At 69.9% G+C, this 112,548-nt stretch carries 103 protein-coding genes and 1 pseudogene (2 of these 104 only partly in view); 59 read left to right on the top strand and 45 right to left on the bottom strand.

Translation table 11 applies throughout. The annotated features are described in order from the left end of the window. A protein-coding gene (locus GA0070619_RS09455; RefSeq protein WP_088947710.1) for a type I polyketide synthase crosses the window boundary here: on the bottom strand, positions 1–5,500 show its 5' portion. Its footprint begins 4,556 nt before the window's first position; 5,500 of the gene's 10,056 nt are visible here — the first part of the coding sequence; it begins with the start codon at positions 5,498–5,500; the stop codon falls past the left edge of the window. 305 nt (positions 5,501–5,805) lie between these two features. Between GA0070619_RS09455 and GA0070619_RS09450 the strand changes: the two genes are divergently transcribed. Then, complete coding sequence (locus tag GA0070619_RS09450) at positions 5,806–6,180, top strand: DUF5988 family protein (RefSeq protein ID WP_088947709.1); 375 nt, start codon at positions 5,806–5,808, stop codon at positions 6,178–6,180. Between the two features lie 77 nt (positions 6,181–6,257). Here GA0070619_RS09450 and GA0070619_RS09445 read toward each other — a convergent pair whose 3' ends face one another. Continuing rightward, positions 6,258–7,010: an ABC transporter permease gene (locus GA0070619_RS09445; protein ID WP_088947708.1), complete on the bottom strand. Its 753-nt coding sequence runs from the start codon at positions 7,008–7,010 to the stop codon at positions 6,258–6,260. 13 nt (positions 7,011–7,023) lie between these two features. Beyond that, positions 7,024–7,992, bottom strand: a complete 969-nt coding sequence (locus GA0070619_RS09440; protein WP_088947707.1) for an ATP-binding cassette domain-containing protein — start codon at positions 7,990–7,992, stop codon at positions 7,024–7,026. Between the two features lie 214 nt (positions 7,993–8,206). On the opposite strand from GA0070619_RS09440, the gene GA0070619_RS09435 reads away from it, so the two are divergent. Next, positions 8,207–9,064 carry a metallophosphoesterase family protein gene (locus GA0070619_RS09435; RefSeq protein WP_231927350.1) on the top strand — a complete coding sequence of 286 codons (858 nt, stop codon included), beginning with the start codon at positions 8,207–8,209 and terminating at the stop codon, positions 9,062–9,064. Positions 9,065–9,218: 154 nt separating this feature from the next. Here GA0070619_RS09435 and GA0070619_RS09430 read toward each other — a convergent pair whose 3' ends face one another. Genes GA0070619_RS09430 through GA0070619_RS33010 form a run of 3 tightly spaced genes read right to left on the bottom strand, consistent with a single transcriptional unit; the run spans position 9,219 to position 14,211 of the window. Next, complete coding sequence (locus GA0070619_RS09430; RefSeq protein WP_088947705.1) at positions 9,219–11,993, bottom strand: helix-turn-helix transcriptional regulator; 2,775 nt, start codon at positions 11,991–11,993, stop codon at positions 9,219–9,221. A 45-nt stretch (positions 11,994–12,038) separates the two neighbouring features. Continuing rightward, the gene (locus GA0070619_RS09425) at positions 12,039–13,814 is read right to left on the bottom strand and encodes a 2-isopropylmalate synthase (RefSeq protein ID WP_231927349.1); all 1,776 of its coding nucleotides are present in this window, start codon (positions 13,812–13,814) and stop codon (positions 12,039–12,041) included. 58 nt (positions 13,815–13,872) lie between these two features. Next, on the bottom strand, positions 13,873–14,211 hold the full coding sequence (locus GA0070619_RS33010) for a hydroxyisourate hydrolase (protein WP_088951668.1): 339 nt from the start codon (positions 14,209–14,211) through the stop codon (positions 13,873–13,875). 273 nt (positions 14,212–14,484) lie between these two features. Here GA0070619_RS33010 and GA0070619_RS09415 point away from each other — a divergent pair, with 273 nt between their 5' ends. Continuing rightward, complete coding sequence (locus GA0070619_RS09415; RefSeq protein WP_088947704.1) at positions 14,485–14,664, top strand: hypothetical protein; 180 nt, start codon at positions 14,485–14,487, stop codon at positions 14,662–14,664. Between the two features lie 104 nt (positions 14,665–14,768). Here GA0070619_RS09415 and GA0070619_RS09410 read toward each other — a convergent pair whose 3' ends face one another. The 5 genes from GA0070619_RS09410 to GA0070619_RS09390 form a co-directional block, all read right to left on the bottom strand. Continuing rightward, positions 14,769–17,987 carry an AfsR/SARP family transcriptional regulator gene (locus GA0070619_RS09410; RefSeq protein ID WP_088951667.1) on the bottom strand — a complete coding sequence of 1,073 codons (3,219 nt, stop codon included), beginning with the start codon at positions 17,985–17,987 and terminating at the stop codon, positions 14,769–14,771. Positions 17,988–18,240: 253 nt separating this feature from the next. Beyond that, positions 18,241–19,680 carry an AMP-binding protein gene (locus GA0070619_RS09405; protein WP_088947703.1) on the bottom strand — a complete coding sequence of 480 codons (1,440 nt, stop codon included), beginning with the start codon at positions 19,678–19,680 and terminating at the stop codon, positions 18,241–18,243. A gap of 160 nt (positions 19,681–19,840) precedes the next feature. Continuing rightward, positions 19,841–20,455 carry a YdeI/OmpD-associated family protein gene (locus tag GA0070619_RS09400; RefSeq protein WP_088947702.1) on the bottom strand — a complete coding sequence of 205 codons (615 nt, stop codon included), beginning with the start codon at positions 20,453–20,455 and terminating at the stop codon, positions 19,841–19,843. Between the two features lie 85 nt (positions 20,456–20,540). Next, positions 20,541–21,188 carry a TMEM175 family protein gene (locus tag GA0070619_RS09395; RefSeq protein ID WP_197699626.1) on the bottom strand — a complete coding sequence of 216 codons (648 nt, stop codon included), beginning with the start codon at positions 21,186–21,188 and terminating at the stop codon, positions 20,541–20,543. Positions 21,189–21,334: 146 nt separating this feature from the next. Further along, positions 21,335–21,700, bottom strand: a complete 366-nt coding sequence (locus tag GA0070619_RS09390) for a DNA polymerase ligase N-terminal domain-containing protein (protein WP_088947701.1) — start codon at positions 21,698–21,700, stop codon at positions 21,335–21,337. A gap of 67 nt (positions 21,701–21,767) precedes the next feature. On the opposite strand from GA0070619_RS09390, the gene GA0070619_RS09385 reads away from it, so the two are divergent. Beyond that, positions 21,768–22,409 carry an alpha/beta fold hydrolase gene (locus tag GA0070619_RS09385; RefSeq protein ID WP_088947700.1) on the top strand — a complete coding sequence of 214 codons (642 nt, stop codon included), beginning with the start codon at positions 21,768–21,770 and terminating at the stop codon, positions 22,407–22,409. 39 nt (positions 22,410–22,448) lie between these two features. Here the strand turns inward: GA0070619_RS09385 and GA0070619_RS09380 are convergent, their stop codons facing one another. Next, the gene (locus GA0070619_RS09380) at positions 22,449–23,261 is read right to left on the bottom strand and encodes a class I SAM-dependent methyltransferase (RefSeq protein ID WP_088947699.1); all 813 of its coding nucleotides are present in this window, start codon (positions 23,259–23,261) and stop codon (positions 22,449–22,451) included. Positions 23,262–23,294: 33 nt separating this feature from the next. On the opposite strand from GA0070619_RS09380, the gene GA0070619_RS09375 reads away from it, so the two are divergent. The 3 genes from GA0070619_RS09375 to GA0070619_RS09365 all read left to right on the top strand — a co-directional run bounded on the left by GA0070619_RS09375 (position 23,295) and on the right by GA0070619_RS09365 (position 26,160). Next, the gene (locus GA0070619_RS09375; protein ID WP_157743963.1) at positions 23,295–23,693 is read left to right on the top strand and encodes a hypothetical protein; all 399 of its coding nucleotides are present in this window, start codon (positions 23,295–23,297) and stop codon (positions 23,691–23,693) included. A gap of 183 nt (positions 23,694–23,876) precedes the next feature. Next, positions 23,877–24,953: an SMP-30/gluconolactonase/LRE family protein gene (locus tag GA0070619_RS09370; protein WP_088947697.1), complete on the top strand. Its 1,077-nt coding sequence runs from the start codon at positions 23,877–23,879 to the stop codon at positions 24,951–24,953. Positions 24,954–25,023: 70 nt separating this feature from the next. Beyond that, the gene (locus GA0070619_RS09365) at positions 25,024–26,160 is read left to right on the top strand and encodes a toprim domain-containing protein (RefSeq protein ID WP_088947696.1); all 1,137 of its coding nucleotides are present in this window, start codon (positions 25,024–25,026) and stop codon (positions 26,158–26,160) included. 43 nt (positions 26,161–26,203) lie between these two features. Here GA0070619_RS09365 and GA0070619_RS09360 read toward each other — a convergent pair whose 3' ends face one another. Beyond that, a complete protein-coding gene (locus GA0070619_RS09360) occupies positions 26,204–27,169 on the bottom strand; it encodes a CU044_5270 family protein (protein ID WP_088947695.1) in 966 nt (321 codons plus the stop codon). Positions 27,170–27,186: 17 nt separating this feature from the next. After that, positions 27,187–27,756 (bottom strand): RNA polymerase sigma factor, encoded by a 570-nt coding sequence (locus tag GA0070619_RS09355; protein WP_088947694.1) that lies wholly within the window; start codon positions 27,754–27,756, stop codon positions 27,187–27,189. A gap of 187 nt (positions 27,757–27,943) precedes the next feature. Between GA0070619_RS09355 and GA0070619_RS32240 the strand changes: the two genes are divergently transcribed. Continuing rightward, a complete protein-coding gene (locus GA0070619_RS32240; protein WP_157743962.1) occupies positions 27,944–28,315 on the top strand; it encodes a DUF302 domain-containing protein in 372 nt (123 codons plus the stop codon). A 31-nt stretch (positions 28,316–28,346) separates the two neighbouring features. Here GA0070619_RS32240 and GA0070619_RS09345 read toward each other — a convergent pair whose 3' ends face one another. Then, positions 28,347–29,531: a MalY/PatB family protein gene (locus GA0070619_RS09345; RefSeq protein WP_088947693.1), complete on the bottom strand. Its 1,185-nt coding sequence runs from the start codon at positions 29,529–29,531 to the stop codon at positions 28,347–28,349. A 178-nt stretch (positions 29,532–29,709) separates the two neighbouring features. Between GA0070619_RS09345 and GA0070619_RS09340 the strand changes: the two genes are divergently transcribed. Together GA0070619_RS09340 and GA0070619_RS09335 are read left to right on the top strand one after the other, a co-directional pair. Continuing rightward, positions 29,710–30,897: an amidohydrolase family protein gene (locus tag GA0070619_RS09340; RefSeq protein ID WP_088947692.1), complete on the top strand. Its 1,188-nt coding sequence runs from the start codon at positions 29,710–29,712 to the stop codon at positions 30,895–30,897. 103 nt (positions 30,898–31,000) lie between these two features. Then, positions 31,001–31,570, top strand: coding sequence for a hypothetical protein (locus tag GA0070619_RS09335; RefSeq protein WP_088947691.1), 570 nt, complete (start codon positions 31,001–31,003; stop codon positions 31,568–31,570). Positions 31,571–31,573: 3 nt separating this feature from the next. Here the strand turns inward: GA0070619_RS09335 and GA0070619_RS09330 are convergent, their stop codons facing one another. Next, positions 31,574–32,491, bottom strand: a complete 918-nt coding sequence (locus tag GA0070619_RS09330; RefSeq protein WP_088947690.1) for an oxidoreductase — start codon at positions 32,489–32,491, stop codon at positions 31,574–31,576. A gap of 55 nt (positions 32,492–32,546) precedes the next feature. Between GA0070619_RS09330 and GA0070619_RS09325 the strand changes: the two genes are divergently transcribed. Next, entirely contained in the window at positions 32,547–32,999 is a 453-nt protein-coding gene (locus tag GA0070619_RS09325; protein ID WP_088951664.1) for a MerR family transcriptional regulator, read from the top strand. Here the strand turns inward: GA0070619_RS09325 and GA0070619_RS09320 are convergent. Continuing rightward, positions 32,911–33,918, bottom strand: coding sequence for a GlxA family transcriptional regulator (locus GA0070619_RS09320; RefSeq protein WP_172862009.1), 1,008 nt, complete (start codon positions 33,916–33,918; stop codon positions 32,911–32,913). The genes GA0070619_RS09325 and GA0070619_RS09320 overlap by 89 nt on opposite strands. A 104-nt stretch (positions 33,919–34,022) precedes the next feature. Here GA0070619_RS09320 and GA0070619_RS09315 point away from each other — a divergent pair, with 104 nt between their 5' ends. The 3 genes from GA0070619_RS09315 (at position 34,023) to GA0070619_RS09305 (ending at position 35,962) form a co-directional block, all read left to right on the top strand. Beyond that, positions 34,023–34,682, top strand: coding sequence for a DJ-1/PfpI family protein (locus tag GA0070619_RS09315; RefSeq protein WP_088947688.1), 660 nt, complete (start codon positions 34,023–34,025; stop codon positions 34,680–34,682). A 38-nt stretch (positions 34,683–34,720) separates the two neighbouring features. Continuing rightward, on the top strand, positions 34,721–35,035 hold the full coding sequence (locus tag GA0070619_RS09310; RefSeq protein ID WP_088947687.1) for a hypothetical protein: 315 nt from the start codon (positions 34,721–34,723) through the stop codon (positions 35,033–35,035). A gap of 207 nt (positions 35,036–35,242) precedes the next feature. Next, complete coding sequence (locus tag GA0070619_RS09305) at positions 35,243–35,962, top strand: DinB family protein (protein ID WP_088947686.1); 720 nt, start codon at positions 35,243–35,245, stop codon at positions 35,960–35,962. A gap of 12 nt (positions 35,963–35,974) precedes the next feature. Here the strand turns inward: GA0070619_RS09305 and GA0070619_RS09300 are convergent, their stop codons facing one another. Both GA0070619_RS09300 and GA0070619_RS09295 read right to left on the bottom strand, forming a co-directional pair. Continuing rightward, positions 35,975–36,286, bottom strand: coding sequence for an NIPSNAP family protein (locus GA0070619_RS09300; RefSeq protein ID WP_088951663.1), 312 nt, complete (start codon positions 36,284–36,286; stop codon positions 35,975–35,977). 86 nt (positions 36,287–36,372) lie between these two features. Continuing rightward, positions 36,373–36,858 carry a GNAT family N-acetyltransferase gene (locus GA0070619_RS09295; RefSeq protein ID WP_157743961.1) on the bottom strand — a complete coding sequence of 162 codons (486 nt, stop codon included), beginning with the start codon at positions 36,856–36,858 and terminating at the stop codon, positions 36,373–36,375. Between the two features lie 104 nt (positions 36,859–36,962). On the opposite strand from GA0070619_RS09295, the gene GA0070619_RS09290 reads away from it, so the two are divergent. From GA0070619_RS09290 to GA0070619_RS09275, 4 genes are all read left to right on the top strand, one after another. Further along, positions 36,963–37,463, top strand: coding sequence for a GNAT family N-acetyltransferase (locus GA0070619_RS09290; protein ID WP_088947685.1), 501 nt, complete (start codon positions 36,963–36,965; stop codon positions 37,461–37,463). Positions 37,464–37,795: 332 nt separating this feature from the next. Continuing rightward, a complete protein-coding gene (locus tag GA0070619_RS09285) occupies positions 37,796–38,506 on the top strand; it encodes a class I SAM-dependent methyltransferase (protein ID WP_088947684.1) in 711 nt (236 codons plus the stop codon). A gap of 195 nt (positions 38,507–38,701) precedes the next feature. Next, a complete protein-coding gene (locus GA0070619_RS09280) occupies positions 38,702–39,319 on the top strand; it encodes an acyl-CoA-like ligand-binding transcription factor (protein WP_088947683.1) in 618 nt (205 codons plus the stop codon). A gap of 125 nt (positions 39,320–39,444) precedes the next feature. After that, on the top strand, positions 39,445–40,944 hold the full coding sequence (locus tag GA0070619_RS09275; protein WP_088947682.1) for an FAD-dependent monooxygenase: 1,500 nt from the start codon (positions 39,445–39,447) through the stop codon (positions 40,942–40,944). 18 nt (positions 40,945–40,962) lie between these two features. Here GA0070619_RS09275 and GA0070619_RS09270 read toward each other — a convergent pair whose 3' ends face one another. After that, positions 40,963–41,463: a hypothetical protein gene (locus GA0070619_RS09270; RefSeq protein WP_088947681.1), complete on the bottom strand. Its 501-nt coding sequence runs from the start codon at positions 41,461–41,463 to the stop codon at positions 40,963–40,965. A 148-nt stretch (positions 41,464–41,611) separates the two neighbouring features. Next, the gene (locus tag GA0070619_RS09265) at positions 41,612–41,953 is read right to left on the bottom strand and encodes an ArsR/SmtB family transcription factor (protein WP_231927348.1); all 342 of its coding nucleotides are present in this window, start codon (positions 41,951–41,953) and stop codon (positions 41,612–41,614) included. A 98-nt stretch (positions 41,954–42,051) separates the two neighbouring features. On the opposite strand from GA0070619_RS09265, the gene GA0070619_RS09260 reads away from it, so the two are divergent. From GA0070619_RS09260 to GA0070619_RS09250, 3 genes are all read left to right on the top strand, one after another. Continuing rightward, positions 42,052–43,071 (top strand): NADPH:quinone reductase, encoded by a 1,020-nt coding sequence (locus tag GA0070619_RS09260; RefSeq protein WP_088947680.1) that lies wholly within the window; start codon positions 42,052–42,054, stop codon positions 43,069–43,071. 136 nt (positions 43,072–43,207) lie between these two features. Further along, entirely contained in the window at positions 43,208–43,744 is a 537-nt protein-coding gene (locus GA0070619_RS09255) for an RBBP9/YdeN family alpha/beta hydrolase (RefSeq protein WP_088947679.1), read from the top strand. A gap of 50 nt (positions 43,745–43,794) precedes the next feature. Further along, complete coding sequence (locus tag GA0070619_RS09250) at positions 43,795–44,328, top strand: hypothetical protein (protein ID WP_197699625.1); 534 nt, start codon at positions 43,795–43,797, stop codon at positions 44,326–44,328. A 71-nt stretch (positions 44,329–44,399) separates the two neighbouring features. Here GA0070619_RS09250 and GA0070619_RS09245 read toward each other — a convergent pair whose 3' ends face one another. Further along, positions 44,400–45,152 (bottom strand): MBL fold metallo-hydrolase, encoded by a 753-nt coding sequence (locus tag GA0070619_RS09245; protein ID WP_088947678.1) that lies wholly within the window; start codon positions 45,150–45,152, stop codon positions 44,400–44,402. A gap of 141 nt (positions 45,153–45,293) precedes the next feature. Between GA0070619_RS09245 and GA0070619_RS09240 the strand changes: the two genes are divergently transcribed. Continuing rightward, positions 45,294–46,097: an SGNH/GDSL hydrolase family protein gene (locus GA0070619_RS09240; protein WP_088947677.1), complete on the top strand. Its 804-nt coding sequence runs from the start codon at positions 45,294–45,296 to the stop codon at positions 46,095–46,097. A 101-nt stretch (positions 46,098–46,198) separates the two neighbouring features. On the opposite strand, the gene GA0070619_RS09235 is transcribed toward GA0070619_RS09240, so the two are convergent. From GA0070619_RS09235 to GA0070619_RS09225, 3 genes are all read right to left on the bottom strand, one after another. Beyond that, entirely contained in the window at positions 46,199–47,062 is an 864-nt protein-coding gene (locus GA0070619_RS09235) for an alpha/beta fold hydrolase (RefSeq protein WP_088947676.1), read from the bottom strand. Positions 47,063–47,177: 115 nt separating this feature from the next. Then, complete coding sequence (locus GA0070619_RS09230) at positions 47,178–48,098, bottom strand: RNA polymerase sigma-70 factor (protein WP_172862008.1); 921 nt, start codon at positions 48,096–48,098, stop codon at positions 47,178–47,180. Further along, the gene (locus GA0070619_RS09225; protein WP_088947674.1) at positions 48,095–49,300 is read right to left on the bottom strand and encodes an NAD(P)/FAD-dependent oxidoreductase; all 1,206 of its coding nucleotides are present in this window, start codon (positions 49,298–49,300) and stop codon (positions 48,095–48,097) included. Before GA0070619_RS09225 ends, GA0070619_RS09230 begins: the two co-directional genes overlap by 4 nt. A gap of 194 nt (positions 49,301–49,494) precedes the next feature. Between GA0070619_RS09225 and GA0070619_RS09220 the strand changes: the two genes are divergently transcribed. Next, the gene (locus tag GA0070619_RS09220) at positions 49,495–50,268 is read left to right on the top strand and encodes a maleylpyruvate isomerase N-terminal domain-containing protein (protein ID WP_088947673.1); all 774 of its coding nucleotides are present in this window, start codon (positions 49,495–49,497) and stop codon (positions 50,266–50,268) included. A gap of 116 nt (positions 50,269–50,384) precedes the next feature. On the opposite strand, the gene GA0070619_RS09215 is transcribed toward GA0070619_RS09220, so the two are convergent. Together GA0070619_RS09215 and GA0070619_RS09210 are read right to left on the bottom strand one after the other, a co-directional pair. Further along, positions 50,385–50,678 (bottom strand): TraR/DksA family transcriptional regulator, encoded by a 294-nt coding sequence (locus GA0070619_RS09215; RefSeq protein WP_231927347.1) that lies wholly within the window; start codon positions 50,676–50,678, stop codon positions 50,385–50,387. A gap of 474 nt (positions 50,679–51,152) precedes the next feature. Further along, positions 51,153–51,338 (bottom strand): hypothetical protein, encoded by a 186-nt coding sequence (locus GA0070619_RS09210; RefSeq protein WP_088947671.1) that lies wholly within the window; start codon positions 51,336–51,338, stop codon positions 51,153–51,155. An 801-nt stretch (positions 51,339–52,139) separates the two neighbouring features. On the opposite strand from GA0070619_RS09210, the gene GA0070619_RS09205 reads away from it, so the two are divergent. Together GA0070619_RS09205 and GA0070619_RS09200 are read left to right on the top strand one after the other, a co-directional pair. After that, a complete protein-coding gene (locus GA0070619_RS09205; protein ID WP_088947670.1) occupies positions 52,140–53,987 on the top strand; it encodes a glycoside hydrolase family 15 protein in 1,848 nt (615 codons plus the stop codon). Positions 53,988–54,377: 390 nt separating this feature from the next. Next, complete coding sequence (locus GA0070619_RS09200; RefSeq protein ID WP_088947669.1) at positions 54,378–56,552, top strand: HelD family protein; 2,175 nt, start codon at positions 54,378–54,380, stop codon at positions 56,550–56,552. Between the two features lie 56 nt (positions 56,553–56,608). Here GA0070619_RS09200 and GA0070619_RS09195 read toward each other — a convergent pair whose 3' ends face one another. Further along, complete coding sequence (locus tag GA0070619_RS09195; protein WP_088947668.1) at positions 56,609–57,253, bottom strand: TetR/AcrR family transcriptional regulator; 645 nt, start codon at positions 57,251–57,253, stop codon at positions 56,609–56,611. Between the two features lie 131 nt (positions 57,254–57,384). On the opposite strand from GA0070619_RS09195, the gene GA0070619_RS09190 reads away from it, so the two are divergent. From GA0070619_RS09190 to GA0070619_RS09170, 5 genes are all read left to right on the top strand, one after another. Further along, on the top strand, positions 57,385–58,164 hold the full coding sequence (locus GA0070619_RS09190) for a glucose 1-dehydrogenase (RefSeq protein WP_088947667.1): 780 nt from the start codon (positions 57,385–57,387) through the stop codon (positions 58,162–58,164). Positions 58,165–58,295: 131 nt separating this feature from the next. Next, the gene (locus GA0070619_RS09185; RefSeq protein WP_088947666.1) at positions 58,296–58,868 is read left to right on the top strand and encodes a DM13 domain-containing protein; all 573 of its coding nucleotides are present in this window, start codon (positions 58,296–58,298) and stop codon (positions 58,866–58,868) included. Positions 58,869–59,139: 271 nt separating this feature from the next. After that, positions 59,140–60,495, top strand: a complete 1,356-nt coding sequence (locus tag GA0070619_RS09180; protein ID WP_088947665.1) for a ricin-type beta-trefoil lectin domain protein — start codon at positions 59,140–59,142, stop codon at positions 60,493–60,495. Positions 60,496–60,634: 139 nt separating this feature from the next. Further along, positions 60,635–60,919 (top strand): hypothetical protein, encoded by a 285-nt coding sequence (locus tag GA0070619_RS09175; RefSeq protein ID WP_088951659.1) that lies wholly within the window; start codon positions 60,635–60,637, stop codon positions 60,917–60,919. A gap of 177 nt (positions 60,920–61,096) precedes the next feature. After that, positions 61,097–61,624: a cupin domain-containing protein gene (locus tag GA0070619_RS09170; protein WP_088947664.1), complete on the top strand. Its 528-nt coding sequence runs from the start codon at positions 61,097–61,099 to the stop codon at positions 61,622–61,624. Between the two features lie 46 nt (positions 61,625–61,670). Here the strand turns inward: GA0070619_RS09170 and GA0070619_RS09165 are convergent, their stop codons facing one another. Continuing rightward, positions 61,671–62,183 carry a DUF1772 domain-containing protein gene (locus GA0070619_RS09165; protein WP_231927346.1) on the bottom strand — a complete coding sequence of 171 codons (513 nt, stop codon included), beginning with the start codon at positions 62,181–62,183 and terminating at the stop codon, positions 61,671–61,673. A 195-nt stretch (positions 62,184–62,378) separates the two neighbouring features. On the opposite strand from GA0070619_RS09165, the gene GA0070619_RS09160 reads away from it, so the two are divergent. Beyond that, a complete protein-coding gene (locus GA0070619_RS09160; protein ID WP_088947663.1) occupies positions 62,379–63,527 on the top strand; it encodes a sensor histidine kinase in 1,149 nt (382 codons plus the stop codon). Continuing rightward, the gene (locus tag GA0070619_RS33345) at positions 63,524–64,186 is read left to right on the top strand and encodes a response regulator transcription factor (RefSeq protein ID WP_088947662.1); all 663 of its coding nucleotides are present in this window, start codon (positions 63,524–63,526) and stop codon (positions 64,184–64,186) included. The genes GA0070619_RS09160 and GA0070619_RS33345 overlap by 4 nt, the downstream gene beginning before the upstream one ends. Positions 64,187–64,234: 48 nt before the next feature. Here GA0070619_RS33345 and GA0070619_RS34060 read toward each other — a convergent pair. The 3 genes and pseudogenes from GA0070619_RS34060 to GA0070619_RS32235 form a co-directional block, all read right to left on the bottom strand. Then, positions 64,235–64,645: pseudogene (locus tag GA0070619_RS34060) on the bottom strand (alpha/beta fold hydrolase); the annotation flags it as partial. A 176-nt stretch (positions 64,646–64,821) separates the two neighbouring features. Continuing rightward, complete coding sequence (locus tag GA0070619_RS09145) at positions 64,822–65,886, bottom strand: golvesin C-terminal-like domain-containing protein (RefSeq protein WP_088947661.1); 1,065 nt, start codon at positions 65,884–65,886, stop codon at positions 64,822–64,824. Positions 65,887–65,895: 9 nt separating this feature from the next. After that, positions 65,896–66,063: a hypothetical protein gene (locus tag GA0070619_RS32235; RefSeq protein WP_157743960.1), complete on the bottom strand. Its 168-nt coding sequence runs from the start codon at positions 66,061–66,063 to the stop codon at positions 65,896–65,898. Between the two features lie 230 nt (positions 66,064–66,293). Here GA0070619_RS32235 and GA0070619_RS32230 point away from each other — a divergent pair, with 230 nt between their 5' ends. After that, a complete protein-coding gene (locus tag GA0070619_RS32230) occupies positions 66,294–66,575 on the top strand; it encodes a hypothetical protein (protein ID WP_157743959.1) in 282 nt (93 codons plus the stop codon). Positions 66,576–67,116: 541 nt separating this feature from the next. Here GA0070619_RS32230 and GA0070619_RS09125 read toward each other — a convergent pair. Beyond that, entirely contained in the window at positions 67,117–70,299 is a 3,183-nt protein-coding gene (locus GA0070619_RS09125; protein ID WP_088947659.1) for a penicillin acylase family protein, read from the bottom strand. Positions 70,300–70,684: 385 nt separating this feature from the next. Here GA0070619_RS09125 and GA0070619_RS09120 point away from each other — a divergent pair, with 385 nt between their 5' ends. After that, positions 70,685–74,344: a family 78 glycoside hydrolase catalytic domain gene (locus GA0070619_RS09120; RefSeq protein ID WP_197699623.1), complete on the top strand. Its 3,660-nt coding sequence runs from the start codon at positions 70,685–70,687 to the stop codon at positions 74,342–74,344. Between the two features lie 69 nt (positions 74,345–74,413). Here GA0070619_RS09120 and GA0070619_RS09115 read toward each other — a convergent pair whose 3' ends face one another. After that, positions 74,414–75,445 (bottom strand): LacI family DNA-binding transcriptional regulator, encoded by a 1,032-nt coding sequence (locus GA0070619_RS09115; protein WP_088947658.1) that lies wholly within the window; start codon positions 75,443–75,445, stop codon positions 74,414–74,416. A 225-nt stretch (positions 75,446–75,670) separates the two neighbouring features. Here GA0070619_RS09115 and GA0070619_RS09110 point away from each other — a divergent pair, with 225 nt between their 5' ends. The 9 genes from GA0070619_RS09110 to GA0070619_RS09070 all read left to right on the top strand — a co-directional run bounded on the left by GA0070619_RS09110 (position 75,671) and on the right by GA0070619_RS09070 (position 87,068). After that, positions 75,671–77,191, top strand: coding sequence for a sugar ABC transporter ATP-binding protein (locus GA0070619_RS09110; RefSeq protein WP_088947657.1), 1,521 nt, complete (start codon positions 75,671–75,673; stop codon positions 77,189–77,191). After that, positions 77,188–78,249, top strand: a complete 1,062-nt coding sequence (locus tag GA0070619_RS09105; RefSeq protein WP_088947656.1) for an ABC transporter permease — start codon at positions 77,188–77,190, stop codon at positions 78,247–78,249. The genes GA0070619_RS09110 and GA0070619_RS09105 overlap by 4 nt, the downstream gene beginning before the upstream one ends. After that, positions 78,239–79,294 carry an ABC transporter permease gene (locus GA0070619_RS09100; protein ID WP_088947655.1) on the top strand — a complete coding sequence of 352 codons (1,056 nt, stop codon included), beginning with the start codon at positions 78,239–78,241 and terminating at the stop codon, positions 79,292–79,294. Before GA0070619_RS09105 ends, GA0070619_RS09100 begins: the two co-directional genes overlap by 11 nt. Positions 79,295–79,338: 44 nt before the next feature. Next, entirely contained in the window at positions 79,339–80,421 is a 1,083-nt protein-coding gene (gene rhaS / locus GA0070619_RS09095) for a rhamnose ABC transporter substrate-binding protein (protein WP_088947654.1), read from the top strand. A gap of 65 nt (positions 80,422–80,486) precedes the next feature. Further along, entirely contained in the window at positions 80,487–81,668 is a 1,182-nt protein-coding gene (rhaI, locus tag GA0070619_RS09090) for an L-rhamnose isomerase (protein ID WP_088947653.1), read from the top strand. A gap of 36 nt (positions 81,669–81,704) precedes the next feature. After that, positions 81,705–83,738 (top strand): bifunctional aldolase/short-chain dehydrogenase, encoded by a 2,034-nt coding sequence (locus tag GA0070619_RS09085; RefSeq protein ID WP_088947652.1) that lies wholly within the window; start codon positions 81,705–81,707, stop codon positions 83,736–83,738. Then, positions 83,738–85,174: a rhamnulokinase gene (locus tag GA0070619_RS09080; protein ID WP_088947651.1), complete on the top strand. Its 1,437-nt coding sequence runs from the start codon at positions 83,738–83,740 to the stop codon at positions 85,172–85,174. Before GA0070619_RS09085 ends, GA0070619_RS09080 begins: the two co-directional genes overlap by 1 nt. Positions 85,175–85,324: 150 nt before the next feature. After that, positions 85,325–86,473, top strand: coding sequence for a zinc-dependent alcohol dehydrogenase (locus tag GA0070619_RS09075; protein WP_088947650.1), 1,149 nt, complete (start codon positions 85,325–85,327; stop codon positions 86,471–86,473). A 19-nt stretch (positions 86,474–86,492) separates the two neighbouring features. Then, a complete protein-coding gene (locus tag GA0070619_RS09070; protein WP_088947649.1) occupies positions 86,493–87,068 on the top strand; it encodes a hypothetical protein in 576 nt (191 codons plus the stop codon). A gap of 141 nt (positions 87,069–87,209) precedes the next feature. On the opposite strand, the gene GA0070619_RS09065 is transcribed toward GA0070619_RS09070, so the two are convergent. Continuing rightward, positions 87,210–87,755: a GNAT family N-acetyltransferase gene (locus GA0070619_RS09065; RefSeq protein WP_231927345.1), complete on the bottom strand. Its 546-nt coding sequence runs from the start codon at positions 87,753–87,755 to the stop codon at positions 87,210–87,212. Between the two features lie 123 nt (positions 87,756–87,878). On the opposite strand from GA0070619_RS09065, the gene GA0070619_RS09060 reads away from it, so the two are divergent. Continuing rightward, positions 87,879–89,219 carry a carbohydrate-binding protein gene (locus GA0070619_RS09060; protein ID WP_088947648.1) on the top strand — a complete coding sequence of 447 codons (1,341 nt, stop codon included), beginning with the start codon at positions 87,879–87,881 and terminating at the stop codon, positions 89,217–89,219. 133 nt (positions 89,220–89,352) lie between these two features. Further along, positions 89,353–90,180: an SAM-dependent methyltransferase gene (locus GA0070619_RS09055; protein WP_088947647.1), complete on the top strand. Its 828-nt coding sequence runs from the start codon at positions 89,353–89,355 to the stop codon at positions 90,178–90,180. 113 nt (positions 90,181–90,293) lie between these two features. On the opposite strand, the gene GA0070619_RS09050 is transcribed toward GA0070619_RS09055, so the two are convergent. Together GA0070619_RS09050 and GA0070619_RS09045 are read right to left on the bottom strand one after the other, a co-directional pair. Continuing rightward, complete coding sequence (locus GA0070619_RS09050; protein WP_088947646.1) at positions 90,294–91,634, bottom strand: hypothetical protein; 1,341 nt, start codon at positions 91,632–91,634, stop codon at positions 90,294–90,296. A 141-nt stretch (positions 91,635–91,775) separates the two neighbouring features. Then, positions 91,776–92,621 (bottom strand): helix-turn-helix transcriptional regulator, encoded by an 846-nt coding sequence (locus GA0070619_RS09045; protein WP_197699622.1) that lies wholly within the window; start codon positions 92,619–92,621, stop codon positions 91,776–91,778. Positions 92,622–92,723: 102 nt separating this feature from the next. Here GA0070619_RS09045 and GA0070619_RS09040 point away from each other — a divergent pair, with 102 nt between their 5' ends. From GA0070619_RS09040 to GA0070619_RS09030, 3 genes are all read left to right on the top strand, one after another. Continuing rightward, positions 92,724–93,404, top strand: coding sequence for an SDR family NAD(P)-dependent oxidoreductase (locus tag GA0070619_RS09040; protein ID WP_088947645.1), 681 nt, complete (start codon positions 92,724–92,726; stop codon positions 93,402–93,404). A gap of 18 nt (positions 93,405–93,422) precedes the next feature. Next, on the top strand, positions 93,423–93,815 hold the full coding sequence (locus GA0070619_RS09035; protein WP_088947644.1) for an ester cyclase: 393 nt from the start codon (positions 93,423–93,425) through the stop codon (positions 93,813–93,815). Positions 93,816–94,016: 201 nt separating this feature from the next. After that, on the top strand, positions 94,017–94,940 hold the full coding sequence (locus tag GA0070619_RS09030; RefSeq protein ID WP_088947643.1) for an AEC family transporter: 924 nt from the start codon (positions 94,017–94,019) through the stop codon (positions 94,938–94,940). A gap of 67 nt (positions 94,941–95,007) precedes the next feature. Here GA0070619_RS09030 and GA0070619_RS09025 read toward each other — a convergent pair whose 3' ends face one another. Together GA0070619_RS09025 and GA0070619_RS09020 are read right to left on the bottom strand one after the other, a co-directional pair. Further along, entirely contained in the window at positions 95,008–95,718 is a 711-nt protein-coding gene (locus GA0070619_RS09025; RefSeq protein ID WP_088951654.1) for an alpha/beta hydrolase, read from the bottom strand. A 269-nt stretch (positions 95,719–95,987) separates the two neighbouring features. After that, a complete protein-coding gene (locus tag GA0070619_RS09020) occupies positions 95,988–96,851 on the bottom strand; it encodes a hypothetical protein (protein ID WP_088947642.1) in 864 nt (287 codons plus the stop codon). A 499-nt stretch (positions 96,852–97,350) separates the two neighbouring features. Between GA0070619_RS09020 and GA0070619_RS09015 the strand changes: the two genes are divergently transcribed. Then, complete coding sequence (locus tag GA0070619_RS09015; protein ID WP_088947641.1) at positions 97,351–98,106, top strand: formylglycine-generating enzyme family protein; 756 nt, start codon at positions 97,351–97,353, stop codon at positions 98,104–98,106. A gap of 109 nt (positions 98,107–98,215) precedes the next feature. On the opposite strand, the gene GA0070619_RS09010 is transcribed toward GA0070619_RS09015, so the two are convergent. The 3 genes from GA0070619_RS09010 to GA0070619_RS09000 form a co-directional block, all read right to left on the bottom strand. After that, entirely contained in the window at positions 98,216–98,959 is a 744-nt protein-coding gene (locus GA0070619_RS09010) for an alpha/beta fold hydrolase (RefSeq protein WP_231927457.1), read from the bottom strand. Between the two features lie 97 nt (positions 98,960–99,056). After that, positions 99,057–99,626 carry a DJ-1/PfpI family protein gene (locus tag GA0070619_RS09005; RefSeq protein WP_088947639.1) on the bottom strand — a complete coding sequence of 190 codons (570 nt, stop codon included), beginning with the start codon at positions 99,624–99,626 and terminating at the stop codon, positions 99,057–99,059. 89 nt (positions 99,627–99,715) lie between these two features. After that, the gene (locus tag GA0070619_RS09000) at positions 99,716–100,459 is read right to left on the bottom strand and encodes a GntR family transcriptional regulator (protein ID WP_088947638.1); all 744 of its coding nucleotides are present in this window, start codon (positions 100,457–100,459) and stop codon (positions 99,716–99,718) included. A gap of 104 nt (positions 100,460–100,563) precedes the next feature. Here GA0070619_RS09000 and GA0070619_RS32225 point away from each other — a divergent pair, with 104 nt between their 5' ends. From GA0070619_RS32225 to cspE, 9 genes are all read left to right on the top strand, one after another. After that, entirely contained in the window at positions 100,564–100,737 is a 174-nt protein-coding gene (locus GA0070619_RS32225; RefSeq protein ID WP_157743958.1) for a hypothetical protein, read from the top strand. Positions 100,738–100,925: 188 nt separating this feature from the next. Continuing rightward, positions 100,926–102,290 carry an extracellular solute-binding protein gene (locus GA0070619_RS08995; protein WP_231927344.1) on the top strand — a complete coding sequence of 455 codons (1,365 nt, stop codon included), beginning with the start codon at positions 100,926–100,928 and terminating at the stop codon, positions 102,288–102,290. A gap of 80 nt (positions 102,291–102,370) precedes the next feature. Further along, on the top strand, positions 102,371–103,237 hold the full coding sequence (locus GA0070619_RS08990; RefSeq protein ID WP_231927343.1) for a carbohydrate ABC transporter permease: 867 nt from the start codon (positions 102,371–102,373) through the stop codon (positions 103,235–103,237). Then, on the top strand, positions 103,237–104,148 hold the full coding sequence (locus tag GA0070619_RS08985; RefSeq protein WP_088947635.1) for a carbohydrate ABC transporter permease: 912 nt from the start codon (positions 103,237–103,239) through the stop codon (positions 104,146–104,148). Before GA0070619_RS08990 ends, GA0070619_RS08985 begins: the two co-directional genes overlap by 1 nt. Continuing rightward, positions 104,148–105,215 carry an ABC transporter ATP-binding protein gene (locus GA0070619_RS08980; RefSeq protein ID WP_088947634.1) on the top strand — a complete coding sequence of 356 codons (1,068 nt, stop codon included), beginning with the start codon at positions 104,148–104,150 and terminating at the stop codon, positions 105,213–105,215. The genes GA0070619_RS08985 and GA0070619_RS08980 overlap by 1 nt, the downstream gene beginning before the upstream one ends. After that, positions 105,215–106,291, top strand: a complete 1,077-nt coding sequence (locus GA0070619_RS08975) for an ABC transporter ATP-binding protein (RefSeq protein ID WP_088947633.1) — start codon at positions 105,215–105,217, stop codon at positions 106,289–106,291. The genes GA0070619_RS08980 and GA0070619_RS08975 overlap by 1 nt, the downstream gene beginning before the upstream one ends. Positions 106,292–106,441: 150 nt before the next feature. Beyond that, on the top strand, positions 106,442–107,902 hold the full coding sequence (locus tag GA0070619_RS08970; RefSeq protein ID WP_088947632.1) for an NAD-dependent succinate-semialdehyde dehydrogenase: 1,461 nt from the start codon (positions 106,442–106,444) through the stop codon (positions 107,900–107,902). Positions 107,903–108,010: 108 nt separating this feature from the next. Then, on the top strand, positions 108,011–109,264 hold the full coding sequence (locus tag GA0070619_RS08965) for an iron-containing alcohol dehydrogenase (RefSeq protein WP_088947631.1): 1,254 nt from the start codon (positions 108,011–108,013) through the stop codon (positions 109,262–109,264). A gap of 343 nt (positions 109,265–109,607) precedes the next feature. Beyond that, entirely contained in the window at positions 109,608–109,811 is a 204-nt protein-coding gene (gene cspE / locus GA0070619_RS08960) for a transcription antiterminator/RNA stability regulator CspE (RefSeq protein WP_013283833.1), read from the top strand. A gap of 82 nt (positions 109,812–109,893) precedes the next feature. On the opposite strand, the gene GA0070619_RS08955 is transcribed toward cspE, so the two are convergent. Then, positions 109,894–110,250 carry a nuclear transport factor 2 family protein gene (locus GA0070619_RS08955; protein WP_088947630.1) on the bottom strand — a complete coding sequence of 119 codons (357 nt, stop codon included), beginning with the start codon at positions 110,248–110,250 and terminating at the stop codon, positions 109,894–109,896. A gap of 333 nt (positions 110,251–110,583) precedes the next feature. Between GA0070619_RS08955 and GA0070619_RS33780 the strand changes: the two genes are divergently transcribed. After that, complete coding sequence (locus GA0070619_RS33780; RefSeq protein WP_255508804.1) at positions 110,584–110,718, top strand: hypothetical protein; 135 nt, start codon at positions 110,584–110,586, stop codon at positions 110,716–110,718. A 305-nt stretch (positions 110,719–111,023) separates the two neighbouring features. Here GA0070619_RS33780 and GA0070619_RS08950 read toward each other — a convergent pair whose 3' ends face one another. Together GA0070619_RS08950 and GA0070619_RS08945 are read right to left on the bottom strand one after the other, a co-directional pair. Beyond that, entirely contained in the window at positions 111,024–111,662 is a 639-nt protein-coding gene (locus GA0070619_RS08950) for a CGNR zinc finger domain-containing protein (protein ID WP_088947629.1), read from the bottom strand. 663 nt (positions 111,663–112,325) lie between these two features. Next, positions 112,326–112,548, bottom strand: partial view of an alpha/beta hydrolase gene (locus GA0070619_RS08945; RefSeq protein WP_172862007.1) — the 3' portion only. Its footprint extends 761 nt past the window's final position; the window shows 223 of its 984 coding nt (coding positions 762–984); the start codon falls outside the window, past its right edge; its stop codon occupies positions 112,326–112,328.

Genomic DNA, 112,548 nt, shown 5'->3' with positions numbered 1-112,548 from the left:
GCTGCTGGGCGGGGCCGCTCGGGGCGGAGAGGCCGTTGGAGGCGCCGTCCTGGTTGACCGCGCTGCCCCGGATGACGGCGAGGACCTGGTGGCCGTTGGCCTCGGCGTCGCGGAGCCGTTCGACGACCAGGACGCTGACGCCCTCGGCCCAGCCGGTGCCGTCCGCGTCCGCGCCGAATGCCTTGCACCGGCCGTCGGCGGCCAGGCCGCGTTGCCGGCTGAACTCGACGAAGACCATCGGGTTGCCGATCACCGCGACGCCGCCGGCCAGGGCCAGGTCACATTCGCCGCGCCGCAGCGACTGGGCGGCCAGGTGCAGGGCGACCAGCGACGACGAGCAGGCGGTGTCGACGGTGAGCGCCGGGCCTTCGAGGCCGAGCGCGTACGAGATGCGGCCGGAGATGACAGCGGTGGCGGTGCCGGTGAGCAGGTAGCCCTCGGTGCCCTCGGGGGCGTTGCGGACGCCCGCGCCGTAGCCCTGGCTCGACGCGCCGACGAACACGCCGGTCCGGCTGCCGCGCAACGAGTGCGGGTCGATTCCGGCCCGTTCGAAGCCCTCCCAGGCGGTCTCCAGGAGGAGCCGCTGCTGGGGGTCGGTGGCGAGCGCCTCGCGGGGAGAGATGCCGAAGAAGTCGGCGTCGAACTCGGCGGCCTCGTGCAGGAATCCGCCGGAGCGGGTGTAGCTGGTGCCGGGGTGGTCCGGGTCGGGGTGGTAGAGGGCCTCCACGTCCCAGCCGCGGTCGGCCGGGAAGTCCCCGATCGCGTCGCGGCCGTCGAGCACCAGTTGCCACAGGTCGTCCGGGTTGCGGACGCCGCCGGGCAGGCGGCAGCTCATCGCCACGATGGCGACCGGCTCGTCGGTCGTGGCGGGAGCCGTGGTGGGGTTCGCCGACGGGGCTGGGACGGTACCGGCCACCTCGTCGCGCAGCAGCCTGGCGATGGCCTGGACGTTGGGGTGGTCGAAGGCGAGCGTGGTGGGCAGCCGCAGGCCGGTCGCGGTGCAGAGCCGGTTGCGGAACTCGACGGCCGACAGGGAGTCGAAGCCGAGGTCGCGCAGAGCCCGGTCCGGGGTGACGGCGGAGGCGTCGGCGTGCCCGAGCACCGCGGCGGCCTCGCCGCGCACCAGGTCGACCAGGAACGTGTCGCGTTCTCCGGGTGTCATCCCGGCGAGTCGCTCGCGCAGCCCGGCGGCCTGGCTGTCGTCGTCGGGTGCCGCGGCGGACAGCGCGGTGCGGGCGTCGTCCAGGTCGGCGAGCAGGGCACTGGGCCGTCCGACGGTGAAGGACGGGGCGAACCGGTCCCAGCGCACGTCGGCGACAGTGACGGTGGCCTCGCCGAGCCCGACCGCCTGCGCCAGCGCGACAGTGGTCTGCTCGGGCGGCATCGGTGGCAGGCCGCGGCGCAGCAGGTGGTCGGCGGTCTCCTGTTTGGTGGCCATACCGCCGCCGCCCCAGGCGCCCCAGGACACGGCGGTAGCGGCGCAGCCGCGGGCCCGGCGGGCCTCGGCGAGTGCGTCCAGGTAGGCGTTGCCGGCGGCGTACGCGATCTGCCCGCCGCTGCCCCAGGTGCCGGCGACGGAGGAGAACAGCACGAACGCGTCCAGGTCGTCGGGCTCGCCGAAGAGCCGGTCGAGGTTCGCGGCGCCGGTGACCTTGGCGTCGAGCACGTGGGCGAACTCGGCGAGGGTGACGTCGGCGATCGGCGTGTGCTGGGCGACACCGGCGGTGTGGATGACGGCACGGATCGGGTCGCCGGCGTCGGCGCTGTCGCGGACCAGCGCGGTGATCGCGTCGAGGTCGGCGACGTCGCACGCGGCGACGGTGACCCGCACACCGGTCGCGGTGAGTTCCTCGGTCAGCTCGGCGGCCCCGGGCGCGGCCGGACCCCGCCGGCTGGTGAGGATGAGGTGGTCGGCGCCGTTGCGGGCGAGCCACCGGGCGAGTTCGGTGCCGATGCCGCCGGTGCCACCGGTGATGAGGACGGTGCCGGTCGGCTGCCAGGTGGGCGCGGTGCCGGTGGCGGCGCGGGTCAGCCGGCGGGCGAGGACACCGGACGAGCGCACGGCGACCTGGTCCTCGACGCCGTCGCCGGCGGTGATGCCGGTCAGGACCGCGCAGAGCCTGTCGGCGGCCCGCTCGTCGAGGGCTTCCGGCAGGTCGACGAGACCGCCCCAGGAGGCGGACTGTTCCAGGGCGGCGACCCGGCCGAGGCCCCAGACGAACGATTGCGGGACCCGGCGTACCGGGTCGGCCGGGCCGGTCGAGACCGCGCCACGGGTGGCCGCCCAGACCGGGGTCTGCGGGTGGGTCTCGCGCAGGGCGGCGAGCAGGGCGGTGGTGGCGGCGGTGCCCCGGGTGAGGGCCCGGTGCTGGTCGGTGGGGTGTTCGTCGAGGGCGAGCAGGGACAGGATGCCGACCGGGGCGGCGCCGTCGAGCGCCTGGGCGAGTTCCGCCTCGGGGGTGACGGTGACAGTCGCGCCGGCCCGGGTCATCCGGTCGGTGATCGTCGAGACCAGGTCCTGGTCGGTGCCCGCCGGTACGAGCAGCAGCCAGCCGCCGTCGAGTCGCGGCTGCGGCAGGTCGGTGCGCGGTCGCCAGGTCACCCGGTAGCGCCAGGTGTCCAGCGCCCGGTGCTCGCGGCGTCCCCGACGCCAGTCGCCCAGTTGCGCGACGGCGTCGTTGAGGTGGCCCATGCCGAGACCGGTCAGGTCCCCGTTGTCGACGGCCGCCCAGAACTCGGCGTCGACCGGGTCGGCGGCGACCAGCTCGGGGGCCGGGTCCGGCCAGAACCGGCGCCGTTGGAAGGCGTACGTGGGCAGGTCCGTGCGCCGGGCCTCGGGCAGCACCGTGGACCAGTCGACGGGGGCGCCGGCGACGTGCGCCTCGGCGAGCGCGCGGACGATCCGCCGCTGGTCGCCTTCGCCACGGCGCAGCGTGTGCAGGACCGGGGTGGTGACCGTGTCGCTGATCCCGGCGGTCAGCACCGGGTGCGGGCTGATCTCCAGGAAGAGACGGTTGCCGGCGGTGGCCGCTGCGGTGACGGCCTGGTCGAGGCGGACCGGGTTGCGCAGGTTGGCGTACCAGTAGCCGGCGTCGAGGGCGCCGCCGTCGGCGAGGGCGCCGGTGACGGTGGACAGGAACGGCACCGACGCCGGGCCGGGGGTGATGCCGGCCAGCGCGGTGGTCAGTTCGGCCGCGACCGGTTCCACGGCCTCACAGTGCGAGGCGTAGTCGACAGCGACCCGTCGAGCACGGACGCCTGCCGTCTCGCACCGGGTCAGGAACGCGTCCAGGGCCTCGGCCGGGCCGGCGACCACGGCGGCGGACGGCCCGTTGACGGCGGCGATCGTGACGCCGTCGGCCATCAGGTCCTCGACGGTGCCGAGCGGGGCGCTGACCGAGACCATGCCGCCGGTGCCGGCGAGCTGGAGCAGGGCCCGGCTGCGCAGCGCGACGACCTTCGCGCCGTCCTGGAGGGACAGCGCGCCGGCCGCGACCGCGGCGGCGATCTCACCCTGGGAATGGCCGATCACCGCCGAGGGGGTGACGCCGTGGCTGCGCCAGAGGTCGGCCAGGGACACCATCACGGCCCAGAGCGCCGGCTGCACCACGTCGACCCGGTCGAGCAGGCCGGGGTCGTCGGAGCGGAGCACGTCGAGCAGGTTCCACTCGACGTGCGGGCTGAGCGCGTCGGCGCAGGCGGCGATCCGGTCGGCGAAGACCGGCGCGGTGTCGAGCAGGTCGGCGGCCATGCCACTCCACTGGGAGCCCTGGCCGGGGAAGACGAAGACCACCTCGGCGTCACCGACGGCGGTGCCGGTGACGACGTCGGTGTCGGTGGTGCCGCCGGGTGTGGCGAGGGCGGCAAGGCCGGCCCGGTGCCGCGGGCCGAGGACGACCGCGCGGTGGGCGAGCACCGAGCGGGCGGTACGCAGCGTGTGCGCGACGTCCGCCGGTTCGGTGCCGGCGCCGGGGCCGTCGAGGTGGGCGGCCAGCCGCGACGCCTGGTCCCGCAGGGCGTCGGCGGTGCCGGCGGAGATCAGCCAGGGAAGCTCCCCGGCGCTCGGTGCGACCGGCTCGGCCGGCTCCACCACGGAGGCCGGCTCGGCGGCCGGCGCCTCCTCCAGGATGACGTGGGCGTTGGTGCCGGACATCCCGAACGACGACACCCCAGCGCGGCGCGGCCGCTCGCCGGTCGGCCAGGGGCGTTCCTCGGTGAGCAGGCGTACGTTGCCGGCGGTCCAGTCGACGTGCGGGGTCGGCTCGTCGACGTGCAGGGTCCGGGGCAGCGTCTCGTGTCGCAGCGCCTCGACCATCTTGATGACACCGCCGACGCCCGCAGCACCCTGGGAGTGCCCCAGGTTGGACTTGAGGGAGCCGAGCCACAGAGGACGGTCTTCGGGCCGGTCCTGGCCGTACGTGGCGATCAGCGCCTGGGCCTCGATCGGGTCACCGAGCACGGTGCCGGTGCCGTGCGCCTCGACGGCGTCCACGTCGGCGGTGGTCAGCCCGGCGTTGGCGAGAGCCTGCAACACGACGCGCTGCTGGGCGGGGCCGTTGGGGGCGGTGAGCCCGTTGGACGCGCCGTCCTGGTTGACGGCGGAGCCGCGCAGCACGGCGAGGATCGGGTGGCCGTTGCGTTGGGCGTCGCCGAGCCGCTCCAGCATGAGCAGGCCCACGCCCTCGGACCATCCGGTGCCGTCCGCGGCGCCGGCGAACGACTTGCACCGTCCGTCCGGGGCGAGACCGCGCTGGCGGCTGAAGCCGATGAACGCGGTCGGCGAGGCGAGGATGGTGGCGCCGCCGGCCAGGGCCAGGTCGCACTCGCCCAGGCGCAGCGCCTGACCGGCGAGGTGCAGGGCGACCAGCGACGACGAGCAGGCGGTGTCCAGTGTGACGGCCGGTCCCTCCAGGCCGAGCAGGTACGCGACGCGGCCGGAGATCACGCTGGGCGCGGTGCCGGTGAGGAAGTAGCCCTCGCTGCCCTCGGGCGGGTTCTGCTGGAGCAGCGAGACGTAGTCCTGGGTGCTCGGGGTGCCGGCGAAGATGCCGGTCCGGGTGCCGCGCAGGTGGTGCGGGTCGATGCCGGCCCGTTCGGTGGCCTCCCACGCGGTCTCCAGCAGCAGCCGCTGCTGCGGGTCCATCGCCATCGCCTCGCGCGGGCTGACGCCGAAGAACTCGGCGTCGAAGGCGGCCAGGTCGGCCAGGAAACCGCCGTCGCGGGTGTAGCAGGTGCCCGGGTTGTCGGGGTCGGGGTGGTAGAGACCGTCGAGGTCCCAGCCGCGATCGGTGGGGAATGCGCCGATGCCGTCGCGTCCCTCGGCGACCAGCTGCCAGAGGTCCTCGGGGCTGTGCACCCCGCCGGGATAGCGGCAGGCCATGCCGATCAGGGCGATCGGCTCGGAGCCGGCCGACTCCAACTCCCGAATGCGTTGACGCGCCTTGTGCAGGTCGGTCGTCACCCATTTCAGATAGTCCCGGAGCGTTTCTTCGCTTGCCATACGATGCCACCTCTTCAAGGCAGAGCGACCCGGAATGAGCTGGGCCGGAATACGGCGATCCGCAATCAGGACGCTATGGAAGCCCTGGTGGGCCAACAACCCCTGCGGGGTCGCGACGGACCCTCGCGCGCCCCGACGGCACCCCGATACCGGTCAGCCGGTAGGGGTAGGTAGGGGATATCTACGGGGGTGCCCCGGGAGTCATTCTCAATACACAAAGCACGGAGCAGAACGGGACGGCAGCGAGGAAGCGCCGATCCGGGCTCCGCCGGAAGGACCGGGTGACTCTTCGGAAGGGCAGAACAATGACCACGACGCTGTTGACGCCGATCGATGCTTCTACTGACACTTTCGGCCCGCCGGCCGAGCTGAGCAGGTTCCTGGGTCAGCACTACTTCAGCCACGACGCCGCCAACCCGGCGACCAACCCGCCGCTGGACTTCGAGAAGGCGGCATTCCACTCCCGGACGGTGGTGACCGCCGAGCAGCTCACCTCCGTGGTGCAGGTCAACCTCGTCGGTGGGCCCAGCGTCATCCCGCGCAGCCTCGTCGTCAGCAAGACACTGGCGGCGAACGAGAAGCTGAAGATCTGCCACCTGGACGGGTACGAGCACTTCGAGCGTGACGCGGAGCTGGCCAACGTGTTCGTCTGGTCGATGCGTACCTCGATGGCTTTCTGACCAGCGCCGCCGGCCTCGGTGCCACGGCCCCTGCGGGGGCATGGCGCCGAGGCCGGCGGCGTTGGGGGTGGCGCGGTTCAGGCGAGCTGGCGGCGCAGCAGCCGCAGGGACCAGGTGGTGCTGAGGACCAGCAGGCCGATCGCGACCAGCGCGCCGATCAGCACGATCTGCTGGTCGTAGTTGCCGCTGATCAGCTCACGCTCGGCCTCGACGACGTAGCTGAGCGGGTTGGCCCGGGACAGGTAGTACAGCCAGTCCGGGGCCCGGTCCATGGGCAGCAGCACACCGGACAGCAGCATCAGCGGCACGACGATGCCGCTGACCACCGGGGCCAGCGCGAACTCGTGCTTGAGTTTGAGCGCCAGGCCGTAGGAGGTGAAGCCGACCGCGACCGCGGTGATGGCGAGCAGGATCAGCCCGGCCAGGATCGGCAGTACGCCGGCCCGGAAGCCGAGGATGAACGCCAGCCCGATCATCAGGATGGCCTGGACGAGCAGGAGCACCACGTCCTTGAGGACCCGGCCGGTGAGCAGGGCGACCCGGCTGAGCGGGGTGACCTGCATCCGCTCCAGCACTCCGGAGCGGGTGTCCGGGATCAGGGAGAAGCCGGCGTTGGCGGTGATGAACAGGGCGAGCTGGATGAGCATGCCGGGGACGAACCACTGCCATGAGCTGAGGCCGCTCTCGTCGGTGGTGTCGCTCAGCAACGGCCCGAACAGGACCAGGTAGACCAGGGGCACCGCGACACCGACGATCAGCGTGCCGGGGCTGCGGAGGGCGGGACGGACCGCCCGGTCGAACGTCAACCAGGTGTCTCGCAGGAACGACATGGGGATCCTCACTTCACAGGCCCGGGAACGCCGGGGCGGTCTCGCTGTCGCGAAGGCTGCGCCCGGTGACGGTCAGGAACACGTCGTCGAGTGTCGGCCGGCTGGTTCGCACCGAGAACACGTCGACGTTGATGCGGTCGAGTTCGCGCAGCAGGCCGGGCAGCACGCGGTCGCCGCGGGCGATGCGGAACCGGACGGTCGCGCCGTCGACGGTCACCTCCGTCGCGCCGTCGAGTCGCTCGGCGGCGGCGGCGGTTTCCGGGGACGCGGAGGTTTCCAGGGTCACCAGATCGCCGTTGACCTGGGCCTTGAGCTCGTCGGCGGTGCCCTCGGCGACGATCCGACCGCCGTCGATGACGAGGATCCGGTCGCAGAGGCTGTCGGCCTCGTCCAGGTAGTGGGTGGTGAGGAAGACCGTCGTCTCGTAGTCGCGGCGCAGGTTGCGGATGTGGTCCCACAGGTTGCTGCGGCTCTGCGGGTCCAGTCCGGTGGACGGCTCGTCGAAGAAGACCACCGGGGGCCGGTGCAGCACGCCCATCACGATGTCGATGCGTCGCTTCTGGCCGCCGGACAGGGCACCGATCATGCGGTCCTCAAGGCCGGTCAGGTCGTACTGGTCCAGCATCTCGGCGACCCGGGCGCGGGCGACCGACGCGGACAGGCCCTGGAGTCGGGCGTGGGTGACCAGCTCCTCGCGGACCTTGTACTCGACGCCGGCCGAGGAGTTCTGGCCGACGTAGCCGATCAGCTTACGGACCCCGGCGGGGTCGCTGAGCAGGTCGCAGCCGCCGATGTTGGCCTCGCCGGAGGTGGGCCGCAGCAACGTGGTCAGCATCCGCAGCGTGGTGGACTTGCCGGCTCCGTTGGGGCCGAGGAAGCCGACCATCTCGCCGGAGGAGACGTCGAGGTCGATGCCGCGTACGGCTTCGACGGTGAACTTGTTGATCTGGAACGTCTTGGTCAGACCGCGCGCCTTGATCATCGGTGGTCTCCTCTCGACAGGGATCCCACCGTCGGCGGAAATCCTCGAAAACGGCGCTGGCACCGGCATTCGCCTATCGCAACCAGCATCGGGAGAGGCCTGTGCGCGGACAACCCTTAGCGGGCCCCCTAGCTCCCGTAGGCCAGCTCAGATGGCCCGTGATCCGGTCCGCGACCGTTCCGGTCGGCACCGGTCCGCGCCTACGATCGTCGTCGTGAGTGTTCCCGGTACGGTCCCGCACGGCAGGTTGTTGGCGATCAGCGATCTGCACGTCGGCTATGCCCGCAACCGGGAGACGGTGCTCGGGCTGCGCCCGGGGCACGCCGACGACTGGTTGATCGTCGCCGGCGACGTCGGCGAGAAGATGGCCGACGTCCGGTGGGCGCTGACAGTCCTCGCCGAGCGCTTCGCCACGGTGATCTGGGTGCCGGGCAACCACGAGCTGTGGACGCCCGCCGACGACCCGGTGCAGCTGCGTGGCGAAGAGCGCTACCGCGAACTCGTCCGGATGTGTCGTGACCTGGGCGTCGTCACGCCCGAGGACGACTTCCCGGTGTGGCGCGGGGCCGGCGGCCCGGTCGTCGTGGTGCCGCTGTTCGTGCTCTACGACTACACGTTCCGCCCGCCGGGCACCACGAAGGAGCAGGCGCGTCACTGGGCCGAGTCGGCCGGGATCGTCTGCACCGACGAGTTCCTGCTGCACGCCGACCCCTACCAGGGCGCCGACGACTGGTGTCGGGCCCGGCTGCGGGAGTCCGAGCGGCGCCTCGCCGCGTGCGATCCGGCGCTGCCGACCGTGCTGGTCAACCACTTCCCTCTGACCCGGGAGCCGACCTGGGTGCTGCGCTATCCGCAGTTCGCCCAGTGGTGCGGCACCACCGGCACCGCGAGGTGGCACCTGGAGCACCGGGCGGCCGTGGTGGTCTACGGCCACCTGCACATCCCGAGGACCACCCTGGAGGACGGGGTCCGCTTCGAGGAGGTCTCGCTCGGCTACCCCCGCGAGCAGGACCTGTACGGCCGGCACGGTGACCCGCTGCGTGTCATTCTTCCCGCCGGCGAGCCGTCCTGACCGAAGCGGGCGCACCCCCGTCGCATGGTCGCTTCCCCAAGCCCGCCCTGCCCGGTTCGCGCCGGCCCGTTGGCCGTGCGCACCCCGCTGAGATGGCCCGCGCACACCGCGGCCCCGCCACGCGTCGACGCGGTGCGGGGCCTGGTGTGCGGGGTCAGACGGTCGCGGACAGGTCGAGTTCGAGGTGGGCCGGCAGGTCGGTACGCCCCACCACGCCGAGCTTGCGGTAGATGCGCGTCAGGTGCTGCTCCACGGTGCTCACCGTGATGTAGAGCTTGTCGGAGATCTCCCGGTTGGTGTAGCCGATCGCGGCCAGGGCCGCAACCCGGCGCTCGGCGTCGCTGAGCATCGCGGCGCTGCCGGTGACGCTCGGCTGTGCCGCGGCGGTCTCCTTGTCGTCCCAGCCGATGTCCCGCGAGAGCCGACGGAGCAGCGGCTGTGCGTCGCACTCCTCTGCCAGGGCCCGGGCCCGCCGGCCGATCATTCCCGCCCGCCGCGACTCACCCAGAGCGTGGTACGCCTCGGTCAGGTCGACGAGCACCCGGGAGTGCTCGTACCGGTCGGCGCCGGACTGCAACAGGTCGGCCGCCTGCCGCAGCAGCATAGGCCGGTGCCGCAGCTGGCTGGTCGCGGCGAGCAGGCGCAGCGCCGAGCCGTGCACGCGCGGCATGTCCTTGCCGCAGCGACCCAGCTGATCCTCGATGAGCCGGCGGGCCTGGTCCGGGCGTCCCATCCGCAGCAGCGCCTCGGCGGCGTCGGTGCGCCACGCCACCAGACCGGGAGCGTCCAGCTCCCAGGTGGTCATCAGCTCACCGCACTTCTGGAAGTCGCGCAGCGCCAGCGGCAGGTGGCCGGTGGCCATGCTGTAGCGACCACGCGCGTGCAGGTAGTGCAGCCCGTACCGGGTCTGGAACATCGTTTCCGGAACCGGCTGGTCCAACCACTCGGCGACCTCTTCGAAGCGACCCATCGCGGTGCACGCCGTCACCAGGCTGGCCAGCGGCACACCGACGGCCACCCCCCAGCTGCTCGGCGGCATGATCTCCAGGGCCAGACGGGCGTGCCGGGCCGCGCCGGGCAGGTCACCGAGGCGCAGAGCCACCTCGGCCCGGATCGCGGAGAGCCGGGCCTGCCGGCTGGGTGCGCGCCGGGTGTGCGCCTCCTCGATGAACAGGTCACACCACGGCGCGGCCTGCTCGGCGTGTCCGCCGTAGGTGAGGGTGAGCAGGGCGCTCTCCACCGTGTCCAGGCTCATCTCGTCGAGCCGGGAGCTGCGCAGGATGCGCTCGACGACCCCGGCCACGCTCTCTGACGGGGTGGCGCTGAGCACCGTGGACAGCGCGTTGGCGGCTTCCAGGCGACGGCTCGCCGAGACCGTGGAGACGGTCACCGGGGCCGGCCGGAAGTGCTGGGCCAGCGGCGCGTACGAGCAGCGCAGCCAGGGCCGGGTCATGGCCAGCTCACCGGCGGCGGCCGGGTCGAGGTCCACTCCGGTGGCCGCGAGGTGCTCCAGGATCACCTCCGCCTCGGCGAGCTGCCCGTGCCACAGCAGCGCCTTGGCCAGGATCACCGCGTCGCTGCCCTGGAGGAAGCCCTTGTCCAGGGCCCCGGCGAGCTCGGGCAGGTAGCTGCTGGAGGAGCTGGGGTTGACCCGCCACTCGGCGCGTACCAGAGTGGTCATGATCTTGATTTTCTGCCGCTCGTCGGTGCAGGCCCGCCAGGCCAGCTTGAGGTAGCTGACGGCCGACTCCACCTGACCCTCGCGCAGGGCCTGCCGGGCTGCGTCCTCCAGCGCCGCCACTCCCCACGCCTCGCTGGCCTCCTTGGCGCACAGCAGGTGCTCGGCCACGACCCGCGCGGACGCGCCGCCGTCGTAGGCGAGCACCGCCGCGCGCCGGTGCAGCTCCGCTCGCTCGTCCTGGTCGAATCCGGCGAGCACGGCGGCCGCGGCCACCGGGTGCCGGAACCCACCGAGGGTGAAGATGCCGGCCGTGGTCAGAGCCCGCATGGCCTGCGCGACCACGCCGGCGTCGGTGCGCAGGAGCCGGTCGAGCGCTTCGGTGTCGGCGAGCACGGCGACGCCGCGGGCGACCTCCAGCAGCTGCGGATCACCGCGGCGCAGGCAGGACACGACGGCTTGGGCGTACCGCTCCCCCACCACCACCTCGTCCGGGGCGGCGCCGGTCTCCTCGGTGGCGGTCTGGTAGTCCTCCAGCAGGCCGCCGACCAGCAGAGGGTTACCGCCGGTGAGCTGGTACCACTGGCCGGCGAGCCGTTCGGCGACCTCCGCGCCGACCGTCTCGGCGGCGAACTGCTGGACGCCGAGGCCGGTGAGCGCGGTCAGCTTGACCCGGCTGCCGTGCCCCGGGCGCAGCAGTTCCGCCTGCCAGGACGGTTCCGCGCTGCGTCCGAACTCGGTCTGGGTGAAGGCGACCAGGACCGGCGCGAACCGGGCGCGGCGGGCCAGGTACGCCAGGCAGACCACCGAGGCGCGGTCGGCCTGGTGCACGTCGTCGACGAGCAGGGCCAGCGGGTAGCGCTCGGCCAGTTCCAGCAGGATGGTGCAGAGCCCGTGCACGATCTGCACGTCGATGTGCTCGTTGTCGTCGCGGTTGTCGGCGGCCAGGGCCGCTACCGTGCCCTCGTGCAGCAGGCTCATCGCCCGCTCACGCTCACGGTCCTGCAGGGGCGCGTCGTGGAAGAGCTGGCTGAGCAGCGCCAGGGGCAGGTTGCGCTCGGCGTGGGCGCCGCTCGCGGTGACCGCGAGTGCACCGAAGTCGACCGCCCGGTCGGCCAGGGTGTGCAGTAGTTCGCTCTTGCCGGTGCCGACGGTGCCGGTGATCATCGCCACCCGGCCACGGCCCGCGACCGCCTCGGTGAGCAGACCCTCGAGGCCGGCCACCGCCTTGTCTCTTTCAACGAGTCCCATGTGGATCTCCCCAGGTCTGGTGTGGTGAACGGCCTCGATTGGTGTTCAGCCGGCCAGGTTGAGGCCGACGGTGCCGGCCAGGACCGGGCGCAGCCGGGGCGGCGCGGGGTGCATCGCCGGGGCGTCGAGATCCCCGACGGTTTCCAGGGCGTTGCCGGAGCGGAGGGCGCGGCTGAGCGCGGCGCGGACGGCGGCGAAGGCCGCGGTGTCCGGCTCGGCGTCGATGCCGACACCCCAGACGGTACGGGTGCCGAGGCGACACTCGGCGTAGACGACCACGTCGTCGCGCTCGCACACGGCGCCGACCCCGGTGCGGTGCACGGCGCGCACGTCGATCCCCCAGGACAGCATCGTGGTGCGGATCTGCTCGACCGCGTCGGCCCGGGCGGCGCCGACGGTGAACCCGCCGCCGCCGACGTGCAGCTCGGTGGCGACCATGTCGCGGAAGCGCAACGGCACCGACAGCGGGCGCTGCACGACGTACTCCTTCAGGAACAGCTCCCCGATGCGGGCCGGTGGGATCTCCACCCCGGCGGCGTCGGCCTGCGCCTGGACCACGCCGGCGAATTCCAGCTGAAGGTCGCGCGGCAGGAGCAGACCGTGCCGGCTGGCCAGCACGTAGGCGACGCCGCCCTTGCCGGACTGGCTGTTGATCCGCACCACGGTCTCGTAGGTGCGGCCGACGTCCTCCGGATCCAGCGGCAGGTACGGCACCTCCCAGGGCAGGTCGTCGACGGACGCGCCGATCGCCATCGCGGCCCGGGCTCGCTCGTCGAAGCCCTTCTTGATGGCGTCCTGGTGGGAGCCGGAGAACGCGGTGTAGGCCAGGTCCCCGCCGTACGGGTGGCGCGGGTGCACCGGCAATTCGTTGCAGTACTCGACGGTGCGCCGGATCCGGTTGATGTCGGAGAAGTCGATGCCCGGGTCGATGCCCTGGGTGTAGAGGTTGAGCCCGAGCGTGACCAGGCAGACGTTGCCGGCCCGCTCGCCGTTGCCGAACAGGCAGCCCTCGATCCGCTGCGCGCCGGCGAGGGTCGCCAGCTCCGCGGAGGCGACCCCGGTGCCGCGGTCGTTGTGCGGGTGCACCGAGAGGCACACGTGCTCGCGGTGGGACAGGTTGCGGTCCAGCCACTCGATCTGGTCGGCGAAGATGTTCGGCATGGTCCGCTCGACAGTGGTCGGGAAGTTCAGGATGATCGGTCGGTCCGGCTCCGGCTGCCACACGTCCATGACCGCTTCGCAGACCTCGAGTGAGAACTCCAGCTCGGTGTCGTTGAACAGCTCGGGCGAGTACTGGTAGCGCAGGTCGGTGCCGGCGAGGGTGCGTTCCGCGTACTTCATCATCAGCCGTGTCCCCTGGACCGCGAGGTCCAGGCACTCGGCCCGGGTCATGCCGAAGACGACCCGGCGAAACAGCGGCGAGGTGGCGTTGTAGATGTGGATGCGTGCGCGGGGAGCGCCGGCCAGGCTCTCCACGGTGCGGCGGATCAGCTCGTCGCGGGCCTGCGTCAGCACCGTGATGCAGACGTCGTCCGGAATCAGGTCGTCCTCGATCAGCAGCCGGACGAAGTCGTGATCGTCCTGGCTCGCCACCGGGAAACCGACCTCGATCTCCTTGTAGCCCATCTCCACGAGCAACCGGAACATGGCCAGTTTCCTGGCCGGACTCATGGGGTTGGCCAGCGACTGGTTGCCGTCGCGCAGGTCGGTCGAGAGCCACCGGGGCGCGGTGGTGACCGTACGGCTCGGCCACCTTCGATCCGGCAGGCTCACCGGAGCGGCGGGCAGGTAGCGGCCGGCAGATCGTCGACTCGGGTTCACGATGGGTTCCTTTCCTCGCTGTGAGGAGCCGGGACTCGCGGCCCGGGCGCCACCTGACTCATCCCCGGGTGCCGAAGTACATCGAGTACGAGTAGGGAGTGAGGAGCACCTGGACCTGGCAGGTGTCGGACTCGTCCTGGACGCGGAAGGTGACCGCGATCTCCGGGTAGGCGGCGCTGACGCCGAGGCCGGAGAAGTAGTGGTCGCTGTCGAAGACGATCCGGTAGGGGCCCCTCTCCAGAAGCTCTGCCGCCCAGTCGTCGATGTGGCCTTCGGGGTCGGACTCCGCGTCGGCGACCGGCTTCCAGCCGCCGTCAGAGGCGCGTTCGAGTCGCGCCCGGATGCCCGCCGCGGGGCGGCCGAACACACCGTCCAAAGCTTGCGCCGAAACACTCATGTCGTTTTCACCTGCCAGTCAGTCCCGTCGCTCGTGCCCGCAGTGCGAACGGGCGACGGTTGGTTGCCGGATTCCCGGCCTTGGGCAGAACTGTGCGCCGGCTGGCTATCGGATGGCCTTCGCCGTTCTATCGCCGGCTATCCGCCGCTATCCGATAGCGGTGATAGGGGTTGGCAGGTGAACAGATAACGCGGTGATGGGGCTCGTTCCTACGTTGGTGACATCGCCGAACACGGCGGAACGAAATCCCCCCTCAGCTGGAGGAACATCGCCATGCGCAACAACGTCTCGATCACCGTCAAGGCCCGTATCGCCCTCGCCGTCGTCGCCGCCGCCATCACGGTCGGGCTGTTCGGAGCGACCGCCGCACAGGCCGACGGCGCCACCGCCCCTGCCCCGGCGGCCACCCCCACGCCGAGCACGACCCCTTCCCCCAGCCAGCCCTGGGGCTGATCGTCACCGCGTGGGGTTCCGGCGGGCCATCTGATCAACGGCCACCGGGCGCACGTCCCGGGAGCCCGGTACGGCTGACGAGCCGGCCGGTAGCACCCCGAGTTTCAGCCCTGACGAATACCCTGCACCACAGAGGAACCGCTGCCCGTGCGATCCGGCCGTTGCGGCCGAGGTTGACGCACCAGCGGAACGACGTTGTCTCGCACCGGTTCGGCCGCCACGGACGCCGGATGGTCCCGGCCGCCGGCCGCCACGTACGCCTCGGTCAGCTTGGTCAGCACCCGCTGCTCGAACTTCGGCGCGCGGATGCCCCGGAACAGTCCCAGTGCACGGTGCAGATGCACCACCGCCTGCGTCGCGTAGCCGCGTTCGAGCGCCAGCTCGCCGAGAGCCAGCGACACCCGCGCCTCGATGAGTCGCTCGCCGGCCGTGCTCGCCAGGCTCAGTGCGCTGTGCAGCGCGGTTTCCGCGGCGACCAGATCACCGGCCGTCATGTGCGCCACGCCCATCCCGTGCAGCGCGTACGCCTCACCGACCGGGTCACCGATGTCCTGCACGACCGCCAGCGCCTCGGCGAACGCGCTCGCCGCCGCGAGAGCATCCCCGGTGTTGAGGTAGGTGTCGCCCATCCGGTGCAGCACCTGTGCCTCCACGCGACGGCTGCGGGCGCTGCGGCTCAACGCCAGCGCCTCCGGCAGGATGCTCAGCGCCTCGTGCGGATTGCCGCTCTCCGTGTGCACCTGCGCCAGGCTGTGCAGCACGTAGGCGGCCGCGCCCAGGTCGCCGCTGCGCCGGAAGCTCGCCAGCGCGTGCTCGTAGCGGGTGGTGGCGGCCGGCAGGTCGCCCCGGATCCGGTCGGCGAAAGCGATGTTGCGGGTGACCAGCGCCAGCCCCTGCTCGTCGCCGAGCCCACGGAAGATGGCCCCGGCGGCTTCCAGGTCGCGGCGCGCCTCGTCGAACCGCTGCTCGGCGAGGCACAGTGAGCCGTTGGAGTAGAGCATGGCGGCCTGTCCCCGGCTGTCACCCGCCGCCAGGCTGGCGGCGAGCGCGATGCGGTGGGTCTCCCGCCAGTCGTTGAGGTAGATGCGCGGCTCGAAGAGGGTCACCGCGGTGTGGGCGAGCGTCCAGCACAGATCGGTGAAGCCGGCTTGCGCGGCCTGACGCACACCGGCGACCAGAGAGTGCCGCTCCCGTTCGAACCAGTTCAGGGGATGGGTGACCAGCTGGCCGGTGAGCCGGTCCGGCAACGGCCAGCGCGGTGCGTCGCTGTTGAGGATGAAGTAGGCGCCGCCGTGCAGGCCGCAGTGGGCGGCCTCGGCGAGGAACAGCAGGGCACCGAGCACCCGGCACAGGGCGGCGTTGCGGTCGGCGACGGTCTCCTCGGCGGCGAGGCGCTCGCGGGCGAAGACCCGGATCAGGTCGTGGAACCGGTACTGCGGGACCTGCCCCGGCCCCATGCTGGTGCTCTCCACCAGTTGCGCCTCGGCGAGGTCGTCCAGCAGGTCCTGGGCGTCCATCACGGGCTCGTCCAGCAGTGCGGCACTGACCCACCCGGAGAACGACGGGACGTCGAGGACCGCGAGTCGACGGAAGAGCCGGCGGGCCTCCTCGGTGAGGCTGTCGTAGGTGAGCGAGATGCTGGCCCTGATCCCCATCCCGCTGTGCTTCAGCTCGTCCAGCCGCCGCGCCTCGTTGTCGAGCCGCTCGACCAGGTGCTCGACGGTCCAGTGCTGGCGGGCGGAGAGTCGGGCGCCCGCGATCCGCAGCGCCAGGGGCAGGTTCCCGCACAGGTAGGCCAGTTGCGCGGCCGCGGCGGGCTCCTGGTCGATCCGTTCCCGTCCGGCGACGTGGGCCAGGAGTTCCAGCGAGTGCTCCTCGTCGAAGACGTCGACGTCGAGGTGGATCGCGCCCGGCAGCCCGGCCAGGCGGCTGCGGCTGGTGACCAGCACCGCCGAATGGGGGGTGCCGGGCAGCAATGGCAGCACCTGGCTCTCACCGGCCACGTTGTCCAGCACGATCAGCATCCGGCGGTCGGAGAGCAGGTCACGGTAGAGCTCGGCGCGCTCCTCCAGCACCTCGGGCATCGCGGTCCCGGGGACGCCGAGGGTCCGCAGGAAGCGTTCCAGCACCTGCATCGGGCCGACGCGCTGCGGGCTGCGGCCGTGCATGTCGGCGAACAACTGGCCGTCCGGATACCGCGCCGCGGCCCGGTGCGCCACGTGCACGGCCAGGGTGGTCTTGCCGATGCCCGGTTTACCGGCTGCCACCACGATCGGCACCGCGAACTGCGTCGGGCTCTCGGCCGCCATCAACAGCTGCTGCTCGATCACGTCGATCTGCTTGGACCGGCCGGTGAAGTCGGCGATGTCCGTGGGTAGCAGGCAGGGCACGGTGACCGGGACGACCGGTTCGGTGGAAGCGACGATCACCGGCGGAGTGATCGCGCCGAGGGGAAGGTCGTCCACCGGTGCGACGACCAGCGCCGGCGGGACCGGCACGGGCAGCAGCGGCGGCGCTGGGGAGATCGGCGCTGGTGGGACGGCCGATGGCGGGGCGGGCGCGGGTGAGACCGGTGCGGCGAGTTCCTCGTCGGAGGTGAGGATGGCGTGTTCCAGTTGCTGAAGCCACTGGTTCGGTTCGAGGCCCAGCTCATCGATCATGGTGCGGCGGGCCTGCCGGTAGACGCCGAGAGCCTCGGCCTGACGGCCGGATCGGTACAGGGCGAGCATCAGCTGGCCACGGAGCCGTTCGCGCAGCGGGTGCTGTTCGACCAGGTCGGAGAGCTCGGGGATGAGATCGCGGTGCCGGCCGAGTTCGAGTTCGAGTTCGACGCAGTCCTCGTGGAGGTTGATCCGCCGTTCGTCGAGGCGGTTGGCCGCCGACTGGACCAGCCGGCTTTCCAGCCCGTAGAGGGCACGGCCACGCCACAGAGCAAGGGCGGCGCGACTGTGTCGGACCGCCTCGTCGAAGTTCTGGCTGGAACGGGCCCGGCGACCGCCCTCGACGAGACTGACGAACCGGTCGAGGTCCAGGTCGCCATCGGTGACCCGGAGCAGATAGCCCTGGGACCGGGTGACGATGGTGTCCGGATGGTCGTGGGTGTTGAACAGGCGTCGGAGCGCCGAGACGCAGATCTGCACCTGGGCCCGGGAGGTGCTGGGCAGGTCGTCGCCGTAGATGGCCTCCATCAGGCGCCCCACCGGGACGACCCGGTTGGCCTCCAGCGCCAGGCTGGCGAACACGATCTGCTGCCGGTGTCCGCCCAGGTCCAACCGATTGCCATCGATCAGAACCTCAAGCGGCCCCAGAACCCGTACCTCCACGAGCACCTCCCCCGCGGTGACGCGACGTCGGAGTCGCTCGGCGCCGTACTTTCGGTCGGCTGGCGATCCAGCCCCGCAACCGTAGCGAGTCCGGCCTGGAGATAGAGACATCTAGATACACGACTCACCCCCCGTGTTCGCCTAGAGACTACGAGCAGTCACCACGGGTCGAAAATATGAGAGCCGGTTAGCTGACCGAAGGTCCCAGCCAAACTCGACCTTTCGGCCAGGCAGGTCATCGAAATGCCATGTGTCAGTTACCGCCCGGCAACGTCCCCGATTCCATCAGCGACAGTAAAGTTGTCTTTTGCACCTTGCCGAGGGCGTTACGCGGTAACGATTCCACCAGGTGGACACGGCGCGGCCTTTTGTGCCGGGCCAGCCGCTTTTCCACATAGGTCACCAGCGTACGAGCTGCCAGTGACTGCTCGCCGACGATGAACGCCACCACCTCCTGGCCCAGGTCGTCGTGCGGGGCGCCGACCACCGCCACCTCGCGCACCTGCGGATGGGTGAGCAGGCAGTCCTCGATCTCACCGGCACCGATCCGATATCCGCCGCTCTTGATGATGTCGGCGCTGGCCCGCCCGACGATGCGGTATTCCCCCGCCTCGCTGACCGTCGCCACGTCGCCCGTGCGGAACCAGCCGTCGGCGGTGAACGTCTCGGCGGTCTTGTCGGGCAGGTGCAGGTAGCCGTCGAAAAGCGTCTCGCCACGGATCTGCAACGCCCCGAAGGTCTGCCCGTCGGCCGGCACCGGCGCACCCGCGTCGTCCACGAGTCGGGCCTGCACCCCGCGTACCGGACGGCCGACCAACCCGACTCGACGAGGGCCGTCGGCGCGCGTACTGAGCGTTATCAGGGTTTCGGTCATGCCGTACCGCTCGACGGGCCGGTGCCCGGTCAGCCCCTCCATCTCGGCGAAGACCGGCGCGGGTAGTGGCGCGCTGCCGGAGACCAGCAGCCGGGCCGCGGACAGCGCACGGGCGGCCGTCGGCTCGGCACAGATCCGGCTCCACACCGTGGGCACCCCGAAGTACAGCGAACCGCCGGCGGCCGCGTACCGGCCCGGGGTCGGCCGCCGCGTGTGCACCAGCGGCGAGCCGACGCGCAGCGGCCCCAGCAGACCCAGGATGAGACCGTGTACGTGATAGAGCGGCAGACCCTGCACGAGGACGTCCTCGTCGGTCCACTCCCAGGCGTGCGCGACCGCGTCGATACCAGCCCGGATCGCCGCGTGACTCAACAGCACGCCCTTCGGCGGGCCGGTGGTGCCACTGGTGTAGAGGATCAACCCGGTCGTCGACGGGGCGGGGCCGCTCGTCGGCACCTCACCACGCCGGCCCGGGTCGACCGGCACCACGGGTATCGGACAGTCCGCCAGCACCGGCGCGTCCGGTTCACCGGCCAGCAGCAGCTGGGCCCCCGAGTCGGTGAGCACGTGGGCGAGTTCGGCCGCGCCGGTGTCCGGCGGCACCGGAACCACCGCCACCCCGGACAACAGGCCACCGACGATGGCGGCGACCGTTGCCACGCTCGGGGTGGCGAGCACCGCCACCGTGCCGGCTCCGGCGATGTCGGCGGCCACCGCGCCCGCAGCGGCCCGCAACGCCTCCCGAGAGATGGCGTCGCCGTCGACGCGTACGGCGTCCGCACGATCGGGCACATCTCCGGACAACGACGGCAACAGCATGGCCAGCCCCCTCGCGGCCGCACAAACGCAACCGAAGCTGAATCTACGGACCCGGCCGGCGTCGGCCCACCCCTAACTCCTGACACGGCGGATCCCCGTCGTCGGCCCACCAGTCATCCGGTACAGCCGTTGCGCCTCTGCCGCCGCCCGGACGGATGCGCTATGCCGATGGCGGCGGATCCGCTGGCCTGGCCTTCTGCGGATAGAACGTCTCGTGGCGGGCCAGCATCGCGACGAATTCGCGGATCTTCCGCTCCCGCGTCTCAGCCCGCTTGACGCCGTTGACGCGGTGGATGAGAGCGAATCGATTGGCCTTGGTGAGGACGTCGAGCATGGCCTGGGCAGCGGGGTCGGCGGCGATCGCGGCGAGAAGGTCGGCCGGCACCTCGGCCTCCGAGGGAGGAGCATAGGCGGCCGCCCACCTCCCGTCCGCCTTCGCGGCGTCCACCGCTGCGCGGCCCGGAGGCAGCATCCGACCCTGCTCCTCCAGCCGAGCCACGTTGGCGACGTTGCGCTGCGACCACGAGCTGCGGGGCCTGCGTGGGGTGAACCGGATCCAGGAGCTCTCCTGATCCCGCTTACGGGCCTGCCCGTCGATCCAGCCGAAGCACAGCCCCTCGTCAACCGCCTGTTGCCAGGTCAGCGTGGTGACGGTGCCGCCCTTCCTGGCCAGTGCGAGCCAGATGCCCGGTGACGTGGCGTGGTTGGCCAACAACCACGCACGAAGCCCCTCGCCGTCCGCGACGATCAACTCATCCAGTTCAGCTCCCGCCACGACAGCAGGCTAACCCGCCGCCGACCGCGTCCACACCGGGACACCCAGCGGTCCGGCGATCCGCGAACGTCGGGGGTCGTGAGGGCTAGCCGGGCCGGTCGGTGGCCGTGTCCTCGCCGTACTCGCCGCGGATCGGGAGGTAGTAGGCGGGCAGGAAGCCGGCGATGATGACGACGCCCGCGATCGGCACGAACGCGCCGACGAGGATGCCGGAGCCGATCCAGACCAACGCGAGCGCGAACCTGCGGCCGATGGCCCGGATGCCGAAGGGGCCCAGGTCGGGGTCCAGCAGTCTGGCGCGGCGGAGATGGGCCCAAATGACGTTGAACAGGGCCGCCGCTGTCCACAGTGTGGCGCCGTAGACGACGACCGCGACGCGCAGACCCTGTTCCGCGCGCAACGCGTCGGCGAGCAACGACGTGGAGAACGGCAGGAAGGCGATGACCATCAACAGCAGGGTGTTGAGGAACAGAACCTCCCGGTCGACGTGCCGGACCCGGTCGAACATGACGTGGTGGTTGACCCACACCTGCCCGATGAGCAGGAAGCTCAGCGCATATGCCAGGTACGACGGCCACAGCGCGCCGAGGCCCCGCAGGAGATGCCCGAAGTCCTGCGGGGGTTGGATCTCCAGCACGAGAAGCGTCACGGCGATGGCGAACACAGCGTCGCTGAAGGAGATCAACCGACCGGGTTGACGCACCAGACGAGGATTGTCGCTCTTGGACCGCACGCCCTGATTATGCGGTGACGAGGCTTCTGCCGGAGTGCTGATCGCCGGAGGGTTCGACACCGCCGCCGACCTCGCAGAGGCGATGCGGTGATCCGACGGACCGCCCGGCCCGCGCAGACGTGAAGTCCAGAGGTCGACGACAGCAACTATCCGAGATCGTCGGAGGGCTGTTCCTTCGTCAGGTGGAGCAGCCACCCCTCACCGGTGCGGATCAGCGCGTACCGCCGACTGCCGGTGCGGCCGTGCAACGTGAACAGCATCCGACGGTCGGTGCGGTCGTGCTCCTCCCAGGTGCCGATGTCGGCGATCGACTTGTCGGCGTCCTCGTAGGTGAGGTGATCGAGGTGGTGGTCGGGCACGGCGATGGCGAGCCGGTTGTCGCGGGGGCTGTCCGGCAGGCCCCGCGGCACTGCCCAGGAGCGCAGCACACCGCCCTCCTCGAGCCGCAGGTCGAAGTGCGGCCGTGGTTTGCGGTGATCGTGCAGGACGAAGGCGGGCGCCACTCTTGCCATTGTCGCCGCTGGGCGGCTCCATCGCTTGCCAACGCGCATGTCGTACCCGGGTGCGAGGCTTCGGGTCATGGCGACTTTCGTTCTGATCCACGGCGGCGGGGGCAGCGCCTGGGACTGGCATCTCGTGGTCCCCGAGCTGACCAGCCGCGGCCACGACGTGGTGGTGCCGGAGCTGCCGATCGAGGACAGGTCGGCGGGGTTCGCCGAGTTCTGCGACACGGTCGTCAGCGCGATCGGCAACCGGCGCGATGTTGTGGTCGTCGGCCACTCGTATGGCGCGTTCACCGCGCCGCTGATCGCCGACCGGCTGCCGGTGCGGCTGATCGTCCTGCTCACACCGATGATCCCCCAGCCCGGTGAAAAGCCCGGGGACTGGTGGGGCAACACCGGCTATCGCGGCGCGGAAGGGCTCACCGAGGAGGAGCAGTTCTACAACGGGGTGCCGGCCGAGTTGATCGCGCAGGCTGCGGCGCACAACCGGGACCAGGTCAGCGCCGAGGGCAACGAGCCGTGGCCTCTGAACGCCTGGCCGGACGTGCCGACGAAGGTGCTCATCGCCCGCGAGGACCGGTTCTTTCCGGCGGACTTCCAGCGCCGGGTGGCCGCCGACCGGCTCGGCGTCACCCCTGATGAGATCGACGGCTGCCACGCGGTGTCGTTCAGCCATCCGCAGCAGCTCGCCGACCGGTTGTCCGCGTACCTGCGCTGACGGTGCTGGCACCCCCTCTCCCAGTCACCGGCGGGGCTGCTACGTCGACGACGCGCCAGTCGTCGGCCGGGTGCCACGGACCGCCCAGGCGCGGGCCGTGAGCTGGATCGACCCGTCGGGTCCGGGCGGCAGCCGGGCGGCGAGCAGATCCCGCAGGGCGGCCTGCTCGGGCTCCGCCAACGAGGCCAGGTACGCCGGGGCGGAGCCCTGCCCGCCGAGGAACGGTGTCCAGTAGTCGGCGAAGCTGGCGAAGACGGTCGGCACCTCGATCGCCCGTACCGAGATGTCCGTGAGCCCAGCGTCGCGCCACAGCGCCTGGAGCACATCCGGCCGGCACAGCGAGAAGCCGCGGCCGTCGTCCCGGGCAGCAGCGGCGGGTTCGAGCGCGCTGGCCGCGTCCCAGAAGTGCCGCATCATTTCCATTCCCTCGGCGTAGTCCCAGACGTACGCGGCCACCGCCCCACCGGGGTTGACCACGCGGGCGAAGTCCGCCACCGCCCGCGCCGGCTCGGGTACGAAGTTCAGCACCAGACCACTCACCACCACGTCGACGGCGTCGTCCGGCAGGGGCAGCACCCGGGCATCGCCGACCGCGAAGTCGGCCCTCGGGTCGGTGACCTGGGCGCGGGCCTGCGTCACGAACCCCTCGGAGGGGTCCACGCCGGTGATCTGGCGCGGTTGCGCGGTCGTCAGCACGGTCGAGGTCAGCACGCCGGTGCCGCTACCCACATCGAGCCAGCGCAGTCCGCGCGGCAGGTCGAGCCAGCGCAGGAAGTCCACAGCGACGAGCCGGCTCCACCGACCCACGTAGGCCTCGTAGGCCGTACCGTCGGCCCAGACTGGGGATGCCATGGCGGCACCATACCTGCGGTCGGGGAGGGCACGATGATTGATCTGGTGACCGTCGGGGCGATCGTCGGCGTCCTGCTCGTCGGTGTCGTGGTGCTGGTCCGCAAGCCGGTCGACGCTCGACGGGTGGTCCGGTGGTCGGCTCTGGTGATCACGGTGCTGGTGGCTGCCGCGCTGACTCCCTACACCGTGGACGATTCCGGGGCTGCGGCCAGCTACCTGCTCGGCGTGCCAGTGGTGGCCGCGACGCTGCCGGTGCTCGCGCAGCGGATCGGTCGGCTGACAGTGGTCGCCGACGTGGTGGCCGCGCTGATCATCACCGCGTGGGGGCTGCTGCTCGGGCTGGGCATCGGTGGCGCGTTCCTGCCGGTGGCGGTGCTCCTGGTCGCCGGCATCGTGGGGATCAGGGCACAGCGCCCGTCCACGACCGCCTGAGGCAGTGGCCACTGCGCCGGAAATCTGGCAAACAACAGACCATGCATTGACGTTAGTCACTTGCTTGTCGCATATGCTGCGTCGTACCCACGTTGACGGCCCGCGCGCGCCGTGCCGCCCCCGCGACCACGCCCGCCGTCGATCGCCGGGCTTCGCGCCCGCCGACGTCGACAGGAGTCTTCGATGAACTGGCGTCCCACCATCGCCGCGCTGGGCGGTCTGTGCCTCGCGCTCAGCACCGCACCCCTCACCAGCGTGGCCACTGCCGCTCCCCCGGACACTCTGCGTGCCGCTCATGTTAGCGCTCACTCCGCAGCCGGTGGCGCGCTCGCCAATCCGCCCGGCACGCCAGCAGGCGCATGCCCGACGGGGACCGGATACGGCCCGCCGCTGCCGGCCAGTTCCGTGACAGCGCCCAGGATCCAGGGTGGATTCTCGTTCCTCGAAGGGCCGGTCTGGGTCGCCGACGGTGGCTACCTCCTGATGTCCGACATGGCCGCGGGCACCGGGCCGTACAACGTCCAGCCGTCCACGATCCGTCGGTTCACCCCGCCAGCGACCTTCGACACGTTCATCGCCAACGCGGGCAGCAACGGCCTGGCGCTCAGCGCCGACGCCCAGCAGGTCGTCGCGGCGACCCACGACCAGCGGAGCGTGTCCGCGTACCGGCTGAGCGACCGGGCACGCAGCACCGTCGCGGCGAACTACCAGGGCCGGGCGTTCAACTCGCCCAACGACGTCGCGGTCCGTTCGGATGGCGTTGTCTACTTCACCGACCCGAACTTCCAGCGCGGCAACCGCGCCGACCAGATGGGTGGGCGTACCAGCGTCTTCCGCGTCTCCGGCGGCCAGGTGTCACTGGTGGACGACCGGCTGCGCCAACCCAACGGCATCGCGCTCTCGCCGGACGGGACCGCGCTGTACGTGGGTGCCTACTCCGAGAACAAAATTTACAAGTACGTCGTCCAGCCCGACGGCAGCACCGGCGCTCGCAGCGTCTTCGTGAACTACATCGGCGGTCCGGACGGCGCGACGATCGACTGCGCGGGCAACGTGTACTGGGCGTCGGGCTCGGACTCCCTGGTGCACGTCTACTCCCCCGCGGGCACCCAGCTCGGCACGATCCGGGCCGGCACCTCCGGTACGACCAACGTGGCGTTCGGCGGCCCCGACCGGCAGACCCTCTACGTCACCTCGGGCCCGCGGAACGACTCCGGCCTCTACAGCGTGCGACTCAACGTTCCCGGCTACCCGTACTGAACGCAGGGGCGTACCCCGATCTTGGCGGTGACGGGCCGGCGGCCGCTAGCGTGGATCCCGGAGGTAGCCGATGGGCGCACCCCGACTCCGTCAGCCGACGCCAGCAGTGCGCGGCGCCGGGCTTGAGCCCGGGCGCCTGCTGGCGGCCGTCGACGCCGCGGTGTCGTACTACCGCGCCCAGCTCGCGCACGCCGACGCGCCGCGCGCCTACCTCGTCGAACGCGGCCTCGGTGTCCTCGTGCAGCGGGAGTGGCCGTGGCGGGTCGGGTACGCCCCGCCGGGCTGGAGTGCGCTGACCGGCCACCTGCGCGCCGCCGGCTTCACACCGGAGGAGTTGATCGGCGCCGGCCTGTCGACCCGCACCCGGACCGGCCCGGACCGCCTCATCGACGTGTTCCGCGACCGGGTCATGTTCCCGGTACGCGACCCGGCCGGGCACACAGTGGCATTCCTCGGCCGCGCCGGCCCACATGCCGGAGACGTACCGAAGTACCTCAACAACCCGCGGACAGCGATCTACAACAAGAGCCACCTGCTGTTCGGTCTCGCCGAGCAGCAGGACCGCATCGCCGCCCGATGGACCCCGGTCCTCGTCGAGGGGCCCGCCGACGTCCTCGCGGTGTGGCTGTCCTACTCCCGGTCCGGCCGGACCGGAGCGGTGGCCCTCGCGCCCTGCGGCACCACCCTCAGTGACACCCAGGCCACCATCCTGCGGGAGCTGCCCGGTGCCGCGCGGGGCCTGGTCACGGCCTTCGACGCGGACCCGGCGGGCCGCGCGGCGGTGGACCGCGCGTGGCAGCTGCTCCGACAGGCGCGCTGTCCCGGCCCGCTGCTGGCGGCCGAGTTCCGCGCCGGCGCCGACCCGGCGGACCTGCTGCGCGCCCCGCACGGCAGGGCCGCGCTGCGGGCGACCCTGCGGCGACGGGCGCAGCCCATGCTCGACGCGGTGGTCGACCACCGCCTCACCCGGCTCGTCGAGCGACATCCCCGGTTGCTCGAGGACATCGACGGCAGGTGCGCCGCGGTACGCGCGCTGGTGCCACTGCTGTTCGAGGCGACCAACCCGCAGGAGGCGATCACTGTGGCTCGTCGCATCGTCGCCCACACCGGGGTCGGCGTGGACACCGTCGCGACCATCGCGATCGCGCACCTGGAAGGCTCACTACGCGACCTCTCCTGGCTGGGTGAGGACCGACCAACCGGGTAGGAGATCGGCGCGGTGAGCCGCGCACAGGCGATCCCAGCACCGGTCAGGGCAGTTGCCCCGGTCGGTCCACGATGGCGAGCCGGATGAACGCGGCAGTCGAGTACAGCGACTCCTTGCCGTTGCGCACCACCGACCCACGTCTGCCGAGGAAGACGTGGCTGTCCCGGTCGAAGATGAAGTCCTCGTGGCCACCGATCACGCCGGGCATCCGAATCGCCACCCCGTGCCGGCCGGCGGCGTCCACCACGTCGCCCGAGATGACGACCGCTCCGGGCTCCCGGGCCAGCAGCTCGTACAGCGCCGCCAGCGCTCGGGGCGGCACGTAACCGTCGAGCATCGACCGCGCGGTGGTGTACGCCATGCTCACGTCCCCGTAGACGGCCTCTTCGTCGGCACCCTCGGGAAGATGCAGGTCGACCGGGTGTTCCCGAAGGTGTCGAAGCAGCTCGTCCGGATCGGTGGGCAGATCGTCGTGGTACGCGGGCGGCGGGAACGCGTCGAGCTCCTTGTCGGGATCGCCGGGATCGTCCATGCGGTGCACCCTCAGCTCGCTCCATGCGTTCGGGTCGGCCTCCGGTCGGTAACGTGTCTGCGCGTGGGCGACTCCCCCAGCCGACTCCCACCTCTGCACGCGAATGGTGGTGTACGGGCCGCTGCCCGGCAGCTCCCGCGTCGTCGCCAGGCGCTCCGTGAAGACGTACTGATCGGGTCGAGCGGTGAGCTCGGGCTGCTGCCGGGCGGCGTCGGCCGCCCTCTGGAAGATCTCCGCGGCGCTGGCCGTGGGCGGCGGCTTGTCGCCCACTCTCATCGTCTGGACCGCCAGCGCACCGGCGGTCAGTGCGACTGCCAGCCCGAACGCCCCGGCGAGGCGCCAACCGCGCAGGAAGCGGGCACGACGTCCGGCGGGACGGGCCGTCGAGATCAGGTCGGCCCGCCGGGCGACGTGCGCGGTCAGGTCCGTGAGGAGCTGCTCCTCGAAACCGTGCGACGACTGATCGGTCTTGTTCATGACGCCATCTCCTTCCATCAGGCGAGGGTGGTGACTGGGCGGGCGAGCACGGCGCGGACGACGCGACGGGCACGATGCAGACGGACCCGGGCGGCGACCGGCGAGATCCCGAGGGCGGTCGCCGCGTCCGCGACGGTGAGGCCGTCCACGGCGATCAGTTCGACAAGCGTGCGGGTGTCCTCGGGCAGCTCGCTCAGCGCGCGATGGGTACGGCGGGCCGCCGACTCGGCATCGATGCGCTCCTCGATGCGAGCGATGTCGTCGGGGCCCAGGTCCCGTCGTCCGGCCAGCCGGCCGGTCACCCGCAGCCGTTGGGCCGCCCGCCTTCGCTCGTCGCCGATGACGTTGCGAGCCACCCCGTACAGCCAGCCGATCTGGCTGCCCCGGTCCGGCCGGTAACCCGCTGCCGACTCGATCACCGCGAGGAACACGTCGGCGGTCAGGTCGGCGGCGAGGTGCGGATCGTCGACCCGCCGTGCCACGAACCGGCCCACCGCCTCCACGTGCCGCCGGTAGAAGACCGCGAAGGCCACCGGGTCGACTCCGATGCCGGAGATGTCATCGTCCGCTGGGCTGGGGTCATTCACAGGCCGTCCTCTCGTAGCCGTTACACCCCTTATTCGTACGGCGGAGCGCGGGTGTTACCGGAGCCGGACGCGGTGCCGACGGCGGGTTGGCGGCAAATCCCCGCGAACCGGCCCCGGTTGCGAGCAGGATGAGATGGATTCGCCCAGCGACACGGTGAGCGGGGGTTCGACCGTGAACGACGGACTGATGACCAGGCGGAGCGCCCACGGTGTCGGAGAGACGATCTCCGCGCTGCGGGCTGAGGCGCAACGGGTCGGTGCTGCGGTGGTGGCGGTGGTCGACCATGCGGCGGCCGCCCGAAAGGTCGGGTTGAACATGCCCGACACGCAGGTGATCATCTTTGGGAACCCGCAGGCGGGCACGCCGCTCATGCTGGCCCGTCCCGAGATCGCCATCGACCTGCCGATGCGGCTCATGGTGCGCGACGACGGCCAGCCGGGCTCGCTGATCACCTGGCAGGACCCCGCATACCTCGCCCAACGCTACGGGCTCGGTGCGGACCAGCTCGCGCCCCTGAACGCCCCGGCCACTGTCGCTTCCGCGGTCGAGGGCCGCTGAGCACGGCCCGGCCGCACCACGCGGAGTCCCCCTATGGGCGAGCGACGGCGGCGGCCATCCGGCGTACCGCCTCGGTGATCAACTCCGGCGCGGTGGCCAGATTCAACCGGACGTGCCCGCTGCCGCCGGTGCCGAAGGCCAGACCGGAGTTGAGCGCCACCCGGCCCCGGTCGAGGAACACCGCGGCGGGGTCGTCGCCGAGACCCAGGGCACGGCAGTCGAGCCAGGCGAGATAGGTGGCCTGACCGGGCTGGTAACGGATGGCCGGCAGGTGCTCGGCGAGCAGCGCCGAGAGGAGCCGACGGTTGTCGTCCAGGCCGGCCAGCAGGGCGTCGAGCCACTCGCCGCCGTCGGTGAAGGCGGCGGTGTGGGCGATCACGCCGAGGTGGCTGGTGCTGACGCTGGCCTCGAACGGAACGCGGGCGAGGTCACCGGCCGCCGCCGGGCCGGCGACCAGGAGACCACCGCGCAGACCGGCCAGGTTCCACCCCTTGGAGGCGGACATCAGTGACATGCCGTTCTCCGCGCCGGGCACCGAGAGGTACGGCACGAAGCGCGCTCCCCCACCCACCACCGGCGCGTGGATCTCGTCGGCGACCACCCGCACCCCGTGCCGCTCGGCCAGACGGGCGACGGCGGTCAACTCGTCCGCGGTGTGCAGGACGCCGGTCGGGTTGTGCGGGCTGCACAGCAGGTACGCCGCCGGCCGCCCACCGGCCCGAGCCTGCCGGAACGCGTCCTCCAGTGTGTCGAGGTCGATCCGCAGGTCCTGGCCGAGCGGCGCCTCCACGATCCGGCGGTCGGCGTGCGCCACGAACTCGTAGAACGGTGGGTAGACCGGGCAGTTGACCACCACCGCGTCCCCCGGCTCGGTGACCAGCCGCAGCACCTCGACGATGCCGTGCATGACGTCGGGCACCAGCGCGGTGCGCTCCACTGCCAGCCCGTCCCAACCCCACCGACGCCGGGCGAACTCCGCCAGCGCCTGCGGGTACGCCGTACCGGAGGTGTAGCCGGTGTCGCCGCGCGCGACGGCGTCGGTGATCGCCCGCGCGACCGGCTCGGCCAGCGGCACGTCCATCTCCGCCACCCAGAGCGGCAGCACGTCGTCGGGGTACTCCCGCCACTTGAGGCTCGTCCGTTGCCGGAGCTGGTCGAGCGTGAGCTGGCGAAGGGGGTTCACCGGGCTTCGGGCACCACTGAGCACACCAGTCATCGCTGAAGCCTATTCCGCTTCGTCCGGGCCCCGCCGACGTCGTTGGATGGGCCGGCGATGTCAGGACCGTGACCGTCCCTGGTTGCCGCCGCCGTCGCAGGGGCCAGAGTTCGAGCAGGATTCCGTCGCCGCCGAATGAGAGCCTGACCGGAGCGGTTCACATCAACGGGGAGGGTCGATGACGAAGCGTGCGATCCGGGTGGCGCGGATGTTCGACGGCGAGCGACTCGTGGACGGCGGGGTGCTGGTCCTGCTGGACGGTGGGCGCATCGTCGACGTGCAGCGGGGCCGGGCCGAGGCGCCGGAGGGCTGGCCGGTGCGCGAGGAGCCGAACGGCACCGTGCTGCCCGGCCTGGTGGACGCTCACGTCCACCTGTGCGCCGATGCCGGTCCCGACGCGCTCGGCCGGCTCGCCGAGCGTCCCGAGACGGACCTCGACGCGGTTGTCGAGGCGTCACTGCGCGCGCATCTGGCGGCTGGCGTCACGACCGTTCGGGACCTGGGCGACCGGCGCGGTGCCGTGCTCCGGTGGCGGGCCCGGAAGGTGCGCGACGACCTGCCCACTGTGGTGGCCTCGGGTGCCCCCGTCACCACCGTCGGCGGGCACTGCTGGTCGATGGGGGGCGAGGTGAGCGGCGTCGACGGGATCCGCGAGGCCGTACGCCTGAAGGCGGCAGCCGGGGCCGACCTGGTGAAGGTCATGGCCAGCGGCGGTGTGTTCACCCCCGGCACCGACACCACCCGGCCGCAGTTCACTGACCAGGAGCTGACCGCCGCGCTGACCCGGGCGCACGATCTGGGCCTGCCGGTGACAGTGCACGCGCACGCGCTCAACGCCGTCGAGCAGGCGCTGCGCGTCGGTGTCGACGGCATCGAGCACTGCACGTGCGTGACCGCGGCCGGCGCCCACGTCCCCGACGAGGTGGCGGACCGCCTGGCCGCGTCCGGGGTGGCGGTGTGTGCCACGCTCGGCACCGACCCGACCGTGGTCACGCCGCCGGAGGTGGTGGCGATGGCGGCGCGGGCCGGGCTCAGTGCGGCGGCGCTGCGCGACGGCGCCGCCACCCTGCACCGGGCCGGGGTCCGCCTGGTGGCCGGTTCGGATGCGGGCCTCGGCCCCGCGAAGCCGCACGGGATCCTGCCAGAGACGCTGGTCGAGTACGTCGCCTGCGGCATTCCCCCCACCGCCGCCCTCGCCGCGGCCACCTCGGTGGGTGCCGAGGTGTGTGGCCTGGGGCGGCGCAAGGGCCGCATCCGCCCCGGGTTCGAGGCTGACCTGCTGGTCGTGGACGGCGACCCGACGAGCGACATCAGCGCACTGCGCCGCCCGCTCGCCGTCTACCGCGCCGGCAACCCGGTGAGGTGACGATGTCCGAGCAACAGGCATCCACGCTGTAGAAGCCTCAGCTGATCAATCCCGGCCGGCCTCGGGGTTTCGCCGGCTGTCGCTTCCGGGTAGCGGGTGGCTCATGAACCGCAATCTCGTGAAGGCTCTGCAGGTCGCGTGGGGGCTGCCGGAGTTCCGCAGCGGGCTGCGACACCTCATCGATCTCGACGAGGTGTCGGTGCTGCTGGCCACGCTGTCCGTCGCGGATCACGATCGCGAGGTGGAGAGCAGCCTGTTGAGCCTGCTGCGGTCCAGCCTGGACACTGTCGAGATCCGGGAAGCGGTGCTCCTCCTGCTGGAGCGGGACGAGGTGCGCCGGCCGCTCGTCGCGGCGGTGGTGGAGCCGCTCGCGGACCGGCCGGGTCAGGCCGCTGCCATCGCCTCGGCGGCCGAGGATCCCGCGGTGCGACGTGAGGTTCGGGCGGTCCTCGACAGCGCCAAGGCGCGCGAGCTGATCTGGCAGGCCATCGACAACCAGGTCAGCGACAACCGGTTCGGCCTGATCCGTCGGGCGACGGTGCTGTTCGTCAGACACCCGAGCGTCCGACGCCTCGCGTGGGCCGCGCACCGGCACGGCGTGTTGCGCGAGCTTCGCCGCCGGCCGCTGCCCACGCCTGACATTGCCGAGGACGGCGGACGAGCGCGAGCGTGAGGGCTATCCGATGACGTCGAGGCCGGTCAGGTCGGCCGACAGCGCCCAGAGGCGGGCCGCCTCACTGGCGTCGGTGGGGCTGCCGTCGGTGCGCTGGCAGTCCACGCAGTAGTCGCCGCCGTTCGCGTCAAGTTGAGGTGACGTGGCGGCCCAGACCTGGGTCGCCGCGCCTTGCTCGACGGTCTTGAACAGCCCCGGCGCCGGAGTTCCGTCCGCGTCGATCCAGCCCGCGGCGACCATTTCCTCGACCGCGAGGTGTCGTTGCAGGGGCGTGCGGATCCAGCCGGGGTTGACCGAGAAGGCGCGGACGCGCTGCCCTCTGCCGAGCAGGTCGAGGTGGCGGGCGAACAGCACATTCGCGAGCTTGGACTGGGTGTACGCCTCCCACTTGTCGTAGCCGCGCTCAAACTGCACGTCGTCCCACCGGATACGCCACGTCGGGTTGCGCCCGGAGGCGACCGAGACGACACGAGCCGTGCCGGCGGCGGTGAGCGCGGGCCACAGCAGGTTCACCAACGCGTAGTGGCCGAGGTGGTTGATCGCGAGGTGCGCTTCCCAGCCGGGTCCTGTCCGTGTCTCCGGGCAGGCCATGATCCCGGCGTTCGCGATCAGGATGTCGAGGGCGGAATGGCTGCGAAGGAACCGTTCGGCGAACGCGCGGACGGAGCCGAGGTCGGCGAGGTCGAGTTGATCGACCTCGACCCCGGGTACGCCGGCGAGCGCCCGCTGCGCCGCGTCCGGCCGGAGGGCGGGGACGACGACCCGAGCCCCGGCTAGGGCGAACGCCCGGGTCGTGGCGAGTCCGAGGCCGGAGTAGCCACCCGTGACGACGGCGGTCCTGCCGGTCAGGTCGATGCCGGCGAGGACATCCGCGGTGGTGCTGTGGGCGCCGAACATGGTGTGGGTCGTGTCGCTTGTCATGTCGCGGACGCTAGGTGCTAGACCGAGGTCTAGGTCAATGGCTACGGTCGACGCCATGGCGGACGGGGACCTCAGCATCGGGCAGGTGGCGCAGCGCACCGGCTTGAGCGTGCACACTCTGCGGCTCTACGAGCGTGCGGGCCTGTTGGCCGGTGACGTGCGGCGGGACGGGTCCGGAAGGCGTGTCTACAGCGCCTGGGATGTCGAGTGGCTGGCGAACTGCGTGAAGTTCCGCGCTTCCGGCATGCCGCTCACGACGATCAGCCGCCTGGCCCAGCTCGTCCGCGAGGGCAGCGGCAACGAGGCCGAACGGCTCGATCTGCTCCGCGAACACCGGCGCCACATCACCGAGCAGTTGGCGCGGCTGAGCGACTGCCTCGAGCTCGTCGACGTCAAGGTGGCCAGCTACGAGCAGCACCTCACCGCCGGCGGCTCGGGAGATCCCTGGCAACAGCAACACCCCGTGACGGTTGCGGACGGAAGACCCTCCGGTACGCCCCGGGCGTGACGCCGAGGAGTTGTCCGAACTGGAACCGGAAGTTGCTGGTCGTCGGAAAGCCGGTCTGGGCAGCGATCCGGTCGACGGTGTGGTCGGTGGTCTCCAGCAGGTCCTGTGCGTGGCGGATGCGCACCCCCGACACCCATTGCATGGGGCTCTGCCCGGTCTCGTCCTTGAATCGGCGGGTCAGCGTGCGCACGCTCATGCCGGCAGCGGCGGCGATGTCCGCGAGGGTCAGGTCACGGTACGCGTTCGCCTCGATCCACGAGAGCGCTCGTTGCAGCGTCGACGTCCGGCGCGTTGCCCGGTTCCGAACGATGTACTGCGCCTGCCCTCCGGGGCGGTGCAGCGGCGCGACGGCAAGGCGGGCGGCGTCCGCCGCGACGGCCACCCCGTAGTCGCGCTGGACGATGTGCAGGCACAGGTCGAGACCGGACGAGGCACCAGCGGACGTCAGGATGCTTCCGTTGTCCGTGTAGAGCACATCCGGGTTCAGCCGGACAGCGGGATGCCTTCGTGCGAGTTCGTCAGCGGCGAGCCAGTGGGTCGTCGCGTCTCGGCCGTCGAGCAGCCCCGCCTCGGCCAGCGTGAACGCGCCGACACAGATCGACGCGATTCGCGTCCCACGGTGGGCTCCGGCCCGCAGTGCCGCGAGAACAGCGGGCGGCGACGGTTGCAACGGGTCGTTCCTCCCTGGCACCACGACGAGGTCGGCCCGCTCGACGGCGTCCAGCCCGTCGTCGACGGCCAGGCGCACCGGACCCGCCTGGACGGACGGCTCGTGACCGGCGACGACGACCCGGTATCCCGGGCGGCCGTCCGGTAGGCGCACGCGTCCGAAGGTTTCGATCGGGGTGGCCAGATCGAAGGCAATCACATCGGGGAGCGCAAGCACGACGACGGTGTACACCCCCGCAGGATAGGGCACTTCGCGACTGGCCAGATCCAGGAGCTATCTGTCTTGATAGCCATGGCAACGCGGTCCGGCGCGGCGCAAACATAGGAGGAAACGCCCACCGGAAGAGATCCTCAATGACACAGGTCCACGTCCAGATCGTGCTCTTCGACGGCTTCGATCCCCTTGATGTCATCGCCCCGTTCGAGGTGCTCACCGCCGGCAGTCAGTTCCTCGGTGGCGCGCTCGCCGTGGAGTTCGTCAGCGCGAGCGGTCCCGGCGTCGTACGAGCCGGCAACTCCCAGATCACCCTGACGGCCACCGCCAGGCTCGATCCGGACGTACCCGGCTACGTGGTCGTCCCGGGTGCGGTCGGCCCCGTCGACGGGGACCCGGACGCCGGAGACGAAACGATCCCCGTACTCCTGGGTCGATTCGCGCAGAGCGACGCGATGCCCCTCATCCGCCGGGCGCTCGACAACCCGAAGATCACCGTCGCGGCCTTCTGCGGGGGATCACTCGCCCTCGCGATGGCCGGTCTCCTCGAAGGTCGCACCGCGACCACGCACGTGCTCGGCATCGACATGCTCGACGCCACCGGCGTGAACGCCGTCCGCGCGCGCGTTGTCGACGACGGCGACCTGGTCAGCGGCGGCGGCGTGACGTCGGGTCTCGACGTAGCCCTCTACCTGCTCGAACGGGACTTCGGTTCGCAGGCCGCGCACGCGGTCGAGGAACTGTTCGAGTACGAGCGTCGCGGCACCACCTGGAAGACCACAGGTCAGCACGCGGCCTGACCTGCCCCGCCCCTCGAAGAAGGAAAGTCACCAAGCAGATGAACACCATTGTCGGCACCTGGCTCCTCCGCATGAAGACACCCGTCGGCACCATCGAGGCCGCCTACCACTTCGAGGAAGAGGATGGCGTGATCCACGGCAGCGCGACCGGCGCTGGCGAGACCACGCCCCTCACCGACATCGTGGTCCACGAGGACCCAACCGGGCAGCGCGTCACCTGGCGGCAGAGCATCACCAGACCACTGCGGCTCAACCTGGCGTACGACGTCATCGTTCACGGCGACGCCCTCTCCGGCGAGTCCCGCGCCGGGCGGCTGCCGCGGACGCGCGTGACCGGTGAGCGGAGCGCGTGAGGGGGTCCCGGTGGCGGTCCATATGCTCGCGGCAATCCTCGCCAGCGGCACCGGTCGTCATCGCCGCGAGCATGTTCCCGCGCTCCGCGCCCCCTGGGTCGGCGCCCGCCGGCGCTGCACGGGCCCGCGTCGCCGGACATCGGGCGGCGGGCTCTGTCGGACCAGCCCGCTAGCATCGCCGCGAAGGCCATCGAGACGGAGGCTGTCATGACCCAGGGCGACACCACCACGTTCGTCGACAGGGACCTACGAGGCGCGCGGTTCAACAGGTCGACGTTGGCCGGTGCGGTCATGCGCGGCGTCGATGTCAGCGGGCTCGACATCGATGCGCCGTGGCTGGCGGACGGCACGCTGCTGATCAACGGTGTCGACGTGGTGCCGCTCGTCGAGGCCGAGCTCAACCGACGGTTTCCCGGCCGCGAGCTGAAGAATGCCGGCGATCCCGAGGGCCTGCGCTTGGCGTGGGCGGCACTCGAACGGGCCTGGTCGGCCGCCGTCGACCGGGTCGAGTCCATGCCGCAGAGCACCACCGACGCCTCGATCGGTGGCGAGTGGTCGTTCGCGCAGACCCTGCGCCACCTCGCGTTCGCCACGGACGCATGGCTCGGCAAGGCGATCCTGCGCCTGCCGCAACCCTTCCATCCGCTCGGGCAGCCATACACCGAGTACGAGACGGATGGATTCGACATGTCGGTCTTTGCCACGCGGCATCCGAGCTTCGCCGAGGTGCTCGACCTGCGTGCCGAGCGGCAGGCCATGGTGCGCGGCTTCCTCGCGACCGTCACACCGGGGCTGCTCGCCGAGCCTCGGCCGACCCCGTGGTCACCCGCGCACGAGCGGCCGGTCCTGCACTGCCTCCAGGTGATCTTCGACGAGGAGTGGGAGCACCTTCGCTACGCGACACGCGACCTCGACGCGCAGCAGTAGGACCGGCCGGGCTCAGTCGGTCGGCAGGAGCGGTCGCATGAAGGTCCGCTCGTACCGCACGACACAACCCGAGTCGTTGCGGATGCTGTCCGCCGCGACGAACTCCGGGTCATTACCGAACCGCGCACGGTAACGCTCGTAGGCTGCCAGGCTCTCGAAACTGAACAGCGCCTCCGCCTTGTCGCTGGCTCCCTCGGCGGGCAGGAAATAGCCGTGGTGCACGCCACCGTGCGCGGCCACCAGCCGCATCCACTCACGAGCGAAGCGTTCGAAGGCCTCGATCTGCGCGGGGTCGATGGTGTAGTGCACGACGCAAGTGATCATCGCGCCACCATACGGGCCGGTGCTCGCGCATCGCAGCACGACCGCGGTCAGCGGCAGGAGCGTGCTGGAAGGTTCGAGAATGCCCGCTAGGCCGTGTCTCCTGGATCCTGGTCGGTGAGATCGAAGCTGCGGTTGAGCAGTTCCAGGCCGGTAACGGGCTGGAAGCCGACCTCGGTATAGAGCCTCAGAGCCGGAGCGTTGTCGGTCTCGGTCTGGAGTGACACACGACGCGCGCCAGCGGAACGCGCGTTGTGGATGGTGTGCTCCAGGAGGGCGTGCGCGATGCCGCTACGGCGATGGCGCGGGGCCACGTAGAGGTCGCGGATCGACCATGCGGTGCCCAGCGTGAGCGACGCCGGCATGATCATGGCCGTGATGAAGCCACAGACGTCATCGGCTCGGATGGCGGCAGCGGCGGAGAGCCGGTGTTGCGCGAGCTGGTCGTGCAGCCAGGTGCGTGTGATCTCAGGGGATGACGGTTGGCCGTAGTGCACGCGATAGTCGTCAAACAGAGCAGCTACCTGATCGAAAGCCGGATGGGCGCAGCCGATGGGCACGATCGTCGTCGTCACGCCGTAAGTGTGGCCGACGGTCAAGCCGAGGTTGGTTACTGTCCCCCGTCTCGACAGCAGGTGCAGCACATCGCTGGGACGAGTGGTGACTAACCTCCCAGGCCATGGGTGAGGTACGCAGGGCGACGGTGGCAGATGCAGCGGAGCTGGTTCGCCTACGTGGGGTGTTCCTCGAGGATGGCGCCTCTCCCGAGCCGGCCACTGACGAATGGCGGCGAGTGGCGTTCGAGGTTCTTCAGATCCGGCTCGCCGCTCCGGACCCGACAATGGTTGCCTTCGTTGTCGACCGTGCTGACCGGTCCGGCGCATTGGCTGCGTGCGCGGTTGGTGCTGTCGACTGCCGGCTCGGCGGGCCAGACGATCCAACGAGCGAGAGCGGATACATCTTCAACGTGGTGACTGATCCGGACCAGCGGCGACGCGGCTACTCCCGACTGTGTGTGACGGCACTGCTCGACTGGTACCGCGACCGCGGAATCCGGACTGTGGACCTGCGCGCGTCCCCGAGTGGCGAGCCGCTCTATCACTCGCTTGGCTTCGGCCGCACCACCTATCCAGCTATGCGGCTTCGACTGCCCACGAACCAAGTGACGTTGGAGCACTAAGGGCTGGTTGGCGGGGCCACGACCAGCTCGGTGTCCGGGTCGTGGTCAGTCCGCGAAGGGCCGGCCACGATCAGGGTGCCCGGTGTCCGGTCCACTTGAAGCTGGCACCGTCCACGGTTGTTGGCACCAGTGGTGGCGCCGTCCGGATTGTGTTGGCACTGGTCTCCGGTCTCCGACATCTGGCGTCTGTCTCGCTGTAGCTGGTGACGGCCAGGGCGGTGTCAAACCTCGAAGGTGGGTGCTCGGTTCACCGAAGTTGGCTTGGAAACTGGTAGCGTGCGCGGCTTCCGAGACCTACGCGTCCGCACCAGTTCACGAGGAGGAGCCGAACGATGACGGATACCGGAACGCGGTTGGAAGGCGGCGGCACTTCTGGGTCACGGAGCAGGCGAGCGGACGACTGGTTGGCAGACATCCGGATCTCCTACGACACGGTCGCCGACAGTTACTCCGACTACACACGGGTGGCTTTGGCTGGGGAGCCCTATCTGCTCGCGGCGTTGGCGTTGTTCGCCGATCTGGTCCACGCCGCCGGCGGTGGCCCGGTGGCGGACGTGGGCTGCGGACCAGGCCATGTCACTGCCCACCTGCATAAGCTGGGCGTCGATGCCTTCGGCGTCGATTTGTCACCCGCGATGATCGACATCGCTCGGCGGGAGCACCCCGACCTGCGGTTCGAGGTGGGTTCGATGACGGACCTACAACTCGCTGACGCATCGATCACTGCCCTGCTCGCCTTCTGGTCGTTGATCCACATCCCCGACGACGAGATCCCGGCGGTTCTTAGCCACTTTCGGCGGGTGCTGCGTCCCGATGGACCTCTGTTGCTCGGCTTTCACGTCGGAGATGAGTCACGGCTGAAGACGGAAGGCTACGGCGGTCATCCGATGAAGGTCTACGTGCACCGCCGTCAGCCGGACCGGATGGCGACCTGGCTGCGCGATGCCGGATTCACGGTCAAGGCCCAGATGCTGCTCGGCCTCGACGAGAGCCTTCCAGGAGCGGTCCTCTTTGCACACCGCCGGCAAGAAGGTGCCAACTAAACCTGGACGGAAACGCTTCCGCCGTCCGCACCTAGTTGGCACCGCAACTGCTCACGCGCGACGATTAGTGCCACCTTCACGTGGACCGGACACCCGGGACCACGGGCGTTCCCGCAGCATGAACGGCAGTTCCTATCGGCATTTCTGCGTGGCCCGCATGTTTGCGTGTCACGCAAGAAGTGCTAGCGTGGTGGCATGACGGGGCTTCGGGAGCGCAAGAAGGCCGAGACGCGGGCGGCGCTCGGCTGGGCCGCCATCCACCTCGCCGTCGAGCGCGGCTACGACAACGTCCGCGTCGAGGACATCGCCGAGGCGGCCGGTGTCTCCCCGCGCACCTTCAACAACTACTTCTCCAGCAAGGCGGAGGCGATCGCCTCCCGCCACCTCGACCGCAGCCTGCGCACCGCCGCCGCGCTGCGCGAACGCCCCGCCGACGAGCCGCTCTGGGCAGCGCTCACCCAGGCAGCGCTGGAGCAGTTCACGCCCGGCCCCGAGGTCGAGGCGATGCCCTCCCCCGCACACGCCCAGTGGGTTGCCGGCGTGCGCACCATGCTCGCCGAGCCCGCGCTGCAGGGCGAGCGGCTGCGCGCCGTGGCGGTCGCCGAGGCTGAGCTCGCCGCCGCGGTCGCCGAGCGCACCGGCACCGACCTCGCCACCGACATGTATCCGAGGCTCGTCGCGGCCGCCGCCAGCGCCGCCGTCACCGTCGCCATGCAGCACTATCTCGACAGCACCGACCCGCCCACCCCGATCGAGCGCCTGATCACCGACGCCTTCGCCCAGGTCGCCGCCGGGCTCCCGCCGCCCCGCTGAAGCCCCGGCCCGCACTCACCGCACGACCTCATCCACGCCTTTCAGCCGCGTCGTACCTCCGCGGCGGGCCGGCCGCGTGCCGCGCCTGCCGTGGCGATGACGCACACCCAGAAGGGATCACGATCATGATCGATGTCCTCATCGTCGGAGCCGGCCCCAACGGCCTCATGCTCGCCTGCGAGCTGGCCCTCGCCGGCGTACACCCCGTCGTCCTCGAACGCCACGCCGCGCCCACCGGCGAGCCCCGCGCCAACGGCCTCGTCGGCCAGGTCGTCCGCCTGCTCGACCGGCGCGGGCTCTACGGGCGGCTCAGCGGCGAGAGCACCCCGCCGTCGCCCCAGCCGGCCTTCGTCTTCGGCGCGTTCCCGCTGGATCTCACGATGGTCGCGGAGAACCCGCACTACGTGCTCGGCGTGCCGCAAGCCCAGCTCGAGGCCGCCCTCGCCGATCGGGCCGTCGAGCTCGGAGTCGACCTGCGCCGCGGCCACGAGGTCGTTGACCTCCGCCAACGGCCCGACGCGGTCGAGGTCTGCCTTGCCGACGGTACGCAGCTCACCTCCCGCTTCCTCGTCGGTGCCGACGGGGGCCGCAGCGCGGTGCGCCGCCTCGCCGGCATCGGCTTTCCCGGCGCCACCTTCGACCGGTCCATCTCCCGTACCGCCACGGTGAGCGTCCCCGCGTCGTCCCTCGACCCCGAGACCGGTGGCCTTCGTGCGCCCGGTTACGGCGTCGTCCCGCCGTTCCAACACACCCGCACCGCGCGCGGCCTGATCGCCTGGGCCCCGTTCCCCGGCCGTCCGGCGATCCTGAGCACGACGGAGTGGCCCGACGCGCCGACCAGCGACGAGACCCCGATGGACCTGGCGGAGCTGCGCGCCAGCGTCGCCCGGGTGCTCGGCGTGGACATCCCCTTCGGCGCGCCAGAGGGCCCCGGACTGTTGCGGCGGCTGACCGGCGGCAACACCCGCATCGCCGACCGCTACCGCGCCGACCGGGTGCTGCTGGTCGGCGACGCCGCGCACGTGCACCCCGCGATCGGCGGCCCCGGCCTCAACCTGGGCCTCCAGGACGCCGTCAACCTGGGCTGGAAGCTTGCCGCCACGGTGCGCGGCTGGGCACCGCAGGGTCTGCTCGACACGTACGAGACCGAGCGCCGCCCCGTCGCCGAACGGGTCGTCATGTCCACCCAGGCACAGTCGGCGCTCATCGGCCCCGGCGACGAGATCACCGGCCTTCGGCAACTCTTCGCCGAGCTGCTGCGCAAGCCGGAGGTGACAGGGCACATCGCGGCGCTGATGTCCGGCGCGGACATCCACTATCCCGCCGATCCGGCCGACCCGTTGGCCGGCCGCTTCGCCCCCGACGTGGTCGTGCACAGCGAGCACGGCCCGCTACGCCTCGCCGAGCTGACCCGCGCCGCCCGGCCGCTGCTGCTGGACTCCACGGGTGCCTACGCCGGAGTCGCCGCGCCGTGGCGAGACCGGGTCGACGTGGTCACCGGCGCGCTGGAGGGCACGACCGCGACCGCGTTGCTGCTACGCCCCGACTGCTTCGTCGCCTGGTCCGCCGGAAACGCCGGCACCCTGCGCGCCTCGCTCACCCACCACTTCGGCCTTCCACTGTGAGCGACAGAGCCGTCCGCCTCACCGAACCTGGTCGGCTGATCTCCTCGGACCGCTTCCCGCTGATCGGCGGCTGTAGGAAACAGTTGTCCCCACCAGCAACACCGCGCCGGTGAAGAAGTAGGTGTTGACTCCGATGCCGGTCCAGAACTCGCCCGTGGAGATGTCTGCGGCCCCCATGAAGCCACCGCGACGGACACCCGTGACCATCAGCAGATTCTCGGCCATCCCCGGAACACCCCGGATGACGAGCAGCACGCTGCCGCCCAACAGCGGCGCCAGCAGTAACCACCGAGGGAGATGTCGAGCCGGCGGGCGAGCGGTGGCCAGGACGACGGCTGCCCCGATGGCCGACATCGAGATGAGCACAACGTTGAAGATCACGTAGGCCCTCATGTCCCAGGGGCCGTCACCGGTCGGATCGTCGCCGGGGAAGAACACCAGGATCACGTGCGACACCACAAAGAAGATCAACCATGCGAAGGCGCCGTACGCCCAGCGACGATCGGTGCGAGCGGGCATACCAGCACCATCGCCTCGGCAGCACCCGGACGCCTCCCTCCCTGGGTGGGTCTCACTCCCGCAGAGGAGCGAGGCGCGGGGGCGTCAACGCACGCATCGCGACGAACGGGATCACTCCTGCCGGAGATTCTGTTTTCGCTCGTCTGCGTCATGCGGTTGAGGCGGGCGCCTCTTCGGCGTCATGTTCGCGGAGCATGCTCAGCAGCCCGGGAAAGCGTTGTTCCACGTCGTCGTAGCGCAGCGTGACCAGCCGGCGAATGCCGTCGACGCGGGTGCGGATCAGTCCGGCATCGCGCAGAACCTTGATGTGGTGCGACAGCGTCGACTTGCCGATGGTGAAGCGGCTGCCCTTGAGGACGTCGCTGCCGCACGTCCAGTCCCCAGCGGCGTCGAGGGCACGCACCAGCGTGAGCCGCACCGGGTCGGCGAGCGCGCTGAGCACGACGTCGATCGTCACGGTCTCGATGGAAGGTTCGATCACCTCGGTCACGAGACGAAGCCTAGCCAGATGTTGCGGAAAGTACGACCCTCGTCGTACTGTTCGACGCGGCTCGAACAGTACGATGCAGGTCGAACAGAGGATGGATCATGAAAGCGATCGTCTACCGCGACAACGGCGGCCCCGACGTGCTCCAGCTCGTCGAGCGTGACCTGACCGCACCCGACGCCGGCGAAGTCCGAGTCCGGGTCGCCGTGTCCGGGGTCAACCCGACCGACTGGCAGGCCCGCTCCGGCGTCGCCCACCGCAAGCTGTTCTCCGAGATCACCCCACACCTCGACGGCGCCGGCGTGATCGACGCCGTCGGTGACGGGGTTGATCCGGGCCGGGTCGGTCAGCGGGTGTGGCTGTTCATGGCCGCCGCCGGTCGGCCCACCGGCACCGCCGCCGAGTTCACCGTCGTACCCGCCGATCAGGCTGTGCCACTGCCCGACGAGGCCAGTTTCGACGTCGGCGCCTCACTCGGCGTCCCCGCGCTGACCGCACACCGTGCCCTCACCGTCGCCGAGGACGGACCACGCCGCCTGCACCCCGGTGCACTCGATGGCAAGGTGGTGCTCGCCGCCGGCGGAGCCGGCGCGGTCGGGCACGCGGTGATCCAACTCGCCCGATGGGCAGGCGCCACCGTGATCGGCACGGTCAGCGGCCCGGAGAAGGCGAAGCTGGCCGCTGCGGCTGGAGCCCACCACACGATCAACTATCGCGAGGGTGACCCGGCCGCCGCCATCCGCGCGATCGCCCCCGACGGCGTCGACATCGTCGCCGAGGTGGCGCTCGGCGCTAACCTCACCCTGGACCTGGCCGTGCTGCGTGCCCGCGGCACGATCGCGACGTACGCCAACGAGGGCGGACGGGCGGTCGAGCTGAACGTGGGCCAGAACATGGTGTTGAACACCCGCCTGCAGTTCCTGGTGCTCTACACGGCTGGCCCGCAGGCGCGCGCCGCAGCCGTCGAGGACGTCGCCGCCGCGATCCGTGACGGCGCCCTGCCGGTTGGCGAGGAGCACGGCCTGCCACTGCTCCGCTTCCCACTGCACCGCACCGCCGACGCTCACCGAGCCGTGGAGGCCGGCGTGGTTGGCAAGGTACTGGTGGACGTCACGCCCTGACGTTCGACCAGCTACCGCATCTCCGCCTCGCATCGGTACGCGGATCGGCTCATCGGCAGATCCGCGTACCGGCCACTCGTCGTGCCCACTTCTCGGATCACGTGCTTTGATCAAGACGTCGATACGAGGGGGCCTGGTGGGGCGCAGAGCGATCATCTTTCACGGGACCGGCGGCAACCCGGACGTGTGCTGGTATCCCTGGCTGGCGGAGCGACTCCGGGCCCGGGGCTACACCGTCGAGGTGCCGCACCACCCGGGCATCAACGTCGAGCCGATCGCGACGTTCCTGCCGAAGGTGCTCGACGGGCACAGCTTCGACGAGGAGACGATCCTGGTGGGCCACTCGGGGGGCGCGGCCCTGCTGCTGGCGCTCCTGGAGCATGTCGATGTCACAGTCGCCCAGGCGATCCTGGTCGCGGGTTACTGCACCCGGCCCAACACCGAGGAAGAGCCGGTCCTCCAGCAGAGCTACGACTGGGCCGCGATCCGGTCGCACGTGCGGGACATCTACTTCATCAACTCACGCAAGGATCCGTACGGCTGCGACGACCGACAGGGGCGCGCCATGTTCGAGCGGCTCGGCGGCACCCAGATCGTGCGCGACGACGGGCACTTCGGCGACTACAACCAGCCGTACGACCGGTTCGAACTTGTCGACCGACTCATCCCCTGACGCCGCCGCCGCAGCTCGGGGTGCGCTGCCCGGCATGGAAGACTGGCCGGGTGCCCTGGGAAGCCGCGATTCCGCCCCGCCCGCCGTCGCATCCCGTCGCCCTCATTCCGGTCGACCGTTCGCACCGGGCGGTGCTCGGCAACCTGGGTCAGTTGTACCGTCATGACCTGTCAGAGGCTTACGGTCACCTCCCTAACGACGACGGCACGTTCAACGACCGGCCGCTGGACCGGTTCCTCGCCGGTGTCGACCCGCAGCGCCGCGCGTGGTTGATCACTGCGGCCGGCCGGACAGCGGGCTTTGCGATGACGACCCCGGCTGAGGACGGCGGCACGTCCATCACGAGTTTCTTCATCGTCCGCGCACTGCGTCGCACAGGCGTCGGTCGCGCCGCTGCCGTTCGAATCATCGCCCTGTTCCCGGGGCGGTGGAGCATCGGCTTCCAGCGCTACAACCCCGGCGTCGAAGCGTTCTGGTCGCAGGTAGCGACCCAGGTCGTCGGGGACACATGGAAGACCCACGACGGTCCCACTCCCGAAAGCCGGCCTCCCGACACCTTCCTCACCTTCTCCACCTCCGGATGAACCAGAGGCGGTAGCGGTCGCAGCGTGACGCCTGAAGAGACCGCGCCGCCTGCTGAGCACCGGGCACGAACTCAACCTGAGGCTCTCCTGCGCAGGTACGCGTCGGCCAACTCGCGAAGCCGTGCCCTGTCGAAGCTGTGCCCGTGGCCGGGATGGACGACGGACACGTCGAGGTCGGCGAGGATCTGCATGCTTCGCCGGTAGGCAGCCACGTCCGAGTTCGGCAGATCATCGATCAAGGCACCGTCGTAGATGATGTCGCCGGAATACAGGGTCCCGGTGCGCTCCTCCAGCAGGGCGATGCTGCCCGGTGTGTGGCCGGGAAGGTGCAGCACGGTCAGCACCCGCCCGCCCAGGTCGATCCGGTCGCCGTCGTCGACCATCCGGTTCAGGGTCATGGGTGCGATGCGGTAGCTGGCCGGGTCGTAGCCGGGACTGGGCAGGGCGTCGAGCATGAGCTCCGGGACGGGTTCTCCCGCTGGGTCGATCCCGAGTTTGTCGTAGAGCTCCGCGCCATACAGGCTCGCCGGTACGCCCGCCGCGAGGACCTCGGCCTCGGCGGGGTGGGCGGCCCGGTCAGCGAACTCGGCTGCTCCACCGACATGATCCAGGTGCGCGTGGGTGAGCAGGACCATCGGATCGCGGTGGAACAGGCCCGGGATCGCCTCCCGCAGGGGGACGACACCGAGCCCGGCGTCGATCACCAGGTCTCGATCGGTGCCGCGCAGCCACCAGAAGTTCGCGGACAGCAGCTCGTTGACGTGCGGCTCCGAGATCCGGATGACGTCGTCGCCCACCTCGGCCTGCGTATGCCAGTCCACCATGTCCGCCAGTGTGCCAGCGCTGCCCCCCGAACCCCTGCCGGCCGCGTAACACCCCCAGGACCCTCTTTAGGGATCTTCCCAACGTCGATATCCAGTGATATCTATGTCACACCGAATCTCCTACCCCCACCGGAGCGCGACGTGCGGAAATCCCGTCTGGCAACCCTCACCCTGAGCCTGGCGACGGCTCTGGCCGCCACCCTCACCCTGGCAGCGCCCGCCGAGGCCGCTCCCAGCGACCACTACGTCGCCCTCGGCGACTCCTACTCTTCGGGGGTGGGTGCCGGCAGCTACACCGCCGAGAGTGGCTCCTGCCAGCGCAGCACCAACGCCTACCCGGCGTTGTACGCCACCAACGTGCGACCCGCGTCGTACCGTTCGGTTGCCTGCTCCGGTGCCACCACCGCCAGCGTGAACAACACGCAGCTCAGCGCGCTCAGCACAACCACGACCCTGGTCAGCGTCACAGTCGGCGGCAACGATGTCGGGTTCGCCAACATCATGACCACCTGCGTGCTCTACGGGACCAACGACTGCGTGGCCGCCGTGCAGACCGCCGAGGACAAGGCGCGGGCCGACCTCACCAACCTGCTGCGCACCGTCTACAACGGAATCCGCACCCGTGCGCCGTCGGCCCGGGTGGTGGTCGTCGGCTACCCGGTCTTCTACCAACTGGGCACGACGTGTGTCGGGCTCAGCGCCACCTCGCGAGCGAAGATCAACGAGGGCATCAACCTGGTGAACGACCTCACCCGCAGCGCCGCCCAGGCCGCCGGCTTCACCTTCGCCGACGTCCGCTCGCAGTTCGTCGGGCACCAACTGTGCAGCTACGGCGACAAGTGGTTGCACGCCCTGAACTTCGTCAACCTCGGCATCTCCTACCACCCGACCGCGGCCGGCCAGTCCAGCGGCTACTACCCGGTCTTCCGCTCCGTCGCCGGCTGACGTCGAGGGCACGCGGGGCGAGACCCATCGCCCCGCGTGCCCCGTCGAACTGGGTCGGCCCGTACAGGATCAGCACTCCGGCCTACAGGCCGAGGAGATGGTCACGCGAGGAAGCCGTGCAGCGCCGCCGTGAGGTCGTCGGGGTTCTCCTCGGCGACGTGATGCCCGGACTCGATCGGGTGGCCGCGCAGATCGTCGACCCAGGGCCGCCAGACAGCGAGCGGATCACCGTACAGGTCCTCCATGTCGTCACGGGTCGACCAGAGAAACAGCGTCGGACAGCGGACTGTGCGACCGGCACGCCGGTCGGCTTCCTCGTGCTCCCGGTCGACACCCAGGCCGGCGCGGTAGTCCTCCAGCATCGCCCGGACCGTGGCCGGGTCGTGGATGGCCTCCCGGAACTCCTCGTAATTCTCGGCCCCCATGCTCTGCGGCTGGGCCTTGTTGCCGTACCAGGCATCGGGATCGACGGCGATGGCCCGCTCCGGCTTGTCGGGCTGCGCGAAGAAGAACCAGTGGTACCAGTCGTGGGCGAATCGCGCGTCGCACCTGGCGAGGGCCTCACTGATGGGCACGCCATCGAGAACCACGAGCCGGCTGACCACGTCCGGGTGGTCCAGTGCCAGGCGCAACGTCACGTAGCAACCACGGTCGTGCCCGACCGCGGCGAACGTCGGATGACCCAGGATGCCCATCAGACGGACCATGTCCCCCGCGACCGCCCGTTTGGACTGCTGCGAGTGGTCCGGGAGGATCTTCGCCTTGCCGGACCTCCCGTAGCCGCGCATGTCAGGGCAGACGACGGTGAAGCCCCGGTCCACCAACCGCGGTGCCACCCGGTGCCACGTCGACCCGGTGCGCGGATGCCCATGGATGAGGAGCACCGGGGGCCCTTGCCCGGCATGCCGGACACGGAGTTCCACCTCCCCGACGTCGATCCTCTCGTCGGTGAAACCGTCAAACATGCGCGACGAGTATCCGAGCCGCCCGTCCCGCAAACCTGCGCCCACATACCGTCTGGTCAGGCATCGACCCGGTGCCGGCCGCGAGGGCCGTCACCCGCGTCACCTTGGGAAAAGCTCAGCGTGTACGGACGTCGCGCGTGGCGCCTTCGGCGATGGCCCGGAGCTTGTCCGGGTTGGCGACGTTGTGGATGGCGATGATGCGGCCGCCGGCGTCGACCTCGACGGTGACGGTGGCGACCACACGACCCGGACCGCGGAACACCATGCCCAGCCCGCCATTGATCTCGACCAGCTCGGCGCTCATGTCGGCGGGCTCGACGCCCTGGTAGGTGACGGTGCCGATGGCCGCGAACCAGGCGGCCACCGTCTGTGCCCCCACCACCGGACGCATGGCCTGGCGGACCTTGCCGCCACCGTCGGTCCACAGTGTGACGTCCGGCGACAGCAGCTCCATGAGGGCGTTGATGTCGCCACCGGTCGCGGCGGCGAAGAACCGTCGGGTGACCTCGTGCTGCCGCGAGCGGTCCGCGACGAAGCGTGGCCGCCGGGCCCGAACGTGCTCGCGAGCGCGGTGCGCGGCCTGGCGCACCGCGACCTCGGAACGGTCCACCGCCTCCGCGATCTCGGCGTGGCTGAGGTCGAAGACCTCCTTCAGCACGAACACCGCCCGCTCCAACGGACTCAGTGTTTCCAGCACCACCAGCATGGCCATTGAGACGGACTCGGCGGTCGTGACGGCGTCGGCGGTGTCCCCGGCGGTGAGAATCGGCTCCGGGAGCCACGGCCCGACGTACGTCTCGCGCTTGTGCCGGGTGGAGCGCAGCCGGTCCATCGCCAGGTTCGACACGATCCGCGTCAGATAGGCCCTGGGGTCGGCCACCTGCGCGCGGTCGGCGGCCGACCACTTGATCCAGGCGTCCTGGACCGCGTCCTCGGCGTCGGCCGCCGTGCCGAGAATGCGGTAGGCCACCGAGAACAGCAGGTTGCGATGCTCGTTGTAGACCCGCTGGTCGAGCTCCCGGAACGGATGGGTCACCGCGCGTCCCGGACCCGGGTGAAGCGGCCACCGCGGGGCCAGAACGCGCCCGCGGCGGGCATCCTCTTCATGCGGCCGTACGTCGGCCAGGGCGAAGCACTCACCGTCTCCTTGTACCAGGCCGCTCTGCGGCCGGTCAGATACATCCGTCGAGGACTGTCGTCGGGGTGGGTGAACTGGACGACCGCATCGTGCCGTCCCAGACTCACCGGTGTGTGGTAGTAGCCGAAGCGGAAAGGCTTCGCCTTCTTACCCTTGAGCGCGCGGACGATCGCCACCGCGGCGTGCACCCCGGTCGGCATGCCACCCTGGCAGGTGCCGTGCATGACGCCGTAACTCTGACGGATCGCGGCGGCGTCGCCCACCGCGTACACGTCGGGGTGCGACACCGACCGCAGCGCGGGGTCGGTGACGATGCGGCCGCGCTCCTCGACGGCCAGACCGGCTGCCGCAGCCAGCGGCGACACGCGCGTGCCACTCGTCCACACCACGACGTCGGCGGCCATCGTCTCTCCGCCGGCCAACTCGACCGAACCGGGCAGCACCTTCACCACCTCGACCCCGCTGCGCACCCGGACGCCCAGGCGCTCAAGCGCGGACCGCAGGTGCGCCCTGACCTTCGGGATCATGGTCGCGCCGGGTTCCTGCCGACCCAGGAGGACGACGTTCAGCTCCGGGTGCCGCTCGGCGATCTCCGCAGCCGACTCGACGCCGGTCAACCCACTGCCACCGACCACCAACCTGCCGCTGCCGAGCCGCGCCAGCCGGTCAGCCAGCAACTCGGCGTCCTGGACGCTGTTCAGCGTGTACGCGTAGTCCTCGACACCCGGCACCGCCGCCGTGTCGGCCACACTGCCCAACCCGTACACCAGCGTGTCGTAGTGCAGCACCCGGTCGTCGTCGAGCCGCACGGTCTTCGCATCCGCGTCCAGCGCCGTCACCCAGCCGCGCACGAACTGCACGCCCGTACCCTCCAGCAGCTCCGGGATGCTCATCTCGGCGAGCCGCTGCCCGGTCGCCGTCATGTGCAGCCGCAGGCGCTCTGTGAACCGCTCCTGCGCGTTCACCAGGGTCACCCGCACACCCTCGCGGCGCCTGACCCGCGCCGCGAGCTGGATCGTCGCGGCCATCCCCGCGTACCCCGCCCCCAGAATCACCACCCGGTGCGCAGCCGCCGTCCCGACCTCGTGCTCTGTGCTCATCGTTCCGCCTCTTTCCTCGCGCTGACGACCACCAGACGCAAGCTGCCGACGTGTCCGTGACATGAGATGGACGTGACGCACGACATGGTCGACGTTCGCGCCCGCGTTCGGCGCCGGCGCTCCGCCCGGGTGTCGACGCGTTCTTCCGACAAATTCGCTATCCGGCGGCTGGAGCGCAGTGATACACAACCGAGGTGCAGAACACTGTGGAGTTCCCCGAGGTCCTGCGGTTGATCGACGACCGCTCGGCCGCGTTCCGCGCCGCGATCGCGTCCGCTCCCGACCTTGACGTCCAGGTCCCGACCTGCCCGGACTGGACGCTGCGCGAACTGGCGCAGCACATCGGCGACGGCCGCCGCCGCCAGGCCGCCATCATCGCGGCGGGCCCGGGCGCTGAGCCCCCGGCGAGGACGGACCCGAAGGGCGCCCCGACCGCGCCCCGCGACCGCGAAGCCCTGGACGCCTGGCTCGCCGAGTCGACCGAGCTCATGCTCGCCGCGATGCGCGAGGCCGGCCCGGACCGCGGCTGCTGGACCTGGTGGGGCCGCTCGCAGGCCCCGCAGACCAGCGGAGCCGTGGCCCGGCACCAGATCCAGGAGCTGGCCGTCCACACCTACGACGCCCAGTTCACCCAGGGGGTCGCACAGCCGCTGCCGACGGACGTCGCGGTCGAGGGCGTCGACGAGTTCCTGACGACCGTCTCGGCGACGACCGTCCCCTGGCCGTTCAAGCCGGCGACCATCGACCTGCACGCGACCGAGGGCCGTTCCTGGCGCCTGACCCTCAACGCTGACGGCGTCCGCTGCGACGACCTCGCCGCCGACGCGGAGCCGGGCGACATGGCGATGCGAGGCGCAGCGAGCGAAATGATCCTCTACTTCTACGAGCGCCTCCCGCTCGACGGCCTGGAGACCAGCGGCGACACCGAGCCGATGGAGCAGCTCGCAGACTGGGACCCGACCGCATAAACGCGCACGTGTGACGCCTCTGTCGGTTGTGCTGGGCTTCGCCCGTACCCTGCGAGGTCAGGCTCTGATCGCCGGTGTGTGGCTGCCGCGCAGCGGCGCGGCAGCCACACGAGGCGTCACTTGTTGTGCTTCTCCTGGCACGGCACGCAGAAGCGCGCGTGCGGGAGAACCTCGAGCCGCTCGGCCGGGATGTTCTGGCCGCACTTCTGGCAGGCACCGTAGGTGCCGTCGCTGATCCGGCCCAGAGCACCGGTGATCTGCTCGATGTTGCGGCGGGTGGCCAGCAGCAGCGCAGCCTGGTTGTGCGCCTCACTGGGGTCGCCGGTGTCCGCGTTGAGCTCGGTCAGTTCCCGCAGCCGAGCCGTTTGTGCGGCGAAGTCGTCCGCCAGGGACGCTCGCAGATCAGCCAACCAGCTCTGATCAACAGCACGATGATCGACGCTCATGGTCTACCTCTCCAGGGAAAAAGAAAAAGGGCCGAAGCTCAAATGGCTTCGCCCTGCGGTCGTTCTGGGATGCAACGATTCCGCGGGAGGGTCTCGGCCGATTGGCGGCGGGCTCGACAGCTTGTGCGAGGGCGCGATGTGCAGCGCGCGGACAACCGGCACGCGCATCCCAACCGTCAGGCGTCGCTGCGTCGCTGCGCGAGCAGCGCCAAGCGCTGCCAGCACAGTGACGACAGACGAGCAGAAAGTCACCGACGGCATGCCTCCACCATAGGGGGACTCCTGCGCTAAAGCCAACGCCTGCGGAGGGACCCCATGTTGGCCATGGCCTGCGACCCGAAACGTCTCTTCACGGCTCAGACCGGACGATCACGGCACCGAGCCACCGGCCTGGAAAACAGCGCCAGTCCGCTCACAGACAACTCGTCAACCGGGGCATCAGCTGGGCGGAGAGGGACACTCCAGGACGGCGATCGAGTTTCCGGCGAACAGCCTCAGGTGCGGGTGCCCGGAGAAGATCTGAACTGCCTCGTCGTGCGAGTCCGCTTCCACGATGATGTAGCCGGTCAGGGCGTCGGTGAAGTCCTCGACACCCCGCGCCGTGACCAGCTTCTTCGCGTTCAATGCATGTTACGACGGCCTGCTCATGCCACAGCGGCGTCAGACCTGGACCAGTACGTTGGCGCGGCGGCTACCGTCGCAGGCGCCCACCACCGCCGCGCGAGGTTGCCCTCCCACAGCCCGCCGACTGATACGCGCGGAACCCGGGACGGGCGATCAGCCGCTTCGGCGATTACCGTACTGGCGCGGGCTCTGGACCGAGCCCCGGCCGCCGAGGTGCTGACCCTTTCCGTGCGGCTGAGGCGAGACGCCCTTGCCCTTCGCGCGACGGGCAGCCCGATTCGAGGGAACGGCAGGCTGGTCGGTCTCGTCCGTGGTTGAGGTGTCGGCGTCCGCCGCGTGGGCGTCTTCGACGGGCTCAGGCTCCGGCATCGGTATCTCCCTGGGTTCTTGGGCAGTGCGGGCCATCGACAGCCGACGGACGCGGGCTACTCGACGCCGGTGTGGGCACCCTGACGGTAGCGCAACGCCGGGACCGTCCGATCGACGGTCTCCAGCCTTCACCGCCACTCCCGCCAAGCCCGGCGGCTGACCGGGAACCGCCTCGTCGCCAGCACGGTCTCATGGCTGCACCAAGTGCATGCATTCGGACATCACGGAGATCACGCGCTATCCGGCGGTCGCGGCGATGAACACCACCGCCCCGAGATCACCAAGTCCGACCAGGTCGGCTGGACGAGGTGCCGGTCGGGGGGTCGAGGCACCTCGGGGTACGCGACAGGGTGGCTGAACGCGAATCCCACCTAACTCGGCAATTCTCCCCCTAGATTCGATGCGCAGGACGCAGCCGACCCGGGGAGAGACGTGGACAGCTATCCGGCGATCGAGGATCACGGACTCATCGGCGACCTGCAGACCGCCGCGCTGGTGACGTGCGACGGGACGGTCGACTGGTTCTGCGCGCCGCGCTTCGACTCGCCGAGCGTCTTCGCCGGGCTGCTGGACAAGGAGAAGGGCGGCTACTTCCAGATCGCGCCGCACGACACGCGGTACGTGACCAAGCAGCTCTATCTGCCCGGCACGCCCATCCTGATCACCCGGTTCATCAGCGCCGACGGGGTGGCCGAGGTGATGGACTTCATGCCGGTCACCGGCGAGCGGGCCACCGACGCGCACCGCCTGGTCCGCATCGTCAACATGGTCCGGGGGAGCATGCGCTTCCGGGTGGAGTGCCGGCCGCGGTTTGACTACGCCCGCGAAGAGCACCAGCTGGAACGCCACCCCAATGGCTACCTCTTCCGCAGCCGGTCGATGACGATGACGTTCAACCCGGTCGACCCGGTGCGGCGGCTGCTCGCCGAACACGGCGACGTCCGCCTCGAGGGCGGCGACCTGGTCGCGTACGGCACGCTCAACGAGGGTGACACCGGCGGCGTGGTCCTGGAGACGGCCGGCACCGAGCCGCGCATCTTCTCGCCGGAAGAGGTCCAGGGCATGTTCGAGTGGACCCAGGACTACTGGCGGCGCTGGCTTGAGCGCTCCAGCTACACCGGCCGCTGGCGGGAGATGGTAGAGCGCTCCGCCATCACGCTGAAACTCATGACGTACGCGCCGACCGGCGCGATGATCGCCGCCCCCACCGCCGCGCTACCCGAACTGGTCGGCGGAACCCGCAACTGGGACTACCGCTACACCTGGGTACGTGACACGTCGTTCTCGGTGCACGCGCTGCTCGGCCTCGGCTTCACCGAGGAGGTCAGCCGGTACATGAACTGGCTGGACGAGCGGATCCGCGAGGCCGGCGAGCACCAGGATCCTCTGAAGATCATGTACCGGGTGGACGGCTCCTCCGACCTGCACGAGGAGGTGCTGGACCATCTGGAGGGCTACCGGGGCTCGCGGCCGGTGCGGATCGGCAACGGCGCCGCCGACCAGATCCAGCTCGACATCCACGGCGAGGCGCTCTACGCCATGCACCTCGCCGACGAGCAGGGCATCCGCGTCTCGCACCAGGTGTGGAAGAGCACCGTCCGGCTCGTCGACTGGCTCTGCCACAACTGGGACCAGCCCGACGCCGGCATCTGGGAGAGCCGCCACCACCCCCGCAACTACACCTTCGGTCGGGTGATGTCCTGGGTCGCGCTGGACCGGGCCATCCGGCTGGCCACCCGCACCGGCCGCCCGGGGGACATGACCTGCTGGACGGAGCAACGCAACCGCATCTACGACCAGGTCATGGCCCGCGGATACAACCGGGAGCGCGGCACCTTCGTGCAGGCGTACGACGAGTCCGTGCTGGACGCGGCGCTGCTCGCCATGCCGTCAGTCGGTTTCGTCACGCCGAGCGACCCGCTGTGGCAGTCGACCCTGCACGCGATCGAGCGCGAACTGGTCTCCGACAGCCTGGTGCACCGGTACGACCCGGTCCACTCCCCCGACGGTCTCCCCGGTCACGAGGGCACCTTCAACATGTGCACCTTCTGGTACGTGGAGGCGTTGGCCCGTTCCGGCCGCCTGGACGACGCCCGACTCACGTTCGAGAAGATGTTCACTTTCAGCAACCACCTCGGCCTCTATGCCGAGGAGATCGCCGCGACCGGGGAGCAGATCGGCAACTATCCTCAGGCGTTCAGCCATCTTTCTTTGATCAACTCAGCGCTGACACTCAACGATCTGCTCGACGCCGAGGCCAACGCCCGGCGTCGCCGATAACACGGGCAGGCTCCGGTCGGCCGTGCTACCCGACGCTGGGATGGGCTTGACGCGCACGGACCTGCTGCGCAGCACCGTCAGGGTGCCGGCCGGCTGCGACCTGACGGTCCGCCTCTCGACCCCCTCCCGATGATGCTGTCGTCGGGGCTTTACATCGTGGGCGACGTGTGGCTGGTGGAAATGCAGCCGCAGATCAGATATTGCCAGAGCTGTCAATAAGAAAATCACGATTGGGTGAGGCCACAAGCGACCCGGAACTGCAAGGCGTTGAGACTCCCATCTCGGTCGGCGGAGTTCCTGGCCGACGAGAGAAACGCTCCCTATGCTTGCCGGCGGAATGCACTGCGGCTCATCCGGGGCCGAGGGGAACACCCATACGAGGATTTGCGAATGCGCCGGAATTCTGCCCTGAACAACGGCACTGCCGATGCCAGCGGAGTAACACCGGGCGGCGAACCGCCGACCTCCACCCCGGAGGGCGTCGCCCGCCAATCTGCCATCGCCGAGGAACAGGCGTTCCTCGACATGGCCACGGCCCGGCGCGACAGGCTGACCGAGCACCTGGAGGTCGAGCTCTCGTCGGAGGCCCTGGACGCGTTGGAACATGCCCGGCAGCGCATGCTCCGTCAGCAGTACGAAGAGCTGCAGCGAGCTCGGGAGGGGCTGGTCTTCGGTCGCCTCGACGGCCTTGATGGCACGGTGCGACACGTAGGCCGTGTCGGTCTCCGCGACGACGTCGAGGACAGTGAGCCACTGCTGGTGGATTGGCGCGCTCCCGCAGCCCGGCCGTTCTACACCGCGACGGCCGTCGAGCCCCAGGGTCAGGCACGACGGCGTCACGTACGCACGAACGGGTCGACCGTCGTCGGGGTGGACGACGAGCCGCTGGACGGGAGCATGACGGCGGAACTCGTCGGTGAGGGAGCCCTCCTGGCCGCCCTCGACCAGCGGCGCACCGGTGTCATGTCGACGGCGATCTCCACGCTGCAACGCGAACAGGACGACATCGTCCGGGCCAGGGCGACCGGCCCGCTGGTCGTTCAGGGCGGTCCCGGCACCGGCAAGACCGTGGTTGCGCTGCACCGCGTCGCCTACCTGCTGTTCACCTACCGAAAGATGGCCGAGCAGGCGGTCCTGGTCCTCGGCCCCTCGCCGCGTTTCCTCCAGTACATCGGCCAGGTGCTACCCGCCCTCGGTGAGACCGCCGTCGTCTCGGCGACCTGCGACACCCTGCTGGCCGACATCCGTGTGGGCCGCGACGAGAGCCGGCTTCTCGCCGAGATCAAGGGCCGCGCCCTCTGGCAGCCCGCGCTCGAGAGCTACGTCGCGTCGCTGCTCCCCCGACCCCGTGAGTTGAAGCTGCGCTGGGAGGGCGATTTCTACGTCATCGACGCCGCGACGGTGGCGCAGGCGCTCGCCTCGGCGGTGCAGGGACGCCCCTACCACCGGGCTCGCGCGGCGTTCGCCGAGCAGTTGCACCACCTCCTCGCCGACGCCGTCGCCGAGCAGCGCGAGACGTTGATGAACGAGATGGAGGAGGGCTTCGAGGACATCCTCGCCCGCGTCGACAAGGGGATGGAACATGACCACCGTCCCCTCCGGACGTCCACGGGCAGCGACGTCGACGGGCTGCTCTCCGAGGAAGAGATCGAACACCTGCATACCCGTATCGCCGAGAACGCCACCATCGCCCGGTTCGTCGAGGCATGGTGGCCCACCCTCGACGCCGAAACCCTGCTGGGTGACCTCCTGAGCGACCGCGCCCTGCTGGCCCGGATCGCCCCGCAACTGTCGCCGGAGGAGATCACCGCCGTCGCGGCCGAGCCGGTCCCATGGGCATCGAGCGACATTCCCCTGCTCGACGCCCTCGCCGACCTGCTCGGCGACGTCGACGCCCCGCAACCACAGGGCGAGTTCGTCGCCGACCACGCTCGCCGGCAGCGCGGCTGGGTGTACGGCCACGTCGTCGTCGACGAGGCGCAGGAGTTGTCCGAGATGCAGTGGCAGATGATCCTGCGGCGCTGTCCCAGTCGCTCCATCACGGCCGTGGGCGACATCGACCAGGCCGAGGCAGCGCACCGGCACACCAGCTGGGCGCAGGCGGTGCAGGCTGCTTTCGGAGACCGCTGGACCGCCGCGGAACTGACCATCTGCTACCGGACCCCGCGTGAGGTCATGGACCTCACCGAACCGGTCTTGAAGAAGGCTGGCAGCCACAACACGCCACCACGAGCGGTGCGATCCTCCGGCATCGCCCCCTGGGAGCTCACGATCACCCCCGGCGAGCTTGCCGGCGCCGCCGCCCAGGCAGTGCGACAGCTCCAGCAACGATGGCAGGGCGGCATGGTCGGCGTCATCGCCCCCGCCGACCGCGTCGCCGGACTCCGGGCCGTGCTGAGTGATGTGCCAGTGCTCACCGCGACCCAGTCCAAGGGACTGGAATGGGACGCGACGCTACTGATCGACCCTCAGGGCATCGCCGCCGAACCGCGCGGCTGGAACGGGCTCTACGTCGCGCTCACCCGATGCACCCAGGAACTCGGACAGCTGATACTCACGCGGTAGTCGGGCTCTTCACAGACGAGGGTGTGGTCGCGGGCCTGGGCCTGCGGTTGGCGGGGTCAGTCGGTGGTGGACGTGTCTGGTCCAGTCGCGGCATACCGGGCGGCGATGGTGCGGACGGCCTCGTCGACCACCTGAGCGACGCGTTCGGCGCTCACCTCCCAGCCCGGCACGAGGAGTGTCGGCCAGAAGACGTAGTTGGAGATCATGCCCAGGAACTGGGTGGCTGCGAGCTCCACGTCCTCGACCCGCGCCGTTCCCGCCTCGTGCTCGGCCAGGAGGTAGCCGCGTACGGACTCGAAGTAGGGCATCTTCCCGTGCGAGAACTGCGCGTGGGCCAGTTCGGGGAATCGCGGCAGCTCGGCGATGACGATTCGGAACAGGTCGGTCATCCGGGGTTGGCTCAACAGCTCGGCGTAGCGGCGACCGATGGTCCTGAGCCCGTCGACGAGGTTGCCCGCCGGTGGGGGCTCCTCTTCGTCAGCTGTTGCCCAGGACTCGGTGACGATGGCGTCGAACAGGGCAGCCTTGCTCGGAAACTGCTTGAACAAGGTGGCGCGCGAAACGCCCGAGCGCTCTGCGATCTGCGCCAACGACGTCCGGTCGTAGCCCAACTCGAGGAACAGTGCCGTCGCGGCCGTCACGATCAGCGCGCGTTTCTCCTGGGCCACACGCTGGTGATACGTCGTCACGACCCTGCTCATGGACCGAGCATACGAGGTGAGTGGCTTGACTCACCACTGTCGCCGACCTAGTGTCAGGTCAGTGGTGAGTCGCTCGACTCACCATCGGCCGGCGTTCCCGGTCGGTCACCCCTGTACCGAAGGAACATCTGATGAACCGCTTCGACAACCAGACCGTGCTCGTGACCGGTGGGACCGGCGGCCAGGGCTCCAGCCACGTACGCGCCTTTCACGCGGAGGGAGCGAACGTGGTGATCGGCGACATCGACGCCGAACGCGGCGCCGCTCTCGCCGACGAGCTCGGGACCCGTGCTCGCTTCACCCGCCTCGACGTCACCGACGAAAGGTCGTGGTCCGCCGCCGTGCAGGCCGCCGAAAGCACCTTCGGCGCCCTGAACGTGCTCGTCAACAACGCAGGCGTCCAGAACCCGCCGGCGCCGATCGAGAACACGGACCGGGCCACGTGGTCGCGCATCCTCGACATCAACCTCACAGGGACCTTCCTCGGCATCAAGGTCGCCGCCCCCGCTCTGCGCCGAGCGGCAGGGGGAACCATCGTCAACATCGCCTCGACGATGGGCCTGGGCGGCACGGCGCACTACGCGCCGTACGTCGCCAGCAAATGGGCCGTGCGTGGTCTCACACGAACGGCGGCGCTCGAGCTCGGCCGCGACCACATCCGTGTGAACACCATCCACCCCGGCGTGATCGCGACCCCCTTCATCCAGGAACCAGCAGCTGGCGCCACCATGGCAATCGCCGACTTCTACTCACCCGAGCCGTTCGCCATCCCCCGGCTTGGGGAACCGACCGACGTCACTCGGCTTCTCCTGTTCCTCACGTCGTCGGACGCCTCGTTCATCACGGGTTCGGAGTACGTCATCGACGGTGGCCTCCTCCTCGGCCCCGCCCTTCAGGCTGAGACCGCATGAGCAACCGACTGGCATGCGAACCTCCTGGGCGGGTTCAGACGACGACTACGCCCTCAACCGGTGAAGAGTCGTAAGAGTTCCGAAAGGGTTCGTGGCCAGTTCGACGGTCGCGGCGGTCGTACGCTCCGGGAATGAGGGCATCGATCTTCCGGTCGCCGGTGGCATTGGCTGGTCTCGCCGCCGTTGTCGTCGTGGCGGTCCTGGCCGCCTACTGGTTCCAGCCGTGGAAGCTGTTCACCGACACGTACGTCGACGAAGCGCTTCCTCCCGCCGGGGTGATGACACCGGCCGCCACGACGCCGATGTCCACGCCCCAGTCCCCCACGGCATCGGCCACCGCCCCTGCGGTCAACGAGATCCTGGCTGCGGGCGAGTTCGTCACCCATGAGCACGAGACGACCGGCAGCGCCGAGATCGTCCGGCTCGCCAACGGGCGCCACCAGCTCGTCGTGAAGGACCTGAAGACGTCGAACGGACCGGACCTGCGGGTGTGGCTGACCGACCAACCGGTCACCCGGGGCACGGCCGGCTGGCGGGTGTTCGACGACGGCGAATGGGTCGAGCTGGCAAAGCTCAAAGGCAACAAGGGCAACCAGGTGTACGAGCTACCAGCCTCGGTCGACCCGCGCGACTTCCGCAGCGTCTCCATCTGGTGCAAGCGGTTCGCGGTCTCCTTCGGCGCGGCCGACCTCACGAGCACCTGATCAGGCCGCAACCTGCCGGACATGGCATTGACATCTTTCACTGTGCAATCTAGCGTCGGAGCGAATCGATTCGACGTCGAGCCAAGTGCTGCGGCGCCGCAGATGATCGGTCACGTGGTGCTCGGGCGCGCACGGCGTGGGCCACATCGATTCGACGACCGACTGGTCCTGCGTGGGCGGCGGGACCAGTGGCGGGGACCTGTGTCCATGAGCCGGCCGGGTGCCGCGGACCTCGTCCAACCATTTCGTGCCGAGTGGCGGGAGCCCCATCATGACAAGACGCAGACCCATCCTTGGTTTTCTCGCGACGGCGGCAGTCGTCGTCGTGACCGTGGGCGCGGCGGCGCTGGCCAGTGGCTTGAGCACCACTGCGTCCGCCGCGAACGTCGGAGCCGCCGCAGCGACCGCCGGGTGCGGCAAGGCGCCCGGACTGAACAGCGGCACCCACACCATCCAGAGCAGCGGCAAGAGCCGCAGCTTCATCCTTCGGCTGCCCGACAGCTACAACAACACCTATGCCCACCGGCTGGCCTTCGGGTTCCACTGGCTTGGCGGCACCGCCAACCAGGTCGCGTCGGGTGGAACCGACGGAGCCGCCTGGGCCTACTACGGCATGCTCTCCCAGGCGAACAACAGCACCATCTTCGTCGCCCCGCAGGGCCTCAACAACGGCTGGGGCAACTCCAACGGCGAGGACGTGACCTTCACCGACGACATGATCCGCGTCATCGAGAACGCTCTCTGCGTCGACACCACGCAACGTTTCTCGGTCGGGTTCAGCTACGGCGGCGCGATGAGCTACTCGTTGGCGTGTTCCCGACCGACGGTGTTCCGCGCGGTCGCGGCAATCGCGGCCCCGGGGGCGATCAGCGGATGCAGCGGCGGCACCCAGCCGGTGGCGTACCTGGGGATTCACGGCATCAACGACAACATCCCGAGCGGGCGGTCGCTGCGCGACAGGTTCGTCCGCAACAACGGTTGCGCCGCGCAGAACCCGCCCGAACCAGCGGCGGGCAGCCGGACCCACATCACCACCGCATACTCCTGCCAGGCCGGATACCCGGTGGTCTGGGCCGCGTTCGACGGCGGCCACCAGCAAGGTCCGGTGGACGGGTGCGCCGGCTGTGAGAGCGGCGCGCGGAGCTGGGTCAAGCAGGAGGTGTGGCGCTTCTTCACCCAGTTCGGCTCGACCGTGCCGCCCACCACTCCGCCACCATCGACCCCACCGCCGGGCCAGCAGAACGTGCTGATCGCGGGTAGCCAGTCCGGCCGGTGCATCGACATCCCCAACTCCAGCACCAGCAACGGCGCCCGCCCGCAACTCTGGGACTGCCACGGTGGCACCAACCAGCGTTGGACCCATACCGCCAACCGCACCCTGACCGTCTACGGCAACAAGTGCCTGGATGCCAGCGGGGCAGGCAGCAGCAACGGCACCGCTGTCCTCATCTGGGACTGCAACGGTCAACCGAACCAGCAGTGGAACGTGAACTCCAACGGCACCATCACCGGCGTCCAGTCAGGGCTCTGCCTCGACGCCGTCGGTTCCGGCACGGCCAATGGGACGCAACTACACCTCTGGGCCTGCCACGGCGGCGCCAACCAGCAGTGGAGCACGCGCAACTAGCGCCGGTTCGCCGTGCCGGCCACGCGCCGCCCGGGGGTCCTGTCCCGGGCGGCGCACGGCCGCTGTGCCGCCAGGGGCGCGCAGTGTCCCGGTTGCGCACCGCTGATTAGATGTGCTGATGGGTCCGTGGGAAGCAACATTGCTCGTCATCGCAACGATCGGGTCGGTCGGGGCAGCGGTCGGAGCTTGGTTCCAGGAGAAGCGCAGCTCGGCGACCCAGCTCGCGGCAGTGCAGCGCAAGCTCGACCTGGTTATGGATCACCTCGGCATCGTCGCGCCCGTGGAGTCGGAAGTGGTCCGGCACCTGGAGAGCGGCCAGGTGATCCAGGCTGTACGCGTGTACCGCCAGCAGACCGGCGCGAGCCTGGTCGAGGCGAAGCAGGCGGTGGACCGCATCGCCGCCGGGCTCCACCTTCAGCGGTAACACCGCTGCCAACATCCTCTCGCCCGTCGGAATTCGGCGCGGCCGTCGCTGTCCGCTCACCTCAGAGGTGACGGTGATTCTAGGATTCGGGCAGGGCCGCGCAGCCCGGAGACCAAGGATCACCTCGGGTCAGGCTGCGCGCCTACTCGGAAGAACCACGGCAGGAAGGACAGCGGCATGACCGACCGCCAGCGCGCCACCCCGGCCATCCCGGACGACGATCCGAGCCGAACCCTGACCGTGGCCAACCCCGACGACCCCGCAACCACCTACATCTCTCTCGCCGGTGGCACCTACGCCATGCTGATCACCGGCAAGCAGACCAACGGTCAGTACTGCCTCATCGACATGCGCATCCCCGACGGCGGAGGACCGCCGCCACACCGGCACGACTTCGAGGAAATGTTCACCATTCTCGAAGGCGAGATCGAGTTCACCTTCCGCGGAGAGAAGCACCTCGTCCGAGCCGGCTCCACAGTCAACATCCCGGCCAACGCGCCGCACAATTTCCGCAACACCTCCGGCGCACCCGCCCGCATGCTGTGCGTCTGCACCCCCGCAGGCCAGGACGAATACTTCCTCCGCGTCGGCGACAAGGTCGCCGGCAAGGACGCACCGCCGCCGCAGCTCACCGACGACGAGATGGCGGAGCGCCGGCAACGCGCAACCGATCTGGCACCCGAGTACCGCACCGAGATGCTCTGACCGACCAGAGCCGGCCAGGAGAAACCGAGAGTACGACGTCCGGCGCTCATCGCTCGACCCGTACCGGCGCCGTGTCCCGGGCGAAGCGCAGCAGGGCGGTGAATGCCAGCGCGGACGTCACCGCTCCGCCGACGAGGCGTACCCAGTGGCCGGCGACGAACTCCTCGGCAACCTGGCGCAGATACTCCGGGGAGTGCGTGCCGACCGGGTCGACGAACATGATCTCGTTGCGCGGCCAGAAGAACACCACCGAGAACAGGAACTCGCAGGCGATGAAGACCACCGCGGCGGCGGCTACGTACCACCGCAGTCGCCGATTGCGCCACGTGAGGGCGGTCGCGGCGAGGCTCGTCAGGACGACCGAGGCGCCCAGCGGCGGGAAGTAGTCGCTCGGGCCGCCGGCGACCAGGAACTCACGGGCCCGGTCCAGCGAGGCGGGGGCATCCCCGAAGATGTTCGGGTAGAGCATCACGGTCTCGGCCGCGACCCCACCAAATGACATCATCGCCGCCCAGACGAGCACGATGAGCACGATCCAGGTCAGCTTGATACGGGACACAGCAGCACTTCTCCTTGACTTTCGGGCCCCGGTGGGCACGATCTGTGCGGTCGCCGTCGACGCTAGGTCGCCAACCCGGGACCGTCTGCCGCGCAGACGCGCGAGCTGGCATCGCTTCTCGACGTACGGGCCGGGGCGGGGATGATGCCTGCGGACGGCAGCGGCGCGGGCCCGCACCGACTTAGGCTCACGAACGTGCAGGCCACCTCACCCACCCGAACCGAGGCGCTGCTCGCCGTGGCCATCCTGGGCCTGGTCACGGCGGCGGTCGTGACCGAGGGCGCGTCAACCTCCCAGGCGGCGTTGGCCGGCGGATTCGGGGTCGGACTGGCCGTACTGCTGCTGGTGGCCCGGCGTTGGACGGTCCCCGCGCTGCTGGCGACGGCCGCCGGCATCCTCGGCTACTACGCCCTGGAGCTGCCGCCGGTCGGCGTGGCCGCCCCGGCCGCCCCCATCCTCTACGTGGCCGCGCAGCGGGGCCGGGTGGTCCCGGCCGCCGCCGTCGGCGGGAGTCTGCTGATCGTCTCGGTGGCCGCCCGGCTCGTCGAGGGAGACGACATCTCTGTCGTGATCGGTGCCGGTCTGGGCTCCGAGGCAGCCCTGATACTCGCCGTCATCGCTCTGGGTGACGCCGTCCGCAACCGGCGTTCGCTTCGGGCCGCGCTGGCCCGGCAGGCCGCCTTCGCGGCCGAGGAACGCCGCCGGGAGGCCGCCCGGCAGGTCGAGGCCGAGCGGCTGCGCATCGCCCGGGAGGTGCACGACACGCTCGGACACACCATCTCGGTGATCACCCTCCAGTCGGCTGTGGCGCGGGAGGCACTTGCCGATGCCGAGCCCGGGCAGGCCGAGGCCGCCCTGGCCGCGATCCACTCGGTGAGCGGCAGCGCCATGGCCGAGCTGCGCGCCACGTTGGGCACCCTGCGTCGCGAGCCCGGGCCGCGCGAGCCGGCCCCCGGTTTCACCCAGCTGCGCACGCTCGTCGAGGGCGTCCGCCGAGGCGGGCTGCCGGTCGAGCTGCGTCTCGACGGCCCGGTCGACGCCCTGCCCACGGTGGTCGGCAGCACCGTCTACCGGATCGTGCAGGAGGCACTGACCAATGTGCTGCGCCACGCCCACGCCACCCGCGCCACGGTGACGATCCGGGCGACCCCGTCCGGGTTGTCGGTGGAGGTCGTCGACGATGGTCGGGGATCTGCCGGCGGCGCGGCAGGTGAGACGGGTCAGGGGCTGCGCGGCATGTCGGAGCGGGTTGCCCTGCTCGGCGGCACCCTCGATGCCGGCGAGGCCGCTGACGGCGGTTTCCGGGTCTCGGTCCACCTACCGCTGGCCGGGATCGCCGCATGAGCGACGTACGCGTCGTCCTCGTCGACGACCAGCACCTGGTGCGCACCGGACTCCGCGCGTTGCTGGAACGCGCCTCGGACATCACAGTGGTCGGCGAAGCCGGCGACGGCCGGGCCGCCGTGGCAGTCGCCCGCGAGCAGCGGCCCGACGTCGTCCTGATGGATGTCCGGATGCCTGGTGGCGACGGCATCGAGGCAACGCGCCGCATACTCACCGACCCGACGCTGGCCGACGTTCGGGTGGTCATGCTGACCACCTTCGACGATGACGAGTACCTCTTCGAGGCCATCCGCGCCGGCGCCGCCGGCTTCCTGCTCAAGGACACCCCGCCCGACGCCCTGCGGGACGCCGTCCGCGTGGTGGCCGGCGGGGACGCGCTGCTGTCACCGGCGGTGACCCGGCGGGTGATCGCCGCAGCGGCCCGCTCCCCCGTCGCGGATCCAGCCCGGCTGACCGGGCTCACCGGGCGGGAACGCGACGTCCTGGCACAGGTCGGCACCGGACGGTCGAACGTGGAGATCGGGGCGGCCCTGCATCTCAGCCCCGACACCGCCCGCACGTACGTGAGTCGCCTGCTGCACAAGCTGAACGCCCGCGACCGCGCCCAGCTCGTGGTCATCGCGTACGAGAGCGGGCTGGTCCGACCCGGCGACGGCTGAGCCTGGGTCGGCGAGCATCGGTCGTGGTGCGCGCCCCGACCCTCTATCGTCAATCATCGATCTGGGTCGACGCTGTCCGGCTCGTCGTCGGGATCGTGGGCGGGCGGGGCACCGGAAATGCCGGGGGCACGCCAGCACCATCCCGCGAACTCGATCCGGCTCGGCGAGGGCGAGGTCGAGCGCGGTGCCGCCGCCCATGCTGCAACCGACGAACAATGCCGGCCCGACGCCGAGCCGGTCAAGCACCCGACGCAGATCGTCCAACCGGGAGAATGGCCCGGACGGCGGCGCGGAGCGGCCGAAGCCCCGCACCTCGTACCGGATCAGCCGGCGCTGCCCGGCGAGTCGCTCCCAGACGGGGTCCCAGATGCGAGAATCGCCCTCGCCCTGGGTGCAGGAGCACGACCGGCGGCAGGCCGCCCCCGGTGTCTTCGGCCCAGACGGACCCGTCCCGCACATTGATCAACTGCCCCACGGCGACGAGCCTCCCACACGGGCGGCGCTCAGACGCGGGGATATCAACTCGAGTGCGAAGTTCCTGCTTGGTCGCAGAACAAATACCGGAGACATCTTCTGTTATCGATCACTGCCACGCCGTGACCTCGACGCTGCCGGCCTGACTTACGAAACACGCCTCAGACTCGGGCAACCCGGACGGCGTCGGCCACGACGTAGCCGGCTGCGCTGGTCCACCGACTCACCGCAACCAGGTTGCGGTCACCGGCAGCGAGCGCAAAGGTGCCGAGCGAACGCCAGACGCCACCGTTGGAGCGCTGGTCCACGTTGAGTGTCTGGTTGCCGGAGGCGGTGACGATGACGTGCGGGGTGGTGCTGTTGTAACCCGGGTCGGCCGGGTGCCGTACCTCGATCCGATAGTTCCCGGCCGCCGGGATGTCGACCTTGAACCAGGCGGCGTCGCTGGCGGGGGTGGGGCTGGCGAAGCGGTAGTCAGCGCCGTAGCGCTGGCTGGAGTAGGCCGAGCTCCCCCAGTTGGCGCTCGCCGTGAACCGTCCTGCGGTGGCGTTGTCCACGATGACGCTGAAGGTGGGCGGGGTGGTACTGCCCAGTCCCAGATAGCTGGCGATGCCCTGGGCGTGCGCGCGGGCGGTGGCAGTGATGAAGTCGGCCCGTTTGAGCAGGTTCGCGTCCGCCACGGTGTCGATGAAGAGGTTCTCGGTGAGCACCGCCGGCATGGTCGTCTCGCGCAGCACGTGGAAGTTGGCGCTCTTCAGCCCTCGGTCGGTGACTGCACCGACCGACCGCATACCGGCGATCACTCTCGGATGCAACGCGTTGTGCAGGTTGGTGGTGGCGGCGTCCGCCGTCAGGTACCGGTAGCTCTCGAAGCCGGTGCCGCCCCCGGAGTTGATGTGCACACTGACGAAGAGGTCAGCGCCCCAGGCATTGGCGTCATCGGTGCGGTAGGCCAGGCTGCGAGTGATGTCGGTCGTTCGGGACATGCGGACGTCGACGTTCCAGTTGGCCAGCAGAATACTGCGCAGTTGCAGGGAGATGTCGAGCGTCAGGGCCTTCTCCTGCAACCCGTTGCCGACCGCCCCAGAGTCGGTGCCGCCGTGACCGGGGTCGATGTAGACCTTGGGCGACGCGGCCCGCGCGGGGCTTCCGAGAATGGGGACGGCCGCAGCACCAGCGAGGGCCGCCAGGAGGGTACGCCGCCGCAGCGCCAAGTCGTCGAACATGTGCACCTCTCAAGGGAAACCGAAGAGATCAACGATGCGCAAAATATAGCGGATCATCGATGGTCTTGAAAGATGTCTACGTGTCGTGATCTGATCGCCGGAGGTTTCCGCCAGCGCGCCGCCCGGTGCACCAATCGTCAGGTGACGCACTGTGTTGGCGAGCCGCGCGTCCCACACGTTCGGTCCCATGTGTGGCGCGACTGGGCGTTGATCGCAGTCATCGCGCCGGCGATCATGTTGGAAGGAATACTCCGGCCCGATCTGCCGTGGCGGGTGGGCTGCGTCGTCGTCGCGCTCGCGCTGCTGCCGACGCTCCTTCGCGGCGTACGAAGCCGCTCGCGATGGTGGCGATAGCGTTCGGCCTCACGACGGTCGGCCCATTCGTGCGGCCCGGCGATGCCTGTCAGATGTTCACGGCGAGCTTCCTGGTCCTCCTGGTCTCCGCGCTGTTCCGCTGGGGCTCCGGCCGGGATGCCGTGATCGGTTCGTTCTTCGTGGTGGCCAAGGTGGCCGCCGCCAGCCTGGCCGGCTCGATCAACGGCGGCGAGTTGGCCACCGGCTTCGCGGTGATGTTCGCCGCCGCCACGCGGTTGGCCCGGACGTCAGCCACGGTCCTTCCGGCCAGTTCCCGCCGTCACGCCAGGTCGGCACCTCGCATGGCCTGGGTGAACGCCCAGGACTGTCGATAGTCGACGCCCGCGTGCTCGCCCGGCCCCTTGCTGAGGATCTGGTCGCACTGGAACAGCTCCTCCGCCCTGACCAGCAACCGCACCCTGCTCAAGCACGGCACCGACGGTGCGCGCCGCCACACCTGCATTGAGGTGCACACTCTGCACAAGGGAGACGCGCTCTTCGTCCCGCCGAACATTCCGCACGCCTTCGCCCCCGCCGACGGCCAGGATGCCGACTTCCTCGTCGTGATCACCCCCGGCAAGCCCCGTTTCGACTACTACCGACTGCTGGCCCTCCACGCCGCCGCGGGCGACAGCTCCCGACGAATGAGCCGAGCAGAAATAGGGTGTACGCGCGGACCTCGGGAGACTTCTAACCGCGCCCGTCCGGAGGCTGCTCTTTCGTCAGGTGGAGCAGGTGCCGATGTCGGCGATCGACTTGTCGGCATCCTCGTAGGTGAGGTGATCGAGGTGGTGGTCGGACACGGTCGCGCTCCATGGCGCTGCGCACGCCCCGAAAGGGCCGGCGGGTGGTTTCCGCCGGCCCCTCCGGCTGTGGTCACCGTCCGTAGAGCTCGAATTCGTAGAGCGAGAACCCGTACGAGGTGGCCCGCTTGACTCCGTACACCCGCACGTAACGGGCATTGACCGGGGCGAAGGTGGCGTTGTCGACGCCGCCGTTGCCGGAAGTGGTGCTGAACACCGGTTGCCAGGAGGTGCCGTCGCTGGAGACCTCGATTCGGTACTCGCTGCCGTACGCGGCCTCCCAGCGCAGCACCGCCCGACTGACGGTCCGCGTCGAGCCGAGGTCCACCCGGAGCCACTGGTTGTCGTTGTAGCTGCTGGACCACCGGCTGCCGAGGCTGCCGTCGACCGCCTTGTTGGGGGTGTTGCTGGTCAGGAACTGGGTGCTCGACGCGGTGGCCGGACGGCCCTGCGCCAGGTTCGTGAGGTTGTCGCCACGTCGCGCCGGGAACGAGACGACCTGCTGGTAGGTGGGGCGGTTCTGCCAGGCGATCAGCGGCTGGGTGATGCCGCCCAGCCCGGACTGGGCGATGGAGTCGGCGCACCACTGGTCGCCGGCTCCGCAGGACGCGTCACCCGGGTAGACCGTCGCGGCCGGCACCGCGGCGGCCTGGCCGAGCGCGTCGAGCAGGGCCTGCCGGCACGCGCCGAGGTTGCCGTTGCCGCAGTACGCGCGCCCCGGCCCGCCGGCGACGGGGTCGCCGAGCACGGTGCGCAGGTCCTTGTCGACGTAGCCCCACCAGCCGTACTGGAACGACGAGCCCTTGTGTGCCTGCCCCTGCGGCGCCCAGCTCACGGCGCCGTCACGCCCGCCGTTCTGGCCACCGGACGGCGCCTCGTTCACCTCGATCGCGTCGACCAGGGCGGCGTACAGGTCGGGCCCGAGGCCGGGGCGGAACTGGGCTGCGGCCAGGAGCGGCCACCACGCGTCGAAGATCCGGATGGCCTCGGCGTGCTGGTAGACCCTGGAGCCGGGTGCCGTCTCCACCCGGCGGGTGCCGGCCTGCTGCCAGGCCCGCAGTTTGCTCACGGCGGCGGTCAGCGCCGGATCGGTGACCGGCGTGCTGTCGAGCACCCGCAGCAGCTCGCCGAGGACCTGCTGGCCGCGCAGATCGGTCACCGCCGCGTCTGCGGTGATCTTCGCGACGTCGGCGCGTCCGAGCTTGCGCTGGGCGATGGCGGCGCGCACCGGACCGTCCAGCAGTTGAGCCCTGTGCACCGCGCCGTAGCTGAAGTTGCCGTCGGCCGCACCGAAGTCCCGCGCCTGCTTGTTGTTCCAGCTCACGTAGTAGTCCTGGTCGACCGACTGGGGGTGGGCCGATGCCGGGGTGTAGGTCGCGTCGTTGGTGTCCGGGTTCCAGCCCACCCACTCGTAGGCCTGCTCGGCCTTCGTCGGCAGGTTCGGGTCGGCGGTGGTGGGCCGGAGCGGGTTCGAGCCGGAGTTGTAGTACGCCGCCTGGGTCGAGTTGACGTAGAACCAGTTGAACGCGTACCCGACGTTCGCCGCGGATGCCTGGAACGCCGCCGCGCTGCCCATCGCCGACGGGTCGTTGAAGGCCTGGAAGCCGATCGCCGAGTCGGCCTCGTGCCGGTAGGTGGACCGCAGCTTGGTGAACGCGGTCGGCTGCCCGTTGACCAGGCCCCGGTAGGCCACCAGCCCGTACTTCGTGCGCAGCGCGCGCAGTGTGTAGGAGCCGGCCGGGGTGGAGTCGGCGAGCGTCGGTTTCCAGGAGTTCCGCTGCTCCAGCGTCTCCATGGCGAGGCACTGCCCGTGGTAGAGGTAGCGGTTGCTGCGCAGCGTCGGGGCGCTGCCGTCGGTGGTGCACAACGGCACCGCGTACGTGTCGGTCAGATCCTGGGAGGCGGAGGTGGCGCTCCAGGCGTAGTCCTGGCCACGACCGAGCAGCACGTAGAGGTTGAGCCCGGCGAACGCGGCACCGCGCGCGCTGATCCCCGGCCCCTGGAGTTCCTGGAGCATCAGCAGTTGCGGGGCGAAGTAGCCGGTCTGCGGGCCGAACACGGCCACCGGGTTGCCGGTGGTGCTGTGCCGGCCGGAGACCACCACCGCGTTGGACATGCCGTGCGCGCGCAGGTTGGACAGCCCGCCGAGCAGGTCCTTGGTGGCGGTGCTGGCGCCGGTGCGGGCGGCGGCGCCGCCGCTGGCGTCGTAGGCGAGCGGTTCGGGCGTCACCGTGCCGGCGTCGGGCAGCACCGCGCTGGTCGCGCCGCTCGGCGTGGCGCCGTACGGGAAGCTCTGCCCGTCGTGCAGCGTCAGCACGGTCTCCGGGTCGTTCTGCGAGCGGAATCCCTGCCAGATCCGGTCGCCCTCGGTGGCACCGTACTTGGCCCGGGCCGCGACCCGGACCAGCGCGGACTGGATCTCGCTGCCGCCGCCTCCGCCGAAGAGCCCGCCGACCACGCCGGCGGTGGCGATCAGGTCGGTCATGGTGAAGTGCGTCGGCTTGCCGGCACCGGTCAGCACGTACTCGCCGGGGTAGTTGTCGTCGGCGATCGACTTGTCGATGTAGGCGTTGATGCCGGCGATGTAGTCGACGACGTCGGTGTAGAGCTGCTGGCCCCGGGCGCCCTTGGTGCGCAGCGCGTCCACCTGGGCCTGGAGGTCCGCCTCCGTGTAGGGCGAGTTGGCCCAGACGCTCTGCTCCAGCTCCCGGTTGCCAGGCGCGCCGCCAGCGAACGAGGTGACGTTGCCGCGGCCGACGTGCCGCAGCAGGTCCATCACCCAGAGCCGGTCCTGAGCCCCGGCGTAGCCGGCGCCGAACATGGTGCCGCCGCGGGTGGTGCCGGTGACGTGCGGGACGCCGGTGGCCTTGTCCCGCACGATGGTGACGTCCGAGCGCGGCGACACGGTGCTCTCGACCTGCCCGGCGGGGACGCCGAACGAGGCGTCGTTGTAGAAGTGGGCGATCTGCTCGTCGGTCAGCCCGGCGTAGTTGTAGACCAGGTTGGCGTACTCGTCGAGTTGGTCGCTGGAGTGTGCCGGGCGGGTGCCGAGCGCCTGGTGGGCCAGGATGTCGACCAGCGTGGCGTTGCCGTTCTGCCCGGGGGGCAGGATGTCGGCGCACTGCCCGAGGCAGTAGTCGTCGGGGGTGAAGGTGGCGGCGAGCGCCGGTGACGGCGGGATGACCGTCAGGACGCTCGCAGTCAGGACGGCGGTGGTGAGCGCCGCGAGCCGGGCGCGCAGGGCGGGTCTGGGCATGACGGTCCTCCGGGGACGCGGAGTCGGGTCGTTCGGGTACGCCCGGCTGCCGGTGCCGACCTGTCGCCATCCGTGCCCGGGCGTCCTACCCGGAGGCGAGAAAGACTCACGTCGATCTCGACAATGATCGGCACAGGACGACCCTTCGGGATAGTTCTCGTGCACCAGCTGCCAATGCCGACGTTTCGCCGTCCGCCGACGTCGGTTCGAGCCAGCTCATATTGATTACTGTGAACGTCTTCACTTGACCAACGGGAGCGCGTAATCTTCGTGAAACACATACTGAAACGATTCATCCCAGCCCACCGCCCCTCCCCCGTTCCGGGCCAACCACCCGCCTGCGCCCGTGCCGGGAGACCGCCGCCCAGAAGGATGAGGCCCTGGAATGATGCGCAGAACGCGCCGTCGCGCCGCAACCTCCGCGCTTCTCGTGCTGCTGCTCGGCCTGACGCCGATGGTGGCTCCCGGCCCGGCCACCGCAGCGCCGGCAGCCGCGACGCTGACCGCGACCGACCTGACCACCGAACGCGCCACCGAACCGATCGGCCTGGACGTGGCGCAGCCCCGACTCGGCTGGCGGATCGACGCCACCGCCCGGGGCGTGCTCCAGGAGTCGTACCAGGTGCGCGTCGCCACCAGCGCGGAGCGCCTCAACGCCCCCGATGTCTGGGACAGCGGCCGGGTCCGGTCGCGGCAGAGCGTCCTCGTCCCGTACGCCGGCCCGCAACTGCGACCCCGCACCCGGTACGCCTGGCAGGTCCAGGTCTGGGACACCGCCGGCAACGCCTCCGGCTGGAGCACGCCCGCGTCCTGGGAGACCGGCGTACGCGGTGGCGCGGGCTGGCAGGCCGACTGGATCGGCATGCCGTCGGTGACCGAGTCCTGGACCGACTACACGGTGCAGACGACGGTACGGCTGGAACGCGACGCGGCCGGGATCTACCTCCGTGCCCGGGGCGCGGCGAACGCGTACATGTGGCAGTTCTCCATCACCAACGGCAGTGCCAAACTGCGCCCGCACGCCCGGGTCAACGGCGCCTGGACCGTGCTCAAGGAGGTGCCGCTCGGTGGAGTCGTCCCGGCCGACAGGCTGACCACGCCGCACACCCTTCGCATCACCGCGGCCGGGAACACCATCACCACCTGGGTCGACGGCACACAGGTCGACGTCACCACCAGCACCGCGCACCAGGCCGGCTCGGTCGGCCTGCGTACCAACGGGCTGGAGTCCGGCGTGTTCTCCAACTTCTCGGTGACCAGCGGCGGCCAGACGCTCTTCACGGCCCCGCTCACCGACGGGGTGAACCCGTTCGGGGCGGGCACTCCCACCGCGGCCGGCCTGCGGGTCGGCGGAGACACCGAGGCCATGCTCACCGCGCTGGACGCGAACCCGCTGCTGCGCCGGGGCTTCCGCGTCGACGGCACTGTCGCGCGGGCCCGGATCTACGCCACCGCGCTCGGGGTCTACCAGCTCTCCCTCAACGGCCAGCGGGTCGGCGACCACGAGTTGGCGCCCGGCTGGACCGACTACCACAAGCGGGTGCAGTACCAGACGTACGACGTGACCCGTCAGCTCCAACCGGGCGACAACGCCCTCGGCGCCCTGCTCGGCGACGGGTGGTACGCCGGCAGCATCGCCTGGTTCGGCACCGACAACTACGGCTCCCGGCCGCACCTGAGCGCCCAGCTGGTCATCGACTACACCGACGGACGCAGCGCGACGGTCGGCACCGACGGCTCGTGGCGCGTCACGGGCGGGCCGTTCCTGCAGAGCGACCTCATTCACGGCGAGACCTACGACGCGCGGCGGTTGCCGGCCGGCTGGGACCGGCCCGGGTTCAACGACGCCGGCTGGAAGCCCGCCACCGTCGACGACGTCGACGCCACCGACAAGATCGTCGCCCAGGTCGACCCACCGGTGCGGGTCACGCAGGAGCTGCCAGCCCGGACGCTGACCCAGCCCACCCCCGGCACCTGGATCTTCGACCTCGGCCAGAACATGGTGGGCAAGGTGCGGCTGAAGCTCAACGGCCCGGCCGGCACGACGGTGCGCATCCGGCACGCCGAGGTGCTCAACCCGAACGGCACCGCCTACACCGCCAACCTGCGCTCGGCACGCGCCACCGACCAGTACACGCTGCGGGGCGGCGGGGCCGAGGTCTACCAGCCGACGTTCACCTTCCACGGCTTCCGTTACGTCGAGCTGACCGGCTATCCGGGCACCCCCGACCTGTCCTCGGTCACCGGGCTGGTGATGCACACCGACGGGGACCTCACCAGCGAGTTCCAGACCTCCAACGCCATGGTGAACCAACTGCAGAGCAACATCACCTGGGGGCAGCGCGGCAACTTCCTCTCCATCCCGACCGACACGCCGGCGCGCGACGAGCGGCTCGGCTGGACCGGTGACATCAACGTCTTCGCCAACACCGCGACGTTCAACATGGACAGCCTGACGTTCCTCAGCAAGTGGTTGCAGGACCTGCGCGACGCGCAGTCGGCCAACGGCGCGTACCCCGACGTCGCGCCGCGCGCCTGCTGCGGGGACGGCGCGACCGGCTGGGCCGACGCCGGGATCACCGTTCCGTACGCGCTGTGGCAGCGCTACGGCGACACCCGGGTCGTCGAGGAGCACTACGCGTCGATGGTGCGGTACGCGTCCTGGTTGGAGAGCACCAGCTCCGGCAACCTGCGGACCAACGCCGGCCCGTACCTCGACTGGCTCAACCTCGAAGACCCGACGCCGGCCGGCGTGGTCGGCACCGCCTACTACGCGTACAGCATCCGGCTGCTGGGAGAGTTGGCCGCCGCCATCGGGCGCGACGCCGACGCGACCCGCTACGCGGCGCTGTCCAAGACCATCACCCAGGCGTTCGTCAACGCCTACGTCGCGGCCGACGGCACGGTGCAGGGCGACAGCCAGACCGGGTACGTGCTGGCCATCGGCATGGGCCTGCTGACCGATCCGCTGCGGGCCAGGGCCGCCGACCGGCTGGTCGCCAACGTGCAACGGCACGACTGGCACCTCTCCACCGGCTTCCTCGGCACCCCGGATCTGCTGCCGGCGCTGACCGCCACCGGGCACCTGGATGTCGCCTACCGGCTGTTGCTCAACGACACCTACCCGTCGTGGGGCTACGAGATCGGCAAGGGCGCGACCACGATCTGGGAGCGCTGGGACTCGATCAAACCCGACGGCAGCTTCGGTGACGTGGGGATGAACTCCTTCAACCACTACGCGTACGGCGCGGTGGGCGACTGGATGTACCGGACGGTCGCGGGCATCCAGCCCGACGCCGCCAACCCCGGGTACGAGCACGTCACGTTCGCCCCTCAGCCGGGAGGTGGGCTCACCTCGGCCAAGGCGTCGTACCGCTCGGCGTACGGAACGATCGGCAGTGACTGGGACCTCGACGCACGCGGCGACATGCGGCTGCGTCTCACAGTGCCGCCCAACACCACGGCCACAGTGCGTTTCCCGACGCCCGGGCGTGAGGCGGTCACCGAGGGCGGCCGGCCGGCGGAGCAGGCTGCCGGGGTGCGGTTCGTCCGGATGGACGGCGCGGTCGCCGTGTACGAGATCGGGTCCGGTTCCTACTCCTTCGCTGTCGTCCCACCGACGGGCGCGTACGACCACGTCGACCTCGGCGTCACGGCGTCCGAGCAGGCGCACCGACTCGCCGCCTCCGCCTACTCGGCCACCAGCACCGAGGCCGGGTTGACCCGCCGGTACACCGACGTGACCCGCCCCGGCGGTTGGTTCGAGTTCGACCTCGCGGTCAAACCGGGTGAGCCGTTCGCGCTGCGCTCGGTGGAGACGTACGACGGGCCGCAGCTCAAGGACTACCAGGTGATCGTGGACGGGGTGGTGGCCCACACCCGCTCGTGGCAGCGCACCGCGGGCGGGCCGGGCACGGTCAGCTACCAGTTCGTCGTGAACCTGCCGGATGCGACCCGCGACGGCGTGGTGCGGGTGCGGTATCAGGACACCGGCACCGGGTACGACCCGTCGATCGCCGACGTCTGGGCGATGCCCGCGGCCTGACCGGGCTGGGTGTTGCGGAGAGGAGCCGGGCGGGCATCCGCCCGGCTCCTCTGTCGTCGGTGTGGCCGGTCAGCGCCGGGTGCGTCGGGGTTGGTCGCTGGATCGGCGTACGACCAGCTCGGGCTGGAACACCACGTGTCGGTGCCGGTGGGTGTCGCCGGACTCCGCCTCTTCGAGCAACAACTCGGCTGCGGCGCGGCCGAGCTGGTCGCGGGGCTGGCGCACCGACGACAGTGGCACCGCCGCGGCGCCAGCGAACTCGATGTCGTCGTAGCCGACGATGGCCACGTCGATCGGCACCCGCACGCCGCGCGCGGTCAGCTCCTGAAGCACACCGAGCGCGATCAGGTCGTTGGCGCAGAACACGGCGGTCGGGCGCTTGCGGACCGGCAACGCGAGCAGCTCCTCGGCGGCGCGCCGACCAGCGGCGACGGTCAGGCTGGTGGTCATCGCCACCCGGAGGTCAGCGGTGCTGCCGCGGTCCCGCAGAGCTGCGGCGGCCCCGGCGTGCCGGTCGGCAACCTGGGCGATGGTGAGCGGGCCACCGAGGTAGGCGATGCGTTGGTGGCCCTGGTCCAGCAGGTGGTCCATGGCGAGTCGGCCGCCGAGCACGTCGTCGACCGCCACCGAGCACAGGTTCGCCCGGCCCGTTCCCCGGTCCACCAGCACCACCGGGATGCCTCGCTCGATGAGCCTGTCCAGGATGGGCTGCGGGCCATGGCCGACCGGGGTGATGAGCACACCACGGACCCGCTGCTCCTCCAGCAGCTCCAGGTGGCGGCGCTCCCGGGCGCTGTCCTCGCCGCTGTTGCAGACGACGAGCATGGCGCCAGCCCCCTCGATCGCCTGTTCGGCACCCCGGACCACGTCGGTGAAGAACGGGTTGGCCACGTCCAGGACGACGATCGCGACGGTGCGACTGCGCCCGGCGCGCAGTTGACGAGCGGAGTCGTTGCGGACGTAGCCGAGCGTGGAAATGGCGTCCAGCACCCGCTGACGGGTGGCGGGGGCGACCGTGTCGGGTCGGTTGAGCACGTTGCTCACGGTGCCGAGGGAAACCCCGGCATGCCGGGCGACCTCCTTGATGTTCGCCGTTGCCATGACTCCCCAGATGCTCCCTACGGTGGTCGCGGCCCGTGCCGACCGGGTCGCTCGGCAGTGTATAGCGCCTAAAACGTTTCATCGAGCGCACCAGCAGCGCTGCGAGCTGGCCCGGAGCCCGCGTCAGCAACGGCGAAGAAATAGCATCGAAAGTCTTGACGCTCTCGGAGACCTACCCCTACCGTCCATGCAAACGACGCATGAAACGATTCAGGAGGGGTTCGGATGACCGCCGACGCACCGGCCACCCCGGCTCCGCTGCTGGTCCTCGACGGCGTGACGAAGTCCTTCGGGGCCGTCGCCGCGCTGCGCGGGGTGCACCTGGCGCTGCACCCCGGTGAGGCACACGCCCTGGTCGGCGAGAACGGGGCGGGCAAGTCCACTCTGGTGAAGGTGCTGGCCGGCGCACACGCGCCGGACTCCGGCTCGATGACTCTGGACGGGCAGCCGCTGCGGCTGCGCGGTCCCGCCGACGCCCGGGCCGCCGGCATCGCGGTCATCTACCAGGAACCGACGCTCTTCCCGGACCTCTCCGTGGCGGAGAACATCTTCATGGGTCGGCAACCGCTGCGCGGTCTGCGTCGCATCGACACCGCCGCGATGAACCGCGACGCCGAGCGGCTGTTCCAGCGGCTGGGTGTGCGCATCGACCCGACCCGGCCCGCGCGTGGCCTCTCCATCGCCGACCAGCAGCTCGTCGAGATCGCCAAGGCGATCTCGTTCGACGCCCGCGTCCTGGTCATGGACGAGCCAACCGCCGCGCTCTCCGGTGTGGAGGTCGAACGGCTCTTCGCGGTCGCCCGGTCGCTCTGCGAGGGTGGGGCGGCAGTGCTGTTCATCTCGCACCGTTTCAACGAGGTGTTCGACCTGTGCCACCGCGTCACAGTGCTGCGCGACGGCGCCTGGGTCTCCAGCGACGACGCCGCCGACCTGACCGTCGACGAGGTGGTGCGGCGCATGGTCGGCCGGGACGTCTCCGCGCTCTACCCGAAGCAGGCCGCCGAGCTGCGCGACACCCTGCTCGAGGTCCGTGGGTTGACCCGGGCCGGCGTCTTCACCGATGTGTCGTTCTCCGTCCGGGGTGGGGAGATCGTCGCGCTCGCCGGGCTGGTCGGCGCCGGGCGCAGCGAGGTCGCCCGCGCCGTCTTCGGTGTCGACCGCTACGACACGGGCGAGGTGCTGGTGGCCGGTCGCGCCGTCCCGGCGGGGAACCCGGGCCGGGCGATCGCGGCCGGCATGGCGTTGGTCCCCGAGGACCGACGGCAGCAGGGCCTGGTCATGGAACTGTCGGTGGAGCGCAACGCCACGCTTGCCCGCCGCCGGGCGCTGAGCCGGCTGGGCCTCCTGCTCGGCGGCGCGGAACGCGCCGAGGCCCGCCGCTGGACGCGGCGGTTACAGGTGAAGGCCTCCCGGCTCGGCGCGCCCGTGGCGACCCTCTCCGGGGGCAACCAGCAGAAGGTCGTGCTCGCCAAGTGGCTGGCCACCGAACCACGTGTCCTGATCATCGACGAGCCGACCCGCGGCATCGACGTCGGCACCAAGTCCGAGGTGCACCGGCTGCTCTCCGAGCTGGCCGGCGACGGCCTGGCCATCCTCATGATCAGCAGCGAGCTGCCCGAGGTGCTCGGCATGGCCGACCGGGTTCTCGTCATGCACGAGGGACGACTGGTCCGCGAGCTGCCCCGGGCCGAGGCGGACGAGGCCTCCATCATGTTCGCCGCCACCGGGCAAGGAGCGACCGCATGAGCCTCACCGACGCCGGTGCGCCCGAACGGGCCGCCGGGAACGCCCCGACCCACCCCGGTCGGCAGCGCCGCAGCCTCACCGAACGGCTGTTCGCCGTACGCGAGCTGAGCCTGTTGATCGCGCTCGGCCTGCTGGTCCTGGTGACCACACTTCGCAACGACAGGTTCCTGAGCGGCCAGAGCATCAAGGACCTGCTGCTGGGCTGCGCGATCCTGGTGATCCTGGCGGTCGGCCAGACCCTGGTCATCGTCACCCGCAACGTCGACCTCTCCGTCGGCTCGATCCTGGGTCTGGTCGCCTTCGCCACCGGCTCGCTGTTCCTCTCCGCACCCGCTACGCCGTGGCCCGTGGCGCTCGTCGTGGGCGTCGCACTGGGCGCGCTGTGCGGCGCGGTCAACGGCGGCCTGATCGCGGTGGCCCGGGTGCCCGCCCTGGTCATCACGCTCGGCACCCTCTACGCCTTCCGCGGCGTCGACTACTACTGGGCGTCCGGCCGCCAGATCAACGCCGCCGACATGCCCCAGTCGTTCCTGCGGCTGGGCAACCAGACGGTGCTCGGCGTACCCGTGCTGTTCCTCGTCGCGCTGGTCGTCGTCGCCGCCGTCGGCTTCTACCTGCGCTCCTACCGCAGCGGCCGGGAGCTGTACGCGATCGGCTCCGAACCGGCCGCCGCCCGGCTCTCCGGCATCCCGGTGGGGCGACGGGTGTTCACCGTCTTCGTGGCCAGCGGAGCCCTCGCCGGGCTCGCCGGCGTGCTGTACGCGGCCCGGTTCGGCACCCTCGACGCGGCCGCCGGCAGTGGCCTGGAACTCCAGGTCGTCGCCGCCGCCGTGGTCGGCGGGGTGGCGATCTTCGGAGGCAGCGGCAGCGCCTACGGCGCGGCACTCGGTGCCGTGCTGCTGACCACGATCGGCAGCTCGCTCGCCGTCCTGCGCATCGACCCGTTCTGGCAGCAGGCCGTGGTCGGCGCACTCATCCTCGCCGCCATCGGGCTGGACCGGCTCCTGGCCCTGCGGGTGGCGGCCCGGCTCCGAGGGAGAAGCGCGCATGGCGCATGACAGCCTGTACGCCGCACCGACCACCGCCGAGGCCGAGGCCGGAGCGGACCGCCTCGCCGGCCTGCGCGGGCTGTTCGGCTCCTGGGACGCGGTGATCGTCGCTGCCCTCGTGGCGGCCGTGCTGGTCGCCAGCCTGACCGTGGAGAACTTCGCCACCGGCCGCAACGCCCAGTTCCTGCTGCTGGACCTGATGCCGCTGGCGCTCATCGCGCTGCCGATGACCCTGATCGTGATCACCGGTGAGATCGACCTCTCGGTGGCCAGCATGGTCGGGCTGTGCAGCACGTTGATGGGGCAGCTCTGGCTCTCCAGTGGGCTGTCCCTGGAGTTGATCTGTGTCCTCGTGGTGCTGCTGGGCGCCGTGCTCGGCGCGGTGAACGGTCTCTTCGTCACCGGCTTCGGTCTGCCGTCGCTGGCGGTGACCATCGGCACGCTCGCCCTCTACCGCGGGTTGTCCTTCGTGGTGCTCGGCGACCAGGCGGTCGCGGACTTCCCGGCCGACTGGACCGCTGCCGCGGTGCGCGCCATCCCCGGCACGTCGATCCCGGTCGTGGTGGTCCCGCTGCTGCTGCTCGCCGTGGTCTTCGGCGTCGTGCTGCACGCCACCGCCGCCGGTCGCGCGCTCTACGCCATGGGGAACAACGACCAGGCCGCCACGTTCACCGGCGTCTCGGTGGCCCGGACGAAGTTCTGGCTCTTCGTGGTCTCCGGTGCGGTGTGCGGGCTGGTCGGCATCTTCTGGACGCTGCGGTACGCCAGCGCCCGCGGTGACAACGCCACCGGCCTGGAGCTGACCGTGGTGACCGCCGTGCTGCTCGGCGGTGTCTCGATCTTCGGCGGCCGGGGTGCTCTGCTCGGTGTGGTGGCCGGTGTGCTGCTCCTCGGCGTCCTGCGCAACGCGCTGCAACTCGCCGACGTCGACGCCAACGCGCTGACGATCGTCACCGGCAGCCTGCTCATCGCATCCGTCGTGCTGCCCAACGCCGTCGCGGACATCCGCGCCCGGTTGCACCGCCGACGACAGCGGCACCCCGTCGCTTCGTGACGCTCCCCCGTACACCCACCACCCACCCCCCGGAAAGGTCGACGATGTCCGCATACCGCAGAGGCCTCCGGGTCGGGGCCACCAGCCTCGCCCTCGCCGCACTGCTGCTCAGCGCCGCCTGTGGCGGCACCACCCGGGACAACTCCAACGACGACGCCGGCGCCGGCAACCAGGCGAGCGGCGCCGCCAACCCGGACGCCGCCATCAAGGCAGGGCTGAAGATCGCCTTCCTGCCGAAGGCCCTGAACAACCCCTACTTCACCGTCTCGGACAACGGTGGCAAGGACGCCGTCACCGAGTTCAAGGGCGAGTTCAAGGAGGTCGGCCCCTCCGAGGCCAGCGCCTCCTCCCAGGTCAGCTACATCAACACCCTGTCCCAGCAGGGCATGGACGTGATCGTCACCTCCGCCAACGACCCGAACGCGATCTGCGGGGCGCTCAACCAGGCGAAGGCGGCCGGCGCGAAGATCGTCACCTTCGACTCCGACACCAAGCCGGAGTGCCGCCAGATCTTCGTCAACCAGGTGACCGCCGAGGGCATCGCCGAGAACCAGGTCAAGCTCATCTCGCAGCAGATCGGCGGCGAGGGTGAGATCGCCATCCTCTCCGCCACCGCCAACGCGACCAACCAGAACGCCTGGATCGCGCTGATGAAGACCGAGCTGGCGAAGCCCGAGTACAGCAAGATCAAGCTGGTCACCGTGGCGTACGGCAACGACGACGACCAGAAGTCCTTCCAGGAGACCCAGGGTCTGCTCCAGTCGTACCCCAACCTCAAGGGCATCATCTCGCCGACCACTGTCGGTGTCGCGGCGGCCGGCCGTTACCTCAGCGGTTCGCAGTACAAGGGCAAGGTCAAGCTGACCGGTCTGGGCACCCCGAACCAGATGCGCCAGTACGTCAAGGACGGCACCGTCGACGCGTTCGCCCTGTGGAGCCCGGCCGACCTCGGCTACCTCGCCGCGTACGCCGGCGCGGCACTGGCCTCCGGTCAGATCACCGGCGCCGAGGGCGACAAGTTCAAGGCCGGCAAGCTCGGCGAGTTCACCGTCGGCAAGGAGGGTGTGGTCATCCTCGGCCCGCCCACGGTCTTCGACAAGAACAACATCGACCAGTTCCAGTTCTGATCGCCCTCCCGGTCGGTGCCGGCACACGTCGTGCACCGACCGGGGGAGCCGACGGGAGAGACATCATGACGCAGCCCGACGCGCGGACCCTCGAACGGGTCAAGCTGGCTCTGCGCTCGCAGCGCATCGAGACGCCATCCTGGGCGTACGCCAACTCCGGGACCCGCTTCAAGGTCTTTCCGCAGGAGGGGGTGCCGCGCAACCCGTACGAGAAGGTCGCCGACGCGGGGGTCGTCCACCAGCTCACGGGGGTCGCACCCACTGTGGCGTTGCACATCCCGTGGGACCGTGTCGACGACTACACCGATCTGGCCGCGTTCGCCGGGGATCACGGCGTCGGTCTGGGCGCGATCAACGCCAACGTCTTCCAGGACAACGACTACAAGCTGGGCAGCGTCACCAACCCGGATCCGGGGGTGCGCCGCAAGGCCATCGACCACCTGCTCGAGTGTGTCGACATCATGGACCGCACCGGTTCCCGCGACCTGAAGCTCTGGTTCTCCGACGGCACCAACTACCCCGGGCAGGACGACATCCGCGCCCGGCAGGACCGGCTCGCGACGGCGCTACGCGAAACCTACGACCGGCTCGGCGACGACCAACGGCTGCTGCTGGAATACAAGCTGTTCGAGCCGGCCTTCTACGCCACCGACGTGCCGGACTGGGGCACCGCGTACGCGCACTGCCTGGAGCTCGGCCCAAAGGCCCAGGTGGTCATCGACACCGGGCACCATGCGCCGGGCACGAACATCGAGTTCATCGTGGCGTTCCTGCTGCGCGCCGGGAAGCTCGGCGCGTTCGACTTCAACTCGCGCTTCTACGCCGACGACGACCTGATGGTCGGGTCCGCGGACCCGTTCCAGCTGTTCCGGATCATGTACGAGATCGTCCGGGGCGACGCGTTGGCGCCGGAGGCCGGCATCGCGTTCATGCTCGACCAGTGCCACAACATCGAGGCGAAGATCCCGGCCATCATCCGCTCGGTGCTCAACGTGCAGGAGGCGACGGCGAAGGCGTTGCTCGTCGACGCGGACGCGCTGGCCGCCGCGCAGCGCAGCGGTGACGTGCTCGCCGCCAACGCCGTGCTGATGGACGCGTACAACACCGACGTCCGACCGCTGCTCGCCGAACTCCGTACAGACCTGGGGCTCGATCCGGACCCGATGGCCGCGTACGCCCGCTCCGGCTACTTCGACAGGATCCGCGCCGAACGCGCCGGCGGCCAGCAGGCCGGCTGGGGCGCCTGACCACGCTTGAGAAACGCAGACTGGGGACGTGAGGACATGCAATCCGAGGTTCAGGCGCTGATCGCGCGCAGCAACCGGCTCGGCGGCGACCCGACCACGACGAACTACGCCGGGGGCAACACCTCCGCCAAGGGCGCGGCCACCGACCCGGTCACCGGTGGCCCGGTCGACCTGCTCTGGGTGAAGGGCTCCGGCGGTGACCTCGGCACCCTCACCCCGTCCGGGTTGGCCGCTCTGCGGTTGGACCGGCTCCGCGCGCTCGTCGACGTCTACCCGGGCATCGAGCGGGAGGACGAGATGGTCGCCGCGTTCGACTACTGCCTGCACGGCCGGGGCGGAGCCGCGCCGTCCATCGACACCGCCATGCACGGGCTCGTCGACGCCGCGCACGTCGACCACCTGCACCCCGATGCCGGTATCGCGATCGCCGCCGCCGCCGACGGGCCGGAGCTGACCAAGGAGATCTTCGGCGACCGGGTCCTGTGGGTGCCCTGGCGGCGGCCCGGCTTCCAGCTCGGCCTGGACATCGCCGCGGTGGCTCGGGCCAACCCGCAGGCGATCGGCGTGATCCTCGGCGGTCACGGCATCACCGCCTGGGGTGCGACCAGTGACGAGTGCGAGCGCAACTCGCTGGAGATCATCCGGTCCGCGCAGGCTTACCTCGACGAGCGGGGTCACGCCGAGCCTCTCGGGTCGGTCATCGCCGGCTACGAGCCGCTGCCCACCGACGAACGCCGACGTCGAGCGGCGGCGCTGTTCCCGGTGCTGCGGGGCCTGACGTCCACCGACCGGCCGCAGGTCGGCCACTTCACCGACAGTGACGTGGTGCTCGACTTCGTGGCGCGGGAGAAGCACCCCGCCCTCGCCTCCCTCGGCACCTCCTGCCCGGACCACTTCCTGCGCACCAAGGTCCGCCCGATGGTGCTCGACCTGCCGCCCACCGCGCCGGTCGAGGAGGTGATCGCCCGCCTTCGGGAGCTGCACAGCGCCTACCGCGACGACTACCGCGCCTACTACGAGCGACACGCCGACGCGGACAGCCCGCCGATGCGGGGCGCCGATCCGGCCGTGGTCCTGGTGCCCGGTGTGGGGATGTTCAGCTTCGGCGCCAACAAGCAGACCGCCCGCGTCGCCGGCGAGTTCTACGTCAACGCGATCAACGTGATGCGTGGCGCGGAAGCCCTGTCGCGCTACGCGCCCATCGACGAGGCTGAGAAGTTCCGGATCGAGTACTGGGCCCTGGAGGAGGCGAAACTTCAGCGGATGCCGAAGCCGAAGGCCCTCGCCGCGCGGGTCGCGTTCGTCACCGGAGGTGGCTCCGGGATCGGCCGGGCGATCGCCCACCGACTCGCCGCCGAGGGCGCGTGTGTCGTGGTCGCCGACCGGGACGCACAGGCGGCCACCGCCGTCGCCGCAGAGATCGGCACCACCGACGTGGCAGTTGCCGTCGCGGCTGACGTCAGCGACGGTGGCGCCGTGGCCGCTGCCCTGCGCGAGGCGGTGCTGGCCTTCGGCGGGGTGGACCTGGTGGTGAACAACGCCGGGCTCTCGCTGTCCAAGTCCCTGCTGGAGACGACCGAGGCCGACTGGGACATCCAGCACGACGTGATGGCGAAGGGCTCGTTCCTCGTCTCCCGGGAGGCCGCACGCGTGCTGCTGGCGCAGGGGATGGGCGGCGACATCGTCTACATCTCCAGCAAGAACTCCCTCTTCGCCGGCCCGAACAACGTGGCCTACGGTGCGGCGAAGGCCGACCAGGCCCACCAGGTCCGGCTGCTCGCCGCCGAACTCGGCGGCCACGGCATCCGGGTCAACGGTGTCAACCCGGACGGGGTGGTCCGCGGCTCCGGGATCTTCGCCGGAGGATGGGGTGCGCAGCGGGCGGCCGTCTACGGCGTGCCGGAGGAGAAGCTGGGCGAGTTCTACGCCCAGCGCACCCTGCTCAAGCGCGAGGTGCTGCCCGAGCACGTCGCCAACGCGGTCTTCGTGCTCACCGGCGGCGAGCTGTCGCACACCACGGGCATGCACGTCCCGGTGGACGCCGGTGTCGCAGCGGCCTTCCTCCGCTGATGACCGCCGTGCGACTGGCCGCCGTGGACGTGGGCGCGTCCAGCGGTCGGGTCATGCTCGCGCGCGTCGGGCCGGGGAGGTTGGAGCTCGTGGAGGCGCACCGGTTCCGCAACGAACCGGTGCGGGTCGCGGGCACCCTGCACTGGGACATCCTGGCGCTCTACCGGGGTGTGCTGGAAGGGATCAGGGCTGCCGGCCCCGTCGCCGGCATCGGCATCGACACCTGGGCGGTCGACTACGGGCTGCTCGACGCCACCGGCGCTCTGCTCGGCAACCCGGTGCACTACCGCGACGAACGAACCGAGGGCGTCGGCGACCGGGTGACCCAGCAGCTCGGACCGGAGCGGCTCTATGCCACGACCGGGCTGCAACACCTGCCCTTCAACACCCTCTACCAGCTCGCCGCCGCCGCCGGCACACCCCAGCTGGAGGCCGCGCACACGCTGCTGCTGATCCCGGACCTCGTCGCGTACTGGCTCACCGGTGAGGTCGGCGCCGAAGTCACCAACGCCTCCACCACCCAGCTGTACGACCTGCGTCGCCGCGCCTGGGCGACCGATCTGATGACCGACGCCGGGATCCGCAGCGAGCTGTTCCCGCCGCTGCGCGAGCCGGGCACCCGGATCGGCCCGGTCCTGCCCGCGCTCGACCTACCCGGATCGCCCGACGTCATGGCGGTGGGATCGCACGACACGGCCTCCGCGGTGGTGGGTGTGCCTGCGGTCGATGGGCACTTCGCCTACATCTCCTGCGGCACCTGGTCCCTGGTCGGGGTCGAGCTGGACGCCCCGGTGCTCAGCGAGCCCAGCCGGCGGGCCAACTTCACCAACGAATCCGGCGTCGACGGCACGATCCGCTACCTGCGTAACGTGATGGGCCTCTGGCTGTTGCAGGAGTCGCTGCGCGCCTGGGGCACCACGGACCTGCCCGCCCTGCTCCGGCAGGCGGCAGAGGAGCCGGCCTTCCGCTCCGTCGTGGACCCGGACGACCCCACCTTCCTGTCGCCCGGCGACATGCCCGCACGCATCAACCGCGCCTGTTCGCGCATCGGGGAGCCCGTGCCGGACAGCCCGGCGGCCACGGTCCGATGCATCCTGGACAGCCTCGCGCTGGCGCACCGGCGCGCCGTCTGGCAGGCGCAACGGCTCTCGGGTCGGCACGTCGACGCCGTACACGTCGTCGGCGGTGGCGCCCGCAACGACCTGCTGTGCCAGCTCACCGCCGACGCCTGCGGCCTGCCGGTGCTCGCCGGGCCGGTCGAGGCCACCGCCCTGGGCAACGCGCTGGTGCAGGCCCGCGCCCTCGGCGTGATCGGCGGTGACCTGGCGGCGCTGCGGTCCGTGCTGCGCGAAACCCAACAGATCGTGCGGTACGAGCCACGCGGCGACACCGCGGCGTGGCGGGCGGCTGCCCGACGCCTCGGATGGGACGACTGACCCGGCGAACAGCCCTGGTACCGGCCGGCTGAGTCACCGCTCATTTCGGCGCCCGGTTTGTGGGCGGAGGACAGGGGTACCGATTTCGCAGTGCTTCGGACGGAACCCGGGCCGACACATCCGCTACCCCTTCGGTCCAGGAGGCAGCCAATGCGAGCAATGGTCTACCGCGGTCCCTACCGCCTGCGCGTGCAGGAGAAGGACCGCCCCGCCATCGAGCATCCCAACGACGCGATCATCAAGGTGACGCGTGCGGCGATCTGCGGTTCTGACCTGCACCTCTACCACGGAATGATGCCCGACACCCGGGTCGGGATGACCTTCGGTCACGAGTTCGTCGGCGTGGTCGACGAGGTCGGTCCGTCGGTGCGCAACGTCCAGCCGGGTGACCGGGTCATGGTTCCCTTCAACGTCTACTGCGGGTCGTGCTTCTTCTGCGCCCGAGGTCTGTTCAGCAACTGCCACAACGTCAACCCCAACGCCACCGCCGTCGGCGGCATCTACGGTTACTCGCACACCTGCGGCGGCTACGACGGCGGCCAGGCGGAGTACGTCCGGGTGCCGTTCGCCGACGTCGGCCCGAGTGTGATCCCCGAGTGGATGGACGACGACGACGCCGTCCTGCTCACCGACGCGCTCGCCACCGGCTACTTCGGGGCCCAGCTCGGCGACATCGTCGAGGGTGACGTGGTTATGGTCTTCGGTGCCGGACCCGTGGGCCTGTACGCCGCGAAGTCGGCCTGGCTGATGGGTGCCGGCCGGGTCATCGTCATCGATCACCTCGACTATCGGCTGGAGAAGGCGGCGTCGTTCGCCCACGCCGAGACCTACAACTTCGGCGAGTACGACGACATCGTCGTACACCTGAAGAAGATCACCGACCACCTGGGCGCCGACGTGGCCATCGACGCCGTCGGAGCCGAGGCGGACGGCAACCTCCTGCAGCACGTCACTGCCGCGACGCTGAAGCTGCAGGGTGGCTCCCCGGTCGCCCTCAACTGGGCGATCGACTCGGTCCGCAAGGGCGGCAACATCTCGGTGATGGGCGCGTACGGGCCGATGTTCAGCGCCGTGAAGTTCGGCGACGCGCTGAACAAGGGTCTGACTCTGCGGATGAACCAGTGCCCGGTGAAGCGTCAGTGGCCGCGCCTGTTCGAGCACATCCGCAACGGCCACCTCAAGCCCAGCGACATCGTGACCCACCGGATCCCGCTGGAACACATCGCCGAGGCGTACCACATCTTCTCCGCCAAGCTCGACGGCTGCATCAAGCCGCTGATCGTTCCGAACGCCGCCTGACCGGACCTGGAGACCGACCATGCCCTACACAGCCGACAAGCCGAAACTGGCCGAATCCAGCGACGAGCTGCGTGCGCGTATCCCCGGGTGGGGTGTCGACCTCGACCCGAAGGACCGGCCCTCGGTGCCGAAGGAGCGGTTCGACCCGACTCTCAACGGTGCGCACTGGGAGTTCCCCGAACGGCAGCCTGAGAAGTGGCCGAGGGAGAGGTCGATCGAACACAGGTTCCTCACCCCGGTCTTTGGCACCTCGTGCCCACCCAAGGGGCTCTCCGGGCTGATCCGCCGATACTCCTACCGCACCTACAGCGAGGGACGCGCCGCCCACTGGCTGCTCCTGCTCGCCGCCGACCGGGTGGACGTGGTCGAGAGCACCTTCGCTTCGTTCCTGAGCCGCCATCCCGACAACCCGGTCACCGAGACCGGCGTCCTGAGTGAATTCACCCACCACGGTCTCCCTTCACGGCTGCGCGGCAAGCGGGTCGACCGCGTACACCACCTGCTCGACCCGGTCCTCGTCGCCGCACCCTGGGTGCTGGCCGCAGGGGTCGGCTATCTGGCCCTCCGTCGAGTCGCCAGCCGCGGGCGAAACTAGGGCCCTCTCCGGGTGGAGCCGCGTCGAAGTCGGGTCGGCCGTCGACGAGCATGGTTCGGCGACGGTCGACCGGCTCCACCGCCCGGCGACCCGGGGTGCAGCGCCGCGTCGGCAGGCCCGACACCACCGACGCGATCCGTCCTACAGGTCCATGGCGTACACCCGGACCTGGCGGCCGGTGTCCGGCTGCACGGTCTCGCGCTCCAGCGACATGCCCAGCTTGACCATCACCCGGGCGGACGACTCGTTGCCGACGATGTGGATGCTGACCAGCCGCCGCAGGTCCAGCTCGGCCCGAGTGTGGGCGACAACGGCCTGGGCCGCCTCGGTGGCCAGGCCCCGGCCCCAGTACGCGCGGCCGAGCCGCCAGCCAATCTCGACGGCCGGCATGATCTCGGGTAGGAAGGTCGGCACCGCCAGTCCGGTGAAACCGGCCAGCTCGCCGGTCTCCCTGATCTCCACCGCATACAGGCCGAAGCCGTGCTCGTCCCAGTGCCGCTGATAGTTGGCCAGACGCTTTGCGGTCGTGGCACGGTCCAGCGTCCGGCCATCATGGATGTAACGCATCACCTCGGGCTGCGCGTTGACCGCGGCGAGCGCGTCCAGATCATCGCTTCGCCAGCGGCGCAGAAGCAGTCGCGGAGTCTCCAGGGACGTGGCACCAGCAGAACTCGTCGGGTCGGACACGTCCTCTTCGTAGCAGATCGGCACTCCCCCAACTTCCCGGGATCTGTAAACAACCCTTGATATTAAACTTCACGAACGTCAATATGTGGAGGTCGCGGGTCGCCGAAGCCTGGGGAGTGAGCCATGAGAAGCCGTCGGATTTTCGCAGTGGCAGCCGGGGCGGCGATGACCCTCACGGCCGCCGTCGCCTTCGTACCCAGCAGCATGGCGGCCGTGTCCTCGGCCACCGCCGTCCCGATGGTCGGCTGCACCGCCCCGGCCTGGGCCGAGGGCCCCACCTACCAGGCGGGCGCCCAGGTCACCTACGGCGGCCGGCTCTACCAGGCGCTGGTCACCCACACCGCGCACCCCGGCGCCGGCTGGAACCCCGCCGCGACCCCCTCGCTGTGGCGTGACCTGGGCGCGTGCTCGGGAAGCACCCCGCCGCCCACCACGCCACCACCGACGACCCCTCCCCCCACCACCCCACCGCCGACCACCCCTCCCCCCACCACGCCGCCGCCAACCGGGGGGACCTGTGCGGTGAAGTCGCGGCCCACCGGCAAGGTGTTGCAGGGCTACTGGGAGAACTGGGACGGCGCCTCCAACGGCGTACACCCCGGCCTCGGCTGGATCCCGATCACCGACAGCAGGCTCAACCAGCACGGCTACAACGTGATCAACGCGGCGTTCCCGGTGATCCGCTCAGACGGCACGGTCCTCTGGGAGAACGGCATGGACGCTGGCGTGAAGGTGGCCACCCCGGCCGAGATGTGCCAGGCCAAAGCGGCCGGCGCCACCATCCTGATGTCGATCGGCGGTGCCGCCGCGGGCATCGACCTGAGCTCCAGCGCGGTCGCCGACCGGTTCATCGCGACGATCGTGCCGATCCTGACCGCCTACCACTTCGACGGCATCGACATCGACATCGAGACCGGCCTGACCGGCAGCGGCAACATCAACACCCTGTCGACGTCGCAGGCCAACCTGATCCGGATCATCGACGGCGTGCTGGCACGGATGCCGTCGAACTTCGGCCTGACCATGGCACCGGAGACGGCCTACGTCACCGGCGGCAGCGTGGTCTACGGCTCGATCTGGGGCTCGTACCTGCCGATCATCAAGAAGTACGTGGACAACAGCCGGCTCTGGTGGCTGAACATGCAGTACTACAACGGCAGCATGTACGGCTGTGCCGGCGACTCGTACCCGGCGGGCACCGTGCAGGGCTTCACCGTGCAGACGCAGTGCCTCAACAACGGCCTCACCATCCAGGGCACCACCATCCGCGTCCCGTACGACAAGCAGGTCCCGGGCCTGCCCGCCCAGATCGGGGCCGGCGGCGGCCACATGTCGACGTCGTTGGTCACGCAGGCCTGGAACTCCGTGCCCGGCCTCAAGGGCCTGATGACCTGGTCGGCGAACTGGGACGGGTCGAAGGGGTGGACGTTCGGCGACAACGTGAAGCGCCTACAGGGCCGCTGACTGGTGATGGGACGATCGCTGGGAGCGATACCAGACGGGGCGGAATTCAACCCTCCCGATCGCTACACTCGCCGCAACGCCGGCACCGTCCGCAGACCCCAGCCTGCGCAATCCCCATCGAATGGAGACGCCTATGACCCGCGACAAGGCGGCACCCCCCGGCATCGACCCCAACATTCCCAGCGTGGCGCGGGTCTATGACTTCTTCCTGGGGGGCAAGGACAACTTCGAGGTCGACCGAAAGGTCGCCGAGCACGCCCTGCGGATCACACCGGACGGGCCGGCAGCCGGCCAGGCGAACCGGGCCTTTCTGCGTCGGGTGATCCGCTTCCTTGTCACCGAGGCGGGCATCGACCAGTTCCTCGACATTGGATCGGGGCTGCCCACCCAGGGCAACGTGCACGAGGTCGCCACCGAGCAGAACCCGAAGGCTCAGGTGGTGTATGTGGACAATGACCCGATCGTCCTGACACACGGACGGGCCCTGCTCGCCGCGGAGGGCACCGCGACGGTGATCCAGGCGGACATCCGGGAGCCGGACGCGATCCTCAACCACCCGGACGTACGTCGGTTCCTCGACTTCGACCGGCCGATCGGGTTGCTGCTCTTCGCGATCCTGCACCACCTCGGCGACGACGAGGACCCGCGAGCGGTGGCGGCCGCGTTGATCGACGCACTGCCCTCCGGCAGCTACGTGGCGATCTCGCACTTCCGCGACCCGGGCGAGCGAGACCCGGAGGGCTCCCGCAAGGCCCGCGAGGTCGAGCGGATCTTCAACGAGTCGCTGGGCACCGGCCGCTGGCGCACCGACGAGGAGATCCTCTCGTTCGCCGATGGGCTGACCGTGCTGGAGCCGGGGCTGGTGCCGCTGGCCGAGTGGCGCCCAGAGCCGGACGCACCGGCGGCGGTGCAGACCGACACCTATCACACCTTTGTCGGGCTCCTCGCCCGCAAACCGTAGGCTCCGTCGTCCGCTGAGGTCCGTCGGCGAGGGCGCGCCCCGCCGACGGACCCGGTTGGCGCACAGGCCGGCGTACGCGGCCAGGTACCGATGCGAGGCGGTCGGCGCAGTTGTCAGGTGCGGGTCTGCAGCCAGGCCCGGAGCCGGTCCAGCAGGTCCCGGTCGGGCGGCGGGGGCAGGGCTCGGAGCAGTTCGTCCTCACTCGCGGGACGGGCCGCCAGCGCCGCGTCTCGCAGCAGCGACCGGTCGACGGAGACGCCGCCGGTGACGCCGACGTCCACATCACCCCGGCGGAGCACGTACGCGTGGCTGTCCTCCCGCCGAACGTACGTGAGCCCGGCGCCCTCGGACGTGCAGGTGGCCTGGAAGCACAGGTCCTGTCCGGCGAAGGTGACGTGCAGCGCCACCCGCACGCTGGCGGCACCGCCGGTGTGGTCGGCGGGTGCGTAGCCCACGCCCGGAGGGATGCCGAGTGGTTGGGCCCGGTAACCCGGTAGGTCGACCACGAACAGGTCGGCTGGCCGTTCCTCGGTGGGCAGATCGACGGCGGTCGCCGGGCGTAGCGTGCGGGTGGCGCGGCGCAGCAGGTCGCGGTCGACGGCCAGCGAGCCGAGGACGACGACGCCCCGGTCGCCGCGGGTCACCTGGTATCCGTGCTCGACGACCCCGCGAAGATAGACCGCCCCACCCGGTTCGGTGGCGCAACTCTCCACCGTCGGGGCGGAGTCGAGGTACGGCTGGCCACACTCCCCCCGCGCGTCGCCGACGACAGGGCCTGCGATCACGTTGACGTGGCGCGCCGGCGGCACCGCGGCGAGATCGGCGGGCGCGAACTCCCCACCACCCAGTGCGCCGCCGTAGGCGGGATCGACCGGGCGGTATCCGGGAACCTCGACCACGTACGCGGTCCGGTGGTCCTGGGTCGCGTACCGCAGCCGCTCGGTGACCTCGTCCGGGCCGGAACGGGCGAGCGCGACCAGGCCAAGGCCCAGAAGGCCGACCAGCGCGAGCCCGGCGGCGAGCCGCGGTCGCCACCCGCGCAGCAGCAGCCCGGCGACGAGGACGTACGGCACGCCGCCCAAAAGCAGGGTGAGCGTCGCGTCGGAGCTGACGCTGAGCCCCACCTCGTCGGTCCAGCGCCAGGCGAGCCGGGCCAGGGCCAGCCCACCGACGAGCACCAGCAACGCCCAGAGGCCGGGACGGGTGCCGAGGACCGTGACGGACGCCGTGGACCGGGCGATCAGGCGCAGGAGCCCGACGCCGAGGACGACCACGACCAGCAGCCCGACCAGCACCGCGCCCCAGCCGACGAAGAGCAGCGGGGCCAGCGCGGGAATGGCAGTGGTCAGCAGCGCCGACCCGAGCATCCAGACCGCGCCGAGCTGCCCCAGGGCGCGCCGCCCGGGCGTCAACTGGCCGCCCCAGGCCCCCGTGACGTCCGGCTCCGCACCCATACAGGACGTTGTAGCAGCATGCCGCCAACGGTCGCGACGCGACGCGAACGCCGTCCTCTACATCGATCGCCTGCCCGGGGCCGCCCGTTGGCGCCACCGGGACGACCTGCGCACGAGATCGGCTCGGGCACGACGTGGGTCCTAACCCGGCCGCCGCTGAAGCTGTTGGAGCCCGATGACGCGAAGCAGGTCGAGCTTCTGCTCGTCCTCGGAGTCCGGCACCGCCGTCATCATCACTATCGTCTGGTCGCCGGGGCCGCCGGTGAACGTGTCGCAGTCCACGATGATGTCCCCCACCAGCTCCGTGTGCAGGGTTTTGCGGCTGGTGCGTAGTTCCCCGACCGTCCCGGCCTTCCAGCGTCGGGCGAAATCAGGGGAAGCCTTGAGCAGACGATCGATCAGCTGGGGGATGTCCGGATCGTCGGGGTAGCGGCCGGCCGCGGTACGCAGGTGACCGACGAGGTCTCGCGCGTACGCCTCGTCGTCCTCGGGGGTGTGCGTCACCGGGATGGAACCCGCGAAGTACATCCAGGTGACATTGCGCTCCAGCCGGGTCAGGCTGGACGGGTCACCGAACAGGGCCGCCCAGAGTGGATTCCACAGCACCAGTTCACCGATCGCGGTATGCACCGCCACAGCCACCGGGGCGTTGCGGAACCGGTCCACCATCCGCTGCGCGCTCGGAGTCACTTGTCTGGGCACGAATCCGGCCGGTGGTACGGCCGCGCCCGCGACCCGGAACAGGTGGTCGCGTTCCAGGTCGTTCAAGCGCAGCGCCCGGGCCAGCGAGGCCAGCAGCTGCGGCGAGGGGTGACGGGCCCGGCCCTGCTCAAGGCGGACGATGTAGTCCACGCTCACCCCGGCGAGCAGAGCCAACTCCTCACGACGCAGCCCGGGAGCGCGACGGCCCATGCCCGGGGGCAGGCCCACATCCGCCGGGCGTACCCGGTCCCGCCATGCTCGGAGGACCTGCGCGAACTCATCCACGTCATCCATGATGCCCGGCATTCGGCGCAGTGGGTGGTACTGCTGGTCCCACCGTCGAACAGGGCCTGCCGGTCGGTCCGGCGGCGGCGCACATTGGGTGGCATGACCACAACTTTGGTGACCGGAGCCAACAAGGGCCTCGGTCTGGAGACCACCCGCCGCCTGGTCGCCGCCGGCCACACCGTCTACGCCGGCATGCGTGACCTGGCCTCCGGCGATGCCGCCCGCGACCTCGGAGCCATCGCGGTTCAGCTCGACGTCACCGACCAGGACAGCGTCGACAAGGCGATCGGGTCGCTGCGAACCCTCGACGTATTGATCAACAACGCGGCCGTCGTGGGACCGTCGTGGGGCCTCGACGACCTGGACGTCGACGCGATGCGCGTGGCCTTTGAGACCAACGTCTACGGCGTCGTACGGGTCACACAGGCCGCCCTGCCCCTGTTGCGGCAGTCGTCCGCGCCGGTGATCGTCAACGTCGCCTCCGGACTCGGCTTCCCCCGCGCCCTGCTGGACCCGGAGGACGACTCCTTCAACGGATACATGATTCCGTACGCCAGCTCGAAGGCCGCGGTGCTCGCGCTCACCATTCAGTACGCCAAGAACCTGCCCGGAATGCGGATCAACGCCTCCGACCCCGGCTACACCGCCACCGACCTCAACAGTCATAAGGGGCACCAGACCGTCACCGAAGGCACCGACGCCACGGTCGCCCTGGCCCTGATCGGCACCGACGGTCCCACCGGTGAATACCACAACCGCCAGGGCCGGATCACCTACTGAACGAAAGGAATGAATGCAGTGACCGACAGCGATAGTCGTGACTGGTACCTGCGGTACATCGCGGCACTCAACGCCCATGAGCTCGACCGGATGGACGAGTTCATCGCCGACGAGGTCATGCTGAACGGCGAGCCGGGGACGAGGGACGATGTCCTCGCCGACATGCGGTCCATCGTCAACGCCGTTCCGGACATGCACTGGGAGGTTCAGGAACTGCTGTTCGACCGCGACCGCATCGCCGCGCGTGTGGTCAACACCGGCACCTCGGTGAAGGAGTGGCTCGGCGTCGCTCCGACCGGAAAGTCGTTCGAGATCGTCGAGTACGCGATCTACAAGGTCGACGACGGCCGATTCGTGCAGATGACCAACCTGCACGACTCAGCCGATGTGAGCCGGCAGTTGACTGCCTGACCGCAGGACGAGGTCGGGCGGCCGCAAGCCGTCCGACCATCTCCTGGAATGATCCCGTGAAGTTGGGGATGAGCGGGATGTTTGCTCGATCCGGGCGGGATGCGAGGCTGAACACGTGGCTTCCCGATCGACGTACAGGGAGACAACCCCGGCGGCGCCAGTCCCTGAGCCGGCGCGACGCCCGCCGCCGGTGACGCCCGGATGAGCTTGGTGTCGGCGTTCGTACCGATCTGGATCCTTACCGCGGTCGGCTACGCGGCCTGTCGTTGGGGCCTGCTGGGCGAGGCGGCGGCGGCGGTGCTCGGCCGATTCGTGTTCCAACTCGCGATGCCGTCCGCCCTGTTCCTGGCCCTGTCCCAGATGCCGCTCTCCGGGTTCGCCGGCCGCCCCCTGCTCGCCTTTGGGGTGAGCACGGCCGCGGTCGTCGGGTTCGGCTGGGTCGGCGCGAGCTGGCTGTTCGGTCGCAAGCCCGGCGAACGGCCGATCTGGGGCATGGCCGCCGGGTACGTAAACTCGGCGAACCTCGGCATCCCGATCGCAACGCAGGTTCTCGGCAGTGTGTCGTTCCTGGCGGAGGTGGTGCTGCTGCAACTTCTGGTGGTGACGCCCGTGATCCTGATCGCCTTGGACCGGCACAGCGACCCGGCCGGGCGGGTACGGGTCCGCCGTATCGCCTCCCTGCCGGTACGCAACCCCGTGATCCTGGCGTCGCTGCTCGGTGTCGCGTGCTCGGCTACCGGCCTGCATCTGCCGTCGACGGCCAGCGCGTCGCTCACCCTGCTGTCGGGCGCCGCGGTGCCGACCGCCCTGGTCGCGCTCGGCGCGTCGCTGCACCGCACGGCGCCGTCGCGGGCCGAGCCGGCCAAGCCGGGCGAGCTGGCCATGATCACCGCGCTGAAGCTCGTCGCACAGCCGGTCATCGCGTACGCGGCCGGGCTGGCCTTGCACCTGTCCGCGCCGCAGTTGCTCGCCGTGGTGGTGTGCGCGGGCCTGCCGACAGCGCAGAACACGTTCATCTACAGCCAGGAGTACGGCGTCGGCGAGACGGTGACCAACCGGGCGGTGGTGGTGACCACGACGCTGTCGCTGGCCACCCTGGCCGCAGCGGCCACGCTGCTCGGGTAGGCCCGGCGGTGTCGTCAGTCGAGGCCCGCTGTCAGCGGCAGATCAGTGCGTCGGATCAGGTCGGGACTCAGGACGTCGAGGATCGCCAGTCAAGGGTCATCGCCATGATGCGGTCCGTTACAGCGCGCGGGTCCACCAGCTGGTGCAGATGCCTGCCTGGAACGTGGTCGACGGCCCAGCCGCGCTGCCTCGCATCGGTGGCGACCGGCTCGTACGGTGGACCGAACAGCAGGTAGCCGCACGGCCGGTCGTCCCAGCCGGCCGGGGTGGGCACGAGTTCCTCGTAGTAGCTCAGCGGCAGCCGGGGCTGTTCGGCCGACACAGCTCTGCGCGTCTGCGCGTCCGCGAACATCGGCGCGACGTCGGACTCGTCCCACCACGCCGTCCATTGCGGAAGCCGACCGTCGGTCACCTTCGGGCCTAGAAACTCCAACAGCTCAGGTGGCGCGACAGGCGTCGGTCCGGCGGGTGACGGCAGCGCCGCATCGACGAACAAACAGCCGACGATCCGTCGGGAGCTTGCTTCCACGATCACCGGCACGAAGAGGCCAGCGTTGCTGTGCGCCACGATGACGACGGGTTGGTCCGGCGGTAGCCGGTCGATCGCGGCTCTGACCTTTTCGGCGACGGAGCGCCAGAACGGCGGACGCGCATCCGCGACGCCCAGGAGTGACGGCACGATGGCCACCGCGCCCGAGTCTTCGAGTGTCTGCGCTGTCGACGCCCAGGTGAGGGGCCCGACCGATGGACTGTGCACGAGAACGTAGGCGGCGTTCATGACCACACCCTTCACGATTCGGCCCGCGGGCTGCCACCCCACTCGTCACGCTGAAGGCGAACAACGGACTATGCCGTCAGGGCGGTCAGCTTCATGACCCACGGGATCCACTCTTCGGCACGTCCGGCCGCACCAGCGGCAGGCGGCAACCGTCGGTGACGCGCGGTTGGCGGCAGAAGAGAGAGCGCAGCACCGATCCGAAGCACGGTGACCTTGACCGATCGAGGGCGGGGCGGTAGCCGGGCTGGCTGCCGTCGTCACTCGCCCTGCTACCGACTGCCCGGCGTACGGGACGGGTCGTGGCCCAGTCCATAGCCGGCATTAATCTCCACCGCGCTCACTCCTAGCGCGTCGAGACCTCGGTTGAGCTCGCGGTACGCCCTGAACTCCGCCGTCACGTACTGCTCGCCCTCGCCCTCGACCGCGGTCGAGGGAGCCCAGCCGCTGCGGCCCAGCGCTGTCATCGCTGTCTGCATCGCCACCCATGGGCGGTGTCCGGTGACGCCGACCAGCGCATACACCCGGGTGAACGACACCGGCGGACCGACCTCGACAGGTCCGGGGCCGTCACAGGTCCGCCTGCCGACCCGTTGGGCGAGTGTTGTGGCCACCTCAACGGCACGGTCCGCATCGCTGGCGGACACGTCGACCACAAGCGCCACGCGTACCGTTGCTTGTTCTCGTATCAATGCCTGCAGTTCGGTGGGGAGCTCCTCAGCCTCGGCCTCGGTCACAACGCCGCCATCGGTATTCGCTTCGGTGTCCTCCGGCGGGGCGGTATCGATGTCACCGGCGGCGTCGACGTCGAGCCAGTATCCGGTGTTGCGGAAATGAGAGGCCGCCTCGCGCCAGGCGAGATGGGCCGGTTCGGTGGCGCCGCCGGACACCGGCGGGGGCAGCTCATTGCCGGACAGGAACCCCCGTACGAAGTACCGGGTCTGCTCGGAGCAGTCGCCAATTTCCCCCTTTGACACCCGGGTACGGATGCCGCGCTCTGCGCAATAGGCGAACATGCGTCCGGCGAACGTGTGCGGATTGCCGTCGAGGAGGTAGTGCCGTCCGCATCGCTCGGTGTCGAACCACAAATTGGGGTCGACGTCGGGCGGCAACGGCGGACGAGCAGGCAATGACATTCGACGATAGTAGGACGCACGTGTGCTAGAACGGCCGACAGCCCGGACGGGACCTAGCGGTAAGCCTGCTCACAGCGGCGGCACGGCCTGGTCTCCCGGGCAGCCGCACGACCCCCCTCCAATGGCGCCGGCATCCTGGCAAAGATCGGTACTCAGGCTTCGACCTACAGAACCGCATCAGCATGAGTCCACTGCGCAACTCGAACCGGCAGCGAAGGTCGCGCCGACACCCTCATCGGCAGAACCGAATGTGGTATCTGGCGCGGCTTCGACCACGGGCCGTGACGCACGGGAGGCCACGGCCGGCGCGGCGAAGAACAGCTCGCTCCTAACGAAGACGCAAGTTGCCCAGTCAGTTGGTCGTCGGCCAGCGCTGCCATGCCTTTTCGGGATGTCGGTAGCCATCGGTCAGAGGCATGATCAGGCGGTTGGTGCGTGCGCGAGCGGCGGGCTCGTCGGGACAGACCGCCGGGTGGATTGCCTGCTAGCCTTCGCCGCCATGTGGACCGAGGAGATCGTGACCGGCCGACCGGCATGGCGGCACATCCCGTCGGGGGTCGTGTTTCGGGAGGTTCCTGGCGGCACGTTCCGGATGGGCCTGTCCGAGGCAGAGCTCGACGCGGTACGCGCTATCGAGCGCAGCGGTGGCGTCGAGGACACGATCGAGCCGTTCCTCGCCAGTGCCAGGAACGCACAACCGGTACGCGAGGTGCGGGTCGAGCCGTTCCTGCTCGCACGGCACCCACTGACCGTGGCGCAGGTCCAGCACTGGCTGCCCGAGTACGAAGACGACTACGCCGAGGCGGACACCGGCACCGCCCGGCTCGAAGGCGACCTGGAGGACCTGCTCAGGCTGTTGCCTTTCCAGCTGCCCAGCGAGGCGCAGTGGGAATACGCGGCGCGGGCCGGCACCACCACGCTCACCTTCCGCGGTGACGGGAAACCCGACGAGGACCAACTCCTCGACGACTTCGGCGACGAAGCGCGGACGGCCGCTGGCGAGAACGCGTTCGGGCTGGCGGCGCTGGGCTCGGCGAACGAGCTCTGCGCCGACGTGTGGGCTCCCGGGTTCGACGGCGCGCCGTCAGACGCGCTGCCACGGACCGGTGACGGGCCCCGGACCGTACGCGGTGGAGCCGCCGACCTCTACCCGTGGCAGGGCTGTGACGAGTGGCTGCTGCTGCTCTCCGCCACCCGGTACGAACACGCCAACTTCACGGCGGTACGCCCAGCCGCACCACTGCCACCCCAGTGATGGTGGTCTGAGCGGAGGGCCGACGACGGGCGGCAAGCCAGGGACGGGCCTGGGCGTCGGATCGGTGCGCCTGATGCTCTTGAGCCCGGCCGCGGACCTACCGCAGCAACTAGTGATCTCGGTCCCGGCCGAGGAAGCATGACAGCAGTTGCCTGAACTCGTGCGGGTGCTCGATCGCCGGCACGTGCCCGCATCGGCCGAACACGTGCAGGCGGGCATCGGCCAGGTGTTCGAGCAGGGGCTGGGCTGCCGTCTCAAGTGGGGTGACCTGGTCCTCGGCGCCGTGTACGAGCAGCACGGGTGCGCGCACCGCTGCCAGCGTTTGCGCCGAGAGGGTGAGCTCGTCTACCCATCGTGCCCTGGGTGGAGGGAACAACGACGCGAATGCGGCCGCCCCCGCTCGCATCGCAGCTGCACGGGCATCGACGGCCGAATCGGTCACGAGTGCTTGGTCGAGGACGAGGCGACTCAGCATGTCTCGTGCCCCGAGCGGGCCGGCGGGGGCGGCCCAGATCGCGTCGAGCTCGGCGGACAGCGGCGCCCCGGGGGCGCCCATCGTCGAGACCGCCACGACACGGGTGACCTGCTGGGGGCGCGCGGCCGCCAACGCCAGCGCCACGGCGCCGCCCATGGAGTGGCCCACCACCGAGTAGTGCTCGAACCCGAGAGCATCCATCAGGCCCGCGGCCTGCTCCGTCCACAGCCGGAGCCCACCTCTGGAGCCCGCCGGGACAGGCGTGCGGCCGAAGCCCGCCTGGTCAGGAGCCACCAGGTGCCAGGACGTGCCCAGCGCCTGGGCCGTCGTTGCCCAGGCGCCGGACCCGGTCGTGCCGGGTCCGGAGCCGTGCAGCATCAGCACCGCGGGCCCGGTGCCGCTCTCCAGGACGTGGACGGGTGAGCCGTCGACTGTGACGGTCCGAAGTGCCGTCACCGGGGCAGGGCGGGTGCGCTCATGCCGATGCGGGGCTGACGGACTTCGAGAAGACCTCCATCATCGCCCTGCCGAATTGCGGCATGTCGGGCCATCCCCGGCAGGAGACGAGGTTGCCGTCCACGACGTCGGGAGCGTCGATGACCGTCGCGCCCGCGTTTTCCATGTCACCGGTGATCGGGGGGAAGCACGCCGTCTTTCGACCCTTCAGCAGCCCGTACACCGCTGGCACCTGCGCGCCGTGGCACACCAGCGCGATGGGGAGGTTGCGCGCGAAGAAGTGCTCGGTGATGCGCCTGACGTCGGCGTCGACCCGGATCCACTCGGGGGCACGTCCCCCGGGGATGATCAGGGCGTCATAGCGCTCGACGTCGACCTCGGCCCAGGGCACGTCGACCGGCAGCTTCCGGCCGTTCTTCTCCACGTAGGCGTCGGAGTTGGGGTCGAACTCGTGGATGACCAGTTGCACGTCACGCATCGTCCGTGACGAGACGTCAACGTCCCAGCCGCCCTCCTGCACGCGATAGTAGGGGTACATGGTGTCGAGCTCCTCGGCGGCGTCGCCGGTCAGGAGCAGCGCTCTGGGCACCTGCTTCTCCTCGCATCTGGGGGCGGGTGAGGTGGATCCAATCCGATCCGATCAGGATTGGGTTAGCATTCCTCGGCCCAGCGTGCCCGTCAAGCCTCTACCGCCACTCCTTCCGCGCCCTCGACCTCGTCGAACAATCGTCGGAAACGCTCGCCGGACCGCAGGATGTGCCGACGCATCGCGTAGGCGGCGGCGTCCGGGTCACGCGCGGCGATCGCGGCCACAATGTCCTCATGCTCGGCCATGGCCAGGTGAGTGACCTGAGTGTCGTGGTGAAGCCGGAAGAGGTGCACGTGGCTGTGCAGGCGAGCGAGCGCTTCACGGATGACCTGGTTCTCCGCGCTCAGGGCGACGAGATCGTGAAAAGCGGCGTCGCGTAGCCCGAAGGCGCCATAGGCCATCGGCTCGTTGCCTCCCTCCAGCTCCGCCATCTCCTCCAGCATTCGTCGCAGGCCGGCCACCTGCTCCGAGGACGCGCGTTCCGCGGACCTGCGCGCCGCCGCCGGTTCGAGGAGCAGCCGGACCTCGAGCATGTCCTCGAATCGGTGACGGGTGATCTGGGGAGGAATGCGGTAGCCGGCATGAGGAACACGTACGACCAGGCCCTCGGCCTCCATGCGGTTCAGAGCGTCTCGGATCGGCGTCTGCGAGACTCCCAGCTCTCGCGCGAGGACGTCGATCGTGACGCGGGAGCCAGGCTCGATCCGTAGCGACATCAGCTGTCCGAGCAGCGTGTCGTACACCTCGTCGGCGAGCCGGCCACCAGATCTTCCCGGCGGCATTCCGCCCGTCACGGCCCTACGGCCCCGCGCGGTCATCGCTTCGTCGTCCATCGTGGCGTTAGGTCCTTCCTTGCGTCTTCGGGAAGCTGTTGACATCGATCGCAGCGCTGCGGGATGCTGACGCCCCCATTCGGATCGTATAGGAAAGGTGTCGGATGCCCGCCATCCCGCACCCACGGCGGGGCCGCCAGCCATCGCTCTACTTCGATCACCTGAAGCTCCCCCTAGGCATGTTCGACGTCCTGCTCGGTTCGTCACCGGGCCGCAGATGGGCCGAAGGACTGTTCGACAGCATGACGACGACCCAGTACATCGCGGCGCACTCGTGACGCCGGTCCGCGGGTCGGCCCCCGCGGCAGCCCGGCAACACGCCTGCACAACCCAGCAACTGCTCGGCGAAGCACATAGCGAGGTTCTAGAAGTCCCCACCCAGAAAGCAGGCATAAAAATGCGCTATCCGAAGCGAATAGGAAGAATGTCCGCTCCCGGTCGAAAGGTACGGCTGGCGACGGCAGCCATGCTGCTGGTGGCCACGACCGTGACGGCTTGCGGCGATGACAAGGACGACGGCGGGAAGACGAGCGCCCCCAAGGCGCCGGCGACCATACCGGAGCTCACCAAGGACCCGCTGAACCTCAGCTTCATCTGGTTCGACTGGCCGCCCGCCAAGGCACTAGAAGCCTTCGCGAACGCGGAGTACAAGAAAGAGCGGCCGAACGCGACCATCAAGGTCAACACCGTGCCGAACGCCAACTGGCACGACGCGATGTTCACCCAGTTCGCCGCGCGCAAGACCGACTTCGACATCGCGATCCTGGACTCGCAACACATCGGCGAGGCCGTGACGAACGGCAACATCCTCGACCTCACCGACTTCGTCAAGAACAACATCGACGTCACGGCCTACAACCCGTACCTCCTGGCGGCGTACGGCCAGTTCCCCCAGGCGGAGACCGGCAAGCGCGACGAGAACGCCAGCCTCTACGGACTGCCGCTGCTCGGCGACACCTGGACGATGATCTACCGCAAGGACCTGATCGGCGACAAGCCACCGCAGACCTGGGACCAGATGATCGCAGCCGCCGCGAAGTGCCAGGCGGACAACCCTGGCGTCAGCGGGCTGGCTTTCCACCAGGCCAACGGCTCCGACGCCGCGGCCGTCACCTACAACACGGTCAACGGCGTCTACGGAGGCAACCTCTGGGACCCCAAGAACCGCAAGATCGAGGGCGTCCTCAACGACGCTGCGGGCCAGGAGGCGATGGACGTCCTGGTCAACAAGATGAAGCCGCTGACCGCCAAGGGCTCCGGCAACTGGTTCATCGACGAGGTGAACGCGGCGGTCGCTCAGGGCAAGGCCTGCATCGCGTTCAACTGGATCGCCGCGAGCGGCGGCCTGCTCGATCCGAAGCAGTCGACGCTCGGCACCACGCGGGAGCAGATTCTCGACAAGCTGGGGTTTGCCACCCTGCCGAGCCAGAAGACGAACCTGGTGCCGCTCGGCGGTATGGGGATGCACGTGTCGGCCTACTCCTCCGCGGCAAACCAGGCGGAGGCCCTGAACTTCATGAAGTGGTTCGAGCGGGCTGACATCCAGAAGAAGTGGGCCGCGGCGGGTGGCGTGCCATCGCGTACGGACGCCCTGGAGTCGCCCGAGTTCCTCAATGCCGGGCCGTTCAACCAGGTGTACACCGACTCGGTTCCGCGGATGCGGGACATGTGGAACGTGCCCGAGTACGCGCGCCTCGTCGACATTGAGAACACCAACGTGAACGCGGCTCTCAACGGCGCGAAGAAGCCGAAGGATGCGCTCGACGACATCGCCAAGGAGCAGCAGAGCGTGCTCGACTCGAGCAGCCGCAAGGGCGGCGGCGGACTGTGAGTGACGCCGTCCCTCTGAAGACCGATCACCCCGGGCAGGTGGCGTCCGCGACGCCACCTGCACCGGGTCGGTCCCGCCGGTTGAGCGACCGCTGGCTCGCCGTTACCTTCATCTCCCCCGCGATGCTGCTGTTGCTCGCCATGTCGGTGTTCCCGTTGCTGTGGGCGTTGTACCTGTCCTTCACCGACTACTCGGCCACCCGCGGAGGGCCCGCCAAATTCATCGGGTTCGGGAACTACACCGCCATCCTGACGTCGGCGCAGGTCCACACGCGTGCCTTGACGACGTTGATCTACGTGGTCGGCGCGGTCGGCCTGCAGACCGTGCTCGGATTCGGCATCGCCTACCTGATCTCACGGCGCACGCATGGGCGAGGAGTGCTGACCACTCTGTTTCTGGTTCCGATGATGCTGTCGCCGGTCGTGGTCGGGCTGTTCTGGCGATTCATGCTCGACGCGCAATTCGGTGTGGTCAACAGCATGCTCGGCTCGCTCGGCCTGGGGCAGGTGGAGTGGCTCACCCGGCAGCGAACAGCGCTGCTCTCCCTGATCGTGGTCGACACCTGGCAATGGACGCCGTTCATCATGCTCATCGCGCTTGCGGGCCTCACCGCGGTTCCCAAGTACCTCTACGAGGCCGCCTCGATCGACCGGGCGTCGGAGTGGTTCCGGTTCCGCACCATCACTCTTCCGCTGGTATGGCCACTGCTTCTCATTGCCGTGATGTTCAGGGCCATCGAGGCATTCCGGCTGTTCGACCTCGTCTACATCCTCACCAACGGAGGCCCGGGTGTCTCCACCGAGACGTTGTCGTTCCACATCTACAAGGTCGCGTTCCTGGGCTTCAACACCGGAACCGCTTCGGCGTACGGGATCCTCATGGTCCTCGTCGTCATCGTCCTCACGCAGTTCTACCTGCGCTACCTGAACAAGCTCAAGGAGGGCTGATGGCCGTCTCCGTCGACGAGGCCGTGTCCACAGGTCCTGCCCGGGATCACACTCCCCCCGCGCGCCGCCTGGGCGGACGGGGCCGCTCCGCGCTGGAGGTCACGCTGCTGACCGTGCTGGCCGTCGTGATGCTCTTTCCGGTGCTGTGGATGATCGAGACGTCCATCAAGGAGAACCGGGACGTCTACGCCATCCCGGCCAAGTTCTTCGACTTCACTGTCACTCTGGCCCATTACAAGGACGTGTTCTTCGCCCCCGACGGCGGTCGCTCGGCCTTGTCCGTCTCGTTCCTCAACTCCGTCGTGGTCGCCGGAGCTTCCACGGTGCTGGCCACCGTGCTGGGGGTTCCGGCGGCCTGGGCCTACTCACGCTTCGCCGTCAAGGCCAAGAAGGACCAACTGTTCTTCATCCTGTCCACGCGCTTCATGCCGCCCGTGGTGGTCGTGATTCCGATCTTCCTCATGTACCGCCAAGTCGGACTCATCGACAACAAGCTCGGCCTGATCCTCATCTACAGCGCTTTCAACGTCCCGTTCACGATCTGGATGATGAAGGGGTTCGTCGACGAGGTGCCCGCTGAGTACGAGGATGCCGCCATGCTCGACGGCTACACCCGTTTGCAGGCGTTCCGGCGATTCACCCTCCCCCTGCTCGTGCCCGGCATCGCCGCGACGGCGGTCTTCGCACTCATCTTCTCGTGGAACGAGTTCGTGTTCGCCACCTTCCTCACCTCCAGCGACAGCGTCCGGACGGCCCCACCCGCCATCGCCGGCCTCATCGGCGGCACCACCACGGACTGGGGTCTCGTGGCCGCCGCCTCCGTGGTGTTCGCCCTACCGGTGCTCGTCTTCGCGTACCTGGTGCGCAGGCACCTCATCGCCGGTGTGACGCTCGGGGCGGTGCGACGCTGATGGCGGGCATCGAGGTGACCGCCCTGCACAAGCGCTACCCGGACGGGACGGTCGCGGTCGACCACGTGGACCTGTCCATCGACGACGGCGAGCTGTTCGTGATGCTCGGCCCCTCGGGCTGCGGCAAGACGACCACGCTGCGGGCCATAGCCGGCCTGGAGAGGCAGACGACGGGCGACATCCGCATCGGCGACACGCTCGTCAACGACCTTCCGCCCGCCGAGCGCGACATCGCCATGGTGTTCCAGTTCTACGCTCTCTACCCGCATCTGAAAACCCGCGACAACCTGGCGTTCCCACTGCGGGCCGAGGGACTGCCCAAGCCCGAGGTGCACAAACGGGTTGAAGAGGCCGCCCGGCTGATGCGGCTTGGTCCGCTCCTGGACCGGCGACCGCGCCAACTGTCCGGCGGGGAGCAGCAGCGCGTCGCGCTTGCTCGCGCCCTGGTGCGACGACCGCGCGCTTTCCTGATGGACGAACCTCTCACCAATCTGGACGCCGAGTTGAGGGCGGACATGCGCACGGAGATCAAGCACCTGCAGGGGGAACTGGGGGCGACGATGGTCTACGTCACCCACGACCAGGTCGAGGCGATGTCGCTCGGTCACCGAATCGCCATCCTCAACAAGGGCCGCGTCGAGCAGATCGGCACACCGTTGGAGGTCTACGACCGTCCGGCGAGTCTTTTCTGCGCCGCGTTCATCGGCTCCCCGCCGATGAACCTCATCGACGTGGAGGTTGCCGACGGGAAGCTGCGCGGTCAGGGCGGACTGGTCCTCACGCCACCGTCAGGCCTGCCGCGCGACCGTCGCCTGGTCGCAGGCGTCCGGCCGGAGGCGCTGGAAGTCACCGCACCAGGGGCGGAACGTTCGGTCCCGGCCCGCGTGGTCTCGGCGGAGTGGCTGGGCGACGAAATCATCTACGTGGTCGACCACAGCGGCCAGCGCGACGTCCGGGTTCGGATGCCACCGACTGTCCGTTTCGCCGCTGACGCAACTGTCGGGTTGCGGCACACCGGCGGGACCCCGGCGGTCTACGACGTGAGCACGGAAGAGCTGGTGGCCTGATGGGAACCGTGGCAGTGCACGGGCTGCGCAAGTCCTTCGGAAAAGTCCAAGCCCTGGACGGGGTGACGCTGGACGTGCCGGACGGCTCGTTCTTCGTCGTGCTCGGGCCCTCCGGGGCAGGCAAGACGACTACCCTGCGAGCGATAGCCGGCCTGGACAAGCCTGACGCCGGGTCGGTGCATCTGGACGGCAGGGACGCGACCGGTGACGCCCCGGCCGCACGCGACCTGGCCATGGTCTTCCAGAGCTACGCCCTCTACCCGCGGCACACGGTGTACGAGAACATCGCCTCGCCGCTGCGGGCACGCCGCTGTTCTCCAAGCGAGATCGCCGCTGCCGTCGAGCAGATGTCGAGCCTGCTGCACATCGAACGTCTGCTGCAGCGTCGTCCCGCGCAGTTGTCGGGCGGTGAGATGCAGCGTGTTGCCCTGGCCCGGGCGCTGGTCCGTCGCCCGCGCGCGTTTCTCATGGACGAGCCGCTGACGAACCTCGACCTCAAGCTCCGCGTCGAGATGCGCACCGAGCTCACCCGCATCCACCGGAGCCTCGGAGCGACCTTCGTCTACGTGACCAACGACCAGGTCGAGGCCCTGTCCATGGCCGACCAGGTCGCGGTCCTCAAGGAGGGGAAGGTGCAACAGGTCGGAACGCCGACCGAGGTGTACGAGCGTCCAGCCAACCAGTGGGTCGCAGGATTCGTCGGGAGCCCGCCGATCAGCCTGCTCGCCTGCCACGCCGAGGGTGATCGTCTGGTCGGCGCTGAAGGGTGGACGCTGCCGCGGCCCCGCTGGACCACGGCCGAGGACGGTCGTGCGCTGCTTCTGGGCCTGCGCGCGGAGGACCTGTCCGTCGAGCAGCATGGGAACGCGTCGTTGTCGGGTGAGCTCTACGGGCTTGAGCCGCTCGGTGACCGGACAGTGGTCGACGTCCGAGTGGGGGCGGAGATCCTCAAGGTCAAGGCACGACCCACCGTCACCGGTACGCCGGGCGAGCGGCTGCTTGTCACTGTCGACCTGGATCGTGCGCACCTGTTCGATGCGGGCACCGGGCTATCGCTGTCCGAGGCGGGGCGGTAACCGCGCCAGGCGGCGACGGCAACATGCGCCCGTACGGGGCAATCGAGCGTCGGACCGTCACCAGTGCGCACGGCCTGACGACGGTGGGACGGCCGTGGCGATCGCTGAGGCACGCCGGACATCACCAGGAAGATCACAGGAGGCGACGCGATGAGTGACCCGATGAACGTCCTGGCCCCCGAGCACCGGCGGCTCCGGATCGGCGACGCCTGGCGCGACGCCGCAAGCGGAGCCACCTTTGCCGTCGAGGACCCGGCCACCGGCAAGACCATCGCCGAGGTTGCGGACGCCGACGTCGTCGACGGGCTCGCCGCTCTGGACGCGGCGAGCAAGGCAATGGCGGAGTGGGCGGCCACCGCGCCGCGGAAACGGTCGGAGTTGTTGACCGCGACGTACCGGGCACTGACCGAGCGATCCGAGGAGGTCGCCCGGCTGATAACGCTCGAGATGGGCAAGCCGCTCGCCGAGGCTCGGGGAGAGGTGGCCTACGGCGCCGAGTTCTTCCGATGGTTCGCCGAGGAGGCGGTACGCGTCGAGGGGCGCTACAGCACCGCTCCGGCGGGTGGATATCGCATCCTCACCGTGCCGAAGCCGGTCGGACCGTGCGTCTTCGTGACGCCCTGGAACTTTCCGTTGGCCATGGGTGCCCGCAAGATCGCTCCTGCGCTGGCCGCGGGCTGCACGACGATCACCAAGCCAGCAGCCCAGACGCCACTCACCATGCTGTTCCTGGCCCGCATCATGGAGGAGGTCGGCGTTCCCCCGGGCGTCGTCAACGTGGTGACCACCAAGCGCGCCGGCGCGGTGGTCTCAGCACTGCTGGCCGACAGTCGGACCCGCAAGCTCTCGTTCACCGGGTCGACCGAGGTCGGGCGCGTGCTGCTACGACAGGCTGCGGACAACGTGCTGCGTACCTCAATGGAACTGGGCGGCAACGCGGCCTTGATCGTGTGTGCCGACGCTGACCTGGACGTCGCGCTCGACGGTGCCATGGTGGCCAAGATGCGCAACATCGGGGAGTCCTGCATCGCGGCCAACCGGATCTACGTCGAGGAGCCGGTGCGCGAGGAGTTCACGGCGCGCTTCGCCGAGCGGATGGGCGCGCTTTCGGTGGGCCATGGTCTCGACGAGGGTGTGGACGTCGGGGCGTTGATCGACGAGGCCTCGGTCACCAAGATCGACGAGCTCGTCGCCGACGCGGTCGATCGCGGCGCCCGGCTCCTGGTGGGCGGCGAGCGCCCGGATGGGCCGGGCCACTTCTACCCGCCTACCGTCCTCGTCGACGTGCCCGAAGATGCGCGGATGCTGAAGGCGGAGATCTTCGGGCCGGTGGCGCCGATCATCTCGTTCACGTCCGACGACGAGGTGATGGCGAAGGCCAACGACACCGAACACGGCCTGGCCGGATACATCTTCACCCGTGACCTCCAGCGGGCGCTCCGGTTCGCCGAGGGGCTGGAGACGGGGATGCTCGGCATCAACCGTGGCCTGATATCGGACCCGTCAGCTCCGTTCGGAGGCGTGAAGCAGTCCGGGATCGGCAAGGAGGGGTCGCACGAGGGCGTCCTTGAATACCTCGATCTCACCTACGTGGCGATCGACCTACCGTGACGGCCTGCGCCATCCGGGCGGCCAACCTTGCCGCCGCCGTCCCGGTCTCGCAGGTGACCTGGACGTCCGCCCAGCACATCGCCGCCGACGTTCCGGAGAGGCACTGACATGCTTGAGACCTTCCGCGGACCACGCCAGCTGATAGTGGGCGAAGGGGTCGCGCAGAACATCCCACGAGTGGTGGCCGAGAGTGGCTCGCGAGTCCTCATCGTGACCGACCAGGTTCTTCTGGGGCAGCCGGGCGTGGCCGAGATCGTGGCCGCCGTGCGGGAGAAGGTCAAGGTCGTCGGGGTATTTTCCGACGCGACTCCAGACGTGCCACTCTCCGATGTGGCCCTGGCCGTCTCGGTCGCCGCCGAGGTGGACGCCGACGTGATCCTCGCCATCGGGGGTGGCACGGTGATTGACCTCGCCAAAATCGTCGGCGTCATCCGACGCCACGGTGGGACGCCGCGCGACTTCTACGGCGAGTCGAAGGTGCCGGGGCCGACGCTTCCTCTCGTCGCGGTCCCGACGACGTCAGGCACCGGCTCCGAGCTCACACCCGTCTCGGTGTTGACCGACCCGGACCGCGAGCAGAAGGTGGGGGTTTCCAGCGTCCACATCGTGCCCGACTTCGCCATCGTCGACCCCGAACTCACCTACACCTGCCCTGCGAACGTCACCGCCCACTCCGGCATCGACGCGTTCTGTCACGCGGTGGAGAGCTACACCGCGCGACCCCGGGCCCACGGACCGCGCGACCCGGTGGAGCAGGTGTTCCTCGGCCGCAACCCGATCACCGACCACTACGCCCTCCTGGCTGCGGAGCGGATCGCCCGTAGCTTGCGGCGTGCTGTCCGGGATGGAGGCGACACGGACGCGCGCGCGGACATGTCCTACGGCTCCATGCTCGCCGGGCTCGCATTTTCCCACGCGGGCAACGCGGCCCCGCACGCCCTCCAGTACCCCATCGGCGCAGCCACGCACACCCCGCACGGCCTGGGCGTCGGGCTGCTACTGCCCTACGCGCTGGACGCGGCCGGGGATGCCATCAGCGACCGGTTGGCCATCCTCGCCGCGGTGTGCGGGCTCGACGTGAACGGCGCCTCGGATGCCGAGGCCGCAGACACGTTCCTCACCTGGCTCGACGGGCTCCTTGCCGACATCGGCATCCCTCCCACCTTGGCGGACATCGGCGTGGCACGCGCCGACCTCCCGCGCTTCGCGGAAATGGCCAGTGGGGTCACCCGCTTGATCCAGAACCATCCAGGCCCGACCGACACCGCCAGCCTGACCGCGATCCTCGAAGCGGCCTGGACCGGGGATCGGACCCGACACGTCCTGACTTCGAGCGGAGACAGTGACCGGCCTTCCACATGACGACGAGTCCCCTGTGGGGCGGCCAAGGCGAGCGCGAGCCGGCCGCCGGGGTGATCGCGACGGCGACGGCCTGGTCGACGTTCGCTTCACGGTTGTGGCCCCCGGCGGCATCGATGAAGCAGCCAGGTGACCAGGTCCACTCACCTCCATCGGAGCGGCGGCTGATCATGTGCTACGGTAACCGAGTTGCAGTTTTGATTTCCGTAGACGTTTTTCAGCGCCTGATGGGGTATCAAACCCATCCAGGCGCTTTTTCGTTTTCGTGTCGTTTCGACGCGGGTGATCAACGCAGCGGCGTAAGGGTCCGCACAGTGCGGTCTCTAACAGCCTGCGAGGAGCAGACATGACTACAGGTACCGTGAAGTGGTTCAACGCCGACAAGGGCTTCGGCTTCATCAGCCCGGACGACGGCGGCGCCGACGTTTTCGCCCACTTCTCCGCGATCTCGGCGAGCGGCTTCCGTAGCCTCGACGAGAACCAGAAGGTGGAGTTCGACATCACCCAGGGCCAGAAGGGCCCGCAGGCGGAGAACATCCGCCCGCTCTGATCCACACTCTGCTAACGGCGGCCCGACTGATTCAGCGGGCCGCCGTTCGGCGTTTCATGCGCTCACCACGGCATCTCAACGCTCACTGGACTGGGACGAAGGTGGCGGCCAACACCCGCCAGTTGCCGTCCTCACGCACCCACAGCCGGGTGTAGCGCAACCGCGCGGACACAACGGCACCGCCCTGAACGGCGTCCACCGCAGCGACCGTGCGGGTCACCCCGGTCTCACCGTCTTCCTGGACGTCGAGCGACTCCTCCACCAGGTTGGTGATTCGCAGGGCCCCCGAGCGGTAGCTCTCCAGGTCATCTTCCTTGGTAAAAACCGTGCCATCCGGTCCAGCACCCACGACCTGGGGGTGCAGAAGCGCGTCGAGGGACTCGACATCGGCGGCGCGCTGAGCGGCTTGAAGCTGCCGTTCCGCAGTATGGAGATCCATCCAGCGATCCTCTACAGCGCCCCGCAACAAGACAAGCGGATTCGCTCGCGGCAGAACGGCAACGTCAGCCCAGCACGGCGTTCGCGGCACAACCGAACTTCGGCATGCCCGTCATGACCCGCTTACCGTAGGGATGGGGTTCGTGTCGGTTAGGCGACACGAACCATCGCCCGTCACCGGCGATGCATGCCAACGTTGGTAAGAGCTGGAACAGCGTAGGGTCAGTGTGCAGTGAAGACTTCGCGCCGCCGCGCGAGTCTTCCGTCACCTGCACGCCGCGATCAGGCGAGTACCACGCTGCACGTTCACCGACCTGCTCCAGGAGGTTCGATCATGTCCAAGGACTCGACGAGCAAGGCGAACGTCAAGAAGAAGGGTAAGACGATCAAGGAGAAGCAGACTGCGAAGCGCCTGAAGCGCGACGAGCAGAACGGGAATTCTTCAAACATCGTGTCCACCGGGCGCTGACGCCGGCAGCATCGCTCAAATGTCCAAATGCGGCGATGAAGGTGGGGGCTGACGATCGTCGGATCCCCACCTGCCGCAGCGGCCATAGATCTCCGGCAGGGCCGCTCGGCTACCCTCGCCGACACCGCTAGGGAAGTTGCACGACATCACGTCCGGGCGGTCGCTGCCAGAGCGGACAGTGCCGTGCACACCACGTCCGACACCGACGGGTACATCCGCACGCGCTGAGCGCGAGGACCAGCGGCGACCCGCTCAAGGGCACCCCCGCCGGCCCGGATCGCCGGGGGCCGACCATCCCGGCGCTGTCAGCCGCTGGTTGCGCTGGCCGACATACGGGCGCGGTACGCGGCGACGGCCGCACGATTTCCGCAACGACCGTCGCAGTACCTCTTGGACCTGTTCTTGGAGAGGTCCACCATCACGTTGTGGCACTCGGGGTGGGCGCACGAGCGTAGCCGGCGAAGCTCTCCCTGACGAAGCAGGTCGGCAACGGCGATCGATGTTCTGATGGCAAAGCGGGCCGCTAGTGGCGCATCCGCGGGCGCGACCTCCAAGCGGTAACCCCACTTGCCGCATTTGACCAGCTGTGGAAGCGCGTTGAACTCGTGGAGCAGTTGATTGACCACGCTCGCCGCGGTGTCTCCGGTTGCCTGCCAGAGTTCACGGAGGCGGGGGCGGAGGCTGCGGAGCGTCTGCAGATCGTTCCTGTCACAGGCCGGCCCCTCATCCCAGGCCAGGATCTGGACAATGCGTCTGAGGGCGGCATCGTCGGGCTGGACGCCGTCTCCTCCGGTCGTGTTCACCAGCGCCGCGGCGGCAACCAGTGCCCGTGCCGCGTCATGAGGGAGGACCGTGCTGGCCCCCTCATGCCCACCGGTGTCGGATCCTGTCCGCCATCGGAGCGCGTCTCCGTTGGCCAGGTCCGGTTCGTCGAAGGAGGCCATCAGCTGGTCACCGCCGACATCTCGGACGGCAGGCGAACCCGGCCGCGAAGCCCTGGCCTATGCCGTGATCCGGTCGATGGCGCTGGCCTGATCGGACAGGAGCCGTACGGACCGAACCCACCCGCCTGCGACGGCTGGCTCCCCGCGGGTTCGGCGAGCCGCGATGTCACCGCGCGCTGGAGGTCGGGGCCACCGGCCAGTCGATGTCGGAGGCCGAGGCGGGGCTGGTCGTGCACAGCACGGAGACGAGGACGGCAACGGCGATCATGGCGCACCTACGCACAGTCAACTCCAGATTTGAGGGATGCGGGTGAGGGCAAAGCCGGCGGTCGTACCGCGTCGGGTTGTCCGCTCTGGTACGACCAACCTATCTGGAGCACCATGGCTTGGCAAGGTTTTGCCAGAGGTTGGCACGAGTGAATCTCCGTTTAGGCAACTACGGTTAAGGTGCGGAAATACGGCACAGATAGGGACAGGACGGCCATGCCACCGGCACGTAGCCGCACATTCATCGACCAGAGCACAGACACGGGAGACCTCCCGTGTTGCCTCGCATATGCCAAGTCCGTTGTCTCGGACAGCGTAGATCCCCACCCATGCGTCGAGCCGGGACCACCCACACGGCGGTGACCCGGCTCCCCCGCGGCTGCTGGCCGGCCTCGGTCAGCCGAGCACCCGCTTCAGCCAGCCAACGCGGGCCTGGTGGGCGGTTCGAGACACCGTGGCGGTAGGTACCCACTCGTCGAAACTGTGGAACGCGCCCGACCAGACGTGCAGTTCGGCCTGCCCGCCGGCACGCCAGATCCGGCTCGCGTACTCGATGCCCTCGTCGCGCAGCGCCTCAACCGAGCCCACTTCAATGAAGGCTGGCGGCAGACCGGACAGG

Origin of the sequence: Micromonospora zamorensis, assembly GCF_900090275.1 — a bacterium.
Taxonomy (GTDB): Bacteria; Actinomycetota; Actinomycetes; order Mycobacteriales; family Micromonosporaceae; genus Micromonospora; species Micromonospora zamorensis.
Note: the sequence above shows the minus strand (reverse complement) of the source record. Positions and strands in the feature narration are given on the sequence as shown.

What these genes read in the sequence shown, in the direction of transcription:
- GA0070619_RS09450 (WP_088947709.1), top strand. Translation starts at nt 5,806, where the DNA reads ATGACCACGACGCTGTTGACGCCGATCGATGCTTCTACTGACACTTTC.
- GA0070619_RS09445 (WP_088947708.1), bottom strand. Translation starts at nt 7,010, where the DNA reads ATGTCGTTCCTGCGAGACACCTGGTTGACGTTCGACCGGGCGGTCCGT.
- GA0070619_RS09440 (WP_088947707.1), bottom strand. Translation starts at nt 7,992, where the DNA reads ATGATCAAGGCGCGCGGTCTGACCAAGACGTTCCAGATCAACAAGTTC.
- GA0070619_RS09430 (WP_088947705.1), bottom strand. Translation starts at nt 11,993, where the DNA reads ATGGGACTCGTTGAAAGAGACAAGGCGGTGGCCGGCCTCGAGGGTCTG.
- GA0070619_RS33010 (WP_088951668.1), bottom strand. Translation starts at nt 14,211, where the DNA reads ATGAGTGTTTCGGCGCAAGCTTTGGACGGTGTGTTCGGCCGCCCCGCG.
- GA0070619_RS09415 (WP_088947704.1), top strand. Translation starts at nt 14,485, where the DNA reads ATGCGCAACAACGTCTCGATCACCGTCAAGGCCCGTATCGCCCTCGCC.
- GA0070619_RS09405 (WP_088947703.1), bottom strand. Translation starts at nt 19,680, where the DNA reads ATGCTGTTGCCGTCGTTGTCCGGAGATGTGCCCGATCGTGCGGACGCC.
- GA0070619_RS09390 (WP_088947701.1), bottom strand. Translation starts at nt 21,700, where the DNA reads ATGGCAAGAGTGGCGCCCGCCTTCGTCCTGCACGATCACCGCAAACCA.
- GA0070619_RS09385 (WP_088947700.1), top strand. Translation starts at nt 21,768, where the DNA reads ATGGCGACTTTCGTTCTGATCCACGGCGGCGGGGGCAGCGCCTGGGAC.
- GA0070619_RS09380 (WP_088947699.1), bottom strand. Translation starts at nt 23,261, where the DNA reads ATGGCATCCCCAGTCTGGGCCGACGGTACGGCCTACGAGGCCTACGTG.
- GA0070619_RS09375 (WP_157743963.1), top strand. Translation starts at nt 23,295, where the DNA reads ATGATTGATCTGGTGACCGTCGGGGCGATCGTCGGCGTCCTGCTCGTC.
- GA0070619_RS09370 (WP_088947697.1), top strand. Translation starts at nt 23,877, where the DNA reads ATGAACTGGCGTCCCACCATCGCCGCGCTGGGCGGTCTGTGCCTCGCG.
- GA0070619_RS09365 (WP_088947696.1), top strand. Translation starts at nt 25,024, where the DNA reads ATGGGCGCACCCCGACTCCGTCAGCCGACGCCAGCAGTGCGCGGCGCC.
- GA0070619_RS09360 (WP_088947695.1), bottom strand. Translation starts at nt 27,169, where the DNA reads ATGAACAAGACCGATCAGTCGTCGCACGGTTTCGAGGAGCAGCTCCTC.
- GA0070619_RS32240 (WP_157743962.1), top strand. Translation starts at nt 27,944, where the DNA reads ATGACCAGGCGGAGCGCCCACGGTGTCGGAGAGACGATCTCCGCGCTG.
- GA0070619_RS09345 (WP_088947693.1), bottom strand. Translation starts at nt 29,531, where the DNA reads ATGACTGGTGTGCTCAGTGGTGCCCGAAGCCCGGTGAACCCCCTTCGC.
- GA0070619_RS09340 (WP_088947692.1), top strand. Translation starts at nt 29,710, where the DNA reads ATGACGAAGCGTGCGATCCGGGTGGCGCGGATGTTCGACGGCGAGCGA.
- GA0070619_RS09335 (WP_088947691.1), top strand. Translation starts at nt 31,001, where the DNA reads ATGAACCGCAATCTCGTGAAGGCTCTGCAGGTCGCGTGGGGGCTGCCG.
- GA0070619_RS09330 (WP_088947690.1), bottom strand. Translation starts at nt 32,491, where the DNA reads ATGACAAGCGACACGACCCACACCATGTTCGGCGCCCACAGCACCACC.
- GA0070619_RS09325 (WP_088951664.1), top strand. Translation starts at nt 32,547, where the DNA reads ATGGCGGACGGGGACCTCAGCATCGGGCAGGTGGCGCAGCGCACCGGC.
- GA0070619_RS09315 (WP_088947688.1), top strand. Translation starts at nt 34,023, where the DNA reads ATGACACAGGTCCACGTCCAGATCGTGCTCTTCGACGGCTTCGATCCC.
- GA0070619_RS09310 (WP_088947687.1), top strand. Translation starts at nt 34,721, where the DNA reads ATGAACACCATTGTCGGCACCTGGCTCCTCCGCATGAAGACACCCGTC.
- GA0070619_RS09305 (WP_088947686.1), top strand. Translation starts at nt 35,243, where the DNA reads ATGACCCAGGGCGACACCACCACGTTCGTCGACAGGGACCTACGAGGC.
- GA0070619_RS09300 (WP_088951663.1), bottom strand. Translation starts at nt 36,286, where the DNA reads ATGATCACTTGCGTCGTGCACTACACCATCGACCCCGCGCAGATCGAG.
- GA0070619_RS09290 (WP_088947685.1), top strand. Translation starts at nt 36,963, where the DNA reads ATGGGTGAGGTACGCAGGGCGACGGTGGCAGATGCAGCGGAGCTGGTT.
- GA0070619_RS09285 (WP_088947684.1), top strand. Translation starts at nt 37,796, where the DNA reads ATGACGGATACCGGAACGCGGTTGGAAGGCGGCGGCACTTCTGGGTCA.
- GA0070619_RS09280 (WP_088947683.1), top strand. Translation starts at nt 38,702, where the DNA reads ATGACGGGGCTTCGGGAGCGCAAGAAGGCCGAGACGCGGGCGGCGCTC.
- GA0070619_RS09275 (WP_088947682.1), top strand. Translation starts at nt 39,445, where the DNA reads ATGATCGATGTCCTCATCGTCGGAGCCGGCCCCAACGGCCTCATGCTC.
- GA0070619_RS09270 (WP_088947681.1), bottom strand. Translation starts at nt 41,463, where the DNA reads ATGCCCGCTCGCACCGATCGTCGCTGGGCGTACGGCGCCTTCGCATGG.
- GA0070619_RS09260 (WP_088947680.1), top strand. Translation starts at nt 42,052, where the DNA reads ATGAAAGCGATCGTCTACCGCGACAACGGCGGCCCCGACGTGCTCCAG.
- GA0070619_RS09245 (WP_088947678.1), bottom strand. Translation starts at nt 45,152, where the DNA reads ATGGTGGACTGGCATACGCAGGCCGAGGTGGGCGACGACGTCATCCGG.
- GA0070619_RS09235 (WP_088947676.1), bottom strand. Translation starts at nt 47,062, where the DNA reads ATGTTTGACGGTTTCACCGACGAGAGGATCGACGTCGGGGAGGTGGAA.
- GA0070619_RS09225 (WP_088947674.1), bottom strand. Translation starts at nt 49,300, where the DNA reads ATGAGCACAGAGCACGAGGTCGGGACGGCGGCTGCGCACCGGGTGGTG.
- GA0070619_RS09200 (WP_088947669.1), top strand. Translation starts at nt 54,378, where the DNA reads ATGCGCCGGAATTCTGCCCTGAACAACGGCACTGCCGATGCCAGCGGA.
- GA0070619_RS09195 (WP_088947668.1), bottom strand. Translation starts at nt 57,253, where the DNA reads ATGAGCAGGGTCGTGACGACGTATCACCAGCGTGTGGCCCAGGAGAAA.
- GA0070619_RS09190 (WP_088947667.1), top strand. Translation starts at nt 57,385, where the DNA reads ATGAACCGCTTCGACAACCAGACCGTGCTCGTGACCGGTGGGACCGGC.
- GA0070619_RS09185 (WP_088947666.1), top strand. Translation starts at nt 58,296, where the DNA reads ATGAGGGCATCGATCTTCCGGTCGCCGGTGGCATTGGCTGGTCTCGCC.
- GA0070619_RS09180 (WP_088947665.1), top strand. Translation starts at nt 59,140, where the DNA reads ATGACAAGACGCAGACCCATCCTTGGTTTTCTCGCGACGGCGGCAGTC.
- GA0070619_RS09170 (WP_088947664.1), top strand. Translation starts at nt 61,097, where the DNA reads ATGACCGACCGCCAGCGCGCCACCCCGGCCATCCCGGACGACGATCCG.
- GA0070619_RS33345 (WP_088947662.1), top strand. Translation starts at nt 63,524, where the DNA reads ATGAGCGACGTACGCGTCGTCCTCGTCGACGACCAGCACCTGGTGCGC.
- GA0070619_RS09145 (WP_088947661.1), bottom strand. Translation starts at nt 65,886, where the DNA reads ATGTTCGACGACTTGGCGCTGCGGCGGCGTACCCTCCTGGCGGCCCTC.
- GA0070619_RS32230 (WP_157743959.1), top strand. Translation starts at nt 66,294, where the DNA reads ATGTTCACGGCGAGCTTCCTGGTCCTCCTGGTCTCCGCGCTGTTCCGC.
- GA0070619_RS09125 (WP_088947659.1), bottom strand. Translation starts at nt 70,299, where the DNA reads ATGCCCAGACCCGCCCTGCGCGCCCGGCTCGCGGCGCTCACCACCGCC.
- GA0070619_RS09120 (WP_197699623.1), top strand. Translation starts at nt 70,685, where the DNA reads ATGATGCGCAGAACGCGCCGTCGCGCCGCAACCTCCGCGCTTCTCGTG.
- GA0070619_RS09115 (WP_088947658.1), bottom strand. Translation starts at nt 75,445, where the DNA reads ATGGCAACGGCGAACATCAAGGAGGTCGCCCGGCATGCCGGGGTTTCC.
- GA0070619_RS09110 (WP_088947657.1), top strand. Translation starts at nt 75,671, where the DNA reads ATGACCGCCGACGCACCGGCCACCCCGGCTCCGCTGCTGGTCCTCGAC.
- GA0070619_RS09105 (WP_088947656.1), top strand. Translation starts at nt 77,188, where the DNA reads ATGAGCCTCACCGACGCCGGTGCGCCCGAACGGGCCGCCGGGAACGCC.
- GA0070619_RS09100 (WP_088947655.1), top strand. Translation starts at nt 78,239, where the DNA reads ATGGCGCATGACAGCCTGTACGCCGCACCGACCACCGCCGAGGCCGAG.
- rhaS (WP_088947654.1), top strand. Translation starts at nt 79,339, where the DNA reads ATGTCCGCATACCGCAGAGGCCTCCGGGTCGGGGCCACCAGCCTCGCC.
- rhaI (WP_088947653.1), top strand. Translation starts at nt 80,487, where the DNA reads ATGACGCAGCCCGACGCGCGGACCCTCGAACGGGTCAAGCTGGCTCTG.
- GA0070619_RS09085 (WP_088947652.1), top strand. Translation starts at nt 81,705, where the DNA reads ATGCAATCCGAGGTTCAGGCGCTGATCGCGCGCAGCAACCGGCTCGGC.
- GA0070619_RS09080 (WP_088947651.1), top strand. Translation starts at nt 83,738, where the DNA reads ATGACCGCCGTGCGACTGGCCGCCGTGGACGTGGGCGCGTCCAGCGGT.
- GA0070619_RS09075 (WP_088947650.1), top strand. Translation starts at nt 85,325, where the DNA reads ATGCGAGCAATGGTCTACCGCGGTCCCTACCGCCTGCGCGTGCAGGAG.
- GA0070619_RS09070 (WP_088947649.1), top strand. Translation starts at nt 86,493, where the DNA reads ATGCCCTACACAGCCGACAAGCCGAAACTGGCCGAATCCAGCGACGAG.
- GA0070619_RS09060 (WP_088947648.1), top strand. Translation starts at nt 87,879, where the DNA reads ATGAGAAGCCGTCGGATTTTCGCAGTGGCAGCCGGGGCGGCGATGACC.
- GA0070619_RS09055 (WP_088947647.1), top strand. Translation starts at nt 89,353, where the DNA reads ATGACCCGCGACAAGGCGGCACCCCCCGGCATCGACCCCAACATTCCC.
- GA0070619_RS09050 (WP_088947646.1), bottom strand. Translation starts at nt 91,634, where the DNA reads ATGGGTGCGGAGCCGGACGTCACGGGGGCCTGGGGCGGCCAGTTGACG.
- GA0070619_RS09040 (WP_088947645.1), top strand. Translation starts at nt 92,724, where the DNA reads ATGACCACAACTTTGGTGACCGGAGCCAACAAGGGCCTCGGTCTGGAG.
- GA0070619_RS09030 (WP_088947643.1), top strand. Translation starts at nt 94,017, where the DNA reads ATGAGCTTGGTGTCGGCGTTCGTACCGATCTGGATCCTTACCGCGGTC.
- GA0070619_RS09025 (WP_088951654.1), bottom strand. Translation starts at nt 95,718, where the DNA reads ATGAACGCCGCCTACGTTCTCGTGCACAGTCCATCGGTCGGGCCCCTC.
- GA0070619_RS09020 (WP_088947642.1), bottom strand. Translation starts at nt 96,851, where the DNA reads ATGTCATTGCCTGCTCGTCCGCCGTTGCCGCCCGACGTCGACCCCAAT.
- GA0070619_RS09015 (WP_088947641.1), top strand. Translation starts at nt 97,351, where the DNA reads ATGTGGACCGAGGAGATCGTGACCGGCCGACCGGCATGGCGGCACATC.
- GA0070619_RS09010 (WP_231927457.1), bottom strand. Translation starts at nt 98,959, where the DNA reads ATGCTGCACGGCTCCGGACCCGGCACGACCGGGTCCGGCGCCTGGGCA.
- GA0070619_RS09000 (WP_088947638.1), bottom strand. Translation starts at nt 100,459, where the DNA reads ATGGACGACGAAGCGATGACCGCGCGGGGCCGTAGGGCCGTGACGGGC.
- GA0070619_RS32225 (WP_157743958.1), top strand. Translation starts at nt 100,564, where the DNA reads ATGCCCGCCATCCCGCACCCACGGCGGGGCCGCCAGCCATCGCTCTAC.
- GA0070619_RS08995 (WP_231927344.1), top strand. Translation starts at nt 100,926, where the DNA reads ATGCTGCTGGTGGCCACGACCGTGACGGCTTGCGGCGATGACAAGGAC.
- GA0070619_RS08985 (WP_088947635.1), top strand. Translation starts at nt 103,237, where the DNA reads ATGGCCGTCTCCGTCGACGAGGCCGTGTCCACAGGTCCTGCCCGGGAT.
- GA0070619_RS08980 (WP_088947634.1), top strand. Translation starts at nt 104,148, where the DNA reads ATGGCGGGCATCGAGGTGACCGCCCTGCACAAGCGCTACCCGGACGGG.
- GA0070619_RS08975 (WP_088947633.1), top strand. Translation starts at nt 105,215, where the DNA reads ATGGGAACCGTGGCAGTGCACGGGCTGCGCAAGTCCTTCGGAAAAGTC.
- GA0070619_RS08970 (WP_088947632.1), top strand. Translation starts at nt 106,442, where the DNA reads ATGAGTGACCCGATGAACGTCCTGGCCCCCGAGCACCGGCGGCTCCGG.
- GA0070619_RS08965 (WP_088947631.1), top strand. Translation starts at nt 108,011, where the DNA reads ATGCTTGAGACCTTCCGCGGACCACGCCAGCTGATAGTGGGCGAAGGG.
- cspE (WP_013283833.1), top strand. Translation starts at nt 109,608, where the DNA reads ATGACTACAGGTACCGTGAAGTGGTTCAACGCCGACAAGGGCTTCGGC.
- GA0070619_RS08955 (WP_088947630.1), bottom strand. Translation starts at nt 110,250, where the DNA reads ATGGATCTCCATACTGCGGAACGGCAGCTTCAAGCCGCTCAGCGCGCC.
- GA0070619_RS33780 (WP_255508804.1), top strand. Translation starts at nt 110,584, where the DNA reads ATGTCCAAGGACTCGACGAGCAAGGCGAACGTCAAGAAGAAGGGTAAG.
- GA0070619_RS08950 (WP_088947629.1), bottom strand. Translation starts at nt 111,662, where the DNA reads ATGGCCTCCTTCGACGAACCGGACCTGGCCAACGGAGACGCGCTCCGA.